This is a genomic window from Staphylococcus sp. 510, assembly GCF_057219715.1.
This window is the reverse complement of sequence record NZ_JBXVVK010000007.1, coordinates 1-115,343: the sequence shown is the minus strand read 5'-3', so window position 1 is coordinate 115,343 and position 115,343 is coordinate 1. Positions and strand designations below refer to the sequence as shown.

Annotated in this window: 133 protein-coding genes, 2 pseudogenes and 1 riboswitch (1 of these 136 running past the window's edge); of the genes and pseudogenes, 43 read left to right on the top strand and 92 right to left on the bottom strand. The window is 32.8% G+C overall.

Going from position 1 to position 115,343, the window contains the following annotated elements; translation table 11 throughout:
- The 30 genes from AC2D8K_RS07165 to rpsJ all read right to left on the bottom strand — a co-directional run.
- Window positions 1-365, bottom strand: partial view of an energy-coupling factor transporter ATPase gene (locus AC2D8K_RS07165; protein WP_002450506.1) — the start only. Its footprint begins 445 nt before the window's first position; 365 of the gene's 810 nt are visible here — the first part of the coding sequence; it begins with the start codon at window positions 363-365; its stop codon lies off the left edge, out of view.
- Between the two features lie 309 nt (window positions 366-674).
- Window positions 675-1,043 (bottom strand): 50S ribosomal protein L17, encoded by a 369-nt coding sequence (gene rplQ / locus AC2D8K_RS07160; RefSeq protein ID WP_002466473.1) that lies wholly within the window; start codon window positions 1,041-1,043, stop codon window positions 675-677.
- A gap of 16 nt (window positions 1,044-1,059) precedes the next feature.
- Window positions 1,060-2,004: a DNA-directed RNA polymerase subunit alpha gene (locus AC2D8K_RS07155; protein WP_002450508.1), complete on the bottom strand. Its 945-nt coding sequence runs from the start codon at window positions 2,002-2,004 to the stop codon at window positions 1,060-1,062.
- Window positions 2,005-2,080: 76 nt separating this feature from the next.
- Complete coding sequence (gene rpsK / locus AC2D8K_RS07150) at window positions 2,081-2,470, bottom strand: 30S ribosomal protein S11 (protein ID WP_002450509.1); 390 nt, start codon at window positions 2,468-2,470, stop codon at window positions 2,081-2,083.
- A gap of 23 nt (window positions 2,471-2,493) precedes the next feature.
- The gene (gene rpsM / locus AC2D8K_RS07145; protein WP_002450510.1) at window positions 2,494-2,859 is read right to left on the bottom strand and encodes a 30S ribosomal protein S13; all 366 of its coding nucleotides are present in this window, start codon (window positions 2,857-2,859) and stop codon (window positions 2,494-2,496) included.
- Window positions 2,860-2,881: 22 nt separating this feature from the next.
- On the bottom strand, window positions 2,882-2,995 hold the full coding sequence (gene rpmJ, locus AC2D8K_RS07140; RefSeq protein WP_000868342.1) for a 50S ribosomal protein L36: 114 nt from the start codon (window positions 2,993-2,995) through the stop codon (window positions 2,882-2,884).
- A 31-nt stretch (window positions 2,996-3,026) separates the two neighbouring features.
- Window positions 3,027-3,245: a translation initiation factor IF-1 gene (infA, locus tag AC2D8K_RS07135; RefSeq protein WP_001829792.1), complete on the bottom strand. Its 219-nt coding sequence runs from the start codon at window positions 3,243-3,245 to the stop codon at window positions 3,027-3,029.
- 195 nt (window positions 3,246-3,440) lie between these two features.
- Window positions 3,441-4,091, bottom strand: a complete 651-nt coding sequence (locus AC2D8K_RS07130) for an adenylate kinase (RefSeq protein WP_002450511.1) — start codon at window positions 4,089-4,091, stop codon at window positions 3,441-3,443.
- A 17-nt stretch (window positions 4,092-4,108) separates the two neighbouring features.
- Complete coding sequence (gene secY / locus AC2D8K_RS07125) at window positions 4,109-5,404, bottom strand: preprotein translocase subunit SecY (RefSeq protein WP_002450512.1); 1,296 nt, start codon at window positions 5,402-5,404, stop codon at window positions 4,109-4,111.
- Complete coding sequence (gene rplO / locus AC2D8K_RS07120; protein ID WP_002450513.1) at window positions 5,404-5,844, bottom strand: 50S ribosomal protein L15; 441 nt, start codon at window positions 5,842-5,844, stop codon at window positions 5,404-5,406. Before rplO ends, secY begins: the two co-directional genes overlap by 1 nt.
- Before the next feature lie 16 nt (window positions 5,845-5,860).
- A complete protein-coding gene (gene rpmD, locus AC2D8K_RS07115) occupies window positions 5,861-6,040 on the bottom strand; it encodes a 50S ribosomal protein L30 (RefSeq protein WP_001096576.1) in 180 nt (59 codons plus the stop codon).
- 16 nt (window positions 6,041-6,056) lie between these two features.
- The gene (gene rpsE, locus AC2D8K_RS07110) at window positions 6,057-6,557 is read right to left on the bottom strand and encodes a 30S ribosomal protein S5 (RefSeq protein WP_002450514.1); all 501 of its coding nucleotides are present in this window, start codon (window positions 6,555-6,557) and stop codon (window positions 6,057-6,059) included.
- Between the two features lie 20 nt (window positions 6,558-6,577).
- Window positions 6,578-6,940, bottom strand: coding sequence for a 50S ribosomal protein L18 (rplR, locus tag AC2D8K_RS07105; protein WP_002450515.1), 363 nt, complete (start codon window positions 6,938-6,940; stop codon window positions 6,578-6,580).
- Window positions 6,941-6,971: 31 nt separating this feature from the next.
- Window positions 6,972-7,508, bottom strand: a complete 537-nt coding sequence (gene rplF / locus AC2D8K_RS07100; protein ID WP_002450516.1) for a 50S ribosomal protein L6 — start codon at window positions 7,506-7,508, stop codon at window positions 6,972-6,974.
- Between the two features lie 24 nt (window positions 7,509-7,532).
- Window positions 7,533-7,931 (bottom strand): 30S ribosomal protein S8, encoded by a 399-nt coding sequence (gene rpsH, locus AC2D8K_RS07095; RefSeq protein ID WP_002450517.1) that lies wholly within the window; start codon window positions 7,929-7,931, stop codon window positions 7,533-7,535.
- Window positions 7,932-7,962: 31 nt separating this feature from the next.
- The gene (locus AC2D8K_RS07090; protein WP_001829713.1) at window positions 7,963-8,148 is read right to left on the bottom strand and encodes a type Z 30S ribosomal protein S14; all 186 of its coding nucleotides are present in this window, start codon (window positions 8,146-8,148) and stop codon (window positions 7,963-7,965) included.
- A gap of 22 nt (window positions 8,149-8,170) precedes the next feature.
- Entirely contained in the window at window positions 8,171-8,710 is a 540-nt protein-coding gene (gene rplE / locus AC2D8K_RS07085) for a 50S ribosomal protein L5 (protein WP_484698324.1), read from the bottom strand.
- A 25-nt stretch (window positions 8,711-8,735) separates the two neighbouring features.
- On the bottom strand, window positions 8,736-9,053 hold the full coding sequence (gene rplX / locus AC2D8K_RS07080; RefSeq protein WP_002466469.1) for a 50S ribosomal protein L24: 318 nt from the start codon (window positions 9,051-9,053) through the stop codon (window positions 8,736-8,738).
- A gap of 35 nt (window positions 9,054-9,088) precedes the next feature.
- On the bottom strand, window positions 9,089-9,457 hold the full coding sequence (gene rplN, locus AC2D8K_RS07075) for a 50S ribosomal protein L14 (RefSeq protein WP_002432661.1): 369 nt from the start codon (window positions 9,455-9,457) through the stop codon (window positions 9,089-9,091).
- 31 nt (window positions 9,458-9,488) lie between these two features.
- Window positions 9,489-9,752 (bottom strand): 30S ribosomal protein S17, encoded by a 264-nt coding sequence (gene rpsQ, locus AC2D8K_RS07070; RefSeq protein ID WP_002432741.1) that lies wholly within the window; start codon window positions 9,750-9,752, stop codon window positions 9,489-9,491.
- Between the two features lie 25 nt (window positions 9,753-9,777).
- Entirely contained in the window at window positions 9,778-9,987 is a 210-nt protein-coding gene (gene rpmC, locus AC2D8K_RS07065; protein ID WP_000644737.1) for a 50S ribosomal protein L29, read from the bottom strand.
- Complete coding sequence (gene rplP / locus AC2D8K_RS07060) at window positions 9,977-10,411, bottom strand: 50S ribosomal protein L16 (RefSeq protein ID WP_002450520.1); 435 nt, start codon at window positions 10,409-10,411, stop codon at window positions 9,977-9,979. Before rplP ends, rpmC begins: the two co-directional genes overlap by 11 nt.
- Window positions 10,412-10,413: 2 nt before the next feature.
- Window positions 10,414-11,070: a 30S ribosomal protein S3 gene (gene rpsC / locus AC2D8K_RS07055; RefSeq protein WP_002450521.1), complete on the bottom strand. Its 657-nt coding sequence runs from the start codon at window positions 11,068-11,070 to the stop codon at window positions 10,414-10,416.
- A gap of 23 nt (window positions 11,071-11,093) precedes the next feature.
- Window positions 11,094-11,447 (bottom strand): 50S ribosomal protein L22, encoded by a 354-nt coding sequence (gene rplV, locus AC2D8K_RS07050; RefSeq protein ID WP_001829734.1) that lies wholly within the window; start codon window positions 11,445-11,447, stop codon window positions 11,094-11,096.
- Window positions 11,448-11,475: 28 nt separating this feature from the next.
- Complete coding sequence (rpsS, locus tag AC2D8K_RS07045; RefSeq protein WP_002450522.1) at window positions 11,476-11,754, bottom strand: 30S ribosomal protein S19; 279 nt, start codon at window positions 11,752-11,754, stop codon at window positions 11,476-11,478.
- Window positions 11,755-11,821: 67 nt separating this feature from the next.
- Window positions 11,822-12,655 carry a 50S ribosomal protein L2 gene (rplB, locus tag AC2D8K_RS07040; protein ID WP_484698317.1) on the bottom strand — a complete coding sequence of 278 codons (834 nt, stop codon included), beginning with the start codon at window positions 12,653-12,655 and terminating at the stop codon, window positions 11,822-11,824.
- 30 nt (window positions 12,656-12,685) lie between these two features.
- A complete protein-coding gene (rplW, locus tag AC2D8K_RS07035; protein ID WP_002450524.1) occupies window positions 12,686-12,961 on the bottom strand; it encodes a 50S ribosomal protein L23 in 276 nt (91 codons plus the stop codon).
- Window positions 12,961-13,584, bottom strand: a complete 624-nt coding sequence (gene rplD / locus AC2D8K_RS07030; RefSeq protein ID WP_002450525.1) for a 50S ribosomal protein L4 — start codon at window positions 13,582-13,584, stop codon at window positions 12,961-12,963. The genes rplW and rplD overlap by 1 nt, the downstream gene beginning before the upstream one ends.
- Window positions 13,585-13,612: 28 nt before the next feature.
- Window positions 13,613-14,284 carry a 50S ribosomal protein L3 gene (gene rplC / locus AC2D8K_RS07025; RefSeq protein WP_002450526.1) on the bottom strand — a complete coding sequence of 224 codons (672 nt, stop codon included), beginning with the start codon at window positions 14,282-14,284 and terminating at the stop codon, window positions 13,613-13,615.
- 27 nt (window positions 14,285-14,311) lie between these two features.
- Window positions 14,312-14,620 carry a 30S ribosomal protein S10 gene (gene rpsJ, locus AC2D8K_RS07020; protein WP_001118667.1) on the bottom strand — a complete coding sequence of 103 codons (309 nt, stop codon included), beginning with the start codon at window positions 14,618-14,620 and terminating at the stop codon, window positions 14,312-14,314.
- A 353-nt stretch (window positions 14,621-14,973) separates the two neighbouring features.
- Between rpsJ and AC2D8K_RS07015 the strand changes: the two genes are divergently transcribed.
- Window positions 14,974-15,366 (top strand): hypothetical protein, encoded by a 393-nt coding sequence (locus AC2D8K_RS07015; protein ID WP_002450527.1) that lies wholly within the window; start codon window positions 14,974-14,976, stop codon window positions 15,364-15,366.
- A gap of 67 nt (window positions 15,367-15,433) precedes the next feature.
- On the opposite strand, the gene AC2D8K_RS07010 is transcribed toward AC2D8K_RS07015, so the two are convergent.
- The gene (locus tag AC2D8K_RS07010; RefSeq protein WP_002450321.1) at window positions 15,434-16,768 is read right to left on the bottom strand and encodes an NCS2 family permease; all 1,335 of its coding nucleotides are present in this window, start codon (window positions 16,766-16,768) and stop codon (window positions 15,434-15,436) included.
- Between the two features lie 111 nt (window positions 16,769-16,879).
- Window positions 16,880-19,018 carry a DNA topoisomerase III gene (locus tag AC2D8K_RS07005; protein ID WP_002450320.1) on the bottom strand — a complete coding sequence of 713 codons (2,139 nt, stop codon included), beginning with the start codon at window positions 19,016-19,018 and terminating at the stop codon, window positions 16,880-16,882.
- A gap of 180 nt (window positions 19,019-19,198) precedes the next feature.
- Between AC2D8K_RS07005 and AC2D8K_RS07000 the strand changes: the two genes are divergently transcribed.
- The 3 genes from AC2D8K_RS07000 (at window position 19,199) to AC2D8K_RS06990 (ending at window position 21,935) form a co-directional block, all read left to right on the top strand.
- Window positions 19,199-20,092, top strand: coding sequence for a GNAT family N-acetyltransferase (locus AC2D8K_RS07000; RefSeq protein ID WP_002450319.1), 894 nt, complete (start codon window positions 19,199-19,201; stop codon window positions 20,090-20,092).
- Window positions 20,093-20,256: 164 nt separating this feature from the next.
- Entirely contained in the window at window positions 20,257-21,120 is an 864-nt protein-coding gene (locus AC2D8K_RS06995; protein WP_002450318.1) for a GRP family sugar transporter, read from the top strand.
- Window positions 21,121-21,143: 23 nt separating this feature from the next.
- On the top strand, window positions 21,144-21,935 hold the full coding sequence (locus tag AC2D8K_RS06990; RefSeq protein ID WP_002450317.1) for a glucose 1-dehydrogenase: 792 nt from the start codon (window positions 21,144-21,146) through the stop codon (window positions 21,933-21,935).
- Window positions 21,936-22,041: 106 nt separating this feature from the next.
- Here the strand turns inward: AC2D8K_RS06990 and AC2D8K_RS06985 are convergent, their stop codons facing one another.
- Window positions 22,042-22,953 (bottom strand): AEC family transporter, encoded by a 912-nt coding sequence (locus AC2D8K_RS06985; RefSeq protein WP_002450316.1) that lies wholly within the window; start codon window positions 22,951-22,953, stop codon window positions 22,042-22,044.
- A 135-nt stretch (window positions 22,954-23,088) separates the two neighbouring features.
- On the opposite strand from AC2D8K_RS06985, the gene AC2D8K_RS06980 reads away from it, so the two are divergent.
- Together AC2D8K_RS06980 and mspA are read left to right on the top strand one after the other, a co-directional pair.
- On the top strand, window positions 23,089-23,256 hold the full coding sequence (locus AC2D8K_RS06980; protein WP_002450315.1) for an SE1832 family protein: 168 nt from the start codon (window positions 23,089-23,091) through the stop codon (window positions 23,254-23,256).
- A gap of 102 nt (window positions 23,257-23,358) precedes the next feature.
- Window positions 23,359-23,676, top strand: coding sequence for a membrane stabilizing protein MspA (mspA, locus tag AC2D8K_RS06975; RefSeq protein WP_037551736.1), 318 nt, complete (start codon window positions 23,359-23,361; stop codon window positions 23,674-23,676).
- A gap of 47 nt (window positions 23,677-23,723) precedes the next feature.
- Here the strand turns inward: mspA and AC2D8K_RS06970 are convergent, their stop codons facing one another.
- From AC2D8K_RS06970 to AC2D8K_RS06960, 3 genes are all read right to left on the bottom strand, one after another.
- Window positions 23,724-26,888 carry an efflux RND transporter permease subunit gene (locus tag AC2D8K_RS06970; RefSeq protein ID WP_484698307.1) on the bottom strand — a complete coding sequence of 1,055 codons (3,165 nt, stop codon included), beginning with the start codon at window positions 26,886-26,888 and terminating at the stop codon, window positions 23,724-23,726.
- A 122-nt stretch (window positions 26,889-27,010) separates the two neighbouring features.
- Window positions 27,011-28,261 carry a lipid II:glycine glycyltransferase FemX gene (locus AC2D8K_RS06965; protein WP_002450312.1) on the bottom strand — a complete coding sequence of 417 codons (1,251 nt, stop codon included), beginning with the start codon at window positions 28,259-28,261 and terminating at the stop codon, window positions 27,011-27,013.
- A gap of 461 nt (window positions 28,262-28,722) precedes the next feature.
- Entirely contained in the window at window positions 28,723-29,484 is a 762-nt protein-coding gene (locus tag AC2D8K_RS06960; RefSeq protein ID WP_002450311.1) for a VOC family protein, read from the bottom strand.
- Between the two features lie 175 nt (window positions 29,485-29,659).
- Here AC2D8K_RS06960 and AC2D8K_RS06955 point away from each other — a divergent pair, with 175 nt between their 5' ends.
- Together AC2D8K_RS06955 and AC2D8K_RS06950 are read left to right on the top strand one after the other, a co-directional pair.
- A complete protein-coding gene (locus AC2D8K_RS06955) occupies window positions 29,660-30,094 on the top strand; it encodes a MarR family winged helix-turn-helix transcriptional regulator (protein ID WP_002450310.1) in 435 nt (144 codons plus the stop codon).
- Window positions 30,091-31,296 (top strand): MFS transporter, encoded by a 1,206-nt coding sequence (locus tag AC2D8K_RS06950; protein WP_002450309.1) that lies wholly within the window; start codon window positions 30,091-30,093, stop codon window positions 31,294-31,296. Before AC2D8K_RS06955 ends, AC2D8K_RS06950 begins: the two co-directional genes overlap by 4 nt.
- A gap of 89 nt (window positions 31,297-31,385) precedes the next feature.
- Here AC2D8K_RS06950 and AC2D8K_RS06945 read toward each other — a convergent pair whose 3' ends face one another.
- The 7 genes from AC2D8K_RS06945 to AC2D8K_RS06915 all read right to left on the bottom strand — a co-directional run bounded on the left by AC2D8K_RS06945 (window position 31,386) and on the right by AC2D8K_RS06915 (window position 36,079).
- Complete coding sequence (locus tag AC2D8K_RS06945) at window positions 31,386-31,736, bottom strand: SarA family transcriptional regulator (RefSeq protein WP_002465440.1); 351 nt, start codon at window positions 31,734-31,736, stop codon at window positions 31,386-31,388.
- Between the two features lie 283 nt (window positions 31,737-32,019).
- Window positions 32,020-33,042, bottom strand: coding sequence for a GTP 3',8-cyclase MoaA (moaA, locus tag AC2D8K_RS06940; protein WP_484698304.1), 1,023 nt, complete (start codon window positions 33,040-33,042; stop codon window positions 32,020-32,022).
- 15 nt (window positions 33,043-33,057) lie between these two features.
- Entirely contained in the window at window positions 33,058-33,660 is a 603-nt protein-coding gene (gene mobA, locus AC2D8K_RS06935; protein ID WP_002450306.1) for a molybdenum cofactor guanylyltransferase MobA, read from the bottom strand.
- A gap of 5 nt (window positions 33,661-33,665) precedes the next feature.
- Window positions 33,666-33,899, bottom strand: coding sequence for a molybdopterin converting factor subunit 1 (gene moaD / locus AC2D8K_RS06930; RefSeq protein ID WP_002450305.1), 234 nt, complete (start codon window positions 33,897-33,899; stop codon window positions 33,666-33,668).
- Window position 33,900: 1 nt separating this feature from the next.
- Window positions 33,901-34,347, bottom strand: a complete 447-nt coding sequence (locus AC2D8K_RS06925; protein WP_002450304.1) for a molybdenum cofactor biosynthesis protein MoaE — start codon at window positions 34,345-34,347, stop codon at window positions 33,901-33,903.
- A gap of 5 nt (window positions 34,348-34,352) precedes the next feature.
- Window positions 34,353-34,823 carry a molybdopterin-guanine dinucleotide biosynthesis protein B gene (gene mobB, locus AC2D8K_RS06920; protein ID WP_002450303.1) on the bottom strand — a complete coding sequence of 157 codons (471 nt, stop codon included), beginning with the start codon at window positions 34,821-34,823 and terminating at the stop codon, window positions 34,353-34,355.
- Window positions 34,820-36,079 carry a molybdopterin molybdotransferase MoeA gene (locus AC2D8K_RS06915; protein ID WP_002450302.1) on the bottom strand — a complete coding sequence of 420 codons (1,260 nt, stop codon included), beginning with the start codon at window positions 36,077-36,079 and terminating at the stop codon, window positions 34,820-34,822. Before AC2D8K_RS06915 ends, mobB begins: the two co-directional genes overlap by 4 nt.
- A gap of 61 nt (window positions 36,080-36,140) precedes the next feature.
- Here AC2D8K_RS06915 and moaC point away from each other — a divergent pair, with 61 nt between their 5' ends.
- A complete protein-coding gene (gene moaC / locus AC2D8K_RS06910; RefSeq protein ID WP_002450301.1) occupies window positions 36,141-36,629 on the top strand; it encodes a cyclic pyranopterin monophosphate synthase MoaC in 489 nt (162 codons plus the stop codon).
- Window positions 36,630-36,735: 106 nt separating this feature from the next.
- Here moaC and AC2D8K_RS06905 read toward each other — a convergent pair whose 3' ends face one another.
- The 5 genes from AC2D8K_RS06905 to modA form a co-directional block, all read right to left on the bottom strand.
- On the bottom strand, window positions 36,736-37,239 hold the full coding sequence (locus AC2D8K_RS06905; protein ID WP_037551748.1) for a MogA/MoaB family molybdenum cofactor biosynthesis protein: 504 nt from the start codon (window positions 37,237-37,239) through the stop codon (window positions 36,736-36,738).
- 23 nt (window positions 37,240-37,262) lie between these two features.
- On the bottom strand, window positions 37,263-38,267 hold the full coding sequence (locus tag AC2D8K_RS06900; protein ID WP_002450299.1) for a ThiF family adenylyltransferase: 1,005 nt from the start codon (window positions 38,265-38,267) through the stop codon (window positions 37,263-37,265).
- Window positions 38,268-38,406: 139 nt separating this feature from the next.
- Window positions 38,407-39,012: an ATP-binding cassette domain-containing protein gene (locus tag AC2D8K_RS06895; RefSeq protein ID WP_002450298.1), complete on the bottom strand. Its 606-nt coding sequence runs from the start codon at window positions 39,010-39,012 to the stop codon at window positions 38,407-38,409.
- Window positions 39,013-39,684 carry a molybdate ABC transporter permease subunit gene (gene modB, locus AC2D8K_RS06890; protein WP_002450297.1) on the bottom strand — a complete coding sequence of 224 codons (672 nt, stop codon included), beginning with the start codon at window positions 39,682-39,684 and terminating at the stop codon, window positions 39,013-39,015.
- Window positions 39,685-39,696: 12 nt separating this feature from the next.
- Window positions 39,697-40,479 (bottom strand): molybdate ABC transporter substrate-binding protein, encoded by a 783-nt coding sequence (gene modA / locus AC2D8K_RS06885; RefSeq protein ID WP_002450296.1) that lies wholly within the window; start codon window positions 40,477-40,479, stop codon window positions 39,697-39,699.
- A 181-nt stretch (window positions 40,480-40,660) separates the two neighbouring features.
- On the opposite strand from modA, the gene fdhD reads away from it, so the two are divergent.
- Window positions 40,661-41,467, top strand: a complete 807-nt coding sequence (gene fdhD / locus AC2D8K_RS06880; protein ID WP_002450295.1) for a formate dehydrogenase accessory sulfurtransferase FdhD — start codon at window positions 40,661-40,663, stop codon at window positions 41,465-41,467.
- 22 nt (window positions 41,468-41,489) lie between these two features.
- Here the strand turns inward: fdhD and AC2D8K_RS06875 are convergent, their stop codons facing one another.
- The 5 genes from AC2D8K_RS06875 to AC2D8K_RS06855 form a co-directional block, all read right to left on the bottom strand.
- Complete coding sequence (locus tag AC2D8K_RS06875; RefSeq protein WP_002450294.1) at window positions 41,490-42,245, bottom strand: GNAT family N-acetyltransferase; 756 nt, start codon at window positions 42,243-42,245, stop codon at window positions 41,490-41,492.
- A 70-nt stretch (window positions 42,246-42,315) separates the two neighbouring features.
- Complete coding sequence (locus AC2D8K_RS06870) at window positions 42,316-42,864, bottom strand: biotin transporter BioY (RefSeq protein WP_002450293.1); 549 nt, start codon at window positions 42,862-42,864, stop codon at window positions 42,316-42,318.
- 69 nt (window positions 42,865-42,933) lie between these two features.
- Entirely contained in the window at window positions 42,934-43,872 is a 939-nt protein-coding gene (locus AC2D8K_RS06865; protein WP_002450292.1) for a nucleoside hydrolase, read from the bottom strand.
- A 142-nt stretch (window positions 43,873-44,014) separates the two neighbouring features.
- Entirely contained in the window at window positions 44,015-44,935 is a 921-nt protein-coding gene (locus AC2D8K_RS06860; protein WP_002450291.1) for an ABC transporter substrate-binding protein, read from the bottom strand.
- A 119-nt stretch (window positions 44,936-45,054) separates the two neighbouring features.
- Window positions 45,055-46,200 (bottom strand): acyl-CoA dehydrogenase family protein, encoded by a 1,146-nt coding sequence (locus tag AC2D8K_RS06855; RefSeq protein ID WP_145505450.1) that lies wholly within the window; start codon window positions 46,198-46,200, stop codon window positions 45,055-45,057.
- 154 nt (window positions 46,201-46,354) lie between these two features.
- On the opposite strand from AC2D8K_RS06855, the gene AC2D8K_RS06850 reads away from it, so the two are divergent.
- From AC2D8K_RS06850 to AC2D8K_RS06835, 4 genes are read left to right on the top strand one after another with little or no spacing between them, the layout of a single operon-like run.
- Entirely contained in the window at window positions 46,355-47,104 is a 750-nt protein-coding gene (locus tag AC2D8K_RS06850; RefSeq protein WP_002450289.1) for an amino acid ABC transporter ATP-binding protein, read from the top strand.
- A complete protein-coding gene (locus AC2D8K_RS06845; RefSeq protein WP_002450288.1) occupies window positions 47,101-47,958 on the top strand; it encodes an amino acid ABC transporter substrate-binding protein in 858 nt (285 codons plus the stop codon). Before AC2D8K_RS06850 ends, AC2D8K_RS06845 begins: the two co-directional genes overlap by 4 nt.
- A 4-nt stretch (window positions 47,959-47,962) precedes the next feature.
- On the top strand, window positions 47,963-48,646 hold the full coding sequence (locus tag AC2D8K_RS06840) for an amino acid ABC transporter permease (RefSeq protein ID WP_002450287.1): 684 nt from the start codon (window positions 47,963-47,965) through the stop codon (window positions 48,644-48,646).
- 12 nt (window positions 48,647-48,658) lie between these two features.
- A complete protein-coding gene (locus AC2D8K_RS06835) occupies window positions 48,659-49,348 on the top strand; it encodes an amino acid ABC transporter permease (protein ID WP_002450286.1) in 690 nt (229 codons plus the stop codon).
- 50 nt (window positions 49,349-49,398) lie between these two features.
- Here the strand turns inward: AC2D8K_RS06835 and yut are convergent, their stop codons facing one another.
- Window positions 49,399-50,313 (bottom strand): urea transporter, encoded by a 915-nt coding sequence (yut, locus tag AC2D8K_RS06830; RefSeq protein WP_002450285.1) that lies wholly within the window; start codon window positions 50,311-50,313, stop codon window positions 49,399-49,401.
- 269 nt (window positions 50,314-50,582) lie between these two features.
- Here yut and AC2D8K_RS06825 point away from each other — a divergent pair, with 269 nt between their 5' ends.
- The 7 genes and pseudogenes from AC2D8K_RS06825 to AC2D8K_RS06795 all read left to right on the top strand — a co-directional run bounded on the left by AC2D8K_RS06825 (window position 50,583) and on the right by AC2D8K_RS06795 (window position 55,631).
- Window positions 50,583-50,885 carry an urease subunit gamma gene (locus AC2D8K_RS06825; protein WP_002450284.1) on the top strand — a complete coding sequence of 101 codons (303 nt, stop codon included), beginning with the start codon at window positions 50,583-50,585 and terminating at the stop codon, window positions 50,883-50,885.
- 49 nt (window positions 50,886-50,934) lie between these two features.
- Window positions 50,935-51,306 carry an urease subunit beta gene (locus tag AC2D8K_RS06820; protein WP_484698352.1) on the top strand — a complete coding sequence of 124 codons (372 nt, stop codon included), beginning with the start codon at window positions 50,935-50,937 and terminating at the stop codon, window positions 51,304-51,306.
- Complete coding sequence (gene ureC, locus AC2D8K_RS06815) at window positions 51,306-53,021, top strand: urease subunit alpha (protein ID WP_002450282.1); 1,716 nt, start codon at window positions 51,306-51,308, stop codon at window positions 53,019-53,021. The genes AC2D8K_RS06820 and ureC overlap by 1 nt, the downstream gene beginning before the upstream one ends.
- A 14-nt stretch (window positions 53,022-53,035) precedes the next feature.
- Window positions 53,036-53,488, top strand: a complete 453-nt coding sequence (ureE, locus tag AC2D8K_RS06810; RefSeq protein WP_002450281.1) for an urease accessory protein UreE — start codon at window positions 53,036-53,038, stop codon at window positions 53,486-53,488.
- Window positions 53,481-54,170 (top strand): urease accessory protein UreF, encoded by a 690-nt coding sequence (locus tag AC2D8K_RS06805; protein ID WP_002450280.1) that lies wholly within the window; start codon window positions 53,481-53,483, stop codon window positions 54,168-54,170. Before ureE ends, AC2D8K_RS06805 begins: the two co-directional genes overlap by 8 nt.
- 11 nt (window positions 54,171-54,181) lie before the next feature.
- Window positions 54,182-54,796: an urease accessory protein UreG gene (gene ureG, locus AC2D8K_RS06800; RefSeq protein WP_002450279.1), complete on the top strand. Its 615-nt coding sequence runs from the start codon at window positions 54,182-54,184 to the stop codon at window positions 54,794-54,796.
- Window positions 54,796-55,631, top strand: a pseudogene (locus AC2D8K_RS06795) (urease accessory protein UreD). The gene ureG and the pseudogene AC2D8K_RS06795 overlap by 1 nt, the downstream one beginning before the upstream one ends.
- A 358-nt stretch (window positions 55,632-55,989) precedes the next feature.
- Here the strand turns inward: AC2D8K_RS06795 and AC2D8K_RS06790 are convergent.
- The 4 genes from AC2D8K_RS06790 to AC2D8K_RS06775 form a co-directional block, all read right to left on the bottom strand.
- The gene (locus AC2D8K_RS06790; RefSeq protein ID WP_002465419.1) at window positions 55,990-56,331 is read right to left on the bottom strand and encodes a transcriptional regulator, SarA/Rot family; all 342 of its coding nucleotides are present in this window, start codon (window positions 56,329-56,331) and stop codon (window positions 55,990-55,992) included.
- A gap of 422 nt (window positions 56,332-56,753) precedes the next feature.
- A complete protein-coding gene (locus AC2D8K_RS06785; RefSeq protein WP_002450276.1) occupies window positions 56,754-57,080 on the bottom strand; it encodes a hypothetical protein in 327 nt (108 codons plus the stop codon).
- A 32-nt stretch (window positions 57,081-57,112) separates the two neighbouring features.
- Window positions 57,113-57,829 carry a transcriptional regulator, SarA/Rot family gene (locus tag AC2D8K_RS06780; RefSeq protein WP_002450275.1) on the bottom strand — a complete coding sequence of 239 codons (717 nt, stop codon included), beginning with the start codon at window positions 57,827-57,829 and terminating at the stop codon, window positions 57,113-57,115.
- 40 nt (window positions 57,830-57,869) lie between these two features.
- Complete coding sequence (locus AC2D8K_RS06775) at window positions 57,870-59,843, bottom strand: helix-turn-helix transcriptional regulator (RefSeq protein ID WP_484698298.1); 1,974 nt, start codon at window positions 59,841-59,843, stop codon at window positions 57,870-57,872.
- 619 nt (window positions 59,844-60,462) lie between these two features.
- Between AC2D8K_RS06775 and AC2D8K_RS06770 the strand changes: the two genes are divergently transcribed.
- A complete protein-coding gene (locus tag AC2D8K_RS06770; RefSeq protein WP_002450273.1) occupies window positions 60,463-61,212 on the top strand; it encodes a CHAP domain-containing protein in 750 nt (249 codons plus the stop codon).
- A gap of 428 nt (window positions 61,213-61,640) precedes the next feature.
- Here the strand turns inward: AC2D8K_RS06770 and nhaC are convergent, their stop codons facing one another.
- Complete coding sequence (gene nhaC / locus AC2D8K_RS06765; protein ID WP_002450272.1) at window positions 61,641-63,035, bottom strand: Na+/H+ antiporter NhaC; 1,395 nt, start codon at window positions 63,033-63,035, stop codon at window positions 61,641-61,643.
- A 65-nt stretch (window positions 63,036-63,100) separates the two neighbouring features.
- Window positions 63,101-64,171 (bottom strand): NAD/NADP-dependent octopine/nopaline dehydrogenase family protein, encoded by a 1,071-nt coding sequence (locus AC2D8K_RS06760; protein WP_002450271.1) that lies wholly within the window; start codon window positions 64,169-64,171, stop codon window positions 63,101-63,103.
- Between the two features lie 390 nt (window positions 64,172-64,561).
- Here AC2D8K_RS06760 and AC2D8K_RS06755 point away from each other — a divergent pair, with 390 nt between their 5' ends.
- The 5 genes from AC2D8K_RS06755 (at window position 64,562) to AC2D8K_RS06735 (ending at window position 67,757) form a co-directional block, all read left to right on the top strand.
- Window positions 64,562-65,005 carry a DUF4870 domain-containing protein gene (locus AC2D8K_RS06755; protein WP_484698296.1) on the top strand — a complete coding sequence of 148 codons (444 nt, stop codon included), beginning with the start codon at window positions 64,562-64,564 and terminating at the stop codon, window positions 65,003-65,005.
- 322 nt (window positions 65,006-65,327) lie between these two features.
- Window positions 65,328-65,822, top strand: coding sequence for a CHAP domain-containing protein (locus tag AC2D8K_RS06750; protein WP_002450269.1), 495 nt, complete (start codon window positions 65,328-65,330; stop codon window positions 65,820-65,822).
- 249 nt (window positions 65,823-66,071) lie between these two features.
- A complete protein-coding gene (locus AC2D8K_RS06745; protein WP_002450268.1) occupies window positions 66,072-66,404 on the top strand; it encodes a DMT family transporter in 333 nt (110 codons plus the stop codon).
- A complete protein-coding gene (locus AC2D8K_RS06740; RefSeq protein ID WP_002450267.1) occupies window positions 66,404-66,718 on the top strand; it encodes a DMT family transporter in 315 nt (104 codons plus the stop codon). Before AC2D8K_RS06745 ends, AC2D8K_RS06740 begins: the two co-directional genes overlap by 1 nt.
- 79 nt (window positions 66,719-66,797) lie before the next feature.
- Complete coding sequence (locus AC2D8K_RS06735) at window positions 66,798-67,757, top strand: 2-hydroxyacid dehydrogenase family protein (RefSeq protein WP_002450266.1); 960 nt, start codon at window positions 66,798-66,800, stop codon at window positions 67,755-67,757.
- 55 nt (window positions 67,758-67,812) lie between these two features.
- Here AC2D8K_RS06735 and AC2D8K_RS06730 read toward each other — a convergent pair whose 3' ends face one another.
- The 7 genes from AC2D8K_RS06730 to AC2D8K_RS06700 all read right to left on the bottom strand — a co-directional run bounded on the left by AC2D8K_RS06730 (window position 67,813) and on the right by AC2D8K_RS06700 (window position 75,915).
- Entirely contained in the window at window positions 67,813-68,937 is a 1,125-nt protein-coding gene (locus AC2D8K_RS06730; RefSeq protein ID WP_002450265.1) for an FAD-dependent monooxygenase, read from the bottom strand.
- A gap of 142 nt (window positions 68,938-69,079) precedes the next feature.
- Window positions 69,080-69,856, bottom strand: coding sequence for an N-acetylglucosaminidase (locus AC2D8K_RS06725; RefSeq protein ID WP_002450264.1), 777 nt, complete (start codon window positions 69,854-69,856; stop codon window positions 69,080-69,082).
- A gap of 27 nt (window positions 69,857-69,883) precedes the next feature.
- A complete protein-coding gene (locus AC2D8K_RS06720) occupies window positions 69,884-70,132 on the bottom strand; it encodes a hypothetical protein (protein ID WP_002450263.1) in 249 nt (82 codons plus the stop codon).
- 173 nt (window positions 70,133-70,305) lie between these two features.
- Window positions 70,306-70,776, bottom strand: coding sequence for a helical membrane plugin domain-containing protein (locus AC2D8K_RS06715; RefSeq protein WP_002450262.1), 471 nt, complete (start codon window positions 70,774-70,776; stop codon window positions 70,306-70,308).
- Complete coding sequence (gene fdhF / locus AC2D8K_RS06710; protein ID WP_484698292.1) at window positions 70,761-73,730, bottom strand: formate dehydrogenase subunit alpha; 2,970 nt, start codon at window positions 73,728-73,730, stop codon at window positions 70,761-70,763. The genes AC2D8K_RS06715 and fdhF overlap by 16 nt, the downstream gene beginning before the upstream one ends.
- 275 nt (window positions 73,731-74,005) lie before the next feature.
- The gene (locus tag AC2D8K_RS06705; RefSeq protein ID WP_002450260.1) at window positions 74,006-74,965 is read right to left on the bottom strand and encodes an LCP family glycopolymer transferase; all 960 of its coding nucleotides are present in this window, start codon (window positions 74,963-74,965) and stop codon (window positions 74,006-74,008) included.
- Between the two features lie 158 nt (window positions 74,966-75,123).
- On the bottom strand, window positions 75,124-75,915 hold the full coding sequence (locus AC2D8K_RS06700) for an inositol monophosphatase family protein (protein ID WP_002450259.1): 792 nt from the start codon (window positions 75,913-75,915) through the stop codon (window positions 75,124-75,126).
- A gap of 421 nt (window positions 75,916-76,336) precedes the next feature.
- On the opposite strand from AC2D8K_RS06700, the gene AC2D8K_RS06695 reads away from it, so the two are divergent.
- Window positions 76,337-77,035, top strand: a complete 699-nt coding sequence (locus AC2D8K_RS06695; RefSeq protein ID WP_002450258.1) for a helix-turn-helix transcriptional regulator — start codon at window positions 76,337-76,339, stop codon at window positions 77,033-77,035.
- A gap of 20 nt (window positions 77,036-77,055) precedes the next feature.
- Here AC2D8K_RS06695 and AC2D8K_RS06690 read toward each other — a convergent pair whose 3' ends face one another.
- On the bottom strand, window positions 77,056-77,793 hold the full coding sequence (locus AC2D8K_RS06690; protein WP_002450257.1) for a CPBP family intramembrane glutamic endopeptidase: 738 nt from the start codon (window positions 77,791-77,793) through the stop codon (window positions 77,056-77,058).
- Between the two features lie 45 nt (window positions 77,794-77,838).
- Between AC2D8K_RS06690 and AC2D8K_RS06685 the strand changes: the two genes are divergently transcribed.
- The 5 genes from AC2D8K_RS06685 (at window position 77,839) to AC2D8K_RS06665 (ending at window position 82,632) form a co-directional block, all read left to right on the top strand.
- A complete protein-coding gene (locus tag AC2D8K_RS06685) occupies window positions 77,839-78,183 on the top strand; it encodes a hypothetical protein (RefSeq protein WP_107532643.1) in 345 nt (114 codons plus the stop codon).
- Between the two features lie 172 nt (window positions 78,184-78,355).
- Complete coding sequence (locus AC2D8K_RS06680; RefSeq protein WP_002451986.1) at window positions 78,356-79,411, top strand: MupG family TIM beta-alpha barrel fold protein; 1,056 nt, start codon at window positions 78,356-78,358, stop codon at window positions 79,409-79,411.
- Window positions 79,412-79,414: 3 nt separating this feature from the next.
- Window positions 79,415-80,302 carry an N-acetylmuramic acid 6-phosphate etherase gene (gene murQ / locus AC2D8K_RS06675; RefSeq protein WP_002451985.1) on the top strand — a complete coding sequence of 296 codons (888 nt, stop codon included), beginning with the start codon at window positions 79,415-79,417 and terminating at the stop codon, window positions 80,300-80,302.
- Window positions 80,303-80,315: 13 nt separating this feature from the next.
- Window positions 80,316-81,758 (top strand): PTS transporter subunit EIIC, encoded by a 1,443-nt coding sequence (locus tag AC2D8K_RS06670; RefSeq protein ID WP_002451984.1) that lies wholly within the window; start codon window positions 80,316-80,318, stop codon window positions 81,756-81,758.
- 1 nt (window position 81,759) lies between these two features.
- The gene (locus tag AC2D8K_RS06665) at window positions 81,760-82,632 is read left to right on the top strand and encodes a MurR/RpiR family transcriptional regulator (protein ID WP_002451983.1); all 873 of its coding nucleotides are present in this window, start codon (window positions 81,760-81,762) and stop codon (window positions 82,630-82,632) included.
- A gap of 191 nt (window positions 82,633-82,823) precedes the next feature.
- Here AC2D8K_RS06665 and AC2D8K_RS06660 read toward each other — a convergent pair whose 3' ends face one another.
- Entirely contained in the window at window positions 82,824-84,215 is a 1,392-nt protein-coding gene (locus AC2D8K_RS06660) for an amino acid permease (RefSeq protein WP_002451982.1), read from the bottom strand.
- 367 nt (window positions 84,216-84,582) lie between these two features.
- Here AC2D8K_RS06660 and AC2D8K_RS06655 point away from each other — a divergent pair, with 367 nt between their 5' ends.
- Together AC2D8K_RS06655 and AC2D8K_RS06650 are read left to right on the top strand one after the other, a co-directional pair.
- Complete coding sequence (locus AC2D8K_RS06655) at window positions 84,583-84,936, top strand: hypothetical protein (RefSeq protein ID WP_002451981.1); 354 nt, start codon at window positions 84,583-84,585, stop codon at window positions 84,934-84,936.
- Window positions 84,936-85,118 (top strand): hypothetical protein, encoded by a 183-nt coding sequence (locus AC2D8K_RS06650; protein WP_002451980.1) that lies wholly within the window; start codon window positions 84,936-84,938, stop codon window positions 85,116-85,118. The genes AC2D8K_RS06655 and AC2D8K_RS06650 overlap by 1 nt, the downstream gene beginning before the upstream one ends.
- Before the next feature lie 70 nt (window positions 85,119-85,188).
- Here the strand turns inward: AC2D8K_RS06650 and AC2D8K_RS06645 are convergent, their stop codons facing one another.
- The 3 genes from AC2D8K_RS06645 to AC2D8K_RS06635 form a co-directional block, all read right to left on the bottom strand.
- A complete protein-coding gene (locus AC2D8K_RS06645) occupies window positions 85,189-85,377 on the bottom strand; it encodes a hypothetical protein (RefSeq protein WP_002451979.1) in 189 nt (62 codons plus the stop codon).
- A gap of 10 nt (window positions 85,378-85,387) precedes the next feature.
- Entirely contained in the window at window positions 85,388-86,026 is a 639-nt protein-coding gene (locus tag AC2D8K_RS06640) for an HAD family hydrolase (RefSeq protein ID WP_002451978.1), read from the bottom strand.
- A gap of 90 nt (window positions 86,027-86,116) precedes the next feature.
- Complete coding sequence (locus AC2D8K_RS06635; protein ID WP_484698288.1) at window positions 86,117-87,043, bottom strand: bile acid:sodium symporter family protein; 927 nt, start codon at window positions 87,041-87,043, stop codon at window positions 86,117-86,119.
- Between the two features lie 318 nt (window positions 87,044-87,361).
- Here AC2D8K_RS06635 and AC2D8K_RS06630 point away from each other — a divergent pair, with 318 nt between their 5' ends.
- Window positions 87,362-87,892 carry a hypothetical protein gene (locus tag AC2D8K_RS06630; RefSeq protein ID WP_002451976.1) on the top strand — a complete coding sequence of 177 codons (531 nt, stop codon included), beginning with the start codon at window positions 87,362-87,364 and terminating at the stop codon, window positions 87,890-87,892.
- Window positions 87,893-87,964: 72 nt separating this feature from the next.
- Here the strand turns inward: AC2D8K_RS06630 and AC2D8K_RS06625 are convergent, their stop codons facing one another.
- Window positions 87,965-89,563, bottom strand: a complete 1,599-nt coding sequence (locus AC2D8K_RS06625) for an alpha-glucoside-specific PTS transporter subunit IIBC (protein WP_002451975.1) — start codon at window positions 89,561-89,563, stop codon at window positions 87,965-87,967.
- Between the two features lie 208 nt (window positions 89,564-89,771).
- Here AC2D8K_RS06625 and AC2D8K_RS06620 point away from each other — a divergent pair, with 208 nt between their 5' ends.
- Complete coding sequence (locus tag AC2D8K_RS06620) at window positions 89,772-90,533, top strand: MurR/RpiR family transcriptional regulator (protein ID WP_002451974.1); 762 nt, start codon at window positions 89,772-89,774, stop codon at window positions 90,531-90,533.
- Between the two features lie 87 nt (window positions 90,534-90,620).
- Here the strand turns inward: AC2D8K_RS06620 and AC2D8K_RS06615 are convergent, their stop codons facing one another.
- The 7 genes from AC2D8K_RS06615 to hutU form a co-directional block, all read right to left on the bottom strand.
- Window positions 90,621-91,133, bottom strand: a complete 513-nt coding sequence (locus AC2D8K_RS06615; RefSeq protein ID WP_002451973.1) for an SRPBCC family protein — start codon at window positions 91,131-91,133, stop codon at window positions 90,621-90,623.
- 199 nt (window positions 91,134-91,332) lie between these two features.
- Complete coding sequence (locus AC2D8K_RS06610; RefSeq protein ID WP_037552513.1) at window positions 91,333-92,628, bottom strand: Na+/H+ antiporter NhaC family protein; 1,296 nt, start codon at window positions 92,626-92,628, stop codon at window positions 91,333-91,335.
- A gap of 76 nt (window positions 92,629-92,704) precedes the next feature.
- Window positions 92,705-92,802, bottom strand: a riboswitch (SAM riboswitch).
- Between the two features lie 53 nt (window positions 92,803-92,855).
- On the bottom strand, window positions 92,856-93,428 hold the full coding sequence (locus AC2D8K_RS06605) for a hypothetical protein (RefSeq protein WP_002451971.1): 573 nt from the start codon (window positions 93,426-93,428) through the stop codon (window positions 92,856-92,858).
- Between the two features lie 247 nt (window positions 93,429-93,675).
- Window positions 93,676-94,557, bottom strand: a complete 882-nt coding sequence (locus tag AC2D8K_RS06600; RefSeq protein WP_002451970.1) for an SDR family oxidoreductase — start codon at window positions 94,555-94,557, stop codon at window positions 93,676-93,678.
- A 90-nt stretch (window positions 94,558-94,647) separates the two neighbouring features.
- Window positions 94,648-95,769: an amidohydrolase gene (locus AC2D8K_RS06595; protein ID WP_145505502.1), complete on the bottom strand. Its 1,122-nt coding sequence runs from the start codon at window positions 95,767-95,769 to the stop codon at window positions 94,648-94,650.
- Window positions 95,770-95,919: 150 nt separating this feature from the next.
- Window positions 95,920-97,155, bottom strand: a complete 1,236-nt coding sequence (hutI, locus tag AC2D8K_RS06590; protein ID WP_002451968.1) for an imidazolonepropionase — start codon at window positions 97,153-97,155, stop codon at window positions 95,920-95,922.
- Window positions 97,155-98,816, bottom strand: a complete 1,662-nt coding sequence (hutU, locus tag AC2D8K_RS06585) for a urocanate hydratase (RefSeq protein ID WP_002451967.1) — start codon at window positions 98,814-98,816, stop codon at window positions 97,155-97,157. The genes hutI and hutU overlap by 1 nt, the downstream gene beginning before the upstream one ends.
- A 213-nt stretch (window positions 98,817-99,029) precedes the next feature.
- Between hutU and AC2D8K_RS06580 the strand changes: the two genes are divergently transcribed.
- On the top strand, window positions 99,030-99,899 hold the full coding sequence (locus AC2D8K_RS06580) for a LysR family transcriptional regulator (protein WP_002451966.1): 870 nt from the start codon (window positions 99,030-99,032) through the stop codon (window positions 99,897-99,899).
- Here the strand turns inward: AC2D8K_RS06580 and hutG are convergent.
- Complete coding sequence (gene hutG / locus AC2D8K_RS06575; protein ID WP_002451965.1) at window positions 99,894-100,829, bottom strand: formimidoylglutamase; 936 nt, start codon at window positions 100,827-100,829, stop codon at window positions 99,894-99,896. The genes AC2D8K_RS06580 and hutG overlap by 6 nt on opposite strands.
- A gap of 235 nt (window positions 100,830-101,064) precedes the next feature.
- Between hutG and sdpC the strand changes: the two genes are divergently transcribed.
- Window positions 101,065-102,162, top strand: coding sequence for a peptidoglycan release complex CPBP-like subunit SdpC (gene sdpC, locus AC2D8K_RS06570; RefSeq protein WP_484698285.1), 1,098 nt, complete (start codon window positions 101,065-101,067; stop codon window positions 102,160-102,162).
- A 103-nt stretch (window positions 102,163-102,265) separates the two neighbouring features.
- Here sdpC and AC2D8K_RS06565 read toward each other — a convergent pair whose 3' ends face one another.
- The gene (locus AC2D8K_RS06565; protein ID WP_002451963.1) at window positions 102,266-102,958 is read right to left on the bottom strand and encodes a ribose 5-phosphate isomerase A; all 693 of its coding nucleotides are present in this window, start codon (window positions 102,956-102,958) and stop codon (window positions 102,266-102,268) included.
- Window positions 102,959-103,127: 169 nt separating this feature from the next.
- Between AC2D8K_RS06565 and AC2D8K_RS06560 the strand changes: the two are divergent.
- Window positions 103,128-103,781: pseudogene (locus AC2D8K_RS06560) on the top strand (MOSC domain-containing protein).
- A 72-nt stretch (window positions 103,782-103,853) separates the two neighbouring features.
- Here AC2D8K_RS06560 and AC2D8K_RS06555 read toward each other — a convergent pair.
- The 4 genes from AC2D8K_RS06555 to AC2D8K_RS06540 all read right to left on the bottom strand — a co-directional run bounded on the left by AC2D8K_RS06555 (window position 103,854) and on the right by AC2D8K_RS06540 (window position 107,685).
- Window positions 103,854-104,864, bottom strand: coding sequence for an aldose epimerase family protein (locus AC2D8K_RS06555; protein ID WP_002451961.1), 1,011 nt, complete (start codon window positions 104,862-104,864; stop codon window positions 103,854-103,856).
- Window positions 104,865-104,893: 29 nt separating this feature from the next.
- A complete protein-coding gene (locus tag AC2D8K_RS06550; protein WP_037552511.1) occupies window positions 104,894-105,220 on the bottom strand; it encodes a YnfA family protein in 327 nt (108 codons plus the stop codon).
- 340 nt (window positions 105,221-105,560) lie between these two features.
- Window positions 105,561-106,793, bottom strand: coding sequence for an ABC transporter permease (locus AC2D8K_RS06545; protein WP_002451959.1), 1,233 nt, complete (start codon window positions 106,791-106,793; stop codon window positions 105,561-105,563).
- The gene (locus AC2D8K_RS06540) at window positions 106,786-107,685 is read right to left on the bottom strand and encodes an ABC transporter ATP-binding protein (RefSeq protein ID WP_002451958.1); all 900 of its coding nucleotides are present in this window, start codon (window positions 107,683-107,685) and stop codon (window positions 106,786-106,788) included. The genes AC2D8K_RS06545 and AC2D8K_RS06540 overlap by 8 nt, the downstream gene beginning before the upstream one ends.
- A gap of 201 nt (window positions 107,686-107,886) precedes the next feature.
- On the opposite strand from AC2D8K_RS06540, the gene AC2D8K_RS06535 reads away from it, so the two are divergent.
- On the top strand, window positions 107,887-109,512 hold the full coding sequence (locus AC2D8K_RS06535) for a ribulokinase (protein WP_002451957.1): 1,626 nt from the start codon (window positions 107,887-107,889) through the stop codon (window positions 109,510-109,512).
- Window positions 109,513-109,580: 68 nt separating this feature from the next.
- Here AC2D8K_RS06535 and AC2D8K_RS06530 read toward each other — a convergent pair whose 3' ends face one another.
- The 3 genes from AC2D8K_RS06530 to AC2D8K_RS06520 form a co-directional block, all read right to left on the bottom strand.
- Window positions 109,581-110,291 carry a hypothetical protein gene (locus AC2D8K_RS06530; RefSeq protein WP_454340455.1) on the bottom strand — a complete coding sequence of 237 codons (711 nt, stop codon included), beginning with the start codon at window positions 110,289-110,291 and terminating at the stop codon, window positions 109,581-109,583.
- A 32-nt stretch (window positions 110,292-110,323) separates the two neighbouring features.
- Window positions 110,324-110,515 carry a helix-turn-helix transcriptional regulator gene (locus AC2D8K_RS06525; RefSeq protein WP_037552506.1) on the bottom strand — a complete coding sequence of 64 codons (192 nt, stop codon included), beginning with the start codon at window positions 110,513-110,515 and terminating at the stop codon, window positions 110,324-110,326.
- A 129-nt stretch (window positions 110,516-110,644) separates the two neighbouring features.
- Window positions 110,645-111,259 (bottom strand): DUF805 domain-containing protein, encoded by a 615-nt coding sequence (locus AC2D8K_RS06520; protein ID WP_484698283.1) that lies wholly within the window; start codon window positions 111,257-111,259, stop codon window positions 110,645-110,647.
- Between the two features lie 198 nt (window positions 111,260-111,457).
- On the opposite strand from AC2D8K_RS06520, the gene AC2D8K_RS06515 reads away from it, so the two are divergent.
- Window positions 111,458-112,066: a DNA-3-methyladenine glycosylase gene (locus AC2D8K_RS06515; protein ID WP_484698281.1), complete on the top strand. Its 609-nt coding sequence runs from the start codon at window positions 111,458-111,460 to the stop codon at window positions 112,064-112,066.
- Between the two features lie 47 nt (window positions 112,067-112,113).
- Here the strand turns inward: AC2D8K_RS06515 and AC2D8K_RS06510 are convergent, their stop codons facing one another.
- Genes AC2D8K_RS06510 through AC2D8K_RS06500 form a run of 3 tightly spaced genes read right to left on the bottom strand, consistent with a single transcriptional unit; the run spans window position 112,114 to window position 113,775 of the window.
- Complete coding sequence (locus AC2D8K_RS06510) at window positions 112,114-112,902, bottom strand: DUF4097 family beta strand repeat-containing protein (RefSeq protein WP_002451952.1); 789 nt, start codon at window positions 112,900-112,902, stop codon at window positions 112,114-112,116.
- Entirely contained in the window at window positions 112,899-113,459 is a 561-nt protein-coding gene (locus AC2D8K_RS06505) for an HAAS signaling domain-containing protein (RefSeq protein WP_002451951.1), read from the bottom strand. Before AC2D8K_RS06505 ends, AC2D8K_RS06510 begins: the two co-directional genes overlap by 4 nt.
- Window positions 113,452-113,775 carry a PadR family transcriptional regulator gene (locus AC2D8K_RS06500; RefSeq protein ID WP_002451950.1) on the bottom strand — a complete coding sequence of 108 codons (324 nt, stop codon included), beginning with the start codon at window positions 113,773-113,775 and terminating at the stop codon, window positions 113,452-113,454. The genes AC2D8K_RS06505 and AC2D8K_RS06500 overlap by 8 nt, the downstream gene beginning before the upstream one ends.
- A 334-nt stretch (window positions 113,776-114,109) precedes the next feature.
- On the opposite strand from AC2D8K_RS06500, the gene gltS reads away from it, so the two are divergent.
- A complete protein-coding gene (gltS, locus tag AC2D8K_RS06495) occupies window positions 114,110-115,318 on the top strand; it encodes a sodium/glutamate symporter (protein WP_002451949.1) in 1,209 nt (402 codons plus the stop codon).
- The last annotated feature ends 25 nt before the right edge of the window (window positions 115,319-115,343 follow it).

The window sequence follows — 115,343 nt, the reverse complement described above, 5'->3', positions numbered from 1 at the left end:
TTTTCCTGCATTTCATGATAAGGTACTGAATGATTTTCCAGACCAAAGGCAACATCATACTTAACAATTGCTCCTACAAATTGATTATCTGGATTTTGAAAAACAATGCCAATCTGCTTTCTTATTTGGGCTATATTATCTTTATTAATTTTATGATTATTAAACAAGATTTGCCCTTCATCGGATTCTTCAATACCTACCATTAGTTTAGTAACAGTTGATTTACCTGAACCATTGTGACCAACTATACTCGTCCATTGACCTCGAGGAATATGAAATGATACGTCATTTAAAGTGAAGGCAGAATCACTTTGGTATTTAAATGATACATTTTTAAACTCAATAATATTATCTTCTTCCTTCACTTTTATTCCCCCTTTTAATTTTAATTACCTTTAACATTTTACATTATTTAATATCATATGTATACGTGTTCATTAATGATTAAAAGTATTTTGTATGTAGAACTATAATGTATTAAAAAAAGCTGAAGATATGAATATCTCAGCTTAAAAATAAAAAAGCGCGCACCCCATCAGTTTTGTTGAGTTCACGCTTTAATTTAATATTTAGTTTGATGGGGTACTCTGAGCTAGACAATGTCTGTATGTGGCAGACATTATCGTTGCACTCATTTGCTTTATATATAAGTAATTAGTGTATTTATAGTTAAATTATACTAATTCGATAATTACTGATTCAGCACCGTCACCACGACGAGGGCCTTCTTTAAGAATACGAGTATAACCACCTTGGCGGTCTGTATAACGTTCAGCGATTTCACCGAATAATTTTTGAAGAGCAGTTTGAGTAGTTTCATCTTCGTTTAAGATTTCAACATTTTGTAATGTTTTAGCTGCATTACGACGAGAAGCTAAATCTCCTTTTTTACCTAAAGTGATTAATTTCTCAACAACACTGCGAACTTCTTTTGCACGAGCTTCTGTAGTTTCAATACGCTCACTTACGATAAGTGAAGTAGCTAAGTTACGTAACATAGCTTTACGTTGATCAGAAGTACGACCTAATTTTCTGTAACCCATGAGTTAACCTCCTTTATCAATCTTCTTTTCTTAATCCTAATCCTAAATCTTCTAATTTATATTTTACTTCTTCAAGAGATTTACGACCTAAATTACGCACTTTCATCATGTCAGCTTCAGATTTATCAGCTAACTCTTGTACAGAATTGATTCCTGCGCGTTTCAAGCAGTTATAAGAACGTACAGATAAGTCTAATTCTTCAATAGACATTTCTAATACTTTTTCTTTTTGATCTTCCTCTTTTTCAATCATGATTTCAGCATTTTGTGCTTCATCAGTTAGACCTACAAAGATATTCAAGTGTTCAGTCATTATTTTTGCTGCTAATGATACTGATTCTTGAGGAGTGATTGAACCATTAGTCCAAACATCTAAAGTTAATTTATCAAAATCACTACTTTGACCTACACGTGTATTTTCTACTGTATAGTTAACACGTTCTACAGGTGAATATAGTGAATCTACTGGAATTACACCAATTGGTAAATCACTAGTATTATTTGTTTCAGCTAATGCGTAACCTCTACCCTTATTAGCAACAAGACGAACTTTTAAATGTCCACCTTTAGAAACAGTAGCAATTTTAAGTTCAGGATTTAAAATCTCTACATCACTGTCGTGAGTAATATCACTTGCAGTAACTTCACCTTCATCCTTAACATCGATTTCTAAAGTTTTATCTTCTTCAGAATAGATTTTTAATGCTAGCTTTTTGATGTTCATAATAATAGTAGATACATCTTCAACAACATTATCTACCGCTGAGAATTCGTGTAACACGCCTTCAATTTCGATGTACTTAACTGCTGATCCTGGTAATGAAGATAGTAGGATACGACGTAAGGAGTTTCCTAGTGTAGTACCGTAGCCACGTTCAAGTGGTTCAACAACGAACTTACCGAATTTAGCATCTTCACTAATTTCAATTGTCTCAATTCTAGGTTTTTCGATTTCTATCATTTACAAATATCCTCCTTAAATACGTCGACTTGATTTATACTGTTTGCTCAGTGACCTGTAACAACACAACCATAAATTAGACGCGACGACGTTTTGGTGGACGACAACCATTATGTGGTACTGGAGTAACGTCTCTGATTGCTGTTACTTCAAGTCCTGCTGATTGTAATGCACGGATAGCTGATTCACGGCCTGGTCCAGGTCCTTTAACTGTTACTTCTACAGTTTTCAAACCATGTTCCATAGCTGTTTTAGAAGCTGTTTCAGACGCCATTTGCGCTGCGAATGGTGTTGATTTTTTAGATCCTTTGAATCCTAATGCACCAGCAGATGACCATGATAATGCATTACCGAATTCATCAGTAATCGTTACAATTGTATTATTGAATGTTGAACGGATGTGTGCAACACCACTTTCAATATTCTTTTTCACTTTACGTTTACGAGATACTTGTTTACGTGCCATTTATTATTTGCCTCCTTTACCGATTATTTTTTCTTGTTCGCTACAGTTTTAACTGGGCCTTTACGCGTACGAGCGTTGTTTTTAGTTTTTTGACCGCGAACTGGTAAGCCACGACGGTGACGAATACCACGGTATGATGAAATTTCCATTAAACGTTTAATGTTTAAGTTTTGCTCACGACGTAAGTCACCTTCTACTTTGTAGCTATCAACTACTTCACGAATGCGACCTAATTCATCGTCAGTTAAATCTTTTACGCGAGTGTCAGCTGATACGTTAGCTTCTTCAACGATTTTTTTCGCTGTAGAAGTACCAATACCATATACATAAGTTAAAGAAATAACAACGCGTTTTTCACGTGGAATATCCACTCCTGCAATACGTGCCATATACATTTACACCTCTCTTTTATTAACCTTGTCTTTGTTTGTGTTTTGGATTTTCACAAATTACCATTACTTTACCTTTACGTTTAATGACTTTACATTTTTCGCAAATTGGTTTTACTGATGGTCTTACTTTCATTTTAATACCTCCCTATATTATGGAGTGACGATTATTTATAACGATAAGTAATTCTACCGCGTGATAAATCATACGGAGACATCTCAACAGTTACTTTGTCGCCAGGTAGAATTCGAATGTAGTTCATTCTAATTTTTCCACTTACATGTGCTAAAATTTCATGACCATTTTCTAATTCTACTTTAAACATTGCGTTTGGTAAAGTATCTAATACAGTACCTTCTAATTCAATAACATCTTGTTTAGCCATTGATTAACTTCCCCCTTTTTGCAATAGTAAGGTTATCGTCAATAGACAACTTCAACGATACGAATCTATTAGTGACTAGCTTTAATAAGTTTAACAAAAATTACGGGAATTAATTATCGTTATTTGTCACTCATATTAAATTGTATATTACAGTGTTAGTAAACATTCACATCAACATAGATCGTAAAAGTTGATCTATTGTAATTGGTCTAAGATATCAATGACATCAGTAGTAACCTCTTCAATATCTTTTGAACCATCAATATTTTTCAATACACCTTTATTATCATAATATTCTAATATAGGTTTTGATTGTTTAACATTGACTTTCAAACGATTTGAAACAGTTTCCGGATTATCATCTTCACGTTGATATAATTTACCGCCATCAAGATCACAAATACCTTCAACTTTTGGAGGATTAAATACAAGATGATAAGTTGTACCACAATTCTCACAGATACGACGACCTGTAAGACGATTCATTAGTTCTTCCTCTGGAACTTCGATATTGATGACAGCATCAATATTTCTATCAAGTTCAGCCATAATTGAATTTAAAGCTTCTGCTTGATCGATTGTTCTAGGGAAACCATCTAATAAAAATCCTTTTTTTGCATCGTCTTCAGAAATTCTTTCTTTAACGATACCCACAGTAACTTCATCAGGGACTAATTCTCCACGATCCATGTATGATTTAGCTTCTTTACCTAAATCAGTTTCATCTTTAATCGCTTTTCTGAACATGTCACCAGTAGATATGTGTGGTATTGGGAATTTCTTAACAATTTCACTCGCTTGAGTTCCTTTACCTGCACCAGGTAAGCCCATTAAAATGATATTCATAAGTGCCCTCCTACAAATTATCTACCACCAAAGCCTTTATACTCTTTTTGATTTACTTGTGCTTCTAATGATTTCATAGTCTCAATAGCAACACCAATAACGATTAGTAAACTTGTACCACCAATTTGAATTGATCTTGGTAATCCCATAAACTTAGTCGCTAAAATCGGTAAAATTGCAATGACAGCTAAGAAAATAGAGCCAACAAATGTTAATCGATAAAGCACTTTAGTAATATATTTTTTCGTTTGTTCACCAGGACGAATTCCTGGGACATAACTACCTTGCTTCTTAAGGTTGTCAGCCATTTTTTCTGGATTAACTTGAACAAATGCATAAAAATATGCAAATGCAATGATTAATACAATATAGATAACCATTCCTATGTTGCTTGATGGATTTGCTGTATCAGCTATTTGTTGTGCCCATTCAGCTTTAGGGAAAAATAGCGTCAACGTTCTTGGTAATAAGAAAAATGCCATCGCAAAGATAACAGGAATAACACCAGCTGAGTTAACTTTTAAAGGTAGATAAGTTGCTTGTGAACCTAATCGTTGAGCTGTTTGTTTCTTTGCATATTGAATAGGAATTTTACGTTTCGCTTCAAGTACAAATATTGCACCTATTGTTAACAGTACTAATGCAACAATGAGTGCTACTATTTTTAACCAAGCTAAAGACGTATCTTCTTGGCCCACAAAAGCTTGTTGGCCTGCTTGAATAATACTTGATGGTAACGTTGATAAAATACCTGCAAAGATGATAAGTGAAATACCATTACCAACACCAAACTGAGTGATTTGGTCACCAAGCCATATCAAGAATGCAGTTCCTGCTGTTAAAGTTAGTGCAATCAATAAATAACTATATACAGAATGACTTACAATTAAGCGACCACCATATAAGTTATTAAATTGGAACGACATACCTATTGACTGAATGAATGCTAATATAATAGCGAAATAACGTGTTACATTGTTGATTTTTCTTCTACCTACATCACCTTGTTTAGCCCATTCAGAGAACTTAGGAACAATATCCATCTGTAATAATTGCATTACGATAGATGCGGTAATGTATGGCATGATTCCCATCGCAAATATTGAAAAGTTCTTCAAGGCTCCACCACCGAAAGTATTAAGTAAATCAGTGACACCTTGAGAACCTTTTGCTGCTTGATCAAAAGCATTAGGATTTACTCCAGGAGCTGGAATATAAGTCCCAATCTTAAAGATCACTAACATTGCTAGAGTGAAGAAAATCTTGTTTCGAACTTCTTTAGTTTTAAAGAAGCTCACAAGCGTTTGAAACATTAGATCACCTCGTGTGCTCCACCTTTAGCATCAATAGCTTCTGCTGCTGAAGTTGAGAACTTATGAGCTTTCACTGTTAATTTTTTATCTAGTGAGCCGTTACCTAGTACTTTAATACCAGATTTTTCGTTCTTAACAACACCAGATTCTACTAATAAAGCTGGAGTTACTTCAGTACCATCTTCGAATTGATTAAGTTGGTCTAAGTTAACAATAGCATATTCTTTACGATTTATGTTAGTGAAACCACGTTTTGGTAAACGACGGAATAATGGTAATTGTCCACCTTCAAATCCAGGTCTTACTTTACCACCTGAACGTGCTTTTTGACCTTTATGTCCACGGCCACTTGTTTTACCATTACCAGTTGCTGCACCACGACCTACACGGTTACGTTCTTTACGTGAACCTTCTGCTGGTTTTAACTCATGTAATTTCATGTCGGCACCTCCTTAATTATTTTTCTTCTACTGTTAATAAATGTTTAACTTTGTTGATTTGCCCACGAATAGCAGGGTTATCTTCAACAACTACTGAGCTATTAGTCTTTTTAAGACCTAAAGCTTCAACAGTTTTACGTTGTGTTTCAGGACGACCAATAACACTACGAGTGAGGGTAATTTGTAATTTAGCCATAACTTATTTTCCCTCCTTAATTATATAATTCTTCAACTGTTTTGCCGCGTAATTTCGCAACATCTTCAGCGTTTTTAAGGTTTTGTAAACCATTTAAAGTTGCACGAACCATGTTGATTGGTGTGTTTGAACCTAATGATTTACTTAAGATATCAGTGATACCTGCTAATTCTAATACCGCACGAACTGGTCCACCAGCGATAACACCAGTACCAGGAGCTGCAGGTTTCATGAATACACTACCTGAACCATAACGGCCAGTGATTGTGTGAGGTGTAGTACCTTCAACACGTGGAACTACAACTAAATCTTTTTTAGCTGCTTCTACAGCTTTTTTGATTGCTTCAGGTACCTCTTGTGCTTTACCAGTACCGAAACCTACACGACCATTTTTGTCTCCAACTACTACTAATGCAGTGAAACGGAAACGACGTCCACCTTTAACAACTTTAGCAACACGATTGATTGTAACAACGCGTTCTTCAAATTCTTTCGTTTCTTCTTCTCTACGAGCCATGTATTTGTCCCTCCTTTAAATTAAAATTCTAAACCGTTTTCTCTAGCAGCTTCTGCTAATGCTTTAACGCGTCCGTGGTATAAGTAACCTCCACGATCGAATACGATTTCTTTAATTCCTTTATCACTTGCTTTTTTAGCAATTGTTTCGCCAACTTTTGTAGATAAATCAACTTTAGTTGCTGATTCGTTAGCAATATCTTTATCTTTAGATGAAGCTTGAGCTAATGTTTCGCCTTTAACATCATCAATGATTTGTGCGTAAATGTGTTTGTTTGAACGATATACATTTAAACGTGGCTTTTCAGCTGTACCTGATAATTTAGTACGAACACGTGAATGTCTTTTCAAACGCACTTTATTTTTATCAATTTTACTGATCATTTCAATACTCCTTTCTGTAGAGTGTTATCTATTATTTACCAGTTTTACCTTCTTTACGGCGAACGTATTCACCTTGGTAACGAATACCTTTACCTTTATAAGGTTCTGGAGGTCTTACTGAACGGATGTTAGAAGCGATTGCTCCAACTTGCTCTTTAGATACACCAGAAACTTTAACAGTTGTGTTTTTCTCTACAGCGAAAGTAATTCCGTCTTCGGCTTTAATTTCAACTGGGTGAGAGTAACCAACGTTAAGTACTAAATCATTACCTTGCATTTGAGCACGGTAACCTACACCAACAAGTTCAAGTGTTTTTTCGAAACCTTGAGAAACACCTTGTACCATATTATTTAATAAAGCACGAGTTGTACCATGATCTGTTCTGTCATCTTTAGAATCAGATGGTCTTACAACTTCAATTGTGTTTTCTTCTTGTTTGAATGTCATTCTTTCGTTTAATGTTTTTGATAATTCACCTTTTGGACCTTTAACAGTTACATTATTTTTGTCAAAAGTTACTGTTACGTCACTAGGGATGTCAATAATTTTCTTACCAACACGACTCATGTTATGGCACCTCCTTATTATTTATTACCAAACGTATGCGATAATTTCTCCACCAACATTACGTTTTCTTGCTTCTTTATCAGTGATAACACCTTCAGAAGTTGATACTAATGCAATACCTAAACCATTAAGTACTTTTGGTACTTCGTTAGCTTTAGCATAAACACGTAAACCTGGTTTTGAAATACGTTTTAATCCTGTGATAACACGTTCATTGTTTTGACCATATTTTAAGAATAAACGAATAACACCTTGTTTATCGTCTTCTACGTATTCAACGTTTTTAATGAAACCTTCATTTTTTAAGATTTCAGCAATTTCTTTTTTGATATTAGACGCAGGTAATTCTAATTTATCGTGACGAACCATGTTTGCGTTTCTTACACGAGTTAGCATATCTGCGATTGGATCTGTCATTGTCATTGATTGTTGCCTCCTTTCAGACTCTTGTTTATTACCAGCTAGCTTTGCGTACGCCAGGAATTTGGCCTTTGTAAGCTAATTCACGGAAACAAATACGGCATAATTTAAATTTACGATATACAGAATGTGGACGACCACAGCGTTCACAACGAGTGTATTCACGAACTGCGAATTTTTGTTTTTTTTGTTGCTTAGCAACCATTGAAGTTTTAGCCACTTAATTAGCCTCCTTTTAGAGATTATTTACGAAATGGCATACCGAAGTTTGATAACAATTCACGAGCTTCCTCGTCAGTGTTAGCAGTAGTTACGATAACAATATCCATTCCTCTTACTTTGCTTACTTTATCATAATCGATTTCAGGGAAAATTAATTGTTCTTTAACACCTAATGTGTAGTTACCGCGACCATCGAATGCTTTTTTAGAAACACCTTGGAAGTCACGTACACGTGGTAGTGATACTGAAATAAGTTTATCTAAGAATTCATACATTCTTTCTCCGCGAAGTGTAACTTTCGCACCGATTGGCATACCTTCACGTAAACGGAATGTTGCAACTGATTTTTTAGCTTTAGTTACTAATGGTTTTTGACCAGTGATTAATTCTAACTCTTCAACAGCATTATCTAACACTTTAGAGTTTTGAACAGCGTCACCTACACCCATGTTCACTACGATTTTGTCCATTTTTGGTACTTCCATTACTGAACTATAGTTAAATTTCTTTACTAAGTTCTCAGTAACTTCAGAATTGAATTTTTCTTTTAAACGGTTCAAAGTGGATCCTCCTTTCAACTAGTAATTAATTATTAGATTTAATTTCTTCGCCAGATTTTTTTGCAATACGAACTTTTTTACCATCAACAAATTTGTAACCTACACGAGTTGGTTCGTTTGTTTTAGGGTCTAATAATTGTACGTTAGAAACATGGATAGCTGCCTCTGTTTCTAAAATTCCACCTTCAGGGTTTAATTGAGTTGGTTTTTGGTGTTTTTTAATAACGTTAACACCTTCCACAACGACACGGTCACGTTTAGGTTCAGTAGCTACTACTTTACCTTCTTTACCTTTGTCTTTACCTGCGATAACTTTTACGTTGTCACCTTTTTTGATATGCATGTGGGCACCTCCTTATATATTTTGGTTATTTGATTTTATAGTACTTCTGGTGCTAATGATACGATTTTCATGAAGTTACCTTCACGTAATTCACGAGCAACAGGACCAAAGATACGAGTACCACGTGGGCCTTTGTCATCACGAATGATAACACATGCATTTTCGTCAAATTTGATATATGAACCATCGTTACGGCGTACACCTGATTTAGTACGTACTACAACAGCTTTGACAACATCGCCTTTTTTAACAACGCCACCTGGTGTTGCATTTTTAACAGTACATACGATAATATCGCCGATGTTCGCTGTTTTGCGACCAGATCCACCTAATACTTTAATTGTAAGAACTTCACGAGCACCAGAGTTGTCTGCTACTTTTAAACGTGTCTCTTGTTGGATCATTAGTTAAACCTCCCTTATCTCTAATCTTGAATTAAATAATTACTGACTCTTCAACAATTTCTACTAAACGAAAACGTTTTGTTGCTGATAAAGGACGAGTTTCTTGAATTTTAACAATGTCTCCTAATTTAGCTGAATTGTTTTCATCATGAGTTTTGTATTTTTTTGAGTATTTTACTCGTTTGCCGTATAATTTGTGTGTTTTGTAAGTTTCAACAAGTACTGTAATAGTCTTGTCCATTTTGTCAGAAACAACTCTACCTACATAAACTTTACGATCATTTCTTTCGCTCACTTTTGTAACCTCCTCTTTCAATTAATTATTGATTAGCCTTACTTTGTTCAATTTCTCTTTCACGAGCAACAGTTTTTAGACGTGCAATCGTTTTTCTTACTGTGCGAATACGTGCAGTTTCTTCTAATTGACCTGTAGCTAACTGAAAGCGTAGGTTAAAAAGCTCTTCTTTTGAAGATTTGATTTGTTCTTCGATTTCTGAAGTGGTTAAGTCTCTAATTTCCTTAGCTTTCATTTGTTTCACCACCCAATTCTTCACGTTTTACAAACTTAGTTTTCACTGGAAGTTTGTGACTTGCTAAACGTAGTGCTTCGCGTGCAACTTCTTCTTGTACACCAGCGACTTCGAATAAAATTCTACCAGGTTTAACGACTGCAATCCAGCCTTCAACCGCACCTTTACCGGCACCCATACGTACTTCTAAAGGTTTTTTAGTATATGGTGTATGAGGGAAGATTTTGATCCAAACTTTCCCACCACGTTTCATATAACGAGTCATTGCAATACGAGCTGATTCGATTTGACGAGAAGTGATCCAAGACGTTGTTGTCGCTTGTAAACCATACTCACCAAATGTTACATAGTTACCGCCTTTTGAACGACCAGTTGTTTTAGGACGATGTTGACGACGATATTTAACACGTTTTGGTAGTAACATGATTATTTTCCTCCTTCACTAGTGTTCTTAGTAGTAGGAAGAACTTCTCCACGATAAATCCATACTTTAACGCCTAATTTACCATAAGTAGTATCTGCTTCAGCGTGTGCATAATCGATGTCAGCACGTAATGTATGAAGTGGAACAGTTCCTTCAGAATATTGTTCAGCACGAGCAATATCAGCTCCGCCTAAACGACCTGATACTTGAGTTTTAATACCTTTAGCACCAAGTTTCATAGCTCTTGTAATAGCTTGTTTTTGTACACGACGGAATGAAGCACGGTTTTCTAATTGACGTGCGATATTTTCAGCAACTAATCTTGCATCAATATCAATTTTCTTAATTTCAATTACGTTGATGTGTACTTTTTTATCAGTTAAAGCGTTTAATTTGTTACGAAGTTTATCAATTTCTGAACCGCCTTTACCAATTACCATACCAGGTTTACCAGTATGAATTGCGATATTAATACGGTTTGCAGCACGTTCGATATCTACGTGAGAAACTGATGCTTCTTTTAATTCATTATCAATAAATTTACGGATTTTTAAATCTTCGTGTAATAGTGAAGCGAAATCTTTTTCAGCATACCATTTTGCTTCCCAATCACGGATGATTCCAACACGAAGTCCGATTGGATTAATTTTTTGACCCACAGTATTCCCTCCTTAGAAAGTTATTAAGCTTCTTTAGCTTCTTCTTTACCGTCACTTACGACGATTGTAATGTGGCTTGTACGTTTATTAATCGCACTTGCACGTCCTTGCGCACGTGGGCGGAAACGTTTTAAAGTTGGTCCTTCATTAGCGTAAGCTTCTTTAACTACTAATTCATCTGTGTTCATGTCGTAGTTATGTTCAGCGTTAGCTAAAGCGGACATTAATACTTTTTCGATAACTGGTGATGAAGCTTTGTTAGTTAATTTTAAAATTGCAATAGCTTCTCCAGCATTTTTACCTCTAATTAAGTCAAGAACTAATCTTACTTTACGAGGTGCGATTCTTATTGTTCTAGCAACCGCTTTTGCTTCCATTAGGATTTCCTCCTCTACTTATTAAAAATTATCTTCTTGTTTTTTTATCGTCAACAGCATGACCTTTAAATGTACGAGTTGGTGCGAATTCACCTAATTTGTGGCCTACCATATCTTCTGTTACATATACAGGTACATGTTTACGTCCATCGTATACTGCGAAAGTATGACCAATGAAATTTGGGAAAACTGTAGAACGACGAGACCATGTTTTAATTACTTGTTTCTTTTCACTTCCGTCTTGTGCTTCAACTTTTTTCATTAAGTGATCATCGACGAAAGGTCCTTTTTTAATACTACGAGCCATTTGGGCGCCTCCCTTCTTATTCTGTGCGTGCAGCTGTTACGCCGCACACCCAAATAAGTTAATTTTATTATTTTTTCTTACGTCCACGAACGATAAGTTTGTCTGATGATTTTTTACCACGACGTGTTTTCTTACCAAGCGTAGGTTTACCCCAAGGTGACATTGGAGATGGTCTACCGATAGGTGCACGACCTTCACCACCACCGTGTGGGTGATCGTTAGGGTTCATTACAGAACCACGAACTGTAGGGCGGATACCTTTCCATCTTGAACGTCCAGCTTTACCAACGTTTACTAGTTCGTGTTGGATGTTACCAACTTGACCAATAGTAGCACGGCAAGTTGAAAGAATCATACGAACTTCACCAGAGCGTAATCTGATTAATACATATTTACCTTCTTTACCTAACACTTGAGAGCTAGCTCCAGCTGAACGAGCAATTTGTCCACCTTTACCAGGTTTTAACTCGATATTGTGGATTACTGTACCTACAGGAATGTTTTGTAATGGTAAAGTATTACCTACTTTGATATCTGCTTCAGCACCACTTTCAACTGTTTGACCTACTTGTAATCCTTTAGGTGCGATGATATAACGTTTTTCACCATCAGCATATACTAATAATGCAATGTTAGCTGAACGGTTTGGATCGTATTGGATAGAATCAACTTTAGCGTTGATACCGTCTTTGTTACGTTTAAAATCGATAACACGGTATTGACGTTTATGTCCTCCACCATGATGGCGAACAGTCAATTTACCTTGGTTGTTACGTCCCGCTCTTTTCGGTAGCGGTTGTAATAATGACTTTTCTGGTGTAGTTTTCGTAATTTCAGCGAAATCTAATGAAGTCATATTACGACGACCATTAGTTATTGGCTTATACTTTTTAAGAGCCATTGTCGTTTACCTCCTTATTGGTAATGTTTTTTAGTTGAATAAGTCGATTGAACCTTCTTTAAGTTTTACAATCGCTTTTCTTCTTTTATTTGTGTAGCCTTGGTAACGGCCCATACGTTTTTTCTTAGGTTTGTAGTTGATGATGTTAACATTATCAACTTTTACGTCGAAGATTTCTTCAACAGCAATTTTAACTTGTGTTTTGTTAGCACGAGTATCAACATCGAATGTATATTTATCTTCTGCCATTGCTTCTGAAGATTTCTCAGTGATTACGGGGCGCTTAAGAATATCTCTAGCTTCCATTATCCGAGCACCTCCTCAACTTTTTTAGCAGCAGCTTCAGTGATTACTACACTGTCAGCGCTTGTGATATCTAATACATTTAAACCTTGAGCAGTTGTTACTTGAACACCTGGGATGTTACGTGCTGATAATTCAACGTTTACATCTTCGTTTTCAACAACTACTAAGACTTTTTTAGGTTGTTCTAATGTAGTTAAAACATTTTTGAATTCTTTTGTTTTTGGAGCATCGAAACCGAATGCATCTACAACTGTGAATCCATTTTCTTTAACTTTGAATGATAATGCAGAACGTAATGCTAAACGACGCATTTTCTTAGGCATTTTGTAACCGTAACTTCTTGGAGTTGGTCCGAATACAACGCCACCGCCACGCCATTGTGGAGCACGGATTGTACCTTGACGAGCACGACCTGTTCCTTTTTGTCTCCATGGTTTACGTCCACCGCCACGTACTGCTGAACGGTTTTTAACAGAATGAGTACCTTGACGTAATGAAGCACGTTGTAAATTAATAGCTTCAAATAGAACGCTATTATTTGGTTCGATTGCAAATACTGCATCGCTTAATTCAACTGAACCACTTTTTGATCCGTCTACTTTTAAAACATCATAATTAGCCATTATGCATTTTCCTCCTTTCACTTATTAATTATTTATTACCTTTTTTAATTGATTTAATTGAAGTTGAAATTTCTACTAAACCTTTTTTAGGTCCAGGTACATTACCTTTTACTAAGATCACACTGTTTTCTGTGTCAACTTGTACTACTTCTAGGTTTTGTACAGTAACTGTGTTTCCACCCATACGGCCTGGCATTTTTTGACCTTTAAATACTCTTGAAGCATCTGAAGCCATACCTACAGAACCTGGTGCTCTGTGGAAATGAGAACCGTGAGCCATTGGTCCACGAGCTTGTCCGTGGCGTTTAATAGCACCTTGGAAACCTTTACCTTTTGAAACGCCTGTAACATCAATGATGTCACCAGTTTCGAATGTATCAACTGAGACTTCTTGACCTACTTCGTATTCATCAACGTTAACGTTTCTGAATTCACGAATGAAGCGCTTAGGTGCTGTGTCAGCTTTTTTAGCATGACCTTCAGCTGGTTTATTAGCATATTTATTAGTTTTAGAACCTTTTTTATATGCTTTTTTGTCTTCGAATCCTACTTGGATTGCGTTGTAACCGTCAACTTCTTCAGTTTTCTTTTGTAATACAACGTTTTGTCCTGCTTCTACTACTGTTACTGGGATTAATTCACCGTTTTCTCCAAACACTTGTGTCATCCCGATTTTTCTTCCTAAGATTCCTTTGGTCATCGAAAGTCCACCTCCTAAATTTTTCTATTATAATTTGATTTCGATGTCTACACCAGATGGTAAGTTTAAGCCCATAAGAGCATCAACTGTTTTTGGTGTTGGGTTAACAATATCGATTAAACGTTTATGAGTACGTTGTTCGAATTGTTCACGTGAATCTTTGTACTTATGCACGGCACGGATGATTGTATAAACTGACTTTTCTGTTGGTAACGGAATTGGTCCAGAAACATCTGCACCAGAACGTTTAGCAGTTTCAACAATTTTTTCTGCTGATTGATCAATCACGCGGTGATCATAAGCTTTTAATCTGATTCTGATTTTTTGTTTTGCCATAATTTTCCCTCCTTATTCGTCTACATTTAAGTGATAGACTTCTCCACGAAAACTATCTCACACAGCGCCATGGCAAAGCGGCCGGGTGTGTCAGTAACCTTTCGCTTCATCGCGTTTCTTAAAGTCCAACATTAGATATGTTACATGAAAATCATTGATAAATCAATGGTTTCCACTAACTTTTTCTGTTCTGTCTAACACATACTTTGTTATTGTACTTTAAATGTATTGCTTATTCAACCGTTTTAGGGAATTTTTTTACTTTATTTTTAATTTCATTTCTTTAACCTAATCTTTTTAATACTAACTTCGGTTCCTTTTTATTATAATAGAAGAGAACGGGGGTGAATTAAATGAAAAACGGTATTAAACTTACCCTAGCAATAATTGGTGTTTTCTTAATCATTTGTGAATTCTTTTATGGTATTCCATTTTTAGGTGGTAGCGTTATTGTAAGCTTTGGATGGCAACCATTATTATTTAATGCGTTTCTTTATCTAATTCTTACTATAATATTATTAGTTGACACTCAAAATACTATTAAACCTATGGTGATAATTCCAATACTTGGAATTATTGGTTCGTTTGTAGCATTTATTCCTTTTGTAGGCATGATTATTCATTGGGCATTGTTTGTATTGATGATTTTCTTTGTTTTTATTGTTCTAGCTGCGCCAACTTATATCCCGAATAAAAACGCAAGAGTTATCTATACACAATATAAAGATGGTCATAAATCTAAATAGCGATTATATTGCTTCGTAATAAGAAAAGACGTTCACACTTATGATGGTGTGAACGTCTTTTTTATATTTAGCCATGTACGAAGATGAAGTATAAAATGAATAATACCATTAATACATACATAATCGGATGTACTTCTTTATGTCTTTTACTAATTAACATGGTAATTGGATAGAAAATAAATCCACATGCAATACCAGTAGCTATTGAATATGATAACGGCATCATGATAATTGTAATAAATGCAGGAACTGCAACTTCGAATCGTTTCCAATTGATCTCAGCAAAATTTGCTGCCATTAACACACCCACGACTACAAGTGCTGGCGTTGTAACTGCACTTGTAACTACAGCGATTAATGGACTAAAGAATAGTGCTAATAAGAAACAGAATCCAGTTACAATACTAGCAAAGCCTGTTCTAGCTCCTACTGCCACACCTGAAGTTGATTCAATGTATGATGTAGTTGTTGTAGTACCGAAAATAGCACCTACAATTGTTGCTAGTGAATCTGAGAATAAAGCTCTACCTGCTCTAGGTAACTTGTTGTCTTTCATAATGCCGGCTTGTGTTGCTACTGCAACTAAAGTACCTGCAGTATCAAAGAAATCAATAAATAAGAAAGTTAAAATGACGATTAAGAATTGTATCGTAAATAATTGTCCTGGGTCTTTAAATGCTTCAAATGCTGCGCCAAATGTTGGTTTAATACTTGGAATATGACCTACAACGCCTGTTGGTGTGTGAATTTGACCTGTTATCATACCAACGATAGCAGTAATGATCATACCAATAAATATAGAACCTGGTACTTTTTTCGCATATAACACAACTGTAATAACAATACCGAATATTGCTAATAACACTGGGGCTTTAGTTAAATGACCTAGTGTTACTAATGTTGAGTCATTTTTAACAATGATACCTGAGCTTTGCAGACCAACAAAGGTAATAAACAGTCCTATTCCAGCTGAGACGGCCATTTTCATCTGATAAGGTATTGCGTTAATTATAATCTCACGAAGGCCTGTGACGGTCAAAATCGCGAAGAATATACCTGAGAATAAAACGCCTGTTAAACCGACTTTCCATGGAATGCCCATTGTTAAAACAACTGTAAATGCGAAGAAGGCATTTAGTCCCATTCCAGGTGCTAATGCTATAGGGTACTTTGCAATAAGGCCCATAAATAATGAACCTACAAATGCTGCTAAAGCAGTAGCTACAAAAATGGCCCCTTGGTCCATCTTCATATCTTCAGATACACCTTTAACGCCTGCTAAACTTAAAACTTGTGGATTTACTGCTAAAATATAAGCCATTGATAAGAAAGTAGTGATACCACCTAAGATTTCTCTTTTGAAGTTAGTACCATATTCATCGAACTTGAAGTATTTTTTCACGGCTAATGCTCCTTTTTTTGAAATACTTTAATATTTTAATACCAATTTTCTAAAAAGACAATACTAAATACGAACTTTCATAAATTTTACTTCGTTTTTGTTCGAATTTATTTACAATTTTAGATTTTTTAAAGCATCTTTAAACGGATTGTTATCAAGTTCTTCTTGTTGATTCATGTATTTCTTCATTTCCTTTTTAGACACTTTACCACTCGACTTTTCTTTCATACGTTTATCCATTTGTGCTTGGGTTTCTGAATGACCACATACGCATCTATAAGTTGCATCTTTTCCTCTACCAAATAAAGTCATTTTCTTTTTACAATTTGGACAACGTGCATTTGTTTTTCTTTGAATATTTTTCTTTGTTTTACATGTAGGATCTTGGCATACTAACATTTGACCATTTTTGGTTTTGACTTTAATCATAAATTTGCCACATGTTGGACATTCAGTAGTAGTTAAATTATCATGTTTGTATTTCTGTTCACTATTTTTAATAATATTAACAATATCAGTTGTAAATGCCTTCATCTCTTTTATAAATTGATGTTTATTGTATCTTCCTTTTTCAATTAGTATTAATTTTTCTTCCCATTCAGCCGTTAATAATGGTGAAGTTAATTTTGAAGGTGCAAGTTCTAAAATTTGTTTACCTTTTGATGTTACTTTAATTTTGCCATCCCTTGATTCAATTGCATTCATATTGAAGAGTTTCTCAATAATATCAGCTCGTGTTGCTACAGTCCCAATACCACCCGCTTCTTTTAGTGTATGAACGTGTTTTTTATCATCCAAATGTATATAATTCTGAGGACTTTCCATAGCTTTTAATAACGTACCCTCATTAAAATAATCTGGCGGTGTTGTTTGATGTGACTTTATATCGGTGTGTTGTATGTTAACTGTTTGATTATTTTTAAAAGGATTCTGAGTTACAATTTCATTTTCTTGTTGTTTCAATGCTTTAAACCCTAATTGAGTTGTGACATTTTCGTTTAATACAAATTTGAACTGACCTACTGCTAAATGCACTTTAATATGTTGATATTCATAGGGTGGCATTAAACTTTCAAGAAATCTTTCTACTATTAACATATAGATTTTCATTTCTCTATTACTTAATTGAGATAAGTCTGGTCTTATTTCGGTAGGAATAATCGCATGGTGATCAAAAACTTTTTGGTTATTAAATATATTCATTTTAGTGGAATAAGAGTGAGACATTAATTCTCTTATATTTTCTTTATATTCTGTCGGCAGTAAAGCTTGTAATCTTTCTTTGATAGTCGACACCATATCGGTCGTTAAATAATTAGAATCAGTTCGTGGGTATGTAACTAACTTATGTCTTTCATATAGATTCTGTAAGGTATTCAACGTTTCTTTTGGTCCCAACTTATAGCGATGATAAGCATCTTGTTGTAAATCTGTTAAGTTATATAAAGATCTAGGGTAAGTTTTTTTATGTTTAGACACTACTTTTTCAATTTGGCCTTTTTTATTTTTAATTTCATCTACAATTGACTTAAGTTCTTTCTGGTCAGTGATTCGACGTTGTCCAGAATCAAAGCTAAACTCAAACCCGTCTACTTTAATTATTAATGTATAGTATGTTTGCGGTTTAAATTCATTAATTTCATTTTGACGTGATTGAACCAATTGTATAGTAGGCGTTTGTACCCGACCTAAAGATAATTGTGCATCATATTTAGTTGTCAAAGCTCTTGTTGCATTAATACCAACTACCCAATCGGCTTCACTTCTTGCTAAAGCTGCATCGTATAAGTGTTGGTATTGACGGCCATCTTTTAGATGGTTAAAACCGTCTTTAATAGCTTTCTTAGTTACCGAACTTATCCATAAACGCTTAATAGGTTTTTTGTTTCCAACTTTATCTAAAATAAGTCTTGCAACAAGTTCCCCTTCTCTACCAGCATCTGTAGCAATAATAATTTCATTAACATTGTCTCTTTGCATAAGTGACTTTACTGTTTTAAATTGTTTACTGGTTTTACCAATCACTACTGTTTTCATTTGTTTCGGAATGATTGGTAAATCTTCAAGCTTCCATTCCTGAAACGACTTGTCATATTGTTCTGGAGTAGCATTCGTAACTAGATGACCTAATGCCCAAGTTACAATATATTGATTATTTTCAAAATAACCATTTCTTTTCTGATTTATATTAAGTGCACTTGCGATATCTCGTGCTACTGAAGGTTTTTCTGCTAAAATTAATGATTGCATTTGTGATAATTCCCTTTCTTATTTAACTATAATAAATATAGATTTAAGTTTATTTAATGTCTATAATGATTATGTTTAATGGATTACATTAATTGTAACATGTACATGTATCAATTAACTTTCAATTATTTGTAATTACCCATATAATTATATTAATCACAATGTTACGGAGGTAGGATTATGGACATTATTCAATTGAATGACCCTAAAGAAATAAAATCTTTCATTGAGACTTCTGATTACCAAGTAACTTCCTATTTATATAAAATACCTCAACAATTTACTGAATTTGATCAATTATTAGAAGAAGCAATAGATAATCCTGGCGCATTTGCCATCACTGAAGATAGCCAAATCAAAGCACTGATTTTTGCAATTCCATGTGAAACATATAAATTCAAAGTGATTGGCCCCTTTATAGAAACAAATTTCACATTGACCCCGGAATTATTCCAACAATTATTTGATGCTATGATAGCTGGGCAACCTGATCATGCAGTATATCATTTTTCATTTGAAGAAGGTGTACAAACATATAAACCTTTCGTTAAACAAATACAAGCCAGTTATAATTTCACGGACTATTATTTAGAAGCTCATCAAGATATAGGAGAACTTAGTAGTGAGCAAAATATTATTGAATACCAAAAAGGATTTTACCGTGCATTTTCGCGTATGCATCAGAAAACATTTAGACATGATGCTATGGATGCAAATGACATTTTAAATAGTATTGATGAAACACATCGATTATTTCTATTCGTTAGTGAAGGTTTATTAAAAGGTTATTTATATTTAGACGTCAATAAGCAACAAGCTAGTGCTGAAATAAAATATTTCAGTTCACATATTGATTATCGTATGAAAGGTATCGCCTTTGATTTATTAGAATACGCATTAAATTATGCATTTACTCATTTCGATTTGCGTAAAGTTTATTTCAAAATACGTAATAAAAACAGTAAACTTGTTGAACGTTTTAACGAATTAGGTTTTAAAACTAATTATGAATATAAAAAATATAAATTAGAACCACAACATATACATGAAACAGTTAATACTAATGACAATTAAAAATGTCTATTATACATCTCCCTATTCTTGGGTGATGTATTTTTTATCGCATCAAAACAAAATTCGAGCGATGTTTTTTACTATTCTACCAATTTGTTTTAAAATTAACTCCAAGTGTTATTAAGGGGAGCACTTAATTCGTAATTTAGGAGAGTGAGAAACATATGCAGTTTCTTGATATTTTAATCGCATTGTTACCAGCACTATTTTGGGGTAGTGTTGTTATAATCAATGTTTTCGTTGGTGGTGGCCCCTATAATCAAATCAGAGGTACTACTTTAGGTGCGCTTATTGTAGGTATTTGTTTACTTCTAAGTGGTAATGCAGCATTTGACGATTTAACAGTCATTATAGTGGGATTATTCTCTGGTGCTCTATGGGCATTTGGTCAAGGCAACCAATTAAAATCTGTTAACTTAATTGGAGTATCTAAAACAATGCCTATCTCAACAGGTATGCAATTGGTCGGTACTACATTATTTAGTGTTATTTTCCTTGGTGAATGGAGTACTATGGTACAGGTTGTTTTTGGTCTATTATCCATGGTGCTATTAGTCGCAGGTATTGCATTAACATCATTAAAAGCTAAAAACGAAGGAAAATCTGACGATCCAGAGTTCAAAAAAGCAATGGGTATTCTTTTAATTTCAACAGTTGGTTACGTTGGCTATGTTGTATTAGGAGATATCTTTAATGTTAGTGGTACTAAGGCGTTATTCTTCCAATCAGTCGGAATGGCTATTGGTGGTTTCATCTTATCCATGAATCATAAAACATCAATCAAGTCTACTGCCTTAAACCTTATTCCTGGTGTAGTATGGGCAATCGGTAACTTATTCATGTTCTATTCACAACCTAAAGTAGGTGTTGCAACTAGTTTTTCATTATCTCAATTATTAGTTATCGTATCTACACTTGGCGGTATCTTTATCTTAGGAGAGAAAAAAGACAGTCGTCAGATGACAGGCATATGGTCAGGTATTATCCTTATTATCATTGCTGCTATTATTTTAGGTAATCTGAAATAATTCATATTTTAGGAGGCTCTTAAATGTTTAAAGACTTAGAAGATAAAGTAGTCATTATTACAGGAGCCGGTAGTGGTATCGGAAAATCCTTTGCAGAAAACTTTGGTAAAGCTAAATCCAAAGTTGTACTTAACTATCGCTCTGATAAACATGATGATTCTTTACAAGAATCTGTTAATATCATCAAACAAGCTGGAGGAGATGCCCTACTTGTTCAAGGTGATGTATCAAAAGAAGCAGATGTTATCAATTTAATTAAACAGACCGTTGAGCATTTTGGTACATTAGATATCATGATTAATAATGCTGGTTTTGAAAAACCAACACCAACTCATGAAATGACGCTTGAAGAATGGCAAAAAGTTATAGATATTAACTTAACTGGCGCATTTATCGGTTCAAGAGAAGCAATAAAACAATTCAGAGATGAAGATAAACAAGGTGTTATCATTAATACTTCAAGTGTTCACGATACAATTCCATGGCCTAATTACGTCCATTACGCTTCCAGTAAAGGTGGATTAAAATTAATGATGGAAACAATGTCGATGGAATATGCTCAGTTTGGTATTAGAATAAACAATATTTCTCCTGGTGCTATTGTAACTGAACATACTAAAGAAAAATTCTCTGATCCAAAAACACGTGCGGAAACATTAGAAATGATTCCTGCAAAAGAAATTGGCGATGCTCAAGACATTGCTAATGTAGCATTATTCTTAGCATCAGATTTAGCTCATTATATTCACGGTACTACCATTTATGTTGATGGTGGCATGACAAACTATCCTGCATTTATGGGTGGTAAAGGCTAAATCGAAAAAATAAACCATGCAATATACATGCATAGTATATGTTATTTAATAACATTATGGCCGCATGTATTGCATGGTTTTTTTATTTAACTCTATGACAAAATGACTATGAAACAAAGAATGCTTGATACATATATAATATAATAATACTAATGACAATCGTTAAATTAGTAACCATACCTATTAAAGGTAACGTTTTGTATTTAAATTGGATTGAATAAGGTATTATCGCCACACCTACAGGTAATAACCATGTGATTAATAATGTCGTTTTAATCATTTGATCAGATACCGGTAAGAAATAATGTACCAGTAGTCCTGCACCTAAACCAATACCATAATGTAGGCATAGGTATTTGATTGCAATAGGTAAATAAGCTCGATCAATTGTAAAACTCAACATAACACCTAATAAAATCATAGACATTGGCATATTGGCTTTACCTAAAATTGAAAAGAAATCTATGGCTACTTTTGGTAAATGAATGTTAGCCATATTTAGTGTAAACATAACAATATATGTAACAAGTGGAACGGACTGAACGAGTTTTAGACCTAAAAATTTAAAGTTAAATTGGTCGCTTCCCTCACTATAGTAACTACCAACAAAGTAAGTTAAACCGAACATAATTACTGCTCCACCAATATCAACCATTCCAAAATAAACCATACCCGTTCCCGGCCAAATAGCATCTACGAGTGGATAAGCAAATAATCCAATATTCATAGAACCAATCATCATACCTACTGAACCACGCATTTGATTATTATATTTTCGAAAACACCAAATAACAATAATTTTAGCTAATACTCCGTAAATAATCATCATAACAGGCAATATCGAAAACGATGGATTTAAATCAGCATGATTCAAATTAACAATCACTAAAGAAGGTAGGGTTACATTTAAAACTAAAGTGGAAAGTACTTGACTATCCGTTGCTTTTAAGTAATTAATTCGCTTTAAAAAGTACCCTAAAGCGATTAAAAGAATAATCATTACAAATTGCTCCGTCATACCAACCCTTCTTTCACGTATCTCAACTCTTACAATTGATAACTTTAACACATTTGCTATAAATTTTAGAACCACTTTGTTTCATGATATAATTTAAATACTCTGTAAAATAATAAATAAAGGAGTTGTCTTTGAATGAAGTTAGAATCTAAATTAGCTGAACTAAAATATGATTATACGCGTCTTCAAGGTGACTTGGAAAAACGTGAGTCATTAAATCAAAATATCGATCCACTAGTTAATCAACTAGAAGAAATCGAAAAAGAGATGGCTAAGGTGAGAAAGCAAATAAATGAACAATAGTGTTTGTAGTGTCACAATATCATTACATTTTTATTATAGACATCCTAGTCATAAATAAAAGAACGTGCTAATATAAATTCGAAATAGAAAGGATGTCAATTCATGAAATTATACTTAATCTTATTACCTTTACTATACTTAATTGTAAGTTACATAAGTATATTCAAAATGAATTCTATATTTACTAGAATTTTAAGAATAATCATGGCTGTTTTATTATTATTTGTAGTTGCTATTACGACAATGCAATTCCCAAATGAAAATTGGTGGGTATTCATAGTCTTGTTACTATTAGTTGGTAATGTTGAAGTAACAGCATTTAAATCACTTAAAAATGATATTAAAGGTGTAAACATATTAAACATCTTATCCATCGGATTATTCGTAATTTATATTATTCTTACTTTAATTTTATATTAATAGTTAAGCCTCTTATCCCTTAGTTGGGATAAGAGGCTTTTTACATACTATTTTCTATTTAATTTTCGGTATATTTTATCTTTAAGTGTAAATAATATTTCATAAATTACTGGAACAACGATAAGTGTTAATATCGTTGAAGAAATAAGTCCACCAATAACTGTTGCAGCCATACCTTTAGAAATGAGTATAGAACTGTCTTCTCCAAAGAGTAATGGTACCAACGCGCCTATCGTTGCAATAGCTGTCATTAAAATAGGTCGTATTCTTGTGCCACCTGCTTCTATCAATGCAGATTTCATATCCATTCCAGATTTTTCGTTATTAATTACTCTATCTATCAATACAATAGCGTTGGTCACTACAATACCAATTAACATCAACATACCAATTAGACTTGGTACTGAAATTGTTTCACCAGTAATTACAAGTGACAGTACAACACCAACAATTGTAAACGGTAACGAGAATAGAATGGTAAATGGTGCTAAACCACCTTTAAACGTAATCACTAAGATAAGATATACAATAATAATTGCAGCTAACATGGCTATCGCAAGTTGAGTCATAGCAGAATTAATATCATCTGTTGCTCCACCTACGTTTACTTTTACGCCGTGAGTTTTATCCATCTTATTCACTTTTGACATGACTTTTTGAGAAGTGCCACCGACATCGCTATTTGTAATCTTACCAGAAACAGTTGTTGAATAGTCACCATCTTCTTGTGTTAGTTTACTTGGTGTTGATGATTTTTCCAGTTTGGCAATCTCACTTAATTTAATTGTTCCACCCGTCGGTTTCTTCAATTTGATATTTTCTAATTTATTTTGAGACCAATCTGTCTGTTTGTTTTGTTTTACTTTCACATCAATTTTCTTACCATTTTCTTTTACTGTCGTAACTGTTTTTTCAGGTAAGTTTTCATTTAAATTCATAGCTAATTGACTAGCTGATATACCATTATCAGCTGCTTTATTTTGGTCAACTTTAACTTCATATTGTTGATATGTTTCTGACAAGTCGGATTTGACATTATTGATACCTTTAACATCTTTCATAGTACTTTCTATTTTATGAACTGTGCCTTTAATCGCATCTGTTGAAGGTCCTTGAACTGTCACTTCAATTGAATCATTTCCTGCACCGGTACCTAGATCTTGGTTCTTCCATTGTCCTGGATGTTTAAAGGAGTCCACATGCTTAAGAACTTTATCTGGTTCTTCTTCAAAGTTAGGTGTGTCTTTATCATAGTCTACCATCAAGGCCATACTATTTGTACTTCCTGTAGGATCGGAAGGTGTTGGTCCACCTACTGAATATTGTACTGTTTTCACTTTATTTTTTGTTTTAAGATATTTTTGAACTTGTTCACCATGTTCAAGTACGGATTTTTCAGTTTCTCCAGGCTTTGGTGTATAAGTTAACGCCATGAATTTATTATCACCTGATGAAATGTAGCTTGTACCTAGTTTAGCTGCACCTAGACCAATACTGCCTACTAGTAGCACAATACTAATGATAATAACTATCCATTTATGATTGAGAGACCAATAGAGTAACTTTTTATAACCACTGTTGATTACACCTTGCGCTTGTTTCTCAGGTTTAGTTTGAATTCCTTTTCTAAACAATGTTGAACCTAATGCCGGAACAACAGTAATAGATACTAATAATGACGCTAATAAACTGAAAGTGATCGCTAATGCAAATGGTCTGAACATCTCACCAACTGATCCTGATACGAATGCTAGTGGTAAGAATACGATGATAGTCACAAGAGTTGAAGATAGAATAGGTTTAAACACTTCCGTTGTAGCACTGACAATAAGTGAATCACCTTTAAGTTGTTCATTTCTATCTGATAAACGTCTATATATATTTTCTACAACAACAATGGAATCATCAATTACACGTCCAATTGCTACTGTTAGGGCACCCAATGTCAGTATATTTAATGATACATTAGATAATTTAAGTGCAACTAATGCTATTAAGATTGACATTGGTATTGAAACAATTGAAATAGCCGTTGTTCTTATATTTCTTAAGAATAGAAGTATAACTACTATCGCTACAATGGTACCTAAAGCTGCTTTTTCAATCATCGTATATAATGAATCTTCAATAGGTTTTGCTGTATCCATTGTTTTAATGGCTTTCATTTCACTATTATTTTTTTCAAATTCATCTACTTTTTTCTGTACATCTTTGGCAACTTGAACAGTATTAGCATCTTGTGCTTTAGTAATTTGTAAGTTAACTGCGTCCTTGCCGTTTGTTTTAGAAATAGATGTACGTTCATCACCAACTGATATATCCGCTACATCTTTTAATTTAAATGATGGCATTGAGCTAGACGAACCTTGCTTTGAACTACTTGCCGATGATGGCTCTGATGGCATTAAACTTTCACTATCCTGATTATCATCACTTCCACTGTCACTACTTTGTCCTTGACCAGCAATTGTCGCTGGTATCTTTAAATTCTTAAATGCATTAACAGATGTAAATTGTCCATCTACAACAATCGATTTGTCTGTATCTCCAAATTGGAATAAACCTAAAGGTGTTTCCCTAGTGGCAGTCTTCAGATAGTTTTCAACATCGTCTGCCGTAACATCTTTACTATCTAACTCTTTTTGTTTAAATTTCAATGTCACTTCACGATTGGTTTGACCATTTAATTGTGCATTTTGAACACCATCAATCGTTTGTAATTTAGGAATAAGTTGTTGATTTAACTTTTTCGTCACCGATTTTAGATCATTATCTTTATCAGTTAAAGAATATGCGATAATAGGAAAGGCATCCATCGAATTACGTGTTAATTCAGGATCACTGACGCCATCTTTAAATTTGATTTTGTCTATTTCCTTCTTCAATTGTTCCTCTGCTTTATCCATATCTGTGTCATTGTTATATTCAACAGTCACTATAGAAGCATTTTGAATAGATTCTGTTTTGACACTTTTAACATAAGCCATCGATCTCACTTGGCTATCAATTTTACTACTAATTTCATCTTGTGTCGTTTGCGGTGTTGCACCTGGCATTGTTGTTTGGACAGAAATCATAGGATTTTCAACATCTGGTAATAATTCAAGTTTTAATTTCGCGCTAGCATATACGCCTCCCAAAATTACAAGTAATACCATAAGGAAGATGGCGAATTTATTACCAAGAGAAAATTGCAATAGTTTTTTTATCATTTATCAAGTGTCCCCTTTTATTAATTTCTAGTATTAGTTCGATACTCATAAATTGCAATGTTCATTCAAAAAAATCTGAACGTTCTTTTATAAATAGAATCGTTCAGATAAAATGGTTAAATTTATTTACGTTTTAATTTTCGTGAAAGTTTAATTTTAGCTTTAGTTAATTTAGGTTTCACTTGTTCGATAAGTTGATACAATGGTTGATTTAAAACATAGTCAAATTCACCAATTTTTTCACTTAAATAAGTGCCCCATACTTTTTTGAACGTCCATAATCCATAGTGATCAGACTCTTTGTCTGGATTATTATCAGTTCCGCCAAAGTCATAAGTTGTTGCACCATGATCACGTGCATATTTCATCATTGTATATTGCATATGATGGTTTGGTAGGAAATCACGGAAATCGTTAGATGATGCGCCATATAAGTAATATGATTTATTTCCTGCAAACATTAATAATGCACCTGATAGATAAATACCGTCTGGATGCTCTTTTTCAAGTTCTAGTAAATCATTTTTTAAATCCTGAGACTTTTTAATTTTGCTATTTGCATCATTAATTTTATTTAATGTTTTTTTGTCTTGCTTTTTATTTTGAAGCTTTTCAATTTCATTTTCTAAGTCTTTAATTTCTGAATTTACCGTTTCAAGTACTGGTTTAGGTTCTAGTTTAACTAAGAATAATTCTGCATCACCATCATCGTGTAATGCATCATAAATATTTTCAAAATAGCTAATGTCTCGTGTTAAGAAACCGTCACGTTCACCAGTAATTTGCATTAAATATGCAAAAGTTTTCAAGCCGTCTCTGCCAGCTCTTTCAACTTTTGTCCCACGTTTAAGGGCAAGCCTTACTTTAGATCGATTTCGTCTTTCAAAACTTTGAATAATCTCTTCGTCTGATTTATCTATTGGTGTAATCATAGTCATTCTAGGTTGAATATAATCTTTAGATAAGCCTTCTTTAAATCCTTTGTGTCTAAAGCCAAGGTTACGTAAATTTTTCAACGCTTCAGTACCATTTTCTACTTCAACATCTGGATCTATTTTAATAGCATAGGCTTTTTCGTCTTTAGCTACTTTTTTCGCTTCTTCTAATAATTGTGATAACGCATCTTTGTTATCATATTCTGTTACAAATCCTCTTGAAACATAACATAATGTAAATGGTAGTTTAGGAATCTTTTTAAATAATAATTGTCCAACACCTTTGATTTCACCATTTTCACCAACCGCAATTCTTCTTGAATACCATCCAGTCAATTTCTTAGTTTCTGCCCATTTCGTGAGTTGCAGTAAATCGCCATTTGGATGAGATTTTACAAATGCGTCATGTTCTTGATTAGTGATATTCATCTTTTCCATGGTTTATAATATCTCCTTTATATTAACAATACCTATAATTATACATCGTCTGGATATAAGTGTCGACAAAACACATTAACGATTAAACTTCAATATTTAATTCTATTTCCATCAATATTTGATGCGTATATCTATCAAGTTGAATTTGTCTTTAAAATTATATTAATATTGATATAATATATTACCTAATTTTAAAGGAAAGAAGTGTGTTTTATGCGTCCAACACTTATCGTTTTGTTAATTTTTTTAAATCTGATTGCTATTTTCACTTCTGTACAAAGTGGACTTTCCATCGACTACTTTAGTCTGAAAGTCATTATAGCAGCATTCACTTTAGTATTATCTATACTATTTTTATTAATTAGAACTACATCATTAAGTAATTACTTGAGTATTTTATCAGTTATCATTGCTTGCATTCATATCTCTTTTATTATTCAAAGTGCTTATAATTATCTTTATTAATGAATCGGCTCGAATCGATATTTAGCACCTCTAATATATAGTGAATATGGTGCTGTCGCTTCAGTATCTTTAAGAACTACGGTATGATAACCCGATTGTTTACCATCTTCAATACGGAAATAAATCTGATCTTCTTTCAAAATTAAATCCGTATATTTTTCAGTCTCTTCAACTATTTCCATATCAAACCAATTTTGCCAGTTATTCACTGTCTGAGCTCTCTTACTACTTGAAACCATAATCATATCAATAGAAAATTGAGTTTGATACAACGACTTAAGTTGTTCATGTCGATTTGCGTCCCCTTGATCCCATTGAATAAAAAATGGAGGTTTGACCATATAACTAGGATCAGCAATATAGAGAAGACGCCAAGTTATTTTTTCACCCTTTTTAGTTTCTCTTTCCATATTTACAGGGCCAATGACATCTATGTTTCTTTCTTCTAAAGTCTGTTTAATCGCATCAATATTACTAGTTCTTAAACATATTGTTTTAAACCCCTGTTTAAAATTATCTTGAGCGATTTTTGTTGCAAATGATACTCTTCCTTCTTCAGTTTTCGCTAATTTTTGCAATTTCTCTTGATCTTCTACATCTAAAAATTCTATGTAATTTTCATTTATATAGGACAACTTATTAAATGTTTCAAATTTATGGTGTTTACCTCCGGAATTGAGTTTAACTACCTCACCTGGAAACTTAAATTGCTCTAATTGATCAATGTAATGAATGATATGATCAAATTTCAAATCCATGTTATGAGCTCCTTTTTGCATTTCTTAATTCTTATTTTAACAAATGTAGCAATAATTTACTTCTAAAACCTAGCAAAAAAGTATTGCAAAATATAGCTATTAGTCCTATAATAATTCTTGCGTTTTAAAAAGGTTAGCTAAGCTAACTAATTAACAAATGTTTTGGGGTGTACTCATGATTAGTAATGATTTTTTTAATAGTTTTATAAGTATTTACCGACCTTATATTAAATTAACGCAACCAATATTAGACCGATATGACATTCATACTGGTCAATGGCTTGTTTTAAAAGACATAGCTCAATTCCAACCGACAACGTTAGTTAATATTTCGTATCGCCGTTCTATAGAGAAACCAACAACACGAAAGTTCATCAAAGTATTATTAGAAAAAGAATTGATCACATTTACAACGGGTAATGACAAGCGTCAAAAATGGTTGAGCTTAACAAAAGAAGGCATGCAATTATATAACGCGATAAATAATGAGGTTAATGAGATACAAAGTGAAATTATTAAAAAATCAGGTATTAATGAGCAACAATTATCAAAAATTATCGAGTCAATGTCTATCATTTATGAAACAATACTAAAGGAGAGTCAAGAATGAATGAATCGTCAGCAACTAAAGCACCTATTTTTACCAAACGCTTCAATCTAAATTTCATCATAAACTTTTTCGTATACTTATGTATGTATTTGTTGATTGTTGTAATTGCTGGATATAGTAAATCTGAATATCATGCCTCAGATAGTTTAGCCGGCCTTGTCGTTGGTTTATTTATTGTGGGATCATTAATCGGTCGTTTTGGAACAGGTAAATATGTAAATTTATTTGGTCCTAAAAAGATATTAATATTTGGTTTAAGTTGTTTAATAGTAACTCAAGCACTTTATTTTATTCCGAGTAATATTTATTTCTTAATGTTTGTACGTTTGATTAATGGTATTGCTACAGCAATTGCTACTACAGCCACTGGTACTATAGCAGCTTACGTAACGCCACAAACTCGTAAAAGTGAAGGTATCAGTTTGTTTTCATTAAGTTTAGTTTTAGGAACTGCCGTAGGACCTTTCTTTGGTATTCTACTACTTAATGCCTTTTCAATAACTGTTCTATTCACTTTATGTATTATATTAAGTATCATTGGTTTACTTTTATCGTTATTCATTAAAATTGACTTTGAAACTGTTAAACCTAGTCATAATGATTCAGGACATAAAGGTTTCAGTATCCACAACTTCATCGCTAAAGAGGCAGTTCCAGTAGCCATCGTGATGATGTTAATTGGTGTGACTTATGCAGCTATTTTAACTTATTTACAAGTGTTTGCAGAACAACGTGACTTAGTTAATGCCGCAAGTTACTTCTTTATTTTCTATGCTATTGCTTCATTAGTCACTCGACCTATAGCAGGCCGTCTCATGGATAATAAAAATGAAAATGTTGTGGTTTATCCAGCATTCATTGCACAGATATTATGTTTTATTTGTTTAGTTTTCAGTTATAATAGTGGCTTATTATTACTTGCTGGTATTTTACTAGGTATCGGTTATGGAAATCTTTCTTCATCTATGCAAGCTATTTCCATTAAAGTATCACCATCATCCAAATATGGTTTAGCCACTTCAACTTATTTTATTGGTCTAGATATCGGCGTAGGCTTTGGACCTTCATTCTTAGGATTATTTACGCATATGGTTTCATATGGTCAAATTTATGGAGCAATGGCGATATTAGGACTATTGACTACAGCCGTTTACTTCTTGGTACATGGCAAAAAAGTTAGACATTCCTATTCTTATGAATAATGACAAAATCTAACAAATTTTACTAAATTAAAAAAGCTAGAGAAACCTCTTTAATAAGGCTTCTATAGCTTTTCTTTTTTAATATATTGTTAGTTTGCGATACTAATCGCTTCTATTTCATTAATCATTTTATCTATTAATTTTTTTTGTGACGCATTGAAGAAATAATACACTTGTCGTTCGTCTGTTTCAGAACGCAATTTTGAAATAAGTTCTTTTTTATAGATTTTACGGATAATGACATCAATTTTACTTGTATCCCAAAGCATTTCAAAATGTAATGTATCTCTTAATTCTTTACCACTTATTTTCTCACCTTCAAAGACTTTGTATAATACAACAAATTCTTCAATTGAAATACGATAGGTTGATTTTAACCAATGCTTAAGTTGACTTAGCTCTCTTTCAGATGCAATAAAACCTTGTACTTTATTTGTCATAATAAAATGCCTCCTATGTTGATTCTTAGATGTGATGTTTGTATTGTACAATTAAATTGCTTAACTTTATTATATAACAAAGTTAGAATTTTATCTATTACAAATATTAAATTTAAGTCTAAAATTGGTTTAGAAATACATCATTTTAAAGTACGCTTTTAATATTGAAAAGTAATTAAATGTAAAAGAACAGATATCGCAATACATTTTTAATCCATTAAATGAATATTTGTTTCTAAAATATGAGTCTTCTTTTGTTCATAATTAGTTTGACAGTTTAATGTTATCCGCCTATATAATTCATATTAATTTTGTTACGCTTTCTATTTCGTACAGTTTGTTCAGTTCGTTCATCAGAGTAACGATCGTCTCTAATATGCCATAATGCTTTAAATTGCTCTAGTAACATTTCGTCTGATGCACCTGATCGCATTAACGCTTTGACATCAAAACCCTCTACTTCTGCAAATAAGCAACCATAAAATTTTCCATCTGAAGATAAACGTGCTCTCGTGCAAGTTGAACAAAATGACTGTGAAACACTTGTAATTAATCCAAATTTCACTTGATTATCTTTATGTCTATAGTACTTTGCAACCTCACCAAAATATTTAGGTTCTACTGGTTCTATATCAAAATGTTCTTCTACCATACTTAACATTTCATCTTTCGTAACGACTTTACTAAAATCCCAACCATTATCGTTCCCTACATCCATAAATTCTATAAACCTTATCTCAATGCCTTTATATTTAAAGTATTCTATCATTGAAATGATTTGGTCGTCATTGACGCCTTTTTGAATGACTACATTCACCTTAATTTTAAAGCCTATAGATATTGCATAATCAATCTGTTCTAGAATTGTAGATGCTTTAATATTTCGATTGTTAATCGCTTGAAAGACTTCATCATCTATCGCATCTAAACTAATATTAATTCGTCTTAAACCTGCATTGTATAGATTTTGACCATGTTTTTTTAATAGTAAACCATTCGTAGTTAATCCTATATCTTCTATACCATCAATTTGATTCAGTTGCTCTATGAGTTGATAAAGATTTCTGCGTAAGAGTGGCTCACCACCAGTAATCCTAATTTTTTTGACACCTAATTGAGCATATAGTTTAGATATTCTAACCATTTCCTCAAATGTTAATAACTCTTCTTTAGGTAAAAAGACAAAGTCATCACCAAAGATTTCTTTTGGCATGCAATAATCACATCTAAAATTACATCTATCAGTGACAGATAATCTTAAATCTCTTATCGGTCGACCTAATTTATCTTTAATTTGCTCTACCATCATGGACCCTCCTTATTAACTTAACTGTTGTTTTAAAGTGTCCAAGTCTTGTTGAGAATTGATATTGTAATACCAATATGACGGTGCTTTGATATCTTCTACTTTAATCCAATCTATATTCATTTGATTATATAATTGTTTAAAACTATAATCATCGGACTCTAAAATAGTTTCTATCATGGCTTTCGTCTTAGGACTGTAAAAACCAATTGTTGGAATATAATGTCCTGCTGCTTTTACCGTTGCGATATCTATTTGATCATCTATTAAGTGTGACACCATAAACTGATAGAGTTGATTAATAGCTCTTTCATTAATCATAGGTGTGTCTACTGACACTACGAAAAATAATTCTTCATCTGGATACTCTTGCATAGCTGTTAATATACCTGCTAATGGGCCTTTCCCTTTATGTTTATCGGTATCAACAACCACGTTTGGATGTGCAAATTGATTTTTCAGTTGATTGTTTGTACTAATAACAATATCATTAAACATATTTGTTGATTCCAATACTTTGATAATTCGCTGATAAAACATTTGCCCTTCAACTTCGGCAAATGCTTTAGGACGTTCAAAGCGTCTGGACTCTCCTCCAGCAAGTATAATTGCTTTCATTTATCTTATCCTCCGCTGACTGGTGGGATGAGTGCCACTGTATCACCAGTTCCTATCATATCTGTATCTTTAACAAATTCTTCATTTACTGCAATTTGAAATTGCTTATGTGTTAATTCAGGATGTCGTTGCAATAGTAAGTCTTTAAAATCTGCAACCCTAACCCTTTCTGACAAATCGATTGATTCCGATTGTTGATTGATTATATCTTTAAGTTCTGCAAAGTAGAGTACTTTCATTTTACTTCCCCCTATGGCTTTCATCGTAGCTACCTTTTTGATGCCCTTGCCACTCTGATCCATCTTCCCAAATTTCTTTTTTCCAAATTGGAACAATTTCTTTAATTCGCTCTATTGCATATTCATTTGCCTGATATGCATATTTACGATGTGGTGAAGATACGACAATTAAGACAGCTATGTCTGATATTTGTAATGGGCCTATTCTGTGAACAATGGTTGTGATGGTTCCGGGCCACTTTTCTTCTATCTCTTGACCAATTTGAGCCATTTTCTTCTCTGCCATTGGAATATATGCTTCATATTCTAAATACTCTGTTTTAACACCTTTCGTCCATTCACGTACATGTCCAGTAAACATGACCATTGCACCTTGATGTTCATTTAACGTGAATTCACGATAAGGCTCGGTTTGAATCGGCTTTGTTACGATTTCAAATTGCTTCATTTTGCTCAATCCTTATGTGTTACTTTATTTATTAACCATTCATCAAATTTTTGATAAGCATTTGGTTCATTTAATTTTATCCTATAACATATATTGTTTAAATGATTTAACTCACGTAATTGTTTTTCATTCTCATAAACAATAATCTTGTCATAATTTTCATGTTTAAAGCCTTCAACTAAAACAACATCACAATCAATTGTAACAGATTCCTTAATAATATTAGAAAGGCTTTGTTCAGTCGATCTAGTGACTGTCTGACGATAGGCATGACCTTGTACAATACTTTGATCGGCACCAGATTGAAAGTGTTTCATATGGTCTACGTGCTGATGTTGTAATTGAATATCTTCACCTTGATGACCATGATGTTTGATGCTTGCAACTTTAAAATTTCGCTCTTTTAAAAATGATATTGCATGTGTCATCAATGTCGTTTTTCCAACATTTTTATATCCAATCATTTGTAATATCATATATTTAATTCCTCTTCGTAAGCCGCTGACTCTGTGAGTATAACATCAACAGTATGTCCCTGTTTAAATCCACGTGTCCCTCCTGGCAACATAATCATGGCATTTGCATGTGCTATGGCTACTACTGCACCCGATTTATTAAAACCAGAAGGTACAACAGTTGCACCAGCAGAAGTTAATGTTGCAGTAGCTCGTATAAATCTTGTAAACGGATTTGCTTTAGTAAAATCTTCCATCAGTGTTGCTTTCACAATTTGAGGATACATCGCTTTGGCATTCATCAAATGATTCATCGCTGGTTTCACAAATAATTCAAATCCTGTAAAACATGCAGACGGATTACCTGATAAACCAAACAAATATTTTTGATCAGCTACGGCAACGGTTGTTACACTACCTGGACGCATAGCGACTTTATTAAATAATACATTGGCATCTAAAGCTCGATAAATTTCAGGTAAATAATCAAAATCTCCAACAGATACGCCACCTGTCGTAATGACCATGTCATGTTTCTCCATTGCATGTTTAACAACTTCAATACTACTTTTTAAATCATCTTGTTGTATTTGATAAGACCCTACGTTGATACCAAGTTGTTCAGCTAGTGCTTTAATCATAGGTCCATTTGAATTTCTAATTTTACCTGGTTGAAGTTCATCACCAACTTCTAACAATTCACTACCAGTAGCGATAACTGCGATACTAGGTTTTTCATAAACTTCAACTTCTGTATAACCATAAGTTGCCAAGACTGCGATAGCACCTGGGTTAATACGTTGCCCAGCTGTTAATACAATGTCACCTGTTTGTGTTTCCTCACCTTTTAAGGATACATTCTCATGATGTTCAAAAGATTTTCTAATCGAAAATGTATCTTCTTCCTCAACTGTTTGCTCAAACATCACCACTGCATCTGCGCATTTTGGTAATTGTGCACCTGTCATAATACGTACCGCTTCGTGTTGCCCAACTTCTTTTTGCGACACTGAACCAGCACCAATATGATCTATCACTTTAAATTTAATTCTATGCTCACCACTAGCACCTATAGAATCTTTACTTCTAATTGCAAACCCATCATAAGGTGACTTATCAAATCTTGGAATATCATAGGTAGCTATAATGTCATTCGCCAATACATGCCCAATACTTTCTTCTAATGCCACAGTGGTCTTATTTGAACGAATATTTTGATTTACAATTCGTTGAATAGCTTCTTTTACAGGAATTGGACTTCTTTTTTCAAATGTCATATGATCATCTCCATAAATAATTTTTCATGATATACTTGTGTCGATAAGAAGGAGGATTAACATGTCAGAATTTACACACATTAATCAACAAGGTAACGCTAAAATGGTCGATGTTTCTAATAAGGAAGTTACTAAACGAACAGCTATTGCACATTCAAGTATTATAGTGAATGAAACAATTTATCAACAAATTGTTCAAAATACGAACGCTAAAGGTAACGTATTAAATACTGCTCAAATTGCTGGAATTATGGCTGCTAAAAATACTTCAACGATTATTCCAATGTGCCATCCGCTTCCATTAACGGGTATAGATGTTTCGTTTGAATGGAATACAACATCGTCAAATCATTTCGAACTGAATATTCAAGCTACAGTATCTACAACAGGTAAAACTGGTGTAGAAATGGAAGCCTTAACTGCTGCTTCTGTAACAGCTTTAACCATCTATGATATGACCAAAGCAGTTGATAAGGGAATGACAATAGGCCAAACTTATCTAACATCTAAATCCGGTGGAAAATCAGGCGATTATCATCGATCAAATTAGTTTAAATTCAATAGTTAAGAGAGGCAATGGGACATAAATAATATAGAGTCAACTACTGACAATATAAGATTTAAATTTTAAAATTTACGTCCCAGCCTACTTATTTTCATTTCGTTACTTCATGTATCAAATGATTAAGTTCAGGTTTAATAAGCTTGTTAATAGCTAATTTAATGGCACCTGTAGATCCAGGCAACGCAAATAACAATGTTTTATCATGTGTGCCTGCTACTGCTCTTGATAATAATGACCTCGTACCTACATCTTCTGTATAGCTTAAATACCTAAACAATTCTCCAAATCCTTCAATTTCTTTGTCTAATAAAGGTCGCACAACTTCAATAGTTACATCTCTTTGCGCAATCCCTGTACCACCAGTTGTTATAATGACATCAATATGTTTTTGTTGTAACCATGTTTGTAATTGATTGTAGATAGCCTCTTGATCATCTTTTACAATTTGATAATTTTCCTTTTTGATATTTACATTCTCGTCTTTTAATAGCGTTTGTATCAGTTGACCTCCCTTATCTGTTTCATAATTCCTAGTATCTGAAACTGTAAGTACTGCAACTTCTATATTTCTATCTAATTTTACATTTGTATGCATCATTTAAGTCCTCCTAACAATGATTAACCAAATAATTGATTAATTAATTTTGTAGCTTCATTAGGGTTATTCATACCGTGAATAAGTAATCTTCCACCATTAAATGCAACGATACGATAACCATTGAATGAAAAAACGATCATATATGGATTCTGTTTATATTGAATATGATGCGTCTTTAAAAATCTTTCTAACATTTCCTGGGAAATCATCGAATTATTGTATTGTACTGTATCTCTTCCACATAACGTTGTATATTGACGTTGTCTATTCTTCAGGAATGGATAATGAGGTGTTTTTCCACAAGTCGGACATGTATCATTTTGCATATTTTTAAAACCAATGGCATGATGGTAACCTTCCCAAATATCACCATATTTCAATTTGATATCTGTGGTCTGATTGGTTAGAACTTTTAAAGCATCAACAAGTTGAAAACTAGTTGTCATTGTTACAGCAGGTTGTATAACTCCGACTGTATCACAAGTCAAATTGATTGAAGGCAAGTGTGGGACTAAGCAATTAAAACAAGGCGTCTTGCCAGGTATGAAGGTTGTTTGAGCATATGTACTTTGAACAACACCCCCATATATCCATGGTATACATTTTTGATATGCAATATCATTAATGAGTTGTCGTGTTTCAAAGTTATCAGTTGCATCAATGATTAAATCGATATGCGTTGTGTAGGTGTCTAAAAAGTATGCATCAACATGTGATACATAAGCATTAATAACAATATCATGACGAATCGCTTCTAAATGCTTCTTAGCTGCAATGACTTTTGGTAACATATCTTTTGCGTCGTGTTCAGTGAACAAGGTTTGTCTCTGTAAATTACTAAGCTCAATGTAATCACGATCAACGATTGTCAGGTGTTGAATACCTGCTCGGACCAAACCTTCTGCCACATGAGTTCCCAATGCACCCATACCTACAACCATGACATGTTTTTGACCAATAAGATGTTGTCCTTCTTCTTTAATATGTTTAAATAAGATTTGCCTTGAATATCTCTCTTGATCCATCTTTGAATCTCCCTTAAATAGTATTGCTTCTATTATAAAACTTGTTGGACAAAGTGACAAAAACCATACATAAAACAAGCGAAACTATAATGATGAATATCATCTAAATATAGTTTCGCCAAAATGATTTACGCTAAGTTTAAGAAATCATTATTATTTCATCAGCAAGCGTATGTGCCTCTTCATTTGAATGTGTAACAAAAATAATTGGTATGTTCCATAATTCATAAATTTTATGGACTAGGTTCATACTCTCTCTCTTAGTGTTGTCGTCTAAACTAGAGAAAGGTTCGTCTAATAGTAATAAGTCGGGTTTAATACTTAATGCTCGAGCTAATGCTACACGTTGTGCTTCCCCTCCAGATAATGTGATAGGATATTGATTAACTATATGTGTAATGTTAAGTGTATCCATAACATAATTGATATGATCGGAATATTGTGCCATAAAAGTAATATTCTGTTCCACCGTTAGATGTGGAAATAATTGATAGTCTTGAAATAAATAACCAATACATCTCTGTTGAATTTTCATCTGTGTTCGTTTAGATGTACTAGTAAGCAATCGTTGATTCACTTCAATTTCAGCTTGATCCGCTTTTTTCAGACCCGCAATCATATTTAATATAGTAGTCTTTCCTATTCCAGATGGTCCTTGTATAGCATAAATCTTAGGAACATCATCATTTATATGAATCTCAATATTGCGCTGATTAATCTTGTGTGAGATGTCAATTTTCAACATTTAATCACGCTCCCTGAATTTATCATAATTCATTAAATTGATCGTCATGATAACTACAATAGAGAATGCTACAAGTACTAAGACCCAAAGCCAAGCTTGATTTTCTTTACCTTCAACTACTAAGAAATAAATTTCTAATGGTAATGTATTTGTTTTATTAGGAATGTAACCTGCTACCATTAATGTTGCACCAAATTCTCCAATTGCTCTCGCAAAGCTCATCACGATACCAGATAATATATAGCGTTTCGATAACGGAAGTACAATACGATAAAATATTTTACTTTCACTTGCGCCCATTGTACGTGCAGTATCTAACATACGTTTATCAATACTATTAAAGCCTTGAATCGTATGTTGGTACATAAGCGGAAAACTTACTATCACTGAAGCGATAACCGCCCCTGTTAGTGTAAATACTACTGGCAAATGTAATATATTATTGAAGAATTGACCTATAATTCCTCGTGGTGAAAAAACAATAAGTAATATAAACCCCATCACTGTTGGCGGTAAGACGATAGGTAATAAGATGAAACTCTCCACTATTTTTACCCATCGCTTTTTACGATGGTATAGCCATTTAGATACTATGATACCTAATATCATGACGATGATCGTACTCATTGTTGCTACACGGATAGATATCCAGAATGAAGTTAAGTCAGGCATGAAAGACAACTCCTATGCTGAGAACTGATAGTCTTTGATAATTTGTTTAGCTTTATCTGTTTTTAAGAAGTCCATCCATTCTTTAGCTAATTTTTTATCAGAAGTAGCTCCCGCTTTATAAGTGATTGGTTTTGATAGCTTCACTTGTTTAATTTCTTTTACATTATCAATTTTTTTCTTATTTTTATATAAATCTGTTTTATATACAAATCCTTGTTGCGCATTACCTTTTTGTACATAATTCAACACTTGTTTAACATCTTTTGCATAAATGACTTTGTCCTTAACAGTATTCCATAAGTTGTTTTCTTCTAAATATTGTTTACCATATTTACCTGCTGGTACTGTTTCGATTTGGCCTAAAGCCAATTTATCATTTTCTTTTAAATCTTTAACAGAATGATAGTCTTTGTCTTTTTCACCAATAAGTACTAAGTTATTTTTAGCATAATTATATGTATTATGTGCTTTCTTTTTATTTTTTAAGATATCAACATCTTTGGTATTAGCTGACATAATGACATCAACAGGTGCACCTGATTCAACTTGTTGTCTTAAGGCACCTGAACCGCCATAGTTGAAGTCAACTTTCGCCTCCTTATGTTCTTTTTCAAATTCTTTTTTCAATTCTTTACTTACATCTGTTAAACTTGCTGCTGCTGAAATTTGTAATTCCTGTTTCTTACCATTATCAGCCTTGTCACTTTTTTTACCATTGTCAGTAGATGAATTCGAACATCCTCCTAACACAAGTAAACTCATTAACATCACTACAAAAATACTTTTATATTTCATTATAGAACCTCCTTAATCTCTATTATACTTCAAGTTATATATAATTTATTATGACATTTTCGTGTAAACATTTGATATCAATTTTAATTTAAAACTTTTCTTAAATCTATAGAACATAATGATTTAAAATATGCTACTAACCCTTTAATATATTAATTATAGAGATAAAGGGAGTATAGGTATGAATAGAGATATATCATCTAATCAGAAAATTGTACGGTATGAAAATGGTCAACTTCAGCATAGTGTTGACACATATGTAACTGAATTCCCATTAACTATTATGGTAAATGGCGAAGAATTTGCCACTGTTATTTGTAGCCCTACTAATATGGAAGAATTAGTTTTGGGCTTTCTAGCTTCTGAAGGTGCCTTATTAAAAAAAGATGAATTAAAGTCCATTCAAATTGATGATAGCAAAGGCTTTGCCCATGTCGAATTAACAAAGTCTCTAAATGACCGCTTCGAGTATTCCACTAAGCGCATGATTGCTTCATGTTGTGGTAAAAGTCGCGAATTTTATTTTCAAAATGATGCCGCTACTGCTAAGACATCGCTTTCTAAAATTACAATCACACCTCAACAAGTACTGAATATGATGACTCGTTTACAAAGTGCAAGTACGATATTCAAACAAACAGGTGGTTTGCATAATGCAGCAATTAGTGATGGTGATGCATTTTTTGAACATCGACAAGATATTGGACGTCATAATGCACTAGATAAGCTATATGGTTTTTGTATTCAAAACCATATACCTGTTAGAAATAAAGTTTTAATATTCAGCGGTCGTATTTCGTCAGAAATTTTAATCAAGGCTGCTAAAATTGGCGTGGGTGTTATATTATCTAAGTCAGCGCCTACTACACTTGCGATTCAACTTGCACATGATTTAAACATCACAGCAGTAGGTTTTATTAGAGATGGTAATTTCAATATATATAGCCACCCTGAACGTATTAAAGCTGCTAAAGATTCTACCGAATAAGTCGAATCTTTAGCAGCTATTGTTATATTTTTTCTTTTAAAACTTGATATCTAAAACTACGATATACATACCCTTGTTTCAAATACATGTCTTTAACTGTATCTTCACCATCGGCAACTAACATCACTGGTCGGTCACCGGCTAGTTCACCTACAAATGATTGCATCGTTTGTCCGATACCCTTTCTTTGGTAGTCCTCTAAGACACCAAAACCATCTATTTCAACCGAGTTTTTATTTTCAATGATGTCTACAATACCAACAGGTTGAGCGTTTAAATAGCTAATCATTGGTGTTGCTCTATTAGTATTAAAATTTTGTTTAACATTCTTAACGCTTTGTTCCGCATATTTTTTACCAAATGGTAAAGAAAATTGATAATAAATATCAAGATAGTCTTGCAAGTTCCCCTTATTAACTTTGACTAATGTGACGTCATTTCTTTTGTTTAATTGAGCTAAATCATGTCCTTCTATCAGATAAAATTCTAAGACACCCAATTTAAATCCTAGTTCTTTAAATAAATCAAACCAAGCTTCATTAAGATACTCATTTTCTGGGAAATAGAAGGATAAATGGTCAGATCCTTGTGCAACATGCATTTCTTTTTGAGTTTCAATATCTGTTAGCCATTGCACTTGTGTCGGACACTGATGATATAACCATGTATTATTGGAATATTGCAGTGCATCAGTCGGTGTTAAATAAATGGTTTTACGTGCATCTTCTGATAGCATATTTCCTTCTAAATAAATGTCTGATATCGTCAAATGTTTCATCCTTATCCCATCCCTGTTGATAATTAGAATCGTTTATCTTTCTTATATGAAACATTGTCTTACAGTCATTTTATTTAATCAACTGTTTGAATCGAGAATGATTCAATATCGTTGCCCCTACTAAGCTTGCTATGATTGCTTTAATAATGTCACCAGGCATAAATGCTAACGATAATTTAATAGATTCTTTCACTGGGATATGTGTAATGATTCCCATAATGATTGTTCCTAAAATATCTAAAGCAAGGACACCTACCACTAAAGTCACAATGAATAAGATAATAAAATTGATTTTATGTAAATAATTATCTCTAACCCATCCGATAAAGAAAGCAACAAATGGATATAAGAATAAAAATCCTGCAGATGGACCAGCAAATGCACCTATACCGCCACGTCCACCAGATAAAACTGGTAATCCTACTGCAGCTAGTAATAAAAAGATAACTACGCTTAATGTACCTAATTTTCTACCTAAAATGATACCTGCTAAGAATATACCAATATTTTGTAATACAATTGGAACTGGCATGATTGGTAACGGAACCCCAGGTACTAATCCTAAAACACAAATGATTGCAGCCATTAGTGCTGTGTATACTAAATCTTTTGTACTCAATATGTTCATCCTCCTTACATGAAGATGATTATACCACTAATGTAAACCTAAGTGAATATATAGTTTACATTATTTTGCTCGTTTTGCTAAATCGCCTATATAGTTAAAGAACTTATTGCGTTCTACGTAATTGATCATATTAATCTCTCTACCATTATCACTTTGAACAGTTCTACCTTGACTCGGACCATGAGCAATTACATCTACATTTAGTTTTACTGATTTAGTTAATTTTGGATTTCCAACATAAGCTGTCGTAAGTACATCCCATAAGAAATACGTTGAATTAGTAACAAAATGAGTTAATGGTGGGACTGCTGCATAACTAACACCTAAGAAATCAATACCTGTAAAATGACGCTCATCAGCCCAACGTTGTCTTACATCTAAAGTTAATGGGACTTGGTTTGTACTTTCTAGTGCAACCATGTCTATTTTAATTTCACTATCAAATACTATTTTAACTGCTTCTGGATCCCAAAAAGCGTTCCATTCTGCAGTGCCATCATGTTCGGGTTCTTCAACGTTCCCTTTTTCTAGAAATGTTCCGCCCATCCAAACAAGTTTTTCAATTTTATTTTCGATTGTTGGATCAGTTTTTAAAGCCTTTGCTAAATCTGTTAATGGTCCAGTAAATAGTAGAATGAGCTTATCTTCTGCTTTTTTAAGTTTATCTATAATATCTTCATAAGCTTCAAGTGTGTTTTCTTTTGACTCAGCACTGGCCACTTTTTCATTTAAAATAGGTAATGCATCCATGAAGAAAGCATGCATTCTCCAATCTTTTGGAAATGGATTTTTGCCTCTTTCATAAGATGGTGCAACATCAAGTTTTTGCTTCGAAAAACGGTTAATTATTTTTATAGATGCACTTAAAGATGGCTCTAAGTAACAATCTGCTCCAATTGTACTAACTCCTACTAGTTCTACATTATCCATATGTATAAGTAAAAATAATGATACTAGATCATCGACGCCACCATCATGATTAAAATAAACTTTTTTCATAGATGATTCTCCTTTAATTGTATTTAAACATATTATAATTATGAGTTATTTCATTATATCTAATAATTACAAAGATTACACAAAAGAACAAAAAGAAGTTGAGCCATCGACCATGACTCAACTTCATCTTTATTGATATTGATTATTTAGTATCCATTAATTTTTTCTTTAAATCTTTACGCATAAAGTCTAAACTGTATGGATCATTGTACCAGTATGTTTCTGCTTTCACTTTAATGACTTTATCATTTTTAACTGCCGGCAAGTTTTTCCACATATTAGTTTTTTCATAAGCTGGTGTCGCTTTGCCTTCACTTGTTGAAACAATGTAATCGCCAGCGTATTTATCAACTTTTTCTTGTTTTACTTCAGCAAATCCTGCTTTTTTAGTTAAATCATCAACTGCTTTAGGCATTTTCAAACCAAATGCTTGATAAAGAATTTCGCCACCACGGCCCCAATGATCGCCGTAAGTATATAATTTCTTATCAAATTCATCAAAAATGGTTACAGTTTTATCTTTACCAATTTTATCTTTGATTTCTTTACCATCTTTAGCAGTTTGATTTTTCCAGTCTTTTTCCCATTTTTTAACTGCATCTTCTTTACCTAGTAATTTACCTAATTCCTCTTGTTGTTCTAGATAATTGTGTTTTGCATAGTTAAATGGAACAGTTGCTGCAATTTTCTTGTATTTTTTTATATTTTTATTTTGATCTAATACGATAATTAAATCTGGTTTTTCTTTGGCAACTTTCTCAACATCGTCGTCACCAACTTTAGTAACACCTTTAAATTTATCTTTTAAAACATCACTTTGATCAACTTGGTTACTTACTGCTACGACGTTACCACCTAATTTTTTTAAGCCACCAGCATATGATGGTGCAACAACAGCAATACGTTTTGGATTTTTAGGAATATCAATTTTTTTCCCGTCATCCGTTTTGTAAGATTTTGTTTCTGCCTTTTTATCAGACTCTTTAGAGCCATTCCCTGAATTGTTACCACATGCAGCTAATAACAACACGAGCGCTATTAAAGGTAATAATAATTTTTTCATATTTTCCTCCTAATGAAAACGATTATCAATTTCATTAAAATTATACAAGATTGCATGTAGTTTTACAATAAGATTTTATAATAATTAATTTGATATTTTACAATGAATGTCAACCTAACTTACATTAAACCAGTAATACTTTTAGCAATATTAGTATATGCCATATCTTCCATTGGTGGATTATGAAGTCCTGCTCGTATATCACGATAATATCTTTGTAGTGGTCTCTCCATCTCCAGACTCTTAGCACCAACAATTCTCATTGCTAAATCTACCACTTCCAATCCTTGATTTAATACTAGGACTTTACTTGCAGATGTCTCATTCCAAATATCCGTATCTTTCTCATATAATTGATATCCATGAGCAGTACTCCATAGAAAATGTCTTGCAGATAATAAAAGTGATTCCATTTTACCTAGATTTTGTTGTACTGTCGGAATTTCAGCAATTGTTCCATCTATGCTATTAGGACTATATGTTTTTGCAAAATCTACTGCATAGTCTCTTGCTGCTTGAGCAATACCTAAATATACACTTGGAATATGCAATATCCATCCATTCAATGATGGCTTACGTTGATGTTCTACAAAATATTGTTCAGGTATCTTCACATCATTTAATACTAAATCATGACTTTCAGTTGCTCGCATACCTATCATATTCCAATTATCAGCAATATCTACGCCTTCAAAGTCTCTAGGAACCAAAAAGAAACCCACTTGTCCTAGTTCTTCTACATAAGCACCAACCACAAAGTGTGTTAACGCCTTACTCATTGATGTAAAAGTTTTGACACCATTTAAGACATATCCGTCATCTACTTTGACTGCGTTTGTAGCAGGACGACCACCTCGTGTAGGACTACCAGTTTCTGCTTCACTCACTGCACGATTAACAAGTGCACCCTTCTTCACTTCTTCAGCAAATTCATCTAACAAATCTTGTGCCCACATTTGTTGTTCATAAAGCTGACCAACTACACTTAAATGCCAACCGATAGATAGTGCAGTTGCACCGTCAATACTTGCTAAATATGTTTGTAGTATCACCATATCTTCAATTGTTCCACCCTCACCACCATATGCTTTAGGTAAGGTTAATAATGTATATCCTTCATCAATAAGCCATTGTACATTTTCATATGGAAAACGTGATTCAATATCATTGTTTTCTACATACGATTTAAATTGATCTTCTACTGATTTAAATTTTTCTATCCATTTTCGTTGCAACTCAGTTTGGACTAATAATGATTGTCCCATTTCTTCACCTCATTAACGTATTACTTTTAGCTTAATTATTCTTAGTTTAACACTCGACATTATTAATTAAAAGTACCGAAATCACAGAATCCCTACTTTACCGATAAGAATTAATGTGATAAGTTAATTTTAATGAAAAAGGGAGGTTAGCAACTTGATCAAAGTAGAACATTTATCTCATTTTTACCATTCAAATCAAGTGCTTAAAGATATTAATTTTTCACAGCAAAGGGGAACAGTGACAGCTATTATAGGTCCAAGTGGTTCTGGGAAGACCACTTTACTCCGTACATTGAATGCTCTTGCTATTCCTTCAAAAGGACAAATCACAATTGATGAGTGCCAGTTCAATGCCGAGCAACACAATAAAAAAGATATTTCACACCTGAGACAACAATCAGCAATGGTCTTTCAAAGCTATCAACTATTTAAAAATAAAACTGTGCTTGAAAACATAACTGAAGGTCTTATTTATGGCCAAGGTAAGAGTAAAAAGGAAGCTATACATATTGCTGAAGAACATTTGCGTATGGTTAATTTAATTGCACATAAGGATAAATACCCAATTCAACTTTCCGGAGGTCAAAGCCAACGTGTAGGCATCGTACGCGCACTTGCACTTAAGCCCAAAGTCTTACTATTAGATGAACCTACTTCAGCATTAGATCCTGAGTCTATTCAAAGTATTTTAAACTTAATCAAAAGTATCGCACAACAAGGTATGACGATGGTTATAGTGACGCATGAAATTAGCTTTGCACAAGCGATTGCCGATCAAATTTTGTTTATTGATAACGGTGAATTAATTAAACAAGGCACACCTAACGATGTACTACACCAACCAAGTAACGAACGCATCCAACGTTTTATTCAACGAATTAAAACAGAGGAGGATGTAACTTGAAACATATTAGAATGTATTTCATATTAACCATTCTCATATTAAGTGTCTCTCTTCTTTATTCATGCTCAAATGACAAAGCACAGCACGCAACGAAATCACATCCCAAAGAAGTTAAAGTCGCACTTTCAGCTGAAGTTAACCCACCCTATCTGTATACCGATAAAAACAATCATTTTATAGGGCTAGATATGGAATATATGAAACTATTAGAAAAGAAATTACCGCAGTATGATTTTAAATATGAGGTTGGCGAAGAAGAATCTAATTTAGTAGGTATTGGTTCTAAAAAGTTTGATATGGGCATTAATTGGTTCTTTAAAACGCCTGAAAGAGAGAAGCAGTTTTTATACCAAGATGTGCCGTATAGTTACGCACTACCTATGTTCGCAGTTAATAAGAAGAATAATGATATACATCAACTCAGTGACTTAACTCAAAAAAGGTTAACACCTATGGCTCCGAGTGGCGGTTTATTTTCAATATTAAAGCAATATAATCAGACTCATGATAAAAAGATAGATATAGATACGATTCAATCACCTTCTAACGGTGACAACTTGAAGATGGTTGGTAATGGACGTCGTGACGCTATGTTTCTAAATTGGAATACATATAAAGCTATTCAAGACAAAGTTCACGAAGACGTTAAGATTGGTGGCATCGTTAAAAAAGAACCGCTTCATATTGTTTACAATAAAGATAACCAACAATTACATGATGATATCGATCAAGCGACACGTGAATTAAAAAAAGAAGGCAAGCTTCAACAATTATCTCAAAAATACTTTGATATCAATGTGTTCGATGATTTAAACAAGATCAATCATCACAAAGATCAATTGGAGGTGAAATAGCTAAATGTCTGCTACACAATGGTTAGATTTATTTAAACAAGTTGTCCAACAATTGCCCATTACTTTAGTCATGATAATATGCGCACTCATATTAGCCACTATATTAGGTTTAATACTTACTATGATTCGTATAAAGCAAGTGCCCTATCTATCAACATGTGTAAGAGTCTATCAATCATTTATGAGAAGTACACCACTTCTTCTTCAATTATTTTTAGTTTACTTTGCCTTACCTCAATTTCTATTAATATTTCAGATCAATATTAATCATTTCGATCGATTATTTTTTATTATTTTAGCATTCAGTCTACATAGTGCAGCCTATTTATCTGAAGTATTTCGAGCAGGTTATGTATCGGTAGATTATCGTCAAATTGAAGCTGGGCTTTCAGTAGGATTAAGTTATCCAAGAATCTTAAAGGATATCATTATACCGCAAGCATTAAGAAACAGCATACCCAATTTAACAACTCAAATCATTGAACTCATAAAAGATACATCATTAGCTTTCACTATTGGCATTATAGATATGATGGGACAAGTTCAACTGATTATTGGAAATAATTATGGGTTAGGTATGTTAGAAGTATATGTTGTGATTTCTATTATCTATTGGTTACTTGCATTAATTATTCAGGGAACATTTACAATTATCAGTAAAATTTCAGAAAAGCCTTATCAAGTTTAGGGGGACATTCAAGTGACTTTTATTTTCCATACTATTATTGAAGTTTTAAAAGGTGTACCTAACACTTTAGCAGTAACTTTAATTGCCATGTGTGTAGGTATACTAATTGGATCCATATTTGCTCTGATTCGTTTACATCAAATTCCTGTACTATCTCAATTTGTAGTTATCTATAATTCATTTTTTAGAAGTACACCATTAATAGTACAATTATTTGTGTTTTATTATGGCGTCCCAGCATTCATTCTTTGGTTTAACGCCATATGTCATACATCTATGAATCCAGATATGGTCCCTCCTTTATTGATTGCAGCTATCACTTTTTCATTACATGCAACGGCTTACTTATCCGAATCAATTAAAGGTGGTTTACTTTCAGTAGATACAAAGCAAATTGAAGCCGCACAAACTGTAGGATTATCAAAATGGAATGTTTATCGACGTATTGTATTTCCACAAGCATTTGGATATGCACTACCTAATATTGAAAACCAATTTATTATGTTATTAAAAGGGACTTCCCTTGCTTTCGCTGTCCAAGTAACAGAAATAATGGCAATTAGTACTGAAATGGCTAATGAAGGCTATCAATTTGTACCAGTTTATACTGTCGCTGCAATATTTTATTGGGCATTAGCGATTATTATTGAGCTCATCTTCCATAAGTTAGAACTCCATACAACCCATTATTTAGTGTCATAAAATGAAACTCTGGAACGCGCTTTTTAATAAGCGTGCACCAGAGTTTTTAATTAATTCTTGTTCTCAATCTCTCTATGAGGACGACCAGCAAATAACATGATCCATGTTGCTAGAATAAATGGCATCGTCAATGATGGCAAACCAATGGGTTCAAGCATTGTATTCAAACCTAAATTCAATAAAACAGTTAATAATAAACCGAGGAATGTTGAGAAATATGTATTGATACTCGTCTTGAATGTGGTACCTAATGCTATTGCTGTTAATATTAAATTATAACCAAATAAACCTTGATTAATGTCATTCACATTACCACCTAACATAGCTACAATAACAAAACCGAGTACATTACCTAAAATGGCATATACCGTTGCTTTTCTAGAATCGATTAAGATCCCAATTAATATGAGCAAACCTGCCCATATACTAGGTAAGATAAACACTTCACTAAATCCTTCTAAAGTGGTTTTAATGATATTTACATGTTCAGAACTATGGTTCTTCACAATGGATTCTACAGTTCCCGGAATAATATTCAACGGTGTTTTGACCGCTCTCACTTGTTCTGATATTGAAATAGCAAACCAAGTTACAATAACAAATGGTGCTGTTAACATTGCTATACCATAAGGTTTTAACCATTCTCTAATAGCTGAACCAATTGGTAAAGTTAACACAGTAGCCACAATCGTTATCAAAATACCTGCCCAATTTTCATTTAAAAACAAAGTTAATGCAATGGCAGTTAACACTGGACTAAAACCCGCTAAACCATCATTAATTTCTTGTTCGGAATAGTTAACATGTGGCGCTAATACATATGCGATTATACTTCCAACGAGTGCACTTAATCCCACTTTCCAATTACCAATAAATAAAGCAATTAACACTAATAATCCTGTGTAATGATTATTAATTAATAACACTTGGGATATATTCTTTAAAATAATACTTACTGCTTTCATGGCATATGCTCCCTAATTTCATAATTATCATGATACATCACTTTTTAAAAAATGTGTATAAATATGTTATTTACTCTTTTTATATAATATACGTATTAATAAAATTAAATGTTTTTTATAATTGCATTCTAAAAATCAAATATTTTGTGCCTTTTATTTAAAATTTGAAACTTATCGACTCATTATACTTGTTAATTATTAAAAATCGTCCTAATATAAAATTTGCAAGTTTATTTTGCAATTATAAATATTTGAAAGAAGGGATTATTTTGCATTTTACACAACGAGAGCAAGATAAATTAATGATTGTTGTGGCTGCAGAAGTCGCTCGTCGCAGAAAATCACGAGGCCTTAAACTAAATCATCCAGAAGCACTTGCTTTAATTAGTGACGAATTATTAGAAGGCGCAAGAGATGGAAAAACAGTAGCTGAATTAATGAGCTTTGGTAAAACAATTTTAAATGAAGAAGATGTAATGGATGGTGTTGCAAGTATGATTACTGAAATCGAAATCGAAGCAACATTCCCAGATGGAACTAAATTAATCACTGTCCATCATCCAATAGTTTAAGGAGGACGTTAATATGATTCCTGGAGAAATTAAAATTTAAAAAACAGATATTGAAATAAATCCAAACTTACCGGAAACGGTACTTGAAGTTAAAAATACTGGCGATCGCCCTATTCAAATAGGCTCACATTTCCACTTTTTTGAGGCTAACTTAGCTTTGGATTTTGAACGCGACAAAGCTTACGGTAAACATTTAGATATTCCTGCTGGTGCAGCTGTCAGATTTGAACCTGGAGATGTCAAACAAGTCCAACTTGTAGAGTATGCAGGTAATCGTAGAATTTATGGCTTCCGCGGATTTGTAAATGGTCCAATCGATGGTTCCCGTGTATATCGTCCAACTGGCGAAGACGATAAATATGCAGGCGTATTCAATGACGAAGGCCATGATAATGTCAATAAAAAAGGTGGTACGAAATAATGAGCTTTAAAATGACACAATCACAATACACAAGTTTATACGGTCCAACCGTTGGTGACGCTGTAAGATTAGGTGATACTAACCTATTTGCAGAAGTTGAGAAAGATTATGCTAATTATGGTGACGAAGCTACTTTCGGGGGTGGGAAATCTATTCGTGATGGTATGGCACAGAATCCTAACGTAACTCGTGATGATAAAAATGTAGCCGATTTAGTTTTAACGAACGCAATGATTATCGATTATGACAAGATTGTTAAAGCGGATATCGGAATTAAAAACGGCTATATTTTTGCAATCGGTAAAGCGGGTAATCCAGACATTATGGATAATGTGAATATCATCATCGGTAGTACAACAGATATCATTTCTGCTGAAGGAAAAATCGTAACAGCTGGTGGTATCGATACTCATGTTCACTTTATCAATCCTGAGCAAGCCGAAGTTGCTTTAGAAAGCGGTATTACAACACATATCGGTGGTGGTACTGGTGCTTCAGAAGGTGCAAAAGCAACAACTGTAACACCTGGCCCTTGGCATATTCATCGTATGTTAGAAGCTGCAGAAGCATTACCTATCAATGTTGGTTTCACAGGTAAAGGTCAAGCAGTCAATCATACAGCACTTATCGAACAAATACACGCGGGTGTCATTGGCTTAAAAGTGCATGAAGACTGGGGTGCTACACCATCAGCATTAAGTCATGCGTTAGACGTAGCAGATGAATTCGATGTTCAAATTGCACTTCATGCCGATACATTAAACGAAGCTGGATTTATGGAAGATACAATGAAAGCTGTCAATAATCGTGTCTTACACATGTATCATACTGAAGGCGCTGGTGGCGGACATGCACCAGACTTAATTAAATCAGCTTCTTATTCAAATATTTTACCTTCATCTACTAACCCTACACTACCTTATACACATAATACTGTAGATGAGCATTTAGATATGGTTATGATTACACACCATTTAAATGCTTCAATTCCAGAAGATATTGCATTTGCAGACTCACGTATTCGTAAAGAAACCATTGCTGCTGAAGATGTATTACAAGATATGGGTGTTTTCAGTATGATTAGTTCTGACTCACAAGCGATGGGACGTGTCGGTGAGGTCATCACGCGTGCATGGCAAACTGCTCATCGTATGAAAGAACAACGTGGTCCATTAGAAGGCGATTCAGAGTATAACGATAATAATCGTATTAAACGTTATATTGCGAAATATACAATTAACCCTGCTATTACACATGGCATTTCTGACTATGTTGGTTCAATTGAATCTGGTAAATTAGCTGACTTAGTATTATGGGATCCTGCTTTCTTTGGTGTTAAACCTGAGCTTGTAGTAAAAGGCGGTTTAATAAATGTAGCAGTTAATGGTGATGCTAATGGTTCTATCCCAACCTCAGAACCTATGAAATATCGTAGAATGTATGGACAATATGGCGGTAATATTACTCATACAGCTATGACATTTGTCTCTAATACTGCTTATGAAAATGGTATTTACAGACAACTTAATTTACAACGTATGGTAAGACCTGTTAAAAATATCCGTAACTTGACTAAAGCAGATATGAAGAATAACAGTGCGACACCTAAATTAGATGTTGATCCACAAACATATGAAGTTTATGTTGATGGGGAAAAAATTACAAGTGAACCAGCAACTGAGTTACCATTAACTCAAAGATACTTCTTATTCTAGGAGGATGCAAATTAATGATTATCGAAGAGATTCAAGGCAATATAGCCAATTTATCAGCTGAAGAAAAAAATAAGCATGTTGAGAAAGTTTATCTAGAAAATTCTGATCTAGTTAAACGTATTCAACGTGTTAAAACAGATCACGGTAACGAATTAGGTATCCGATTAAAACAACCTATCGACTTACAATATGGTGATATTTTATATCAAGATGAAACCAATATGATTATCGTAGATGTTAATTCTGAAGATTTATTAGTGATTAAACCACGTAATTTAAAAGAAATGGGAGATATCGCCCATCAACTTGGTAACCGTCATTTACCAGCACAGTTCACAGAAACTGAAATGTTAGTTCAATATGACTATCTTGTTGAAGATTTACTAAAATCTTTAGGCATTCCATATAGTCACGAAGATAGAAAAGTAAATCAAGCATTTAGACATATAGGTCATTCTCATGATTGATCATCAAAATTTACGTTTATTTCAGTTCTGTGATTCACAATTTCCGACGGGTGCTTTCAGCCATTCATTCGGATTAGAGACCTATATACAACGTGAATCAGTCAATAATGATGTCACTTTTGTGCAATGGTTAAAACTATTTTTAAATGAACAACTAACGTATTCGGATGGTCTTGCGATGAGAATCGTTTATGAAGCTCTTGAAGCAAATGACTTAGATAAGATTTTACGTATGGATCAACTTATATTCGTACAAAGTATTCCTAAAGAAACACGTGTTGGTGCAAAACAAATGGGAACTCGTATGGTGAAATTAGCGATGGAATTATACGATAGCGAATGGATTAATTGGTATCATGAACAAATGAAAAGTAAAAAAGCCAAATTACATCCAGCTATTTGCTTCACTTTGCTTGGCTATCACTTAGGTGTTGATATAGAAACAATCATTGATTATTACCTTTATCAAAATGTATCAAGTTTAACACAAAATGCAGTGAGAGCTATCCCTTTAGGACAAACAGCGGGTCAAAAAGTGGTTACACAAATGGTGTCATATATAGAAGAAACGAGAAATCATATTTTATCACTTGATGAAAGCGACTTTGGTATGACAGCACCTGGTTTAGAATTAAACCAAATGGAACATGAAAATGTTAATGTAAGAATCTTTATTTCATAGGAGGTATCAGTATGACTGAACCAATTAAAATTGGAATTGGTGGTCCTGTTGGTGCAGGTAAAACCCAATTAATAGAAAAAGTAGTCAGACGTTTATCTAAAGACATGAGTATCGGCGTTATAACAAATGACATTTATACAAAAGAAGATGAAAAAATCTTAGTTAATACAGGTGTCTTACCTGAAGATAGAATTATCGGTGTTGAAACAGGCGGTTGCCCTCATACAGCAATTCGTGAAGATGCTTCTATGAACTTTGCTGCTATTGATGAGTTATTAGAACGTAATGATGATATTGAACTAATCTTTATTGAATCTGGTGGCGATAACTTAGCAGCGACATTCAGTCCTGAACTTGTTGATTTTTCAATTTATATCATTGACGTAGCTCAAGGTGAAAAAATCCCTCGTAAAGGTGGACAAGGTATGATTAAATCAGACTTCTTCATCATCAATAAAACGGATTTAGCACCACATGTTGGCGCGTCATTAGAACAAATGGCTGAAGATACAAAAGTATTTAGAGGCGACAGACCATTCGCGTTTACTAACTTGAAAACAGATGAAGGTCTTGATGAAGTGATTGAGTGGATTGAACGAGATACATTACTTAAAGGATTATCGTAATGTCTCAACAAGCTTGGACAGGTCAACTTGATTTAACCGTATTTAATAATGGCAGTCGTTCAGTTGCACGTGATATCTTTTTTGAAAAAGCATTAAAGGTTATTCGTCCTGTATATTTAAACGGATCAAACATCCCTACTTTCTATATTGTTAACGTAGGTGGAGGTTATCTAGACGGTGACCGTTATTCAATGAATTTCAATATTGAAGATAATGCAAGTGTCACGTTGACTTCTCAAGGTGCAACCAAAATTTATAAAACATTAAACGACCGAGTTGAACAATATCAAACATTCCATTTAAAACCAAACGCATACATGGAATATATTGCAGATCCAATTATTGCATATGAAAATGCTAAATTTTATCAATACAATCGCTTTGACTTAGATCAAACAAGTGCCATGTTTTATACCGATATCCTTACACCTGGCTACTCATCAGAAGATAAAAATTTTTCTTATAAATATATGCATTTAGTAAATGAAATATACATTGATGATGAATTAGTAACTTATGATAACCTTATGTTAAATCCCGAAAAAATTCAATAGATTCTATTGGTTATATGGAAAATTATACTCATTTAGGATCAGCTTATTTTATTCATCCTAATGTAAATCAAAGATTTATCGATGAGGTTTATGATCAAATTAAACATTTTGAGAAAGAATTAAATTGTCGACTTGGCATTTCACAATTACCAACACACGGGCTATCGATTAGAATTTTATCTAACCGTACACAGTATATTGAAAAGATCCTTGAAACAGTTCAAGCTTATATCGCTAATATGCTGTATGATAGAAATTTAAATTTCTTAAGAAAATATTAATATGAATCAAGTGTCAAAATGATTAAAATTTAAAAAGGCTTGGTTGCCATTTGGTAACCAAGCCTTTCTTTATTTGAAAAATAAGGGGCGAAGCTAAATTATGTAATTAAGATGCTATTCAGTTTGTGGTTAATGGATCATTTTTATCGTATCTACAATAAGAAAACATTCATTAACCTTGAAACACACCCATTTTCCAATAAGTTTATAATGATAAACACCTATAATTCCCTAGCTACACGATAAAAGCGTAACAACTAATGCTCCACTTTCTTACTCAATTCCAAAACTTACTTTCCATCACAATTAATTATCTGAATTTGAACCATTAAATATAAAATATAATAAAACAAGTCACTTAGATATATTGTTCTAATTCATCAATGAGTTGCTTAATTTTATCCTTTTGTTCTTTTGTAACAAAAACTATTACTGTACGTTCGTCATGCACGCTTCTCTTTTTAGATAATAAATTTAACTCTTTTAATTTTTGTAATGCTTTAGTTAAGTAATATGGTTTAAATTCAGAACATGTTGCAATTTCTTTAGACGATATTTCATTAGATTCACTTTTTAATATGTAATTCAGAATATAAATTTCTTCATAGTTAAGATTATATTGCTTTTTAGTATCTCTAAAGAATTTTTTCACTTGAAATGTAGCGTCAACTAAATCATTAATATTTTTTATTTTTGCCATTCTAAAACCACTCCTCTGATGCACATCTTGTTGTAGCAAGGTTCACATAATTTCATCTTACTGAATTGATCTCCACCCATGTTACAAAGTTCATTTTAAACAAACAAGTTTAAAAATTAAATAATTTTATTACTCGAATTTGCATTTATATATTTATTTCTTTTCTCAAACATTTATTTAACTTTTTTCAAGGTTATTAAATTAAATATATCACAATTTTACCACTTATTCTGAAAGTGTATATTTTAAATATTTTATAATTCCTATTTGATTAGTTGGTTTTTTAAAAATAATAAATTGGCAAGCAATATAAATATAAAAATAACGATATGCCATAATAATGCGAATTGTAATGGCATATCGTTATATATAATTAACAGTATTGTTAATATCTAATTCAAATACTTCATAAATATGTTCGATTAAGCTTGTATTTTTTCTTTTACGAAATCTACAAACGCTTGAACATCGTTAGATTTAAAATCATGCATTGGAATTTGGCCAATATTAAACTCAAATAAAATTGTTTCACCATCGAATTCAATATTGTTAACTTCATCGTAACCAATATTTCTATAATAGAATTGACCATTCATATCTACATTCATAATTAAACGCTCAGATGTAGCTATAAATGCACCCTCAAATTGAGATTGTCCTTGAACTTGGTAATCCATAATTCCTAATACTGAAGGACCTTTCTTCTCTGTTGGAAATAAATCATTAGGATTGACATTATCTAAAATCATACACAAACTCCTTCTATCTTTTACTCACCTATTTATATATCTTTAATTCCCTCTTTTAAAATTTCGTAACATGATTCGATAATAGAAACTACTAAGCTCATATTACAATGTTTTATTTTAAGTATGATAGACCGTTCATCTTCAACACATCTTTCTTTTATTATATACCCTTTTTGTTTCAATTTTTTTATATTTGGGCTTAAAGCTCCAACGCCTCTTTGCGTTTGATATCTCATATACTTTATCGTCATTTCATTTTCATTAATAAGTAAAGTCGCTAACACATATAGTTCTTCTATTGTAAGATTATATTCATTTAGGCATTGATTAATATAACTCATCATTTCATTACAGGTTATATAATACTGAATAGAATGTTTTGTTCTAGCATTTATTATTAATTGATTAGAACTGATGATCTCAAGTAGTTCACTAAACAAAAAATGTATTTTTTCTTTTTGTAATTCAGTTATGGTAATACTCAGTTTGCGCTGGTCTTCATCCTTACGTTCTTTCAATATCCAATGATGTTGGTATAAGTATTTTAACATTTGTAGTATCTTTGTTTTCTGTTCGAACTTTGTAAGATGGTTAAGATCAATATATTTCTCGTTGTTATTCTCGTTGACTAAGAAATAAAGTAATTTAATATGATCAAGTGTTAAATGGTATGAATATTTTAAATAATCATTTGCTCCTTTAATAATCATGTAGTGTGCAATAAAGAGCTCTATTTTTACATTTGACATGATAAACCTTCCCCTTTTCATACCAGCCATACGTCATTAACTAAACTAAAATATTAATATGAACAATTGCTATACTTGGAAGTTGTATAATGTTTTCGCCTGTTTCTCTTTTACAAATTTCACCAATCCAATATAAATTTTCTGTTTTTACCTCACTGGTGATTAATTGCCTATCTCCTTTAGTTGACTTCATAAAAGTTTGATAGTCTATCATGTTAATTTCAGCATGATTGATATTAGTTATATTTGCGAAATTTAATTGAACAACATCAATATTAGGATTTTTAGTCATAGGTATATCTAAGAGTACAATACACTGATATTCATTTCTATAATGTGACACTATCAAGTAATCATTCTCATAAATAACATTACCACGCAATTGATTGTATGCATCTAATAAAAATAAAGTAGAAAGCGCGCTTGTAATTTGAGATGGTTGTATATCTTTCATGTCTATATCATCCCAATGTAAATAAACAGAATTAATATTTTTTAGTTGATTAAAAATTTCCTTAAAATGTTTAAAATCCGATTGTTTGATAAAACTTGTATGATTATCCTGTATTAAATTGCTAATCATTAAATTTTCATTGTTATTTAAATTTAACTCTCTCATATGATTTAAAGGTACCATAATCATATCCACTAGACTTTCCACTCTATGAAGCTGCTTTAAGTGGTGGTGATTAGGAGCCCAAATTAAAAGATAATCATCAAAATATAAATGCAATAATTGTTTAAACGTTTTAATTCCATCAATATTGCACCCTTGAATTAAAAATTCTAATTTTTCATTTTTAAAACGCCTCGTTATATTAAACAATATTTTAATCAATTTCTGGATAGCTATTTTTTCCAATGAAGTCAATTTCTCTGACTGTTCTGTTTTAATTTTATAAACGGGAATCATATTAACATCATTTAGCATCTTCAAAAGTTGATTTAAATGACCTTCAAATACTTTAATTTGCTTTATAAGTAAATTGAATTCGACTTCTATAATGATATGAATAGGATTACATCTATAATTCAATTTTTCTTTTAATTTCAACAAATCAAAATGACTAAGTGTCATTAATTTATTTATTTCTATATACAAGTGATAAGGGAGAACCGCCCTACACTGTTGATTTAATGGAAAGTCAATATCGATGAACATAGATGTATGTTGTTTATCTTTATTAACGTGGTTTAAAAGTCTTAATATACTTTCGTCCAATTTAATTTCTTTCGTTTGATTATTAGAGATAGATGTCTCTATATATTGTTTTCTAATTAATTTGGGAGTTTGACCGTAAGCATCTTTAAATAGCTTTATAAACCTAGAATAATGATTAAATCCGTGTTTTATAGCAATATACTCGATTGATTGATCTGTTGATAAAATGTCAATCAAACAAAATTTAAGTCTAATATGATTTAAATATTGGTTAAAACTATAATAAGGTGTATGTTGAAACATTTGAGTTAATTGATGGCTTGGCACATTTGTTGCATTCACTAATTCATTTTTATTTATTTTTCTTGAGTGGTTGTCTACTAAATAATTATGAATAGGTTCTGAAATAAGTGACACGCCTTGCTTTTCCTTTATATCTGAGGCGATTGAGCATAATTCAATACATAAGTATTTGATAACTTTATCAATCATCATTTCTTCTGTTTGGTTTATACATTTTAATTCAATTAGCTTTGCTATTAAATCAATAATTTTCGAGTAATTCGCCGTTTGTATTTCTCCACCTTCTAATCTTGTACGGTGGGTTACGAATCTTAAGAAATCCTTAGTTGAAACTTCTATTAAGCATGCTATAGCTTGGTTTTCACTTTTAATTTGATATACATCATTCATCATAACGAGTAAAACACGCCCAGGACATAACTCATATTCTTTTAAGTTAATGAACACTTTACCTGTCCCTTTTAACCAATAAATAAGTTTGATATTTGATTCTTTGCTATTATTTATAATTAAATTCTGAAATATTCGGACTGAATAGTTTTCTATCATGTTGTTTCCTCACGCTGCTTACAATAACATCATCCATATAAATTTATGTATTGATTTAATAAATATCTCTTAATTAGATAACCTCTATCTTCACAGTCAATTTTATACTGATTTAACATCCTATAGTATCAATTCTTTTAAAAATTATATCAATTTTTATTTATATTAAAATAGCATGTTTTAGACTAATTGTTACTTTATCCATTTTTCTATATATTTTATCCCTTGATGAGGCCAATCATATTATCAAGATTAGTAAACTTTTTACATGTAATATTAAATGATGTTGTCCCACGCTTTAATTTATTATTCATCCTTTAAAATATAATACAATTTAAATTTTCTGTAAGTTTACAGATATGTAACACATTTTTTCGTAATATTTTAATTTCATTCAATAAATAGCTTAACCATCATATTTTAACAAAATCTTTGCCCTATTATTTTTAATTTAAGTTGTGTAACAATATTAGCAAAAAATTACAAATCCATAACAACGCCCACAAATCCAATTTTTTTTGGTAAAGTATTGCTTGTCGTTAAGAACGAATTCAATTACTTAAAAACATAGCTTACATGCTATTAAAATTATAAAAATAAATTGGAGGATATTTATCAAATGAAAAAAATCGCTACAGCTACAATCGCTACTGCAGGAATCGCTACTTTCGCTTTTGCAAACCATGATGCTCAAGCAGCAGAGAATAATAATGGTGGATATAACCCAAATGATCCAACTTCATATAGCTATTCATACACAATCGATCAACAAGGTAACTACCACTACACTTGGCAAGGTAACTGGAGCCCAGACAAAGTAAATCATAATAACAGCTACGATTATGGTTACAATACTCAAGCTTACAACAATTACAATAACTACAATTATAATAATTATGATTATGGGTATAACACTCAATCTTATAACACACCACAACGTACAGGTGGTTTAGGTGCAAGTTATTCAGCAACAAGCCATAACGTACATGTAACTACAACATCTGCACCATCTTCAAATGGTATTTCATTATCAAGAGCAACTTCAAATGGAGGTAACTTATACACTGCTGGACAATGTACATATTATGTATATGACCGTGTAGGTGGAAAAGTTGGTTCAACTTGGGGTAACGCTAATAACTGGGCAAACGCTGCAGCAGCTGCAGGTTACACTGTAAATAATCGTCCAGCAGCAGGTGCTATTTTACAAACAACTCAAGGTGGATTTGGTCATGTCGCTTACGTTGAGAGTGTTAATAGTGACGGTTCAATTCGCGTTTCAGAAATGAACTATGGACATGGTCCTGGTGTTGTAACATCACGTACTATTTCAGCTAGTCAAGCTGGTTCATATAACTATATTCACTAATATTTTAATTACATTCAAAAACCGAGTATAACATTCACAAATTTGTGAATGTTATACTCGGTTTCTTTATATGATTGCAACTATTATATTAACGATTTAATTGAGACAAATATCTAAAAGACTGTCTCGTTAATAACCAAGTAAACCAGGTAACATCGCTACAACCTTACCCGGTTCATTGGTTACAAACAAATTCAAATAATCTTTCTTGATTCGCTTTTTCTACATAATAATTGGCAATTTATTAAATGTTGTTTAAAAGAATTCGTTTAGTCTAATATTTCACGATTAAATTCCGCTACAAAACTCAATCACTACTCTAATTAGAAGGATATTTATCAGTTAAAACATCTTTCAGATATAATCGCTACAATTTATATCTATGTAATTGTTTTAACATATTTAATACTTTCCACATTTTCATTAATTTAAACTTCACTTTTATTAATTTTTTTAATTCCTATTCCTGTAAAACCATAAATAACGGCAATGATTGCACATATATAACAAGGTATTGTCCAAATAAAGAAGTCGTTAACACTGACATTCAATTGATGAGCATAGTATATACCTGATGTTCCCCATGGTATTAGCGGTAATACCATTGTACTTGAGTCTTCCAATGTTCGAGATAATACAGTTTGGGATAAATGTCTCTCTTCGAACATTTCTTTCATTAGTACCCCTACCATAATAATAACGATAGATGCTACACCAGCTGCAAAAACTAACATAAGACAACATACGACAGTTACTAAGATAAGTGTACCAACCGAATGCACACCTTTTGATACTGTTTTTAATAAAACATCTAGACAACCGGCTTTTTCAACGATACCAGCAAATGCATAACCACAGAAAATGGTCACGATAATTTCAGTCATACTCATCATGCCACCCTGTTCGATGAGTGATTTGACGCTATTTGAAACATGACTTTGATTGACCATCGTATGACTAAAACCATTAAATGTTGCTTTAAAACCATCAACAATATTGAAATGGTTGTTAAATGTCCCTACTAAAAGCGCACTTAAACTTGATATTAACATCGCAGGAACTGTAGAAATTTTTAATAGTAAGCACACTATAATCACGATTAATGGAATCCATACAAACAAGTTAATGTTGTACACTTGTGTTAATTCATTAAGTAATTGCTTAATTTGCTTAGGATTCGTATGACTTTGATATTTTAATCCTGCAAAAAACCAAACGATTAATCCAATAATGGAAGCAGGTATCGTCGTCCACATCATCGATCTAATATGTGAAAAGATATTTACTTTTGTCACTAATGCGGCTAAGTTTGTCGTATCTGATAGTGGTGACATTTTATCACCAAACACCGCACCAGCAATAATAGCGCCTGCAGCCATGCCACCTTCAATACCTAATTGGTTTCCGATTGATATTAATGCAATACCAGCAGTTGATGCTGACCCCCAAGCCGTACCAGTGGCTACTGACGTAATTGCACTAATGATAAAAGCAGAAACTAAAAAGTAACTCGGATTTAAAAAATTAAGACCATAATAAATTAGTGCAGGTACAGTACCAGAGAACATCCAACTACCTACAATAATACCCACTGCTAAAATAATAAAAATCGCGGGCATAGCTGTATTTAAGCGTTTTGATATCCCCTCTTCCAAATCTTCCCAACGTAAGCCTACCCTATAAGCAATGCACGCTGCATAAGCTGAAGAGATAAGTAATAAAACTTGAATAGGTATATTAAAAATAACAAATCCTGTTGTTACTACAATGACCATGACAATAATTGTAGATATAGACTCTAAAAAAGTTGGCTGTCTTTTCATATATCTAAACCCCTTTATTTTTCTTTTTGAAACAAGACCTCTTTCCTTTCATTATTTTTAAATCACTATTCTAAATCTAATTTATCTAATCCTAGTTCCTCAACTGTTAGACCATCTTCAAAGAAATCACGTTCTAAAATAGTAGAAGCAATGACAATCACTGCATCAATATTAGGTGTTGGTACATCAATGACACGTCCCAAGCTAGACCATAGTACTAAGCCATATGCAATGTCTTCTGTTAAATATCTATTTTCTACATGATTTGGGCCAGGAATTTGGGAGAATACTGGACTCGTATTAAACAAACGATTTAATGGTTCATCTTCATCTTTACGTTCTAAATAACCTCTTTGAATTCTAGATTCTTTAGCAGTTTCTAATTCAAATCCCAATTTACGTCCTAGATTTAGTCGTTCTAATTCAATACCGTGAAGTAGACGAACTGTATGTTTTGTAATTCCTTCTTTATACAGTGAGAATTCATCTGCATAATCAATGCGTCCAACATTTAATAACGTTGGCCCTGGATGTACCTCTGGGTTACCATTTTCGAGATTTGTTTTAAGCAAGCTTTCCTCTTTAACTAAGTTGGGATAAATTTGTGATACTTTATCATAACTATCATTTAATTCTTCTCGATTAAATGTAGAGAAGTATACTCTACGCACATTCAACGATAAATCTACACGTGCTTCATTAAAATCAACGCGTGTTCCATACGTTAATGTATTTGCTTCTGCAAAATGAGGCCTTACATCAATATGTCTATCTTCAAGCACATTCATAAAGCGTATAGATGCCATTGATGCAGCAATGTTAAAGAATATAAGTTGATCATTTGTGACATGATAAGACATCACTTTTGCATAATATTCAATGAATGAAGATGGAATAATAACTTGTATAATATCTGCATCCTTCATCACATATTCAATATCATCACTAATATCTGTGAACTGTATGAATTTTTCTTCTCCTTCATTGTTAAAATCAAATCCGCCTTTTTCTATTGCTTTATTGAATTTTTCTAGAGATTGGTTACGACAATATAATTTAACCTTATGACCTTTATCAACCATATCTAGTGCAGCTGTAACAGCACCATTACCAGAACCAATAATTGCTATTTTCATTAAAATCCTCTCTCTTTCTTAATCATTTTCTTTCATTAAAAAAGCGGGACTGAAATGACTTTTATTAAAAAGATTTCTTAGTCCCACCCTATTTTTCAATCTTGCTACAAATCCTACGTGTAAAATCATAATTGAAGATGTAACAATCATTTTTAATTGGACAATGACGTTTGAATATTTGAATTCAACTTGATTAGCGTCTCACTAACTTTCAACTCATGAACTTGTAATAATTTTATATATCCTTATTTTAAATGAATTAAACCTTTAAATGAACAATAACGTATATCATGTTATAAGTAAATCTAAAAACTTATTTATCAATTTATAATTGTTTGATATAGTAAAGAAGTAATAAATTTATTTTACATATAAAATGGAGGTAATAGCATGACAGAGTACAATCAGAATGATGTTTTACATGATCAAACATCTGAAGTAGTTGATTCAGATAACCAAGAATCTCGATTAATGGCTATGTTAATCTATTTATTAAGTTTATTCAGTGGTTTTATTGGTCCGCTTATCATTTGGATAATCAAACATAAAGAATCTCGTTTCGTCAATAAAGCTGGTAAAAATTACTTAAACTTTGTTATTTCCTATACAATTTGGACAATAATTATATTAGTTGTTATGTTAGTTCCATTTTTTATCGGATTAAGTATGGATACTGATACCTCTATGACTGTAGGTTTTATTATTTATTTCATTGGCTTTATTATTATGATGATTTTAGCCTTTGTTTCATTTATTTTTACTATTATTGCATGTGTTAAATACTATAATGGCAATGAATACCTAATTCCACTTAGTATTAGATTTTTCAAATAATCTATAATTCATTTATTACAACTCTTTGTAATATTTATGATTGTTGGTCATATATTAAATTAATTATAAATCAGTGTAGATGCACTTTGTAAGCGCTACAAACTTTTATTACCATGATACTCGATTATTACAACGAGCGTCATGGTTTTTTTAATTTAATTACGATGATGTAACATTCCGCACAAGATGATGATTTTCTGTTAAAGTTACTCTTGTCGTAAAAACGATAAAACTTAAATTGGTAAATGAAGATGATGTCCGGTTCGCTACGCCGTATCTTCTTACATAATAAAACCAAACAAAATTCGGGAGGATATTTATCATGAAAAAAATCGCAACTATTACTACATTAACAGCAGGCATTGGCGCTGCATATTTCGGTACAACTGATCATCACGCAGATGCTGCAGAATTTAATCAATCTAATAATCAATCATATAATTATAATACAACTCAAACATCTACTAGCAATACTACATCAGAAAGATCTGCTTCTGGTAACTTATATACAGCTGGTCAATGTACTTGGTACGTTTATGACAAAGTTGGTGGAAAAGTTGGTTCAACTTGGGGAGACGCTAGAAACTGGGCATCAGCTGCACAACAAGCTGGTTACACTGTAAACCACACACCAAAAGCTGGTTCAATTTTACAATCATCAGCAGGTGGCTATGGTCACGTTGCTTATGTTGAAAGCGTTGGTTCTGACGGTTCAGTTACAGTGTCTGAAATGAACTATAGCGGTGGACCTTTCTCAGTAAGTACACGTACTATTTCTGCAGGTGAAGCAAGCTCATATAATTATATTCATATCTAATTCATATATGAAATAGACATTTAAAGTCTGTAGATGCTTTTAATTAAGCATTTACAGGCTTTTTTCTTTCTATAAATTATTCCCCCTATTCACATTCTTTTTTAGAATATGCTTCCTTAATATTGAAATACATATATGATAAAGCTTATTTTGAAAATGTATCTTAACGACATCAATTTCAAACTTTGCCCTATATCTTTAAATTTGAGAGAATATTCTTATTGTTATTTGATAAGGAGGACCGTTACATTGAAATGGTTAAAAGTCATTCTAGCAGGACTAGTTGAAATCATATGGGTTACTGGACTGAATAATGCTGATTCAATATTCAGTTGGTTATTTACACTTAGCTTTATCATTTTAAGCTTTTATCTCGTCATCGATGCTACAAAATCTTTACCTGTTGGAACGGTATATGCGATATTCGTGGGTATCGGAGCTGCTGGTACAGTTATTGTTGATATGCTATTTTTCAATCAACCTTTTACATTTATGAAAATATTATTAGTAACATTATTAATATTAGGTATTATAGGTTTGAAACTTTCTACAACGGATGATGTTGATGGAGGTCGCAATTAATGGCTTGGGTGTATCTATTAATAGCAGGTTGTTTAGAAGTGATTGGTGTTATATTAATGAATGAATGGTCTAGAACTAAACATAAAATTTTCATTTTACTCATTGGCATTGCCTTTATTTGTAGTTTTAGTACATTAAAACTATCAATGATAGATATTCCTATGGGGACTGCTTATGCCATTTGGACAGGTATAGGTACAGCTGGAGGTACGATTATTGGTATGATTTTTTATCATGAATCAAAAAATATCATGCGAGTCCTTTGTATTCTACTTATACTAGGATCAGTCATAGGATTACGTTTAATCAATTAATATGCAATTCATCTAATATGTTTATTCATTGTTTAGTATATTATCTTTATATATACTGTTGATAAAAGGAGTGATTAGGATGGAAAAAGTATTTATCGCAGGCGCAATTCCAGAGGTTGGTTTAAACCTTCTCAAACAACATTTCGAAGTAGAAATGTACAATGATGAAGGATTAATTAGTAAAGAAGCACTGATTAATGGTGTCAAAGATGCCACTGCATTAGTAAGTTTATTATCAACTAATGTAGATAAAGATGTTATCGATAGTGGTAAAAATCTAAAAATTATTGCGAACTATGGTGCAGGTTTTAATAATGTAGATATAGACTATGCACGTGAAAAAGGTATTGACGTGACAAACACACCGAAAGCTTCAACTAATGCTACAGCTGATTTAACCATTGGTCTTATCTTAAGTGTCGCAAGACGTATTGTTGAAGGTGATGAATTATCTCGTACTAAGGGCTTTGATGGTTGGGCACCTCTATTCTTTAGAGGTAGAGAAGTTTCTGAGAAAACCATCGGCATTATTGGTTTAGGAGAAATTGGTGGTGCAGTTGCAAAACGTGCACGTGCATTCGATATGGATGTTTTATATACTGGTCCTCATCGTAAAGAGGAAAAAGAAAGAGATATCGGCGCTAAATATGTGGATTTAGATACATTACTTGAAAATGCAGACTTCATCACTATTAATGCTGCCTATAATCCTGATTTACACCACTTAATTGATACTGAACAATTCAAAAAAATGAAATCTACGGCATATATTGTCAATGCCGGTCGTGGTCCAATTATCAATGAACAAGCACTTGTCAAAGCCTTAAAAGAGCAAGAAATTGAAGGTGCAGCATTAGATGTATATGAATTTGAACCTAAAATTACAGATGAATTAAAATCATTCAAAAATGTTGTACTTACACCACATATTGGTAACGCAACATTTGAAGCAAGAGATATGATGGCTAAAATTGTGGCAAATGATACGATTAAAAAATTAAACGGTAAAACGCCGCAATTCATAGTTAATCCTCAATAATAAAAAAGGCAATCCAAATCAATAATGTGATTTGGATTGCCTTTTTACTTACATATTATTTTTCCTTTGATTTATAAAGAAACTTAGTTTGGTTTGAAGCAATTTTATTCGGTAATATTTTCATCATTGCATTTCTGCATTTAATCATTAAACCGTTATGATATTGCGCAATTTTACCAATTTTACGTGATTTTTTAATCACTTTTGCTGTATGGTTTACTCTTAATTTATCATATCTTTCTAATGCCTCATTAAAGTCATATGATTTTAAACAATTCGTTAAGACAATGGCATCTTCCATGGCTTGCCCTGCGCCTTGACCCATATTAGGTGTTGTTGCATGTGCTGCGTCACCTAGTAAAATAGTACGCTCTTTGACAAAAGACTTTAGCGGTTTCATATCATAAATATCGTTTAATATAATACCAGTTTCACTTTGTTTATCTAAAATTTGTCTTACAACATTAGGATAATGATTAAATCGTGCTTGTAAATGCGGCTTACCAAATGATTGGTATTGAGCATCTCTTTCCTTAGCATTGATTGTTATAAACCAATATGCTTGGTTATCAATTAATGGAACAATACCAACGCGTCCTTGTTTACCCCAAAATTCCTTAGCGACATCCGTTTCATCTAAATGAATATCATCGACTAACCCACGGAAGCATGTATAACCTTGATATTGAATCTTACTTTGACTATCAATAGCTTCTCTAACCGTTGAATGTATGCCATCTGCACCAATACATAAATCAAAGGCTTCACTTTCTTGTTCCTTAAAATGAAGTATAACTTTGGAATTACTATTATCTATTTTTGTTACATCATGTTTTAAATAAATACTATCTTGTTGTACATAAGATTGAATAATACTAATTAGTGTTTGACGAGATAATGTAACATTAAGTGTATCTCGCTTTAAATGAGCAGTCATCAATGGTTTGTTATACTCATCAAGTGTTTGCATTGATGTTAAATTCTGACCCGCATTTTTAATACCTTTCGCTAAATCGTGGTTGTGTAATTTTTGAATGACATTGTCACCTATACCTATACCTGCACCTAATTCTCTTATTGCATCATTTTTTTCGAATATCTTAACTTGATGACCTTGTTCTTCTAGTAGTGCAGCCACTGTTAATCCACCGATTCCTGCACCGACAATTGCGATTTTCATATGATTCCACCTCAACATTGTGATTCTTATATATTTTATCACATCTCATACATTTACAAAATTGAGTAACCTAAAGATATGTTTGCCACAATAAAAAGAGTATGCTGCTCTCTTACAAGCAGATACTCTTCTCTCTCTATGTTTAAATGTAATAATCTTTGCGAATTTTGTCCTTTTTGATTCCAAATTGCTCATAATATTTCTTCATTATTTTTGCTATATTATCAGCCCAGTGGATGTCACTAGCATATTGATTCTGTCCTGGTGTTTTCGGATTCCATCTCATTTGATAAAGTGAGATTTGTTGATTTTCAAAGTATTGATTTCTTACAAATTTTGCTCCACCTAAAATCGCTTTCCGTGGCGATGTCCATGATTCCTTTTTAGCATAACTTTTACCAGTATGCACCGCATTCTCATCAAATGCTCCGATACCATAAAAATTATAGTAATTGTGTTTACCATCTTTGATACCATGCGCCAATTCAGAGTCACCATTTCCAGTTTCCACAATTGCATGGCTGATTAGGTAAATAATATTAACTTCATATTTTTCTTGAGCATCTATAAAACTTTGCCCTTGATTCTCTAAAACGCCTTTCCCTTTAAGCATTTTATTAACTTCTTCCTTTGACATCGGTACTTTTTCAGAAATATCCATATATTTGAGTTTATTATCGCTATGATGAATCGCCATAGCCTTTTTGATATCCGCTTCATTTGCTTTTTTAAACTCACCATGATCTTCTTTCATATTTAGTACACCTTTATTTTGTTGGCGTGAGACTGCTTCATTAAATGACACACGTTTATCATTATTAAATAAATTAGTATCAAAAATGATATACAGTATACCGAAAATGATCAAAAGTAAGATGATGATAATAGTACTTAATCGGGCTTTACTCAATTTCTTCATTCAATAAAAGCTCCTATTTATTTATATCTATTTAGATAAAATGACATATGCGATTACAATTGCTATGACAACAATAAAGAATGACACATTAATTGCGATCTTCATACCTGTTCTATCACGAAATAGCACATTAAATATTACTAAACTAATAGCCAACGATACCGCAAAAAATGTAATAGCTAATATCAACTTCAACATGATTAAAAAGATGATTCCAATTACTAATAAAACATTAGATACGATAGCCATAGCCTTTAATATATTGGGATTAATCATATGACACCTCTATTCACTTATAATAATACTTATCCTACCATGATACATGATTTAAATTGTTTATGTCGACATAAAGAAATAAGGTCAGAACTTGTGACGGAAAATGACTTATCCGACACGCTTTTGACAAAGACTGTTCATCAAAAGTTGTTTGTTCTGACCTCTTCTTATTTCTAGTCTTCTCGAGACATACCTTTTAATAAATTAAGCATATATGTGATACTTCTATTCATATCATCATCTTTAAGAACCCCTAGCAAGCTCCGAACATTCGTTTTGGAATGGCTACTTGCTTGATTAGCTACATGCATACCTTTATTAAGTCTATTAAGCATCTCGCTTAAGTCTTTAACATTTAAGTCGCCAAGTAAAAATACTAAAGATGCCATATTAGATAATAATCCAGTATAAATATCTTTATTTAATTCGACTGCAAATTTATTAATAATGACTTGTCTACCTTTAATACCACCAGATAGTGCATCTAATAATTTCGCTTCGTCTAAAACTTTAACTAATCGAATTGCTTTCATGATACTATCTTTATTCTCAGATATTGCATCTAATACTTCATTGAGATTATCTGCTTTGACTTGTTCATCTGACTTTTCCATGCGTTTAATTTGAGTTATTCTTTCTGCCATGAGTCATTCACCTGATTTCCTGGGAAAATATAGTCTGGACGCGCCCATTTTTTATCAACTCTGACACTATATTGTGGATTACGTTGTTTATCTACACGGAAGTTGGTTGGGTTTAGTGGTGATTTACCACGTTTAGTAATCACTTCCATTCTTGCACTTGTGCGTTTATACGATGGTGTATCTGTGTATGGATCTACATCACTATTTGTAAGTAAGTTGATTGCACCCATATTACCATTTTCTAAAGCATCATTATTTAATGGAATGTAAATTTGTTTACCACTAACACGGTCAGTAACATGTACCGTTAATGTAGCTTCGCCAGTTTCAGAAATTAATTTAACTTGTGCACCTTCGTGAATGCCTCTATCTTCAGCAAGTTCTTGTGAAATTTCTACAAAGGCATTAGGCACTTTATATTTAATCATTTCAGTTTGATATGTCATGTTTCCTTCATGGAAATGTTCTAATAATCTACCGTTATTAACATGTAAGTCATACACTTCATCTTCTTTGAAGAAATTATCGAATGTTAACGGATAAAGTTTTGCTTTACCGTTATCAAAGTTAAATCCATTTAAATAAAGTAATGGCTCATCTGTGCCATCTTTATGCACTGGCCATTGTAAACTATTAAAGCCTTCTAATAAGTCGTAACTTACACCTTCATATAATGGTGTCACACGTGCAATTTCATCCATAATTTCGCTAGGGTGTTTGTAGTTCCAGTTAAAACCTAAACGATTTGCAATAAGTTGGAAAATTTTCCAGTCTGGTTTAGAGTCACCTTTAGGATCGAGTGCTTGATATAATCTTTGGATTCGACGTTCAGTATTTGTGAATGTGCCATCTTTTTCTAGTGATGGACTTGCTGGTAATACAACATCTGCATAAGTTGCTGTATAAGTTAAGAATTCGTCTTGAACAACCATAAAGTCTAATTTTTCAAAGGCAGCTTGAACGAAATTGATATTTGAATCAACTATTCCTGTATCTTCACCATATAAATATAGTGAATTAATTTCACCATTATGAATACCTTCAATCATTTGATGATTATCTCGACCTGGTTTCTTATTTAATTCGACGCCGTATTCTCTTTCGAATTTCGCACGAACATCATCATCAACTACTTTTTGATAACCTGTAAATTGGTCAGGCATGCTACCCATATCGCTACAACCTTGAACATTGTTATGACCACGTAACGGATAAGCACCTGTACCTGGTTTTCTATAGTTACCTGTTACGAGTAATAAATTTGAAATGGCAGTACTTGAATCACTTCCGATATCTTGTTGTGTGATACCCATTGCCCAACAAATAGATACTGATTCTGCTTTAGCTACTTCTTTAGCAAAGTTAATCAAACGTGATTGAGGGATGCCTGTAGCTTCTTCTGCAAATGCCATCGTAAATGGTGCTAATGATTCATAATACTTCTCAAAATCATCTACCCATTCGTTTAGGAATGCTTTGTCATGCAGATCATGATCAATAATATATTTCGTTACAGCACCTAACCATACTAAGTCTGTACCTGGTTTCGGTTGATAAAATTCATCTGCACGTTCAGCCATTTCATGTTTTCTAATATCAAATACATGTGATTTTTGACCAAATAATTTTTGAGCTCGTTTCATTCGTGATGCGATAACAGGGTGTGCCTCAGCAGTATTTGTTCCGATTAATACAGTCATTGCTGCTTTTTCAAGGTCTTCAATACTACCTGAATCACCACCATGTCCAACAGTTCTGAATAATCCTTTAGTCGCTGGTGCTTGGCAATATCTTGAGCAGTTGTCAACATTATTCGTTCCAATGACTTGTCGTGCAAGTTTTTGCATTAAATATGACTCTTCATTTGTTGCTTTTGAAGAGGAAATGAATGCCAAATGATCAGCGTCATATTTGTCTTTAATTTGTTTGAAATTATTTGTAATAACATCTAACGCTTCTTCCCATTCAACTTCATGGAATTGACCATCTTTACGCACAAGTGGTTTCGTTAAACGTTGATCAGAATTAATATGTCCCCAAGAGAATTTTCCTTTCACACATGATGCAATTTTATTAGCCGGAGAATCATGTGAAGGTTGTACTTTTAATACTTCTCTATCTTTAGTCCATACTTCAAATGAGCAACCTACACCGCAGTATGTACAAACTGTTTTGGTTTTGTTGATTCTCTCTTTACGCATTTCCGCTTCAGAATCAGAAATGGCAAATAATGGACCGTAACCTGGCTCAGCCTTTTTAGTTAAATCAATCATTGCAGCTAATGAACCTGGTTCAGTATCAGTCATATAGCCAGCGTTACCTTCCATATTGATTTCCATCATGGCATTACATGGACAAACTGTTGCACATTGGCCACATGATACACATGATGATTCGTTAATAGGTACATCATTATCCCAAATAACTCTAGGATGTTCTCGATCCCAATCAATACTGATTGTTTCGTTTACTTCAATATCTTGGCATGCTTCAACACAACGTCCGCATAAAATACATTGGTTTGGATCATAGCGATAGAATGGACCATAATCTTTTTCATATGGTTTTTCTTTATATTCATAAGTTTGATGTTGAAGCCCCCACTCGTCCATCGTATTATGAATTTCACAATCTCCATTGTTATAATCACATACTGTACAATACAACATATGTTTTTCTAAAATACGATCTAATGCTTCTTTTTGAGATGCTTGTACATGATCCGTCGTTGTATTGACTGTCATTGGTCTATCAATCGTTGTGCCACAAGCTCTTTCTATTTTGCCGTCAATTTCTACAGTACAGGTATCACAAGTTTGAATTGGACCCATTGACTCGTTATAGCAAATGGCTGGTACGAACGTATCTCTCGAACGTATAAATTCAAGTAAGTTGGTACCCGGTTCAACCAAATAATCTGTACCATCTAGAGTGACGATTAAATGTTCTTTCATATTTTCACCCCATTATATATAGTTCCGTATATGCTAACGTTATAATGTCTAACTTCCATCTATTTAAAATGCCCCACACATATATGTATAGATAGAATCAGTTTAATTGTATAACTTTAACAATGCAATGTTAAGTATTTTTAAAATTTAATTGATTGTTAAATGTGAGTATTTAAACCAATACAAATAATCGAATTAAAAAAAGACAATAGCGACGATTTTAAACTATCGCTATTGTCCTTAATTTAAACTGGTTATTATTTATTTTGAAATCGTTATAAATTCAAATTGTCTTTAAGTAAATTCGTGTTCTCTTGAAGTGAGCTATCGCTAGGTACAAAGTAATATAATCCGTCATCTTGTATGCCGCCTTGACCATCTAATTGATGTCTACTCACTGTATCATTAGCATCTTTATATTTACTTCTAATCGTATTTAGTTCCCCTAATGATAAATCAGTCTTAACGTTCTTTTGTATTTCGTTCATTAACGGGGCAAAATGTGTAATAGATGACGCACTAGTCATTTTATTGGCCATAGCTTCTAGAATGAGTTGTTGGCGTTCTTGACGACCGAAATCTCCACCAGCGCCTTCTTCTTTACGACTTCTAATAAAGCTCATTGCCTCTTCACCATTAACATGCGTTTTCTTGCCTTTTTCAAAATGTACTCCGTTTGTTGTAAACGTATCGTTACTTACAACATCAATACCACCCATTGTATCTATCATGTCATGCAATCCATCCATATCAATCGTTGCATAATGGTCAATTGGAACATTCATTAATTTTTCTAATGAATTAACTGCCATGTTAGGGCCACCATACGCATAAGCATGTGCTATTTTTTCTGTGGTACCCTTACCAACCATTTTAGCTTGAGTATCTCTAGGTACACTTACAATCTCTGTCTTCTTCTCTTTTGGATTGATAGATAAAATCATGATCGTATCACTACGAGAACCGCCACCTTGTGCTTTACGTTCAGCATCTGAATCCACACCAAATAATGCTATCGTGAATGGATCACCATTTTTCAAATTAACTTTACCATTTCTTAAATGTGAATAATCTCTATTTAACGGATTATGTATCCTATCTCCAGTAATAAATATCTTGGCAATGACATATATCATTGCTAATAGTGCTAATATAAATAATATACCAACACACCATACTAAAATTTTAGCTGGTAGACTCATTCTATTTTTTTCTGCTCTCCGCACACCCATCATTCCTTTTCCAAATTTACTTTACATGCTATATACCTTTATTATTATATAATAGAAAAATATTTTTACTATACTTCTAAAGTCTTATTATGTGAAATTTATTGTAATATATTAATCTTAATAGAAAATGGAATAATGATTTTTAATGACGCCCATTGATATCATCTTTCATAACCCGAGTTACTATTTAAAATTTCTAGTACGGCTGAATAACATCCTTCATTACTGATAATAAATGGCGCGGCCGTCGATAAATCTATTGACCCACCATTTAACGATGTCATTTTCAAACCAAGTTCTTTCGCAAATAAAAATTGTGCTGCAATATCCCAAGGTTTAGGATTGGTATTGATATGTGCACCAAATTGCCCTTTAATCACCCTGATTGAATCTAATCCACAAGAACCAATAATTCTATGGCTAAATGATGCATCATATAATTGATGAATCGTTTCATCATTCATGACTTGTGTATTAAATGACAATATTGCTTCCTTGATATCCATATGAATCGGTTGTTTCATCGCTTGATCATTATCAAATGCCCCTTCATTCTCAATAGCCTTATATAAATGCTGATGTGGGTAATCATATATGTATGACAGTTTAGGTTCTCCATCTACAAAATAACCTAAAATAATACAATAATCCTCTTGTTGTTTTACCAAATTGGCCGTACCATCTATAGGGTCCATAATCCAAACATGTCCTTGTCTAGGATCTATCTCATCATTATTTTTTTCTTCTGCAAATAACTGATGACCTTCAAGATGTGTTTGTAGAAATACCTGGAATTCATTTTGAATTTGTTTATCCACATTTGTCACCAAATCAAAGCGATTTAACTTAGTATCTGTTTCCATTTCTGCTATTAAATTTGGAATGATTTGATCAATGTTTTTCAACCATTTTGTTATCATTTCATCTATCTTGCGTAAGTCATTGCAATGCATTAGTAACACCTTCCTATATATCTAAAAATATTAATGATTTATCATGATTATTCAAATTTATTGTATTAATAGCTATAGTAACATGCCAGTATCTAATTGCATGTTTTTTACCATAAAAAAATCGGCTAGTCTTATGCTAGCCGACAAATAGAAAGGAAAGTAAGTAATAAATATTGAAGATGTTTTAGTGTAACTCGAACGATTACCAGCTATCTGTTATATAGCTCTACCCCTTTGTTAATCGCTCCCCCTGTTACAAATAATATATTAACATAAAGCGTTTTCTTTTGTAAGCGTTTTCTGATATTTTTTTGACCCATTTTTTCACTTTTTAATCCAAAAATGCGCTAGAAATGTCATCATTGTCGCTTATATGATATAATTATTGTAATATGTAATGTTAATTTGGAGGTGACTTTCATTGAATAAGTTAGAACGACAAAATCGCTTAATAACAGAAATACAACAAAGTAATAAAATAACTGCAACTGAATTAGCCAAACGTTTTAATGTATCTAAGCGCACCATTCTTAGAGATATTGATGATTTAGAAAATCAAGGCGTTCAAATACATGCTTCACATGGCAGCCAGGGTGGTTATAAAATTCAAGATGCACAATCTAAAATTTCGCTTACTTTGACTGACAGTCAATTGTCTGCACTATTTCTTACCTTAAATGAAAGTCAATCTTATTCTACGCTACCTTATACTAAAGAAATTCAAGAGATACTTAAACAATGTTTAACCTTACCTCAAACTCGTGTACGAAAATTATTAAAAAAAATGGATTACTATATTAAATTCGAAGATACCGCACAAATAACACTTCCTAATATCTTTTCCGATATTTTAATTTATTGTACTGAACGTAATGTCATGCTTGTAGATTTTTTTGAAGAAGATCAAACTATTGCAGAGAATGTCATCTTTATTGGTTTATTGTGTAAAGATGGTCAATGGCATGCTGTGGTATTTGAAATTGGATTAGGTTCTACACGAGAACTACCTATTAAAGATATACAAGATATCTCCTACTCATTTGAAAAAACCATTAAAACTCAGGATATTACGATTGATAATTACCAACAATTTTTAAACCCAACTGACCTACACGTGTAATCAGTTGGGTTTATTGTGTTTTACATAGAAATTGTATATATCGTGATCATAAATGATAAAAGATTATTGAGTATATGAATTGTAATAGAAGAAGCTAAATTTCTGTTTGACTTTAAATAAACAAACACTAATATAACTGCCAGTATAAAGTATGCACCAAATTCTAATGGTGATTTAGCACCACTTACATGGATTAGTGAAAATGTAATAGCAGAAACCATCCCCATAAAAATAAAATTAAACTTTTTGCCCAACTCTCCTATTAAGATGTGTCTAAATACGATTTCTTCGACGATAGGTCCAACTATCACTATCAATATAAAAGTGATTGGTAAAAATAGCGGCGTCTTAAATAATTGATTTAATGCTAATTCATTCTGTGTTTCATTAAATTGCCATGATTGAGGTAATAATTCCATTATCCATTCATAGGCTTTTGACGCACATATTGAGATAATGAACATCACAATTAAAAACTTCCAATGCTTTTTGATATAATTTATCCCATTTTTCATACGTTCTGGAAAAGAACTTACATGCATAAGGTAAAAACATAAAATGGCAATAACATAACTCATGGTTTGAGCAACAGTAGCAACCATCTCACTCATTAATCTATCTGTATGTATATAATGCGTATTTAATATGTTTACACCTATCTTTGAACATATCAACAATGTTACAAAGATAATTGGTATTAAAAATAAATCTCTCCAAGCAATATCTTTAAAACGGTACCCTTTGTTTGAAAGTTTCATATCTATATTTCCTTTCTTTTTACATTTAACTTCTACGGAGGCTTTATGAATTCTCAAGAAACATTAAACCATATTGAATTAAAATTAACACAACTTATCACACATACTGAAATGTTGAAATATTACTTAATGTCACATTATAGCAAATTCGAATCATCATTAATTGAATTTAACACATTCATCATTAAAGAAAATAATTGGATTAAGACGAATTCAACATTTCTTAACTATACTTCTTTAAGTCATTTCGTTCATTATCAAAATTTGATTTCTTACCTCATTGAACATCCGCTTCATACTATTAATTATGGCGACATATTTCAACATATCATTGAATATCAAAATATGATATATCGTACCCTTGTACAATTCAAAAATCTCACTTTTTAATTCTACTTATTTCCTACTGTATTTTACGCATTTTATTCTCACAAAGTACTATTTATTTTATTTATTAATATTTTTGTAAAAAAATAAACCTAATTCTAAAATGTAAATTGTAAATGACTAATATTAGCGTTATAATCGGATATGATTAAGCTTATAAATGAGGAGGAAGATCATGCTCGGTTTCTCGGTCTCGTTAGGTAGTAAATTGAATACATCTTATATTCAATCAATGGTATCTCAGGGATACGATACTATTTTTACTTCTCTGCAAATACCCGAAGAGGATGATCAGATTACACTGATACATTTTAGGGAACTGTGTCAGTTATTATCTCAATATTCAATCACCTTTATTATTGATGTGAATCCTTCTTTACTTAATCACCACTTTTACAGTTTATTAGATCAATACGCTTATGGGGATTTTGTTATCAGAATTGATCACGACCTTAATACCAATCTTATTCATGATATACAGCAACACGGTTATCGCTGTTGTATTAACGCAAGTACGATAACGCAATTTGAATTATCCACGCTATATCGTCATTCAAATATACAATCACTCGTATTCTGTCATAACTATTATCCAAGACCAGATACAGGATTAAGTGCGACATTTGTCAAACAACAAAATGAACTCATCCATTCTTTTGATTCCACGGCAGACGTGTATGCCTTCATTCCAGGAACTGAATTACGAGGTCCTATATTTAAAGGTCTACCGACCATCGAGGTACATCGTAATCAGCATCCATCTATCTCAGTTCATGAATTAGAATCCATTGGTATCTCAAATATTATTATTGGAGATACTGGATTTGATTTAAATTTAGCGCGTCAACTTTATCAAATGTGTGTCCAACGACACTTTGAACTGCGTGTTAAGGTTACAAAAAACATCAATGATGACTTATCTAATATATTATTTACTAAGCATCATTCAAGAGTTGATTCGCCTGAACATGTCATACGATCACATGAATCTAGACATTTCATTAATCAATCTATTGACGCTATTGGTGTCAAACAAAGATTAGTTGGAGATGTTACCATAGATAATCATCTGAATGGTCGTTATGAAGGTGAACTACAAGTAATTAAATCACCACTTCAAGGACATCCAAATATCAATCGTATTGCACGAATTTATAACCAGGATCAACCATTTATCCAATTGATAAAACCAGGTGATACTTTTGAATTTAAATGTTTAAAGGAGCAATGACAATTGAATCATTTAACGACTGAATCACGTAATACAGAGACCATGCATTTAGATGAAATGTCAATTCAAGAAGCACTTATAACGATGAATGACGAAGATCAATTCGTTCCTAAAGCAATAGAACCGATCATTCCTGAATTAACAAAAGTTATCAAAGAAGCGATCTCTAAATTCAAGCAACATGGTCGATTGATATACATTGGTGCAGGTACAAGTGGTAGATTAGGTGTTTTAGATGCAGCAGAATGTGTACCTACATTTAATACTTCACCCGATGAAGTCATAGGAATTATTGCCGGTGGAAGTAAGGCTATGACAGAAGCTGTTGAAGGTGCGGAGGATAATGAAGAACAAGGTAAAGATGATTTAAAGGCAATTCAACTATCTAAAAAAGACATAGTAATAGGTATTTCTGCTAGTGGACGTACACCTTACGTTAAAGCAGCGTTAGCCTTTGCAAACGAGGTTGGTGCCGTAAGCGTATCTCTTTCTTGCAACACTAACAGTGAGATGAGTAAGTTATCACAATATGCATTAGAAGTACCTGTTGGACCAGAAGTATTAACCGGTTCAACTCGCTTAAAATCAGGCACTGCCCAAAAACTCATCCTCAATATGATATCTACCATGACGATGATTGGTGTTGGTAAAGTTTACGATAACTTAATGGTCGATTTGAAACCAACAAATCAAAAATTAATTCAACGTTCAATTCGAATTATTAAAGATATATGTGATTTAAATGACGAAGAAGCCAAGTTACTCTATGAAAAAGCCGATCAAAACATTAAAACTGCTGTTATGATGTATTTATGTGACACAACTAAAGATGATGCACAAAACAAATTATTAAAACATAATGGAGTGATTAAGCAAGCCATCAAAGGTTAAGGGGGCTAATTCTATGAGTAAAGAAGACAGACTCGCACAAGAAATCATCAATGCTGTAGGTGGAATGCATAATATACAGCGTATCATGCACTGTATGACTAGAGTGCGGTTATCCATTAAGAATCCAGATATAGTCAATTATGATGAGTTACATCAAATAGAAGGTGTCATAGGCATCGTTGAAGATGAAACACTTCAAATCATTGTGGGTCCCGGTGTAGTAGAGAAAGTGGCAGGACATATGGCAGATTACAGCCATGTACCGTTAGGTGAAGATATCTCCTATTCGGACAATCAAAGTTATCAATCTCAAGCGAAAGCACTTGCAAAAGAAAATAAAAAGCACTACCAAAAATCAAGGAAACAAAGTAAGTGGCAACGTTTCTTGAAATCAATTTCAAATATCTTTATTCCTTTAATCCCCGCATTTATTGGTGCAGGTTTAATCGGTGGTATTGCAGCTGTGCTCAACAATATGCTTACTGCCCATATGATTTCTGGGGATTTTATGAAACAACTCGTAACTATATTAAATGTGATTAAAGACGGTATGTTAGCATATTTAGCCATTTTCACTGGTATTAATAGTGCTAAAGTATTTGGCGCGACGCCTGGTTTAGGTGGTGTTATTGGTGGTACAACACTATTAACCGGTCTTACTGATGAAAATCCAATTCAAAATATTTTCACAGGTGAACCACTCGTTGCTGGTCAAGGTGGCATTATAGGTGTTATATTTGCTGTTTGGATACTAAGTATCATTGAGAAAAAACTACATAAAGTAACACCAAATGCTATTGATATTATTGTCACACCAACACTTTCACTACTCGGGGTTGGATTATTAACTATTTTCATTATAATGCCAATTGCTGGGTTTGTATCAGATGGTTTAGTTCATGTCGTCAATTGGGTAATAGACGTTGGTGGCATCTTTAGTGGATTTATCATTGGTGCATTTTTCCTCCCATTAGTGATGTTAGGTCTTCACCATATTTTCACGCCAATTCATATTGAGCTCATAAACAGTACTGGTGCAACCTATTTACTACCAATAGCTGCAATGTCTGGTGCGGGTCAAGTTGGTGCTGCATTAGCATTATGGGTTCGATGTCGACATAATCAACCACTGAGAAACACATTAAAAGGTGCATTACCTGTTGGTTTCTTAGGTATTGGTGAACCACTGATTTACGGTGTTACCTTACCACTTGGAAGACCATTCTTCACTGCTTGTATTGGTGGAGGTATTGGAGGGGCCGTCATTGGTGGCATTGGCCATATCGGAGCTAAAGCTGTAGGACCTAGTGGCTTATCTCTATTACCGCTGATATCAGATAATATGTATTTAGGTTATATAGCTGGGTTACTGTCAGCTTATATCGGTGGATTTATCATGACTTATTTATTCGGAACAACAAAAGAAATGAGAAACTCTAATAAACTGGGTGATTAAAATGACAAACATTTTATATGAAATAGATAACCAGTATCCCTATTTAACAAAAAATGAGAAAAAAATAGCAAATTATATTTTGAATGCACCACACCATGTTGTGCAGATGAATTCCCAAGATCTAGCACAAGAACTAGATACAAGTCCATCTTCAATTATTCGATTTAGCAAAAAAGTCACTGAAGGTGGTTTCCACGAATTAAAAATTGACTTATCTAAATATTTACCAAAAGAAACAACGGTCTATAATGTGGAATTAGTAGACAATGAGAGTACAGCGTCGCTAAAAAAGAAGATGCATTCACGTGCTAAAGGCGCTTTGAATAATGCCAATGAAGCACTGAACGATAAAACCATTGATCGTATTTGTGATCAATTCAAACAATCGAATCGCATCTTCATATATGGTTATGGCGCTTCATTTGTCGTTGCAACTGATTTATATCAAAAGCTATCTCGCATTGGAATGAATGTACAACTTGTACAAGAGACACATATTTTCACTACTATGTTAGCGTCTTGTAATAGTCGAGATTGTGTGGTTTTCATCACTAATAATGGAATGCAAAGTGAAATGCAAGCCATTGCTAAAGTTGTAGTAGACTATCATATTCCAATTATTACAATTACAAGTTCATCAAAAAATATTATTTCTCAAATGTCAGATATTGTATTAGATTATGGACAATCTGACGAAAATGAAATGCGAATGGGTGCGACTACATCATTATTTGCACAAATGTTTACGATTGATATACTGTATTATCGTTATATAGCACTTAATTATCAATCGTCGTTAGACTTCATTACACAATCAAAAATGGCATTAGATAATTATAGAAAGCATCTTTCCAATATTGATTTCAAACATTAAAAAAGATACAGTTTAGACATTAATGAGTGTCTAGACTGTATCTTTTTCAATTCTATAGCTCGAAAGAAAAAAGAGGTTAGGACAAAAGCGTTTAGGATTTCCTACAGAAAATCCTTCTTTAAGGCCCCCGTTAATCGGTTTCCCAAAGCACAAAAACTTTATGTCTCAACCTCTCTAAAATTCACACTATTTTAATGTATTATTTTTTTTGCTTGTTGTTCTGCTTTATTATATCTAATGAAATAATAAATAGTAACGATAGCTAAGAATATAATACCAATCACTACAGAAACTACTGTTTCTTTGTTAAATAACATTCCAATTAGAACAATAACTAAGAATGCAATTGTTAAGTAACTTGCCACCATACCACCAGGCATTTTGAATGGATGGTTTTTCGTTTCTTCAGGATGTAATTTTCTAAAACGAATATGGCTAAATAAAATCATAAACCAAGGAATCATACCAGGTAAAATAGATGCACTGTATACATATACGAAAATACTATCCGCACCTTTTATGAACATTGGTAATATAACATTTAATAATGCACCAATTAAAATACCTGTAGAAATCGCTAATACTGTATATAATGGTACTCCGTTTTTCATTACTTTAGTGAATATCTTAGGTAATTGACCTTTACGTGCTAATGTATAAATCATACGGCTCGCACTGAAGATACCTGAGTTACAACCAGACATTGCTGCTGTTAATACAACAAAGTTAATTAATCCAGCTGCAAATGTAATCCCTACTTTAGCAAATGTTGCTACGAATGGGCTACCGATGTTTCCTAATTCATCCCACGGATAAACTGATACGATAACAAAGATAGCGCCTAGATAGAAAATTAATATACGCCAAATGACACCATTAACTGCTTTGACAATATTTTTTTGTGGATCCTTTGTTTCTCCTGCTGAAATACCAATTAATTCTACCCCTTGATATGAACCAATGACAATAGATAATGCAAAGAAGAATCCTACAATACCATTTGGCATAAATCCACCGTGTGACCATAAATTAGAAATCCCGACAGGGTGTCCTCCATTCCCAATTCCGAATAAAATTAATCCAAATCCAGCAATAATCATTAAAATAATAGTTACAACTTTAATCAATGCAAACCAAAATTCAAATTCACCGAATGCTTTAACGGATACTAAGTTAGCTGCTGTTAATAATAGAACTGCTATAATTCCCGGAATCCAAGCTGGCAAGTTCGGGAACCAATAATTCATATATTCTCCTACTGCTATTACTTCACTCATACCAACAACAACCCATTGGAATATATTACTCCAAGCGGTCATATAACCTGCTGCTGGATGTATGTAATCACTTGCAAACGTAGCAAATGAACCTGTTGTCGGATTAATATATATCATTTCTCCCATTGCTCGCATAATTAAGAATAAAAATATACCCGCAATTAAATATGCAAATATCACTGATGGTCCAGTCCATTTAATGGTGCTTGTTGCTCCCATAAACAAACCTACACCAATCGTACCGCCAAGTGCGATCATTTGCATCTGACGTGCACTCAATCCCCTTTTTAATTCATTATTCTCCATAACAATAACCCACCTCTTTTTACTAAGATAAAATAATAATAATCTTATTTACGCAATTATACTATAAAATGACGAAATTGAAACAATATTTTAACAATTTATTGAAATCGCTTACAAAACTGACATAACAGTCTTTTGCAAAACCGCAATTTTACTACATTTACAATAAACAACCTATTTTATAATTTTTATTAAAAAGAACATCATACAAGACTTTTTTAATTTTGAAATAGGATAACAGTTACTGTTTTAGATTTTCTTATTTAGATGATTTAAAGTCTTACTTATATATCCAATTAAGTATCTTTAACGTTTCTACAATTATGGTTTATGATATACTTTTCATATCATCATTAAGGAGTTCGTTATGAGTCAAACATTAATTAAAAAAGCATTTAAAATTTCAGCTATATTTTTAATTATCTTTTTCTTACTCAATTATTTTTCAGTTAAAAACCCGAATTTAATACCACTTATTGGTAAATCTATATTAGCTGCAGTTGCATTCTTTTTAATTTATGTATTTGCTTTTACTGTTTTAGATTCTCCAGAGAGAAAAATAAAATTTGGTACCACATTACCTATAGCAATCATTATTGGTTTAATGATTGGTGCATTGATATCACAGATTCAAACAGGCGTTATAATAGGAATCGTTATCGGTATCTTAGCTGGTTTTATTTGGGAATATATTGAAAAACGAAATGGAGGTCAACGTTAATGTCAGTATTGATTGGCGTCATCATTTTAATTTTATTAATTATAAGTTTTATACCGAATTATAAAGCCATGAAATTAGCAAAATCACAAGGTCAAAAGACAACACGTTTTGCCATAATGGTTGGTATTGATGCGATTTTGATCGTATTAATTTTAGTTACATTACTATTAAAAGTCATGTAGCAACTTATTTGATATATGAAGAAACCCGTTTCTAAATGAGTTAATGATCTCAATCTGAAACGGGCTTTTTTTATAGTTTACCTTGTAATAAAAGAAAGTATCCAATTGTAGCTAAAATCAAATAAATAGCTGTTCCTACTACAAATGATCTTACATGCACATGAAATGGGACACGTTTATTAAATATCGGACCTAAGATTAAATTACCTATCCCAATAATAAGTGGGCCCGCTATAAAAAAAAGAATCGTGTATAACATGACACACCTCCTATTTCACTTCGAAAAAGCGTTGAACAATATCATCAAAATCTATATCTTTGGCAACATAGTTCACTGAAGTGAAATCTTGTTCTTCTGTCATCACATTAGTGTTAACGATGACATCCAATCCAGCTAAATTGGCAGCAGTTGCGCCATTAACTGAATCTTCTATTGCTAAACAATTTGTTGGATTATAATTCAATTGTTGCACCGCTGTTAAATAAGGTTCAGGATCAGGTTTGACATTAGAAACATCTTCCCTCCCTACAATGACATCAATATATTCATCTAAACCTAATTTATGAAAAGTAGGCAGTATATCTTCTCTATGACTACTAGTGGCAATAGCCATTGGAATGTGACGTTGTTTTAAATATGCCATTAATTTTTCAATCGTTGCAATCATTGGAAGTTGGCTACTTGTATCATTATGTTCTTTATATATTGCTTCTTTCTTCTCTAAACCAAGTAATGATTCTAAATACTGATGAAGTTCAGTTGCTGCACCACCTATCGATCTACGATAGAATGCTAACGATATGGGTGCTTCGTTGTGTTTTGCTAAATGTTTATTGATGACATCGAAAAGATGTTTTTCTGTATCGATAATCGTACCATCAAAATCAAATACAACTGCTCTGTACATAATATATGCTCCTTTGTCTCTCTTAAGTTAAACATGCTCATTGATTCATATTTTAACATAATCACTCTTTACATTTCCCTCAAATGTGTATTAGAGACGCTTACTTTTAGACGACCAATACTTAGCAAGAATAGGCCCTGAAATATTGTGTACTAAGCTAAACACTGCTCCAGGTACGGCAGCTAAAGGACTGAAATGAACGGTAGCAAGCGAAACTGCTAAACCAGAATTTTGCATACCCACTTCAATAGCAACCGCCTTTTTATCTGGATAATCCATTTTAAACACTTTAGCTAATAGATAACCAATTGTATATCCTAACACATTGTGTAATATGGCAACTAAAAAAATGAGCAATCCTGTTTTTAAAATTTGTGCTTTACTACCTGCAACTACGGCTGCCAGTATAAGTGAAATCGCAATAACAGACACGAGTGGTAATGCTGTTGCTGCTTTATGAGCAAATTGGTGCGCTATCTTTTGGAAAATAAATCCAATGATAATTGGAATAAGTACCACTTGAACAACAGACCACAACATGCTTGTGAATGATACATTTAGCCATTCATGCGCAAAAAGATAAATCAGTGCTGGTGTGACAAAAGGTGCAATCAGTGTTGAAACACTTGTAATTGCTACAGATAATGCTACATTTGCTTTAGCTAAGTAACTCATGACATTACTAGATGTTCCTCCTGGACAACAACCAACTAGAATGACACCAATTGCAATCTCTGGTGGTAAATAAAAACCTTTGGCAATCAGAAAAGCTAATGTTGGCATAATCGTAAACTGTAAAATCACTCCGATAATGACAGGTTTGGGTGATTGTAAAACAATCTTAAAATCTTTGGGATCAATCGTCATCCCCATTCCTAGCATGACAACACCTAATAAGTAAGGGACAAATCCTCCTAATATAGACAATTGTGATGGAAACACAAAACCGATTATAGCTGCCACTAACATCCAAAATATAAATGTCTTAGTCGCAAATTGACTCATACGGTCCAACATATAAACACATCCTTTATCATTAATAATGACAAATATTATCACAACACAGAAGTATGAACAATATCATTTTCAGAATTTTTCGATATTTTAAGATGTATCAATTCTTTGTAATGAGATTTTAATAAAATGCTATACACCATGATACACTTGATTTCACTAGCTTCTCATCTATATTCTACTTAACCTTCATTCAAAAGTCCTAGTGAATATCAAAAAGAAGCGTGGTACAATCAATTTAACGAAATAAAAAAACAAATATCCTACTTAACCATATATTATTTGAGCCACGTACGAATGTTAGCAATTGGGAGGCATAACATGTTGATAGACAAATTTGAAACCTATATCATCAATATCGCAGATTTAAAGTCGCGATCATCACGCAAATCTTTATCAAAGCTTTGTAAACAACTTAAGTTTTGTGAATCATTTCAATACCAAATCTTTAAACAACAAGGTATGTACGCTTTAGAAGTCAGCTTACCTAAACAACAATTACCTTACTTTATTACCTTTTTAAGTTTTCATAACTTTACCATCTACCAAATTTTATCACCAAAGCACTTAGACGAATTACTTGATTCAGAGCGTTTGTACCAATCTGCTAAACGATTTGAATTATCTATCGATGGCTTGCAAGACGCATTTATCAAAGACAAAGTGATCGATATTATGAATATGTATATGAATCATTATGATATCAGCTATACATTAAATAAAAATTGTGCAAGTATCATTTGTCCTCCTGATATTTTTTCTAAATTACTACATACAGTAGCAACACGTAACATAGATATTCTTTCAGCAGGATATAAATCTAAGGCGATTAATAAAGCAAGAATTTCATAATTCGTCCACTTATCCAAGTATTAAACAAAAGGGATTCCGAAACTACAATGTTTCAGAATCCCTTTTATATATTTATTTTCCGTCGTTATCATATACTAAGTGTTCAAATGCTTCTCTCACTTGTGGTACAGACATACCGACTACGACTTGTACACTTTTCCCACTTTTAACTAGACCATGTGCCATTTGATTATGTGTGAAATAACTACTGTCTTCTACTTTGTTTTCATCATTAACTGTTAATCGTAAACGAGTAGTACAATTTGTAACATCTTTAATATTCTCTTTACCGCCTAGACCTTCTAAATAATAAGCTGCTTTATCATCATATTCATTTCCAGTTGATTGAGACTTTGATGCCTTGCCTTCGCCTTTTTTCTCTTTGTAATCTTGTTTAGAGAATAGTTTAACTTCTTCTTCATTTTTACGACGACCTGGTAACGGAATATCAAATTTCAATATTAAAAATCTAAATAATACATAATAAATACCTACAAATATTAAACCAATAACCACTTGAATCACATATGTCATCCAATGTTCTTTACCAAGTGGTATCCAGTTTGTAGCTAAGAAGTCTAAAACACCACCGCCCATGTTACCTACTAATCCAAAACCATACATGATTGTATCCATTGTTGCTGCAAGTAATGCGTGCAATACGAATAAATATGGTGCAATAAATAAGAATGTAAATTCTAATGGTTCTGTAATACCTGCGACTACAGCTGTAAGTGTTGCCGGTATTAATAATGCAGCCACTTTTTTTCGATTCTCTTTTGGTGTTGTGGAATACATTGCCAATGCAATACCTAAACAACCGAATACTTTTCCGTTACCTTGTAACATAAATCCGTACGGGAATTGTTCTTTTAATGGCTTACTACTCTCTGCAAATTGATTTAAATGTTGCAACCATTCCGCTTTAAGTCCATGATTGACAACGACAGGGCCCACTTCAATAGGTGCATAAATGAAATGATGTAAACCGGTTGGAATCAATACTCTTTCTAAGAAATGATATAACCACACACCTACATATCCTGATCCGATAATAAAGTGTTGTACTGACGCAATACCATGTTGAACTGTAGGCCATACCACACAAGTAATTGCCGCGACAGGTAACATCACAAAGAACGAAATCGTCACTACAAATGTTAATCCTTGGAATACGCCTAACATTTCTGGGAGACGTTTACTATAATAACGATTATGAATCCATGTAATAATCCCTGAAATAATAATTCCGCCTAAAATATTAGTATCTAATGTTTCTATACCAGCAATTGCTTTTAGGCCAGTAACATTTTCAACACCTTTTTCTAAATTGGCACCAAATGTATGTGGCCATTGTGTTAATATCGCATTAATAAATGTATTAAACATTAAATAGCCCATTAATGCAGCTAGTGCTGCGTGGCCTGGTGCTTTTTTAGCTAAAGATAGTGGCAACCCTACTACAAATACAATTTCCATGTGGTTAAATATAACCCAACCACCAGACTCTATCACTGACCAAAATTTAAACCAAAATGTATGTTGGTCTGCTAAACCACCCATAATAGTTGGATTTTTGAATAATGTTGCAAACCCCAGTACAATCCCAAAGAAAGCAAACATCAAGACAGGTACAATCATTGCACTACCAAAACGTTTGATTGCATTCATTATAATAACCTCCACATCCCAATTTCTTTCTGTTCCACATTGAAAATGAGTTTAAATCATTCCTTTCAATGTCATATCTTATTTCTAATATATAGTAAACGCTTACATAACCACAACGTCATTGACGCATTTTGAAAGTATTTTGTATAATCAGATTATGTTTTCTTATGATGAAAATTTTTTCAACACTAATAAATGAGGTGTCGTCATGTTTCTAGATGAACGTGTGAATGCGAACTTTAATCAACTTAATGACAATGATTTACAAATTGCGAATTTCGTTAATACCCATGTTGATTTATGTAAAAATTTAAAAATTCAAGACTTGGCACAACATACACATGCTTCAAACGCTACAATACATCGCTTTACACGAAAATTAGGATTTGATGGTTATAGCGACTTCAAATCATTTTTAAAATTTGAAAGTGAAAAGAAAAATCAATTACCTTCTGACTCTATCGAATCATTTAGACAGGAAATTGAAAATACATTTAATTATTTAGATCGTATAGATTATGAGCTACTAACTAATAAAATGAATGATGCTGGAACGATATATTTATATGGAACGGGTAGAGCTCAAATCAATGTGGCTGAAGAAGCACAAAGAATATTATTAACAATGCATAAAAACATCATTATTCTTTATGATGAACACGAATTAAAAATGGTCTTAAACAAAACCGTACCGCAAGACCTTTTCTTTATCATTTCGCTATCTGGTGAAACTTATCAATTAAAAGAAGTAACACAGCTATTGCAATTGAGACAAAAATATTTTATCTCAGTCACAACGATGAAAGATAATACGTTAGCCCAACAAGCAAATTATAATGTGTATGTATCTAGTAATACATTCTATTTAAATGATGGCACTGATTATTCAAGTTTTATTAGTTATCATATTTTCTTTGAAACACTACTCAGAAAATATAATGAACGGAAAGAAAAAGGTGAACTCAAATAATCATTTTGTCTATAAAGATAAAAAGCCAGTAAATGAACTTTCTTAAATTCATTTACTGGCTTATATATTACTATTGATTAATTCAAATTAATTATTTTTCTGTTCTTCAATTTCTTCTAATACTGCATTCATTTTGTCAAACATAAGTTCAAATCCATGCGCAGTTGAATCATGGTATTCTTTCTTTTTCTGTTTGTATTCAAGATTGGTTAATCTTCTTTCACGTTCCATATATGATTGATAATAGAAGAACATTTGGGTGCCACCTGATTCACGTTCGAAGAATTCTACTTCTATAATATCCTCCTCGTTACTTAAGCCTGGCATACCTATTGTCATTTTAATAAATTCATCCATGACTAATTCTTCGTATGTACCTTCGATAATATTTTGTTTACCATTTCTACTATCAACGATACGATACTTACCACCTTCTTGGACATCAGCTTCAAATGATTTATTCGTACGTTTCGACGTCATAAACCATTGTTTGAGAATATCTTCTTTCGTCCAAGCTTCATAAATTGTTTCTGGTGAATATTTTAATAAACGTTCAATATCAATTTCTACATATTCATTTTCCACATTATACTTTGCCACTTTCAGTCACCTACTTTCACTCTTAATACTATTTTAACGTATTTGTTCAAACTTCCAAACATTTATACATTAAAAAAGATTGCGCTTCTACACATTTAGTCTAGTTTACCATTAAAACGCTGACTTGAAACATTTTCTCTGTACTGTTCTATTTATCAATTAAAAAACCGAGACTAAATCGTCTCAGTTTATAATCGTTTTATGCTTTGTTTTTTAATTTTGGATAACCAATTAAAATAGCAATCAATCCGCATACACCAAGCATGATAGGATAAATACTATAAGGAACGAGTAAGAATGGTGAGATGCCCGCTACTCCTGCAGCTGAAATCACTTGAGGACTATATGGTAATAAGCCTTGGAAACACCCACCAAATATATCTAAAATACTAGCTGATTTACGTGGATCAACATCATATTCATCTGCAATATTTTTAGCTAATGGTCCTGACATAATGATTGAAATAGTATTATTAGCTGTTGCAATATCTGCCACACTTACTAAACTGGCAATGCCTATTTCAGCTCCTCGTTTAGATTTCACGCGACCTCTGACTACATTTAACAACCAATCTATACCGCCATTATGTTGAATAAGTCCTACTAAACCACCAATTAATAAGGCAATCATAGCAATATCTTCCATACCTATAATTCCTTTAGATACAGCACTTAGTAATCCTTTCCAACCAAATGAGCCATCAATAAGGCCAATGACTCCAGATAAAACTGTCCCACCAATAAGGACGATAATCACATTGACACCAACTAGCGCTAGTATCAACACCAATAAATACGGAATGACTTTAACTAATTGGAAATCATAACTTTTAGAATGATCCATGGAAATTCCATTTGTTAGGAAAAATAGTACAACTATGGTTAATATCGCACCTGGCAAAACAATTCTAAAGTTTACTTTAAATTTATCTTTCATCTTCGTATGTTGTGTACGTACAGCCGCTATCGTAGTATCAGAAATCATAGAAAGATTATCTCCAAACATAGCGCCACCAACAACTGTAGCCATAGCTAAAGCTGCAGATACATCTGTAGCTTGTGCAAATCCAAATCCTACTGGTGCAATAGCTGCTACTGTGCCTACTGATGTTCCCATTGAAATAGAAACAAACATACAAATGATAAATAAACCTACTATAATTAAATTTTCAGGGATGAGAGACAATCCCAAATTTACAGTAGAAGTCACACCACCCATTTTCTCTGTAGTCGTAGAAAATGCGCCTGCTAAAATAAAGATAAGCATCATTAAAATAATATTTGAATGACCTGCACCTTTAGTAAACACTTCAACTTTAGTGGCAAATTTTTCTTTGCGATTCATCAACAAAGCAACGATTACTGTAATCGTTATCGCAACATTTAACGGCATCGTCGTGAAATCACCCGAGATGATACCTACACCTAAAAATAACAACATAAATAATAATAACGGAAATAACGCCCAAGCATTACCCTTTTTAGTTTCTTTCATCATTAGACCTACTTCCTTACAAAAAATACCTCTCTTCTTTATGATAAAGAAAAGAGGTCCATCTACAACGATTATCCCCTTATCTTCAAACCTAGATAGGTTACTGGAATTGGCACATGATTCAATGTTGCCGAAGCTTCATAGGGCCAGTCCCTCCACTTCTCTTGATAAGTGATTCATATTTAACGTTTACGTTACAAGATAATTCCTATGACGTCAATCATAAATTAAAACTTCGTCGTAAAATATTTTTCATAAATAATTAATGCAACAGCAACTACGAATAACATTGCAATAGCTATACCAAAGGCGACCCACCATTTTAAATAAAGTGATACCATCATTAAAATAATAGAAATGGTTGTCATACTAATCATCAGTATTTTAAATTGTCGTTCACGTTGTTGAGAGATCACTTTATAATCTCGATGGTTTTTCCTTTGCGTATCATCATCAATTTGTAATTTAGTTTCTATATAAAAAACAAACGTCATAGTTACCAATACAATTAAGAAAGTAATCCATGTATAATTTTGTTGAAATAATATCATCATAAAAAATACAATCCATAAACAACCGATAATAATACCTAATAACCGGTCGATTGTTTTATTAATCCATATGATATGATTTTTAATATTTTTATTAACAAAATACAGATTTTTTAATGCATTGGTAAGCGCAAATAAAAGTATTAAAATGATTAAAAACCATTGATTCGTAGTAAATAACGAAAATACAACTATAGCGATTATACCTATTATGAACGGAGCAATCCTTATAAACGTATCTTTCACCATGTTATTACCTCCTTTAGATATAAGATTTCTATTGCAATTTGTCGTATAAATTACCTATCCCTTAGATATATCTGTATTCTTTAATTAAATTCCATTCATTAAAAAGGTTAATAATTTTATATTTTTATTTTACATTAAACATATTTTTATTCCAAATTCATAATAAAATTGGATATAGTTATCATATAATTTGTCACAAAAAAATGGTCGATAAAGTATTAACACTTTATCGACCAACTGCTATTCATTAGTTAATTTGAATGCCGCCTGTCACACCGAAGACTTGTCCGGTTGTATAACTTGATTCTTCAGATGCTAAAAGTACATATGTTCCTGATAGTTCAACAGGTTGACCTGCACGGCCAAGTGGTGTATTTTTACCGAATTTCGGAATATTACGTTGTGGTTGTCCACCAGTAATTTGTAAAGGTGACCAAAATGGTCCTGGTGCCACACAATTGACACGAATACCTTTTGCGCCAAGCTCTTCTGATAAACTTTTCGTCAATGAGATAATGGCAGCTTTTGAGGCGGCATAGTCGTGTAAGATAGGGCTTGGATTATATCCTTGAACAGATGACGTTGTAGTAATTGATGCCCCAGGTTGTAAATACTCTAATGCTTTTTGTACTGTCCAAAATATTGGATATACATTGGTTTCAAATGTCTCTTTAAATGATTGAGTATCAAATCCTCGAATATCATCATGGTATTGTTGATGTCCAGCGACTAATGTTACATTATCAAGTCCACCAAGCTGTTGATGTGCTTCTTCGACCATGTCATAGTTAAATTGTTCATCACGTATATCACCAGGTATTAGCACTGCTTTTTGTCCCGCTTCTTCAATCACTTGTTTAACGTCTTGTGCGTCTTTGTCTTCACTTGGAAGATAATTAATCGCAACATCTGCGCCTTCTTTAGCATAAGCAATAGCTGCTGCGCGTCCAATGGCAGAATCGCCACCTGTGACTAACATTTTATATCCTTTTAATCGCCCGTGTCCGACGTATGATGTCTCACCGCAATCTGGTTCAGGCGTTAATTGACTTTGCAAGCCTGGAAGTGGCTGCTCTTGTTTTTCATAGTCTGTTGATTTGAATTTATTTCTAGGATCTTGTGCTGACATTTTAAATTCATCTCCTCAATTTGTATATGTTGTCATATACCCAAGGTTATCCAGATGTTAATCATATTATCTTTATACAATGTATAGTGACTATTGATTCAGAAGACGTTTCGCCAGTGTCACAAAATAAGTTGGCACTTTTTCTAAAATACGCTCATCTGGATCATATAAAGGATGATGTAAGTCATACTCACTATTAGATCCTATGAATGCAAATACACCAGGATACGTTTCTGTATAACCTGAAAAGTCTTCACCAATCGTTAATGGTAAATCCATCATTGAGACATGATAACCGATATCTTTTGCTACTTCTATCGCCATATCAGTTAATTCATCATCATTAATTACTGTTCCAGGAAGTCGTGTATATCGGCAATCTACCTGTATATTAAATGTTCGTGCTAAACCATCAGCAATATCATTCATTCGTTGTTTGATATATGCTCTATGTTCTGGTTTAAATGAACGGACAGTCCCTTGTACATAGGCTTGATCGGCAATGACATTCCATGTATTTCCACATGAAATTTCACCAATAGTAACAACTGCATTATCAAAAGCAGATAAATTTCTACTTACAATCGTTTGTAAACTATTAATCAGTTGACCTAAAGCAACGGTTGGGTCATTACCCTGTTCTGGTTTAGCAGCATGTGCCCCTTTTCCTTTAATCTCAAATTCGAAGCGATCTACAGCAGACGTAATAGGCCCTTTCTTTATAGCAAAGTCACCAATGTCCATCGTTGGATAATTATGGAATCCTAATACTGCTTTCACACCATCTAATGCCCCTGTATCTACTACCTTTTTAGCTCCATGACCTAGCTCTTCAGCCGCTTGGAATATGATTCTCACTCGACCATTTAATTCACTCTCTTGGGCTTTCAATTGTGTTGCAACCCCTAATATACTTGCCATATGAATATCATGACCACATGCATGCATGACACCTTGATTGGTTGATGTAAATTCATGTTCAACTTGCTCATTGATAGGTAGTGCGTCTATATCAGTTCTAATCGCAATCATTTGGTCCCCTTGTCCAATTTCTGCAACTAATCCTGTATCTAACGGTAAATCTAAAATTTTTATATCATGTGCTTCTAATATACGTTTAAGTCGTTGCGTAGTTTCATATTCTTTCTCTGATATTTCAGGGAATTGGTGAAATGTACGTCGCCAATTCACGTAATCTGTATAACCAGTCATTGATATCTCCATCCCTTTCAACCTAAAACTATTTTTCTATATATACTAACATAATTGTCAAACTTTTCTAAAAATATATTTTTTCCTTTTATTATAAACAAAAAACCGTACCGACAACGTCGGCACGGTCATATCAATGAACACTTTGTCCTAGTCTAATGAAAATTCATTATCCACAATGACTCTACCATCTTTAATCACTTTTTGAGCATGGTTAATACCAAAGTGATAAGGAATATATTCATGGTTCGGCGCATTCCAAATAACAATGTTAGCTTTGTCACCTTCATTGATTGTACCTGCGTCTAAATCAATTGCTTTTGCTGCATTAACTGTTACAGCATTCCAAACTTCATTTGGTGAAAGTTTTAATTTTAATGCGGCTATTGCCATTGCCAATTGTAAGTTATTAGTTACGCTACTACCAGGATTGTAGTCAGTTGCAATAGCGATAGCCCCATCATTATCTAACATGCCTCTTGCATCTGCATAATCGTTTTTATCTAAATAGAATGTCGTAGCTGGTAATAATACGGCTACTGTGTCACTATTTTTTAATTTAGCTTTACCTTCTGCACTTGAAGCAACAAGATGATCAGCAGAAATTGCATTTTCATCAATAGCTAACTCTAGACCACCAAGTGGATCAATTTCATCTGCATGAATTTTAACTTTAAATCCTGCCTCTTTCGCTTTTTGCATATAATGTCTAGATTCTTCAACTGAGAATACACCTGTTTCACAGAAGATATCTGCAAAGTCTGCATATTCTTTAACTTCTGGTAAAAGTTCAATCATCTCATTTAAGAACGCCTCATTAGACTCTGCTTCTTCTGGAACCGCATGTGGTCCTAGGAAGGTGTGTCTCATATCTAAACCGTATTTCTCTGCTAAACGATTAGATACTCTTAATTGTTTCAATTCATTTTCTTTATCTAGACCATAACCACTTTTACTTTCAACACCTAAAACACCATGTTGAATCATTGTTAGTAAATCGTGTTCAGCTTTTTTGAATAAATCTTCTTCACTTATGTCACGTGTGGCTTTAACTGTTGATAAAATACCGCCACCTGACTCTAATATTTCTAAATAAGATTTACCTTGACGTTTCAATGACATTTCATGTTCTCTTGAGCCACCGAAAACTAAGTGCGTGTGTGCATCAATCAATGATGGTGACACAACTTTACCTGTTGCATCAATCACTTGTTCAGCATCATATTTATCAGTATGTGGTCCTGAATATACAATTTTGCCATCGTTCACAACGACCGTACCATTTTCAATCACATCTAGTTGATCAAGTTCTGCACCTTTTAAAGGACGATCAGTTGATTTTGGTAAAATAAGCTCTTTAATGTTTTGAATAATTAAATCGTTCATTATTTATCACCTGCTTCATCAATCATTGGAATTTTGATGCCTTTATCTTTTGCCGTTTGAATGGCGATGTCATAACCAGCATCAACGTGTCTTACTACTCCCATACCCGGATCTGTAGTTAATACACGTCCTAATCGACGATCTGCACGTTCTGAACCATCTGCAACAACAACCATACCAGCATGTAATGAATAACCCATACCTACGCCACCGCCATGGTGGAATGAAATCCAAGAGCCACCTGCTGCTGTATTAATTAATGCATTAAGTACAGCCCAGTCACCTACTGCATCACTTCCGTCACGCATACCTTCTGTTTCACGGTTTGGACTTGCTACTGAACCTGAATCTAAATGATCTCGTCCGATAACAATCGGTGCAGAAATTTCACCATCACGCACTAATTTATTAAGTGCTAGACCCATTTTGGCACGTTCTTCATAGCCTAGCCATGCAATTCTTGATGGTAAACCTTGGTAAGAAATTTTTTCTTCTGCAAGATCTAACCAACGAATTAATTTTTCATTATCTGGGAATAACTTTCTCATTTCTTCATCTGCACGTTCAATATCTTTTGGATCACCACTTAACGCTGCAAAGCGGAATGGACCTTTTCCTTCACAGAATAATGGTCTAATATATGCCGGCACAAATCCTGGGAAATCAAATGCATTTTTCACACCGTTGTTATATGCAACTTGACGGATATTGTTACCATAATCAAACGCAACAGCACCTTGTTTTTGGAATTCAAGCATTAATTCAACATGTTTGGCCATTGAATCTTGAGATAATTCTACATATTTTTTCGGATCTTCTTTACGTAGTTTTTTAGCTTCTTCAACTGAGTAACCTTGTGGGACATAACCGTTTAATGGGTCATGTGCACTTGTTTGGTCAGTAATAATATCAATCTTAAATCCTTTGTCTAAAATAGCTTTGTGAATGTCTACTGCATTACCTACTAATCCAATAGATAAAGCTTCCCCTTTTTGTCTAGCGTCTTCAGCTAATTTTAATGCTTCATCTAAATCGTTAGTTTTGATATCGCAATATTTTGTTTCGACACGTTTATCAACACGACTTTCGTCGACATCTACACAAATAGCTACACCATTATTCATAGTCACAGCAAGTGGTTGTGCACCGCCCATACCACCTAATCCAGCAGTAAGTGTTACTGTACCAGTTAAATCACTTTGATATTCTTGATTACCAAGTTCAGCAAATGTTTCATAAGTACCTTGAACGATACCTTGTGAACCAATATAAATCCAACTACCTGCTGTCATTTGGCCATACATCATTAAGCCTTTTTTATCTAGTTCATTAAAGTGATCCCAGTTCGCCCATTCAGGTACTAAAACTGAATTTGAAATTAATACTCGTGGCGCTTCTTCATGTGTTTTAAATACCGCTACTGGTTTACCAGATTGTACAAGCATTGTTTCATCTGCTTCTAAATCTCTTAATGTATTTTCAATAGCTTCAAAGGCTTTCCAGTTACGAGCAGCTTTACCAATACCACCATATACCACAAGCTCTTCTGGGTGCTCCGCTACTTCTGGATCTAAGTTATTATATAGCATTCGTAGTACTGCTTCTTGTTCCCAACCTTTACATTCGATATCTAACCCTTTTTTTGCATGAATTTCTCTCATTACTATCTCTCCCATCCGAAATAATATCAAAATCCAAAAATAAATTAAGTTTCTCTTTAATCATTATCTTCTAAATATTCGTACTATTTAAAAGATAACAATCACTATTAATCAGGTTGTTACAACTATATTATATTATGCTAAGATATAGATAACAAATATAAATAAACTAATTATTTATAGATAAAAACTATGACAAATAGGAGATGACCTATGAAAATCATTCAATTAGAATATTTTTTAGCCGTTGTAAAATACAATAGTTTTACGAAAGCCGCTAATTTTTTACATATTAGTCAACCTTCCTTAACTGCAGCTATTAAAAAGATGGAAGCTGATTTAGGATACGATTTATTTATGCGTACCACTAAAGATATCAAAATCACTGAAAAAGGTATTCAGTTTTATAAATATGCTGAGGATTTAGTAGAATCCTATCGTTCTACAGTTGAAAAAATGTATGATTTAAATGTGTCTTCGGAACCCCGTATTAAAATGGGCATTTTAGAATCTACGAGTCAATGGATGGCCAATGTCATTCATGCTCATCACAAACATTATCCTAATCAACAATACCGTATTTATGAGGTACATGATCAACATCAATCTATTGAGCAACTTACCAACTTTAATGTTCATTTTGCCTTAACAAACGAGGAAATACGCCATCAAGATATTACATCGATCGCATTATATAAAGAATCTTATATATTACTAACACCTAAAGATGCATTTCCAAAGCAAAAAACGATTCAATTGGATGAATTACCTTTAATTTTGCCGAATAAAAATTCTCAAGTTCGTAAACACTTAGATGATTATTTTAATAGAGTAGGTATCCACCCTAATATCATTATGGAATCTGATCGTTTTGAATCCGCTACTAATCTAGTCCATTTAGGTATTGGTTATGCGGTTATTCCTCGATTTTATTACCAATCATTTAATACACGGAATTTAGACTACATTAAAATACGCCCTAATTTAGGACGCAAAATTTATATTAATTATTTAAAAAAGAGAAAGCACTCTGAACAAGTACTTTCTCTTATTGAACAATGTATTGATTATTGGAATTTATAATAAGAAGTGATGCACTAAATTCGCAATCAGTTTCGCTGTACGATTGTCTTGATCGTATTTAGGGTTCATTTCAGCAATACTTACTGATTTAACCTTTTCACTTGGGACAATGCGCTTTGCTAATTCAAACACTGTATGTGGATAGATGCCCAAGACTGCTGGAGCACTTACACCTGGAGCAAAGGCACTATCTACAACATCCATACAAATCGTAAACATGATTACATCATGATCGTGAATAAATCGTTCAATCATATCTTTAATCGGTGGTGATACTTGATGTAATAATTCATCAGCATAAACAAATGATACACCTTTTTCTTTAGCATAGTCGAATAAACCTTGTGTGTTACCACCTTGAGATATACCTAATACCATGTAATCTGCATTGTCATCTTGTTCTAGTATTTGTCTAAAACTCGTACCTGAAGTGGATTCACCTTCATCACGTGTATCAAAGTGGGCATCAATATTAATAACCCCAATTGACTCATTAGGATACACTTGTCTAGTCGCTAAATATTGTGCATAAGCGATATCATGCCCACCACCTAATAAGAATGTTTGTTTATGATTATGAATAGACTTGGCTGCTAATTCTGCAAATTCCTTTTGAGTATCAATTAGTGCGTCATGATCATGCTCGACATTTCCATAATCAACGATTTGTTCACATTGATTCAAATCTGGTAAGCCAGCGAATGCTTTTTTTATCGCATTAGGCCCCTCTTTTGCACCTACACGCCCTTTATTTAGTTCTACACCTTTATCAATCGCATAACCTAAGATACCAACACCTTTTTGTTTAGATGCTAATTCTACTTGTCTTAAGTCATTAAATTGAATAGTTTGAAAATGTCTAAATTGTTTTGCATCTGTTTCACTATCTAATCTTCCGGTCCATAAGCTTGGTTCAGCTTGTTGATACATTGTTCTTCCCCCTTGATTTCTTTGCTTTATCCTTATAATTAAAGTATAACTTTGGCACATACTTAATTCAATGTTGTTCTTATATTCCCGTTTATCCTAAATTTAATTACGTTTATAATTCATTACGATTACATTTTGATGATAATTAAAATAGACAATTTATCTATCATCTTTTAAGATGTATAATTGTAAATAAAACAATAATTGCTTGTTTCCGTAATGGAGGTTACATAAAATGAAAAACAATCGAATTTCTGGGTTTCAATGGGCACTGACAATATTTGTGTTTTTTGTCGTAACAATGGCCCTATTCATAATACTTAGAGATTTCCAAGCAGCATTAGGGGTGAAACGTTTTGTATTCGACATTACAGATCTTTCCCCATTTATTGCAGCTATCATATGTCTACTTGTCTTTAAACATAAAAAAGAACAAATGGCGAGTTTAAAATTCACTTTTAGTCTCAAAGTTATTGAGCGTTTATTACTCGCATTAATCATACCTTTATTTATTTTTATTATCGGTATGTTCTGCTTCAATACATTTGCAGATAGTTTTATATTACTACAGGCATCTGATTTATCTGTGTCAATATTCGCAATTTTAATTGGTCATTTAATTATGGCGTTCGTAGTAGAATTTGGTTTCCGTTCATATTTGCAACACATCGTTGAAACTAAGATGAACACATTATTTGCTAGTATTGTTGTAGGTATCATTTACTCTATATTTAATGCTAATACAACATACGGCCTTGAATTCGCTGGCTATCATTTCTTATATACATTCGCTTTCTCAATGATTGTGGGTGAGTTAATTAGAGCCACTAATGGACGTACTATTTATATTGCTACGCTTTTCCACGCAGCAATGTCATTTGGTTTAGTATTCTTGTTTAGTGAAGAAATTGGCGATTTATTCTCTATGAAAGTCATCGCCTTAGCTACAACTGCGGTTGGTTTAATCTATATCATTTCAAGCTTAATCATTCGTGCTATCTTTTATAAAAAGACGAATCAAAGTTTAGACGAAGTAGAACCTAATAATTATTTAGATCACGTTAACGATGATAAGGACAATGATTATTCTGAAATTAATCATGATTATAGTTCAAGATCAGACGATCATGACCACCATAAAGACGCATTAGATTCTAGACATCAAGATAATAAACACGACATTCAAAACCATGATGATGCCCATGACTCTGATTCAACTGATCATTTAAAAGAACATTCATCATATAAACAAGATCGTCGCTCATCTGTTGTTTCTGATTTACAAGATGAAATCAAACAGACTGAAGAACATAGTCCTAACAATAAATATTAAGATTATAATTAAAACCGTCCATTCGTTGATTTGAATGGACGGTTTATTTTGTGAATGATAATTAAATTAGTTTATCAGAACATTGACTCATACTTTAAAGATATTAATCTTGTCTGTTCATCTTCTTAACACCTTGTTGTGTTCCAATAATTGCTTGGTCAGCAACATCAAGGAAGTAGCCTGTTTCTAGTACTCCTGTGATATGAATTAAAAATTCATGCATTTCATAAGGATCGATACCTTTTGGTAATGCACAATCTAAAATATAATTACCATTATCAGTCGTAAATGGGACATCATCCGTAACACGACGTTGTGTTGTCACGCCGCCAATTGTTTCTATTTTCTTAGCAACTTGATACCAGTTAAATTTATCTACTTCAACCGGTAATTTAAATGTTTCACCTAGGTAGTTAACAACTTTGTTTTCATCAGCAATAACCACAAAACGGTCTGCCATTTCATCGATTACTTTTTCTCTAAATAGCGCTCCACCGCCACCTTTAATGAGGTTAAGTTGAGGATCTACTTCGTCAGCACCATCAATAGCTAAATCAATTTTTTCAACATCATTCACATCAACAATATTAATATTTAATTCTTTAGCTAAAAACGCCGTCTTATTAGAAGTACAAACACCGATAATATTATAATGCTTTTCTTTAATAAGTTGAGCAATTTTAGGCACTAATAACTCAATTGTAGTTCCTGTTCCAATACCAAGTGTCATACCATCCTCGATTTGACTTAAAACATCATCAAGCGTCATCAATTTAAGTTGTTTTACATCATTCATCACGTCATGAGCCCCTTTTCTAAATCGTTTACATTTCTTATTTTACATGACTTTTTCAATTTAACATACCGTATTTGACGTTTAATTTTTAATATATTTTAAAATCTTTCATAAAAATACAAATGTATAGTAAAATATCACTTAATCAATCTTTTAAGGGGGGACCATAATGATACCAGTGTATGCTATTTCTACCGGAAAGATAGAATCGCTACAATACAATGAGGCTAAACCCATGCAATCAGCAATTAATAAACAACCTTTTAAAGGTCAAATGTGATTGTCAAAATTAGGATTTGTTGATGATGAACAAGCTTATAAAGATCATGGTGGTCCAGATAAAGCGATATGTTGTTTTAGTAAATCGAACTATGACATGTATCGTGATGACTTACTTGATATGCCAGACTACGCCATGTTTGGTGAGAATTTGACAATCGAAGATTTAGATGAAAGTAACGTTTATTTCGGCAACCAATATCAATTAGGTGATGCAATTATCGAAGTTTCTGAAATTCGAGAACCCTGCTGGAAAATCCAAGCAAAGTACGGGATTTCTGATTTAGTCAAACGTATGTCTCAATCAGGAAAAACAGGTTTTTATTGCCGCGTCATTAAAGAAGGGTTTGTGAATCAACATCATCACTTAGAATTAATAAAGGAAGCTGAATTGGACACACAACTCTCTGTACAAACATTAAACGATATTTATTATAACGACAGAAAAAATGCAGACCGAATCGCATTAGCATTGAAGAATCCATATTTATCAGCTAAAAGATATGAGAAACTAGAAAAAATGTATCAACGTGCAACAAAATAAACATAAAAATAAAACAATAAAAAGAGTAGAACAAAAACATCGTAAATGACAATGTTTGTTCTACTCTTTTGCTTATTTTTCATGAATTTGATAGCTCGTTTGTGAATAAAACATTTCATTAGCTTTTAATATTGAATAAGCTTGATCACCATATAAGTTAATATCATTTGGCAAATATTGTGCCTCGATTGTTAAACCCGAATGTGCTTTATAAATATTGGCGTCACTTTTCCAATTTTTCGGTTGGTTAAATGTATATAATACGACATAAGGCATATCAGTTTTAACATCTAATTGAAACTCATCATTATCTATTGATAATTGTTGTTCCCCTACTTTAAATGGATGATCTAAACCATTAAATTGAGCCACTTGTTGTGCTATTTGATCATGGCTACTTTCAAATATGTCTTTAAAGTATATGTCGTCCTTATTAAATATCCGTTGTAAATCTAACGTACTGTCTGAACTGATCATATGCTCCTCATTAAGTGGATACATATTCAATTTAGAACTAGACACTCGATGATTATCAATAACGTTATTATCACGATTAAGATTAAAATAAACATGGTTCATCGGGTTAAACAAAGTAGTCTTTGTTGATGTAGCTTCATATTGAATTGTCCAACAATGATCCGCATCATATGTATGAGTGACTTTAATCTCCATATTTCCAGGATAATGATCATCTGTTTCTTGTAACGTTGTTTTGAAAATGATTTTGACATGTCCTAAATCGTCTATAACTTCATAGTCAAATAATTTAGAGTCTAAACCATGGTTGCCACCATGTATATGATGTTGGCCATCGTTGGCCTCTAACTTGTATGTTTCTCCTTCTAAATTAAAAGTCGCATTTGAAATACGGCCACCATATCGTCCAACAGTCGCCCCAAATCTAAATGGATTATCAAAATAAAATTCGTCCGCTTCAACAACATTCCCTAATACAATATTGTTGTCATGATATTTCCATGACACAATTCTTGCACCATAATTAGTAAACACAATTTTGGTCTCTTCATTATCAATTTTAATTAAGTCTACACCATATCTTTGATGCTCAATTTCAACATTCATTACATACTTCTCCCTTTCAAACACGTTTATTAAGCCCTATGTGGCAGCAGCATAATTAAAACGCCTATTAAACAGACTAATGCACCCAATATATCGTATTTATCTGGCATATTCTTATCAATAAGCATAGACCAAACTAAACTCATAACGATGAATACGCCCCCGTATGCAGCATATACTCTTCCAAATGTTGGAAATGTTTGTAGTGTTGCAATCACACCATACAAAATGAGTATCAAGCCGCCAATAACGCCTAGCCAGGATGGTTGACCTTCCCTAAGCCATAACCATATTAAGTAGCCGCCTCCAATTTCACATACACCCGCTAATATAAATATGAGAAATGAATACATCATCACAATCATAACGCCTTCCTATTAATTATCTATGAAACTTCACTTTATACAACATACATGAAGTCATATTAAATATCTACCTCTTAAATCAGAGACATGGACTTTATTGTGCTATCGTTAAATACATATGTCTATGTGACTCGGGATAGTGAGTCACTAATCAATGTTTAATGTCAATTGTGACGCGTATTTATCATCTATTGTATAATATTAACGTGCTTTCTAATACATACATATTGTTACACTTTTTCTACTAATATGCCATAGTAAAATGCAAATTAAAGAGGAAGAACATTTTGTAAACTCTTACAAGTTTAATTTAATGCACTTCCTCTTTTATTTATTTTTTCATAACCTTTTTAATGGTGTTAAAAAGTCCTTTTTCAAAAGTTAATACAGAATCTTTATATGTTTTAACAGCAATCCATAATAAAATAAGCATGACTACAACTGAGATTAATATACTAACGATGATTTCCCAAACTTGTAACTCAGTCGATTGAGCACGTACTAACAATTCAAAAGGTGCTAAAAATGGAATAAAACTAGTGATTTTTAATAATAATATTTCTGGTTTAAACATACTAAAAATCGCGATATAAAAAGCAATCATTGCAAATAACGTTAATGGCATTAACGTTTGATTAATATCTTCAATTCTTGTTGCTAAAGAACCTAATATAGCTGCTAACAATACGTATGTTAAGATGCCTATAATCATACATAACAGACCTACGATTAAAACTTGCCAAGTGATATGACTCATGGATACATCGAAACCTTTTAACATTCGTTTTAAATCAAAGGCAAAGATACAAATGATAGCTACAACAACAATCATTACGATTTGTGTTAACGCGACAGCGATAACCCCTGCAATCTTAGCCATAATATGAGTAATGGGCGACACACTAGTAATAATCATTTCAATGACTCTTGATGTTTTCTCTGTAGCAATTTCCATTGCGACCTGCGTTGCATAATTGAAAACAATAAAGAACATCAACATTAGTATCGCATACACTAGAACTAAATTAAGTAGTTTTTGACCTTCATTCAATTGTTGATTTTTCTTATCTGATAGGACTTGACTGTCAACCTTACTTTGAGACTGTAATTTTTTCAAATCATTGTTATTGAGATGTAGTTGCGATGCGACTAGTTTTGATTGAATTGATGTCAGTACCCCATTTACTTTTTGCTCTTTTTCTTGTGAGACACTTTCTTTACTGATAATAGTTGCTGATAACTGTTGTTTATCTTTCAGCTTAATGATATAGGCTTCTTTTAGCTTTTCATTTTTTACTTGCTTCTTAGCTTCTTGTTTATTTACCTTCTTAAATGAAGCATCTTCATCAATCACATTTCCTTGTTGCTTAATGGCTTTATATATGGGTTCACTATTCGTTACGATACCGATTTGATCACCGTCACCTTTAAACATATCCATGATTTTATCGGCATTGGATAATGCTATCATTAAAATAATGACAATCGCCATGAAGATGATAAAGGATTTAGATTTCACTTTACTCTTATAAGTAAGGCCGAATGTAGCCCAAAATTTATTCATGTAAATCACCCACCTTATCAATAAAGATGTCTTTCAGAGAAGGCTCTAACATTTGGAATCGACGTACATATCCATGAGAGATGACTTGATGATATACATTTTCTGCAACGGATTCATCTTGTATCGTCACTTTAATATGGCGTTTATTGGTTTCAATATCCAACACACCTTCAATATCTGCTATGTCAGGCATTGATTTATCCGTTTCAATGATAACTTGTTTATAACCATGTGATGCTTTCACGTCATGTATGTCACCTGAAACTACAAGTTCACCATGATTCAAGATACATACATCATCACATAACTCTTCAACATGTTCCATACGATGAGAACTATAAATAATTGTTGAACCTTGATCATTCAAATCCTTTACGGCTGATTTGAGTAATTCAACATTAACAGGATCTAATCCACTAAAGGGTTCATCTAATATAAGTAATTCAGGTTGGTGCAACATACTTGCTAATAATTGAATTTTTTGTTGATTACCTTTGGATAATGCATCAATGCGCTTATGACGATTTTCTGTAATAGCAAATCGTTTGAGCCAATAATCAATATTTTTCTTAATGTCAGATTTAGACATTCCTTTGAGTGTTGCAAGATATGTTAGTTCATCTTCAACAGTCATTTTGGGATGTAAGCCACGTTCTTCAGGTAAGTACCCAATTCGATTATACATTGATTGATCTATCGCATGGCCATCATATGTAATGTGTCCTTCAGTTGGTTCACTTAATCCTAATATCATTCTAAAGGTAGTTGTCTTACCTGCACCATTACGACCTAAAAAACCAAGCATCTTCCCTTTTTCAAGATGAATAGAAATATCATTGACTGCTGTAAATTGATTGAACTTCTTCGTCACATGATCAATATGTAATGACATGTTTACCCTCCCCAAATCATATTTTTATTATTATTTAATATAACATTATTAGTTCTATTAATGAATTTAGATTTTGCAATATGTCAAACTTTACAATTATTTATGTAAGCACTATCATTAATTTTATCATAGAAGATTAAATTAAAATTAACTTCTTAGAGATAATTAAACAAGACATTAAATTTAAAGGGGATATATAGAATGAGTTATAGTATTGGTATCGATTACGGCACAGCATCTGGTCGTGTCATTTTAGTAAATACATCTGATGGAAAAATTGTTTCAAGTTATGAAGAGACTTATCAACATGGTACCATCGCTGAAGAATTAGGTGGAGAAACCTTACCCCATAATTACTTCTTACAACATGCTGGTGATTATCACCACGTACTAGAAAACGGTGTGAAACACGTTTTAGAAGAAAGCCAAGTTAATAAAGATGAGGTCGTAGGTATTGGTGTTGACTTTACTAGTTGTACAGTCGTCTTTTTAGATGAAAATTTCAAACCATTACATATGAATGAAGACCTAGCAAATCATCCTCATGCCTATGTTAAATTATGGAAACATCATGGCGCTCAAGACGAAGCAACTCAAATGGTTGAAGCCAATGAAAAAGCCAATCAAAATTGGTTAGATTATTATGGCCATAGTGTAAACAGTGAGTGGATGATTCCAAAAATTCTCGAAGTAAAACATAAAGCACCTGAGTTATTAGAACGTGCCCATTATATAATGGAAGCTGGAGATTATATGACGAGCTTACTCGTCAATCAAAATATTCGCTCTAACTGTGGTATAGGATTCAAAGGATTCTATGATGAAGTAAATGGCTTTAATTATGATTTCTTTGAAACTGTAGATCCAGAATTACCACAAATCGTCAAAGATAAATGTGAAGCACCTGTCATTCAAATTGGAGATAGCGCTGGTTCATTATCAGAGTACTATCAAAACTTATGGGGACTATCTTCCAATGTACAGATTTCCCCTTACATGATTGATGCCCACTCTGGCGTTTTAGGTGCAGGTGCAATTGAAAAAGGTGAATTCACACCGGTTATAGGAACAAGCACGTGTCACTTAATGTTAGACCCGAAACAAGAACCTATCCCTTCTATTACAGGTTCAGTTAAAGACGCTATTATTCCTGGGTTATATGCTTATGAAGCGGGTCAAGCAGCTGTAGGTGATTTATTCAGTTACTCTGAACGTATGGCACCACAACATATCGTTGAAGAAGCAGCGAAACAAGATAAGAGTGTCTTAGAATATTTAGAGACCCTCGCATCTCAAATTCCTGTTGAAGACCAACACGTGGTTGTCTTAGACTGGCACAACGGTAATAGAAGTATTTTAAGTGATAGCCATTTAACAGGAAGTGTCTTTGGATTAACATTGCAAACACCATTCGAAATGGTTCATCGTGCTTACTTAGAATCTACTGCTTTCGGTACTAAAATGATTATGAAACAATTCGAAGATAATGATATTCCAGTTCATACTGTTTATGCTTCTGGTGGTATTCCTAAGAAAAGTCGATTACTCGTAGACATCTATGCCAACGTATTAAATAAAAAAGTTGTCGTTTTAGAATCATCAAATGCAACAGCATTAGGCGCTGCTATGTTGGGCGCAAATGTGGGTGGTGCATATGATACATTAAGAGAAACCGTACAACACATGAAACAACCTGTATACTATGAAAAACAACCAGATCCAGAAAAAGTAAAACATTATGAAAAACTATTTGATAAATATCAAAAACTACATGATTTATTAGGTCGTGAACATCCAGAACTATCATATATCCACGAAACAGAATAATTGTTATTAAATATAAATAGCTATACTTGTCGTTGATAAAATTGATTCAACGCAAGTATAGCTATTTTTTATGATTTAAGTTTTTTTATTCGATAAGTGATACATAGTGCTGCAATGACAACTACTGCAATTGCCACATAACTCGAAATAGGCACATGCCCCATAATATGTTCAACAATGATATCAATGATACTTACAAACAATAACACGATTAATTGCCATATTGCATTACTTGAATATGCCTTAATTATTCGAGTTCTTTCATATTCATCACTGAAATTATAATTTGGAATCATATTAAGCATACGATCTTGTGTATTAATCTTCTCCATTGCTGGAACAGTGGGTGTGTCAGATATTTTGATACGTTTATCGCTCACGAACATCATAATTATAATCGCAATCATAAAACCTATACTCGAAACTAAATGATCGAACATTTTAATATGAGTTATTAAAGGTACCACTATATTATCAACACATGTTAGATATAGCATAATTAAAATTAAAAAAGGGATATGTTTCATTCTTGTTCTACGATTTAAAAATCGTTTTTCTTTCTCATCATTAACATAAATCATCGGTGTACCTACAAACTCTTCATACATAACTAATCTACACAGGGTCACTATCAGAATCAGTAACCCACCTATTAAAAAAGGCGATAGATAACTTCGATTGATATCAAAAACGATTTCAAAATACCATATTAAAAATATCATCATACATACAACCACACTTACTTTTGCTAAATAAGCACTTATAATTTCATTTTTCAATTCATCTTTAAATGTGAATTTGTTAAAAATAATTAATCACCTTCCCAAAACAAATCATTAAGTGTAACGGATAATACTTTAGCTATGTTTATACATAATTTAAGCGATGGATTATATTTATCATTTTCTATCATATTGATTGTCTGTCTAGATACACCAATGCGCCTAGCTAGCTCCTGTTGAGACATCTTTTGATGTGCTCGATATTGCTTCACTCTATTCAACGCAATCAATCACTTCTTTCAGTTAATATTACTTTAATTATAGACAGTCATTTTTGTAAGTGTCAAATATATATGACACTTACTTTCAAATAAAAGCTAGCATCATTAATGACACTAGCCTTTAAAAATTTAAATTTCATTTGTTGTATTGCGATATAACTTCGCTTTGTCAACTGGATTGTAATTCGGTTCGTTAACCGGTTCGTTTATTTCATATTTAGGACTTGGGCCATATTTGTTGCTTTCCTTCTTACTATCTAAGCAACTCACCACAATATTATAAACACCTAATACGAGACAGATTAAAGCGATAATATAATATGTGATCAATGCGCCTACATTATCTATTAGGCCACTAGCATTAATAACAATATTAAATACATTCAATAATACTCCAATGACAAACGCAATCATTGGAATCAACATTGAACGAGAAGTGTCATGGAAGCGACGTGCTAAAATAGCCAAATTAGGAATAATGGTAGCCAATGAATAAATGAGTATATAAATAGTCCCTATAAATATACAAATAATCCCAACACCTAAAACGCCACTACTTTCATTAAATGCACCTAAGAATAAACTTGGGTAACCAATAATCATAAGTATAATGGCAGGACACATAAAGATTAAATGCCATAATTGCATAAACCAATATTCACTACGTCTAGATCTCCCTTTAAAATTAAAATAATTTGACCAAAATAATTTAAATGATGCTTTAAAACCAACTTTTTCTCTCATGTTAGTGGCTCCCTTTCAGATCATCAATTCAATTTATTTTATTACTCTTAATAACTCTGATACATTAATTAAGTAATAATATTGTTTCTATTGTCATTGTATCAAACAACAAGACATTTAAAAATATAAATCAAAAATATTTTAAGAAATTTTAGAATAAATTCTTATAACAAATATTTTTATAGAGGTGCCAAATTTATGGATTTTAGACAACGTAGCACAACGGACATTGCTAAAGCTTTACTCGGTGTTCGTATTATATATCAAGATGATCAACAAACATATACTGGCTATATTGTGGAAACAGAAGCTTATTTAGGTATTAAAGATCGTGCTGCTCACGGATATGGTGGAAAGCGAACACCTAAAGTGACATCTTTATATCAATCAGGTGGTACGATTTATGCACACGTTATGCATACGCATCTACTAATTAACTTTGTGACAAGAGATGCTGGTGTACCTGAAGGTGTGCTTATACGCGCAATTGAACCTGAAGATGGTATTGAAGCTATGAAAATTAATCGTGGCAAAAGTGGGTTTGAAGTAACTAATGGTCCTGGAAAATGGACTAAAGCCTTTAATATTCCACGTTCAATTGATGGCGCTACTTTAAATCAATGTCGACTTTCTATCGACATCAAACATCGTAAATACCCTAAATCAATTATTGAAAGCGGACGTATAGGCATACCGAATAAAGGCGAATGGACTAACAAACCATTTCGTTACACAGTTAAAGGGAACCCTTATGTTTCTCGAATGAAGAAATCAGACTTCCTAAATCCTGATGACACTTGGAAATAAAATGATAGAGGCCAGAACAACTTCAATTCTGACCTCTAAAATTGACTTTATTGCACGTTGATATCCCCAGAGTCATTAAACATCTCGACGTTATTGTCCCCATTTCCAATTCGATGACGCTTAAATTCTTTGTTATCAAACTTTGATTCTCCTGAATCATTATGTGCAATAAATGTTGTGTTTTTAGGGTGATGTTGATAATTCAAAGTAATATCTCCACTATCGTTCGATACATATAAGGGTTGATCTGGAACACTCTTACTCAATTCTATATCGCCTGAATCATTGTTTACTTTGCCGTTGGTGAATTCAATGTGAGTTGTTGATATATCTCCTGAATCATTGTTTACTTTTAGTTTTCCTAGCTTACTATCTTTCAAGAAAATATCTGATGAATCTACCGTAATATCTGTATTCTTACTTATTATATTGTCGATAGTGACATCACCAGAGTCACCTTTTACAGTTAAATGATCAATCGCTTTTGGAACTGTGATTACTAATTTGTGCTTTGTCATGTAACCAATTCTAAAATTAATATTTGATTGATGGTCTTGATCACTAATATGCCACTTCCCATTTTTCACACTACTATTGACTTTCTTATCTTCGTTGCCTTTTTCTTTAATTGAGAACTTACTACCATGTTTGATTTCAATATCACTTTCATCAACATCTAAGTTAATGCTATTAATACGCTCTTTATAAACTTTATTTAACTTAGTGCCATTGTCTTTCTTTGAAGCTAATGTTTTCCATTCTGAAAAAACGCCTATACCAAAACCAATACTTAAAATTAGTCCAAAAATAAATAACGTTAAGACTAGCTTTTTCATGAATGAACACTTCCTTTCACAATTGAGATATTCCATTTTAAATACATAATCGTTAATTTAAGTATCCAATGACATAAGAAAATGCTAATAGCTAATAGCATTAAACCGACACCAAACATGAAACCACTCATATAAACATCATATAAAATAATAGAATTTACACCTTCAGTAATATATTTAATAATTAAAAATACTGGTGCACTTAAGAGTGTGATTGTAAATATAACTAAAGTAAGCAAAAACATAAATAAAAAGAATGCCGGTACTAATACAATAAAGAAATTAAGTAATCCTAAACCCATGACCGCTAAAATAGCACTCAAAATATTTTTTGCATTCTTTTTCTCATTAACTTTATCAATAGCCAATGAAGCATTTAATTCTTTAGCAATCATCTTAGGATTTCCTAAATGTTTTGCAATCTCTTCTTCAGATTTACCTTCATTTTTACCACTTACAAAATGTGTTTCGTATTCATTATAGATATCCTTTTTCTCATCTTTATCCATATGTTTTAAATGACTTATGAGTTGTTTTAGATAAGTATCTTTATTCATTGCGTTCACTCTCCTCTACAAAGGTATTAACTGCATTTGAAAACATTTGCCATTCTTCTTTCAATAATGCTAATCTTTCTTGACCTTGATCGGTAAGCCGATAATATTTTCTTGCTGGTCCCTCGCTTGATGGTTGATAATACGTCGATAGTTCTCCGTTCTTTACCAATCTTCGTAGCAAAGGATAGACGGTGCCTTCTGCAATCGTCATATAACGAGAAATATTTTGTACTAAAGAATAACCGTACTGATCTTCTCGTTTAATGATAAGTAAGACTATCAGTTCTAATGCACCCTTTTTAAACTGTGTGTTCATAGTTAAACCTCCATAGTGTAATAATCAGTACTGAACATTACACAGTAGTTAGTATCTATAATATAACACCCGCTACTGTACATTGCAAGGTACTAGATAATAATTACTTACGAATAATCATATTCTCTTCTTCCACACTTTTAAATTAATAAAGATAAAAACTTTTTTAGATTAATGAGTAATAGCCATAAATATAATTGGTATTAATTTCAAAACTAGATTTATTGTGCACACATATGTATAATGGATATTGTGGCTTTTTATAACGCTTACATATTTTAATTGAATAGCACATAAACATAGGTTTTGGGATAACTTCTAAGGGGGAGTTAAAATGATTGAATTAGATGCTATTACCACACTGTGTTTAGCATGTATTTTATATCTTATTGGTCAAACGATCATTAATCATGTCTCGATTTTAAGAAGAATTTGTATTCCAGCACCAGTAATTGGTGGTTTAATTTTTGCTATTTTAGTAGCTGTCTTAGATTCATTTAATATTGTGAAAATTAAATTAGATGCCTCATTTATACAGGATTTCTTTATGTTGGCATTCTTCACAACAATCGGACTCGGTGCATCTCTTAAACTATTTAAAGTTGGCGGAAAGGTCATGCTATTGTACTTTATGTTCTGTGGTATTATGGCATTCTGTCAAAATGTAATTGGTATTTCATTAGCGAAGTTATTAAATATCAAACCTTTACTAGGTTTAACTGCAGGGTCAATGTCAATGGAAGGTGGTCATGGTAATGCGGCCGCTTATGGTAAAACCATTCAAGATATGGGGATTGATTCCGCTGTCACAGCCGCCCTTGCAGCCGCAACATTAGGCTTAGTATTTGGTGGTTTAATTGGTGGACCAGTTGTTAAGTTCTTAATTAAACGTTATAACCTAAAACCTGAACATAGTGACGATTCATTTAAGAATTATGGTGAAGTTGAATATAATCAATCACTTCATGAAAAATATAAACCTACTCAAATTTTCTTTATACAGTTCACGATTTTAGTTTTCTGTATGGCACTTGGTACATATATTGGAAATACATTTACTGATTTAACTAACGTTAATATACCAATGTATGTAGGTTCAATGTTTGTCGCAGTATTCGTGCGTAATATTTCTGAAGCTGCTGGTTTCAACATTGTTGACCTAAAAATTAACGAACAAATTGGAGATATTTCGCTAGGTATCTTCTTATCATTAGCTTTAATGAGCATTCAGCTAACTGAAATTTACTCATTAGCTTTACCATTAATCATTATCGTTCTTGTACAAGTTGTATTTATGATCTTGTTCTCTATTTTCGTTCTATTTAGAGGTTTAGGAAAAGATTATGATGCAGCAGTAATGGTCGGTGGATTTATAGGTCATGGTTTAGGTGCTACACCTAATGCAATGGCGAATTTAGATGTAATTACTAAAAAATATGGCAATTCTCCAAAAGCCTATTTAGTTGTCCCTATTGTCGGTGCTTTCTTAATCGACTTAATAGGTGTCATCATTGTTATGGGCTTCATACAATTTTTCCAATAATAAAATACCCGTACGCAAGACATGC

Excerpts from the sequence above, each read along its gene's own strand:
- rplQ (WP_002466473.1), bottom strand. The coding sequence starts at position 1,043 with ATGGGTTACAGAAAATTAGGTCGTACTTCTGATCAACGTAAAGCTATG.
- AC2D8K_RS07155 (WP_002450508.1), bottom strand. The coding sequence starts at position 2,004 with ATGATAGAAATCGAAAAACCTAGAATTGAGACAATTGAAATTAGTGAA.
- rpsK (WP_002450509.1), bottom strand. The coding sequence starts at position 2,470 with ATGGCACGTAAACAAGTATCTCGTAAACGTAAAGTGAAAAAGAATATT.
- rpsM (WP_002450510.1), bottom strand. The coding sequence starts at position 2,859 with ATGGCACGTATTGCAGGAGTGGATATTCCACGTGAAAAACGCGTTGTT.
- rpmJ (WP_000868342.1), bottom strand. The coding sequence starts at position 2,995 with ATGAAAGTAAGACCATCAGTAAAACCAATTTGCGAAAAATGTAAAGTC.
- infA (WP_001829792.1), bottom strand. The coding sequence starts at position 3,245 with ATGGCTAAACAAGATGTTATTGAATTAGAAGGTACTGTATTAGATACT.
- AC2D8K_RS07130 (WP_002450511.1), bottom strand. The coding sequence starts at position 4,091 with ATGAATATCATTTTAATGGGCTTACCTGGTGCAGGTAAAGGAACTCAA.
- secY (WP_002450512.1), bottom strand. The coding sequence starts at position 5,404 with ATGTTTCAAACGCTTGTGAGCTTCTTTAAAACTAAAGAAGTTCGAAAC.
- rplO (WP_002450513.1), bottom strand. The coding sequence starts at position 5,844 with ATGAAATTACATGAGTTAAAACCAGCAGAAGGTTCACGTAAAGAACGT.
- rpmD (WP_001096576.1), bottom strand. The coding sequence starts at position 6,040 with ATGGCTAAATTACAAATTACCCTCACTCGTAGTGTTATTGGTCGTCCT.
- rpsE (WP_002450514.1), bottom strand. The coding sequence starts at position 6,557 with ATGGCTCGTAGAGAAGAAGAAACGAAAGAATTTGAAGAACGCGTTGTT.
- rplR (WP_002450515.1), bottom strand. The coding sequence starts at position 6,940 with ATGATCAGTAAAATTGATAAAAATAAAGTGCGTTTGAAAAGACATTCA.
- rplF (WP_002450516.1), bottom strand. The coding sequence starts at position 7,508 with ATGAGTCGTGTTGGTAAGAAAATTATTGACATCCCTAGTGACGTAACA.
- rpsH (WP_002450517.1), bottom strand. The coding sequence starts at position 7,931 with ATGACAATGACAGATCCAATCGCAGATATGCTAACTCGTGTAAGAAAC.
- rplX (WP_002466469.1), bottom strand. The coding sequence starts at position 9,053 with ATGCATATCAAAAAAGGTGACAACGTAAAAGTTATCGCAGGTAAAGAC.
- rplN (WP_002432661.1), bottom strand. The coding sequence starts at position 9,457 with ATGATCCAACAAGAGACACGTTTAAAAGTAGCAGACAACTCTGGTGCT.
- rpmC (WP_000644737.1), bottom strand. The coding sequence starts at position 9,987 with ATGAAAGCTAAGGAAATTAGAGACTTAACCACTTCAGAAATCGAAGAA.
- rplP (WP_002450520.1), bottom strand. The coding sequence starts at position 10,411 with ATGTTACTACCAAAACGTGTTAAATATCGTCGTCAACATCGTCCTAAA.
- rplV (WP_001829734.1), bottom strand. The coding sequence starts at position 11,447 with ATGGAAGCAAAAGCGGTTGCTAGAACAATAAGAATCGCACCTCGTAAA.
- rpsS (WP_002450522.1), bottom strand. The coding sequence starts at position 11,754 with ATGGCTCGTAGTATTAAAAAAGGACCTTTCGTCGATGATCACTTAATG.
- rplB (WP_484698317.1), bottom strand. The coding sequence starts at position 12,655 with ATGGCTCTTAAAAAGTATAAGCCAATAACTAATGGTCGTCGTAATATG.
- rplW (WP_002450524.1), bottom strand. The coding sequence starts at position 12,961 with ATGGAAGCTAGAGATATTCTTAAGCGCCCCGTAATCACTGAGAAATCT.
- rplD (WP_002450525.1), bottom strand. The coding sequence starts at position 13,584 with ATGGCTAATTATGATGTTTTAAAAGTAGACGGATCAAAAAGTGGTTCA.
- rplC (WP_002450526.1), bottom strand. The coding sequence starts at position 14,284 with ATGACCAAAGGAATCTTAGGAAGAAAAATCGGGATGACACAAGTGTTT.
- rpsJ (WP_001118667.1), bottom strand. The coding sequence starts at position 14,620 with ATGGCAAAACAAAAAATCAGAATCAGATTAAAAGCTTATGATCACCGC.
- AC2D8K_RS07015 (WP_002450527.1), top strand. The coding sequence starts at position 14,974 with ATGAAAAACGGTATTAAACTTACCCTAGCAATAATTGGTGTTTTCTTA.
- AC2D8K_RS07005 (WP_002450320.1), bottom strand. The coding sequence starts at position 19,018 with ATGCAATCATTAATTTTAGCAGAAAAACCTTCAGTAGCACGAGATATC.
- AC2D8K_RS07000 (WP_002450319.1), top strand. The coding sequence starts at position 19,199 with ATGGACATTATTCAATTGAATGACCCTAAAGAAATAAAATCTTTCATT.
- AC2D8K_RS06995 (WP_002450318.1), top strand. The coding sequence starts at position 20,257 with ATGCAGTTTCTTGATATTTTAATCGCATTGTTACCAGCACTATTTTGG.
- AC2D8K_RS06990 (WP_002450317.1), top strand. The coding sequence starts at position 21,144 with ATGTTTAAAGACTTAGAAGATAAAGTAGTCATTATTACAGGAGCCGGT.
- AC2D8K_RS06985 (WP_002450316.1), bottom strand. The coding sequence starts at position 22,953 with ATGACGGAGCAATTTGTAATGATTATTCTTTTAATCGCTTTAGGGTAC.
- AC2D8K_RS06980 (WP_002450315.1), top strand. The coding sequence starts at position 23,089 with ATGAAGTTAGAATCTAAATTAGCTGAACTAAAATATGATTATACGCGT.
- mspA (WP_037551736.1), top strand. The coding sequence starts at position 23,359 with ATGAAATTATACTTAATCTTATTACCTTTACTATACTTAATTGTAAGT.
- AC2D8K_RS06970 (WP_484698307.1), bottom strand. The coding sequence starts at position 26,888 with ATGATAAAAAAACTATTGCAATTTTCTCTTGGTAATAAATTCGCCATC.
- AC2D8K_RS06965 (WP_002450312.1), bottom strand. The coding sequence starts at position 28,261 with ATGGAAAAGATGAATATCACTAATCAAGAACATGACGCATTTGTAAAA.
- AC2D8K_RS06960 (WP_002450311.1), bottom strand. The coding sequence starts at position 29,484 with ATGGATTTGAAATTTGATCATATCATTCATTACATTGATCAATTAGAG.
- AC2D8K_RS06955 (WP_002450310.1), top strand. The coding sequence starts at position 29,660 with ATGATTAGTAATGATTTTTTTAATAGTTTTATAAGTATTTACCGACCT.
- AC2D8K_RS06950 (WP_002450309.1), top strand. The coding sequence starts at position 30,091 with ATGAATGAATCGTCAGCAACTAAAGCACCTATTTTTACCAAACGCTTC.
- AC2D8K_RS06945 (WP_002465440.1), bottom strand. The coding sequence starts at position 31,736 with ATGACAAATAAAGTACAAGGTTTTATTGCATCTGAAAGAGAGCTAAGT.
- moaA (WP_484698304.1), bottom strand. The coding sequence starts at position 33,042 with ATGGTAGAGCAAATTAAAGATAAATTAGGTCGACCGATAAGAGATTTA.
- mobA (WP_002450306.1), bottom strand. The coding sequence starts at position 33,660 with ATGAAAGCAATTATACTTGCTGGAGGAGAGTCCAGACGCTTTGAACGT.
- moaD (WP_002450305.1), bottom strand. The coding sequence starts at position 33,899 with ATGAAAGTACTCTACTTTGCAGAACTTAAAGATATAATCAATCAACAA.
- AC2D8K_RS06925 (WP_002450304.1), bottom strand. The coding sequence starts at position 34,347 with ATGAAGCAATTTGAAATCGTAACAAAGCCGATTCAAACCGAGCCTTAT.
- mobB (WP_002450303.1), bottom strand. The coding sequence starts at position 34,823 with ATGATATTACAAATGATTGGATATAAAAATGTTGGAAAAACGACATTG.
- AC2D8K_RS06915 (WP_002450302.1), bottom strand. The coding sequence starts at position 36,079 with ATGACATTTGAAAAAAGAAGTCCAATTCCTGTAAAAGAAGCTATTCAA.
- moaC (WP_002450301.1), top strand. The coding sequence starts at position 36,141 with ATGTCAGAATTTACACACATTAATCAACAAGGTAACGCTAAAATGGTC.
- AC2D8K_RS06905 (WP_037551748.1), bottom strand. The coding sequence starts at position 37,239 with ATGCATACAAATGTAAAATTAGATAGAAATATAGAAGTTGCAGTACTT.
- AC2D8K_RS06900 (WP_002450299.1), bottom strand. The coding sequence starts at position 38,267 with ATGGATCAAGAGAGATATTCAAGGCAAATCTTATTTAAACATATTAAA.
- AC2D8K_RS06895 (WP_002450298.1), bottom strand. The coding sequence starts at position 39,012 with ATGTTGAAAATTGACATCTCACACAAGATTAATCAGCGCAATATTGAG.
- modB (WP_002450297.1), bottom strand. The coding sequence starts at position 39,684 with ATGCCTGACTTAACTTCATTCTGGATATCTATCCGTGTAGCAACAATG.
- modA (WP_002450296.1), bottom strand. The coding sequence starts at position 40,479 with ATGAAATATAAAAGTATTTTTGTAGTGATGTTAATGAGTTTACTTGTG.
- fdhD (WP_002450295.1), top strand. The coding sequence starts at position 40,661 with ATGAATAGAGATATATCATCTAATCAGAAAATTGTACGGTATGAAAAT.
- AC2D8K_RS06875 (WP_002450294.1), bottom strand. The coding sequence starts at position 42,245 with ATGAAACATTTGACGATATCAGACATTTATTTAGAAGGAAATATGCTA.
- AC2D8K_RS06865 (WP_002450292.1), bottom strand. The coding sequence starts at position 43,872 with ATGAAAAAAGTTTATTTTAATCATGATGGTGGCGTCGATGATCTAGTA.
- AC2D8K_RS06860 (WP_002450291.1), bottom strand. The coding sequence starts at position 44,935 with ATGAAAAAATTATTATTACCTTTAATAGCGCTCGTGTTGTTATTAGCT.
- AC2D8K_RS06855 (WP_145505450.1), bottom strand. The coding sequence starts at position 46,200 with ATGGGACAATCATTATTAGTCCAAACTGAGTTGCAACGAAAATGGATA.
- AC2D8K_RS06840 (WP_002450287.1), top strand. The coding sequence starts at position 47,963 with ATGTCTGCTACACAATGGTTAGATTTATTTAAACAAGTTGTCCAACAA.
- yut (WP_002450285.1), bottom strand. The coding sequence starts at position 50,313 with ATGAAAGCAGTAAGTATTATTTTAAAGAATATATCCCAAGTGTTATTA.
- ureC (WP_002450282.1), top strand. The coding sequence starts at position 51,306 with ATGAGCTTTAAAATGACACAATCACAATACACAAGTTTATACGGTCCA.
- ureE (WP_002450281.1), top strand. The coding sequence starts at position 53,036 with ATGATTATCGAAGAGATTCAAGGCAATATAGCCAATTTATCAGCTGAA.
- AC2D8K_RS06805 (WP_002450280.1), top strand. The coding sequence starts at position 53,481 with ATGATTGATCATCAAAATTTACGTTTATTTCAGTTCTGTGATTCACAA.
- ureG (WP_002450279.1), top strand. The coding sequence starts at position 54,182 with ATGACTGAACCAATTAAAATTGGAATTGGTGGTCCTGTTGGTGCAGGT.
- AC2D8K_RS06790 (WP_002465419.1), bottom strand. The coding sequence starts at position 56,331 with ATGGCAAAAATAAAAAATATTAATGATTTAGTTGACGCTACATTTCAA.
- AC2D8K_RS06785 (WP_002450276.1), bottom strand. The coding sequence starts at position 57,080 with ATGATTTTAGATAATGTCAATCCTAATGATTTATTTCCAACAGAGAAG.
- AC2D8K_RS06780 (WP_002450275.1), bottom strand. The coding sequence starts at position 57,829 with ATGTCAAATGTAAAAATAGAGCTCTTTATTGCACACTACATGATTATT.
- AC2D8K_RS06775 (WP_484698298.1), bottom strand. The coding sequence starts at position 59,843 with ATGATAGAAAACTATTCAGTCCGAATATTTCAGAATTTAATTATAAAT.
- AC2D8K_RS06770 (WP_002450273.1), top strand. The coding sequence starts at position 60,463 with ATGAAAAAAATCGCTACAGCTACAATCGCTACTGCAGGAATCGCTACT.
- nhaC (WP_002450272.1), bottom strand. The coding sequence starts at position 63,035 with ATGAAAAGACAGCCAACTTTTTTAGAGTCTATATCTACAATTATTGTC.
- AC2D8K_RS06760 (WP_002450271.1), bottom strand. The coding sequence starts at position 64,171 with ATGAAAATAGCAATTATTGGTTCTGGTAATGGTGCTGTTACAGCTGCA.
- AC2D8K_RS06755 (WP_484698296.1), top strand. The coding sequence starts at position 64,562 with ATGACAGAGTACAATCAGAATGATGTTTTACATGATCAAACATCTGAA.
- AC2D8K_RS06750 (WP_002450269.1), top strand. The coding sequence starts at position 65,328 with ATGAAAAAAATCGCAACTATTACTACATTAACAGCAGGCATTGGCGCT.
- AC2D8K_RS06740 (WP_002450267.1), top strand. The coding sequence starts at position 66,404 with ATGGCTTGGGTGTATCTATTAATAGCAGGTTGTTTAGAAGTGATTGGT.
- AC2D8K_RS06735 (WP_002450266.1), top strand. The coding sequence starts at position 66,798 with ATGGAAAAAGTATTTATCGCAGGCGCAATTCCAGAGGTTGGTTTAAAC.
- AC2D8K_RS06730 (WP_002450265.1), bottom strand. The coding sequence starts at position 68,937 with ATGAAAATCGCAATTGTCGGTGCAGGAATCGGTGGATTAACAGTGGCT.
- AC2D8K_RS06725 (WP_002450264.1), bottom strand. The coding sequence starts at position 69,856 with ATGAAGAAATTGAGTAAAGCCCGATTAAGTACTATTATCATCATCTTA.
- AC2D8K_RS06720 (WP_002450263.1), bottom strand. The coding sequence starts at position 70,132 with ATGATTAATCCCAATATATTAAAGGCTATGGCTATCGTATCTAATGTT.
- AC2D8K_RS06715 (WP_002450262.1), bottom strand. The coding sequence starts at position 70,776 with ATGGCAGAAAGAATAACTCAAATTAAACGCATGGAAAAGTCAGATGAA.
- fdhF (WP_484698292.1), bottom strand. The coding sequence starts at position 73,730 with ATGAAAGAACATTTAATCGTCACTCTAGATGGTACAGATTATTTGGTT.
- AC2D8K_RS06705 (WP_002450260.1), bottom strand. The coding sequence starts at position 74,965 with ATGATGGGTGTGCGGAGAGCAGAAAAAAATAGAATGAGTCTACCAGCT.
- AC2D8K_RS06700 (WP_002450259.1), bottom strand. The coding sequence starts at position 75,915 with ATGCATTGCAATGACTTACGCAAGATAGATGAAATGATAACAAAATGG.
- AC2D8K_RS06690 (WP_002450257.1), bottom strand. The coding sequence starts at position 77,793 with ATGAAACTTTCAAACAAAGGGTACCGTTTTAAAGATATTGCTTGGAGA.
- AC2D8K_RS06685 (WP_107532643.1), top strand. The coding sequence starts at position 77,839 with ATGAATTCTCAAGAAACATTAAACCATATTGAATTAAAATTAACACAA.
- AC2D8K_RS06680 (WP_002451986.1), top strand. The coding sequence starts at position 78,356 with ATGCTCGGTTTCTCGGTCTCGTTAGGTAGTAAATTGAATACATCTTAT.
- AC2D8K_RS06670 (WP_002451984.1), top strand. The coding sequence starts at position 80,316 with ATGAGTAAAGAAGACAGACTCGCACAAGAAATCATCAATGCTGTAGGT.
- AC2D8K_RS06665 (WP_002451983.1), top strand. The coding sequence starts at position 81,760 with ATGACAAACATTTTATATGAAATAGATAACCAGTATCCCTATTTAACA.
- AC2D8K_RS06660 (WP_002451982.1), bottom strand. The coding sequence starts at position 84,215 with ATGGAGAATAATGAATTAAAAAGGGGATTGAGTGCACGTCAGATGCAA.
- AC2D8K_RS06655 (WP_002451981.1), top strand. The coding sequence starts at position 84,583 with ATGAGTCAAACATTAATTAAAAAAGCATTTAAAATTTCAGCTATATTT.
- AC2D8K_RS06650 (WP_002451980.1), top strand. The coding sequence starts at position 84,936 with ATGTCAGTATTGATTGGCGTCATCATTTTAATTTTATTAATTATAAGT.
- AC2D8K_RS06645 (WP_002451979.1), bottom strand. The coding sequence starts at position 85,377 with ATGTTATACACGATTCTTTTTTTTATAGCGGGCCCACTTATTATTGGG.
- AC2D8K_RS06640 (WP_002451978.1), bottom strand. The coding sequence starts at position 86,026 with ATGTACAGAGCAGTTGTATTTGATTTTGATGGTACGATTATCGATACA.
- AC2D8K_RS06635 (WP_484698288.1), bottom strand. The coding sequence starts at position 87,043 with ATGTTGGACCGTATGAGTCAATTTGCGACTAAGACATTTATATTTTGG.
- AC2D8K_RS06630 (WP_002451976.1), top strand. The coding sequence starts at position 87,362 with ATGTTGATAGACAAATTTGAAACCTATATCATCAATATCGCAGATTTA.
- AC2D8K_RS06625 (WP_002451975.1), bottom strand. The coding sequence starts at position 89,563 with ATGAATGCAATCAAACGTTTTGGTAGTGCAATGATTGTACCTGTCTTG.
- AC2D8K_RS06620 (WP_002451974.1), top strand. The coding sequence starts at position 89,772 with ATGTTTCTAGATGAACGTGTGAATGCGAACTTTAATCAACTTAATGAC.
- AC2D8K_RS06610 (WP_037552513.1), bottom strand. The coding sequence starts at position 92,628 with ATGAAAGAAACTAAAAAGGGTAATGCTTGGGCGTTATTTCCGTTATTA.
- AC2D8K_RS06605 (WP_002451971.1), bottom strand. The coding sequence starts at position 93,428 with ATGGTGAAAGATACGTTTATAAGGATTGCTCCGTTCATAATAGGTATA.
- AC2D8K_RS06600 (WP_002451970.1), bottom strand. The coding sequence starts at position 94,557 with ATGTCAGCACAAGATCCTAGAAATAAATTCAAATCAACAGACTATGAA.
- AC2D8K_RS06595 (WP_145505502.1), bottom strand. The coding sequence starts at position 95,769 with ATGACTGGTTATACAGATTACGTGAATTGGCGACGTACATTTCACCAA.
- hutI (WP_002451968.1), bottom strand. The coding sequence starts at position 97,155 with ATGAACGATTTAATTATTCAAAACATTAAAGAGCTTATTTTACCAAAA.
- hutU (WP_002451967.1), bottom strand. The coding sequence starts at position 98,816 with ATGAGAGAAATTCATGCAAAAAAAGGGTTAGATATCGAATGTAAAGGT.
- AC2D8K_RS06580 (WP_002451966.1), top strand. The coding sequence starts at position 99,030 with ATGAAAATCATTCAATTAGAATATTTTTTAGCCGTTGTAAAATACAAT.
- hutG (WP_002451965.1), bottom strand. The coding sequence starts at position 100,829 with ATGTATCAACAAGCTGAACCAAGCTTATGGACCGGAAGATTAGATAGT.
- sdpC (WP_484698285.1), top strand. The coding sequence starts at position 101,065 with ATGAAAAACAATCGAATTTCTGGGTTTCAATGGGCACTGACAATATTT.
- AC2D8K_RS06565 (WP_002451963.1), bottom strand. The coding sequence starts at position 102,958 with ATGAATGATGTAAAACAACTTAAATTGATGACGCTTGATGATGTTTTA.
- AC2D8K_RS06555 (WP_002451961.1), bottom strand. The coding sequence starts at position 104,864 with ATGAATGTTGAAATTGAGCATCAAAGATATGGTGTAGACTTAATTAAA.
- AC2D8K_RS06550 (WP_037552511.1), bottom strand. The coding sequence starts at position 105,220 with ATGATGTATTCATTTCTCATATTTATATTAGCGGGTGTATGTGAAATT.
- AC2D8K_RS06545 (WP_002451959.1), bottom strand. The coding sequence starts at position 106,793 with ATGAATAAATTTTGGGCTACATTCGGCCTTACTTATAAGAGTAAAGTG.
- AC2D8K_RS06540 (WP_002451958.1), bottom strand. The coding sequence starts at position 107,685 with ATGTCATTACATATTGATCATGTGACGAAGAAGTTCAATCAATTTACA.
- AC2D8K_RS06535 (WP_002451957.1), top strand. The coding sequence starts at position 107,887 with ATGAGTTATAGTATTGGTATCGATTACGGCACAGCATCTGGTCGTGTC.
- AC2D8K_RS06520 (WP_484698283.1), bottom strand. The coding sequence starts at position 111,259 with ATGAGAGAAAAAGTTGGTTTTAAAGCATCATTTAAATTATTTTGGTCA.
- AC2D8K_RS06515 (WP_484698281.1), top strand. The coding sequence starts at position 111,458 with ATGGATTTTAGACAACGTAGCACAACGGACATTGCTAAAGCTTTACTC.
- AC2D8K_RS06510 (WP_002451952.1), bottom strand. The coding sequence starts at position 112,902 with ATGAAAAAGCTAGTCTTAACGTTATTTATTTTTGGACTAATTTTAAGT.
- AC2D8K_RS06505 (WP_002451951.1), bottom strand. The coding sequence starts at position 113,459 with ATGAATAAAGATACTTATCTAAAACAACTCATAAGTCATTTAAAACAT.
- AC2D8K_RS06500 (WP_002451950.1), bottom strand. The coding sequence starts at position 113,775 with ATGAACACACAGTTTAAAAAGGGTGCATTAGAACTGATAGTCTTACTT.
- gltS (WP_002451949.1), top strand. The coding sequence starts at position 114,110 with ATGATTGAATTAGATGCTATTACCACACTGTGTTTAGCATGTATTTTA.